Below are 115,343 nucleotides of genomic sequence, written 5' to 3'. Positions count from 1 at the left end.
AATTCCGGGAAAGTCGCTTCCTTTTCATTACGGTTCAGATTATAAAATTTATTTTTTGCGAGTTTTTTTATGCTGCCGTCATCCAGAACGGCAAATACTCTTATTGAGTGATTCATTTATTTGTGTTTATTAATTTTGAGATGGTTGAGCTTTAAGAACTGGTTTCAAATTTTAGCAAAAAAGCAATTCTGATTTATCTTATTAATTTCCCTAAAAGTATTTAGATAAAAGTTAAGAGTTAATTACAGAAAGAGATTTTTTAACTTTTCTTTATCCTCTATAAGTTCAGAAGGATTCCCGTCAAACGCTATTTTACCCAGCTTAACTGAATAAACTTTATCGCTTATTATTAGTATCTCTTTTACTTTCTGCTCGACGATAAACATCGGAAGGGAGAGTTGCTTATTGATCTCTTTAAGCTTGCTGAAAATCTCTTCAACTAAATTCGGTGCTAAACCAAGTGAAGGTTCATCTAACAAAAGCAATTTCGGTTCCGGTATCAATGCTCTGGAAAGTGCAAGCATCTGCTGCTCACCTCCACTTAATGTTCCGGCAATTTGATTTAATCTCTTTTTCAAAATAGGATATATTTCAAGTACCAAATCGATTCGCTCTCGTAATTTCTTCTTATCCAAATGAAAACCGCCTAATTCAAGATTTTCCATCACTTTTAATTCATCGAAAACAATGTTGCCCTGCGGTGAGTATGTTAAACCGGCTAAAATATTTTTATGAGTGCTGTTGTTTGAAATCTCTTTTCCGTCCAACTTAATAGAACCCGACCAAGTTTTAATTATTCCCGCAACTGCTTTTAGAATCGTCGACTTCCCCGCTCCATTCGGACCGATTATAGAAACAATTTCACCTGAATTAACATTCATTGAAGCATCGTAAACAATCTGCTTCTTTCCATATCCGGTATTTAGTTTTTCAATCGTTAGCATGAATTATTCTAAGTAAGCTTCTATTACTTTGGGGTCGTTTAAGACTTCCTCCGGTGTTCCTTCACTAATTTTCTTTCCCGCATCCATAAAAATTATTCTGTTACAAATTCCTCTGATAAAATCCATATCGTGATCAATTAAAATAACCGACTTTCCTTTTTTTGGTAGATCAGAAATAATTTTTAAAATCTTATTACGCATCTCCGGGTTAACTCCAGCTATAGGCTCATCGAGTAATAATAATTTCGGATCAGCGGCAAGGCAACACATTACGCTCAATAATTTTTGCTGTCCATAAGATAAACTACCCGCTAAGTCATTGTTCTTCTCTACAATACCCGCATATTCCAATAATTCCAATGCTCGTTTTACATTTTCCCTTTCAATAGAATTTATTTTTGTTGGTGTACTGAATACATTAAATAAGTTTTCTCCGATATTGTTTTGAAAAGAAAGAAGCAAATTATCCAAAACTGTTAACTGTCTAATTAATCGAAGATCTTGAAATGTTCTTGATATACCATGATTTACAATTGTGTGTGATTGTAAACTCAATAATTCTTTGTTATCAAATTTAACCTTGCCGCTCTCGGGTTTTAAAAAACCGGTTACAACATTAAACAAAGTAGATTTACCCGCTCCGTTCGGACCAATCACCCCTAGAATCTCATTCTCGCTAACTTCACATGAAAAATCATCCAGCGCAGTTATACCATTGAAAGACTTTTGTAGATGCGAAATATTTAGCACTGGACTAGTCATTTAACTTATACTCCCCAATAAATCCCTGCGGTCTCCATAACATAAATACGACTAATAGTCCGCCGTATAACATTTGTCTAATGTTTGCGGCAACCGAATTCGGCAAGCCGACAAACCTCAGCAGTTCAGGCAATGCAACTAAAACTATTGCACCTACAATCGATCCTCTTAAATTAGCAGCACCGCCGATTATCACTATCGATATAATAAATATCGATTCCATTATCGTAAAAGAAGTCGGATCAATGTATGTAATATAGGTTGCGTAAATTACCCCAGCTATTGAAGCTAATGCTGCTCCGACCATAAATATTTTTACCTTCGCCTCAACTACATGCTTACCAGCCGCTTCCGCAAAGACTTCATCTTCACGTATTGCCTTCAACATTCTTCCGAAAGGTGATTTAACAATTCTATTTGCAAACCAATAAGTAAATACGGCAAGCAACCCTGTTAATATTAAAAACTCGATATGAGTCGAAATTACAAAACCAAAAATTTCCGGTTGCGGTATACCCGGCAGACCAAGCGGTCCACCGGTAAAGTTCACCAAGTTATTTAATATACTAAATGTGATAATCTGAAATGCGAAAGTAGCGATCACAAAGTAATCGTCTTTTATTCTTAAAGAAGGAATGCCAACAACAGCCCCGAACACACCCGCCCCGGCAACAGCCAAAAATAAATTAAGAAGGAATGGTGAATCCAACCTTAGAGCCATTAACGAAGCAACATAAGCACCCACTCCATAAAACGCCGCATGAGCAATAGATAATATTCCCGTATAACCCACCAGCAGGTTCAACGATATCGACAGGATTGAATAAATGCCGATTAAGATTAATATGTGAAGTAAGTATTCCAATTTAGCTATACCTCCGCCTTCCTAACCTTTTTACCAAAAAACCCCTCCGGCTTAAAGAGTAAAAAGATGAGCAGTATCGCAAACGCAATTGCATCCTGCCATTGAGAGCTGATGTACCATACTCCGAGATTCTGAGCAAGAGCAAGCAGCAACGCACCGAGTGAAATTCCCCAAATTGAACCTACACCGCCGACTATCATTGCAACTACGCCCATCATTAATGCATTCATTCCCATAGTTGGAGTCATATCAACATCTAATGCGACAAGTATTCCGGCAATACCTGCAATTACGGAACCTATTGCAAAACTTATTAAAATTATTTTGTCGCTGTTAATACCGGATATATCCGCAAGCTCTTTATTATTCGCCACCGCCCTCATCGCCTTCCCTGTCTTCGCCCACGACAAGAACCCAGCAACCAGTAAAACCAGCAACAAGGAACTAGCAACTATAATAATCTGCACATCCGTTATCCTCGCACCCAGCACCTCGCGCCCGGCAACCACCGGCCAGGTACGGATTGATTTTGTGTCGTCACCAAATATCATTGAGATTAAATTTTGTAGAACAATGTATAATCCCAGGCTTGCAAGCAGCAATATAATATTTGTTGCTCCCCGTTTACGCAATGGTTTATAAACCAACACTTCCATCATGCAGCCAACCAAACTTGCCGCCGCAACAGCTAACGGAATTGATATAAACAAAGGCAAGCCGAAAAGTATGTGAAAAAGAAAAGCAAAGTACGCACCGGAGGTGAATACTACTGCGTGCGCGAAGTGGAAAAAACGGGTTACTTCATATATTAGAGAAAAGCTTAATGCGATAAGCAGAAAGATACTGCCTGATATTAAAATGTTGACGATTATCTGTCCGGTCATTTATAATTTTTTCCAGTGCTTTTTTAATTGTCTCCAAACTTCATCAAAATCGGGGACTTCACTTACCTGGTTTGCTAAATTATTTTCCCAGTGCTGATTAAATACATCCTCTTTTCTATCAAGTGTTTCAATAAAATCATCCGGATTTAAGTTCTTATATTCTGTCTTTTCTCTAAAGTTAAAAACGTAATCCTCAATATCTTTTTGTTCCACCTCAAGCAAGTACCAGATGTCATACAGATCTCTAGGCACTGTTCTTTGCATAAGCGATCTCATCTTCTCAGCTGCTATTTCATTCAACGTGTAACATAAAATACTAAAGTCTTCATTCAAATCAGAGTACTCATTGTAAACATTGTGCTCAGCCGGATCATCACATAGTTTTTCATCTTTTGCAATATCCACCTTTATATTCTTATTTGCTCCGCTTCCTCCCAACGGACCGGTATAACCGAGATAGAAATTATAATTACCGGTTGCATGTACTGTCTCATCCTGGATATTAATGTTAATTCTTGCCTCTTCTTTTAGAAACTCTAAAAGTTCTTCGAAATGTTCTTTTATTTTATCTCTATCGAAATCATCACCGGCAAAAGTAAAATCCAGGTCTTCCGACAAACGGTAATCATGAAAGTAGATTTTACGTAATGCTGTACCGCCTTTAAAGATCAATCTTTCCTTTAAATATTTGTTTTCGGATATTCCTTTTAAGACCCAGCCGATTACATAATCTTTTTCAATCTGGGTATCTCTTAACCCGAGCTTGTTTGCTGTTTGTTGTATTTCTCCCGGTTTTATCATGATTAAGTTCCAACGGATTTTAATGCTGATTCAATTCCGACATTATCAATTACTTTCCACTCCGAATTATATTTACCTTCCTTCGGTAGCGACGGGTCCAATGGTGTATAAGAACCGCTTATTTGTTTTCTCATTTCTTTTCTTAAATCTTTCTGTTTGTCTAAGTTTTGTAAAATGAATCCCAGCCGTTTATAAACAGCAAGGGAATTAAACTTACTTAAGTACGCCGACAATGTTTCATGATTTATTTTACCTACGCTTCTGTAAATTGCTTTAACAATTTCCGTAATACCGTTTGCCTTGCCCGGCATATAAAGACAATCTAAAATTGTTTTTTCTAAGTCGCTGCAATAAACTTTGTTAAAATCGTCTATCCATGTTTTTTTATAACCAAAGAAGCGATTCCCCAGGGTGATAAACTCAAACTTTACTTTTTTTACTCTTCTGTATTTTGGAATAATCTGCTTTTCCGTAACAACCTGTTCAAGTAAAGAGGGCTGTGTAATTAATCCATGTATATCCAACGCACTGTAAAAGCCAATGTAATATTTTTGTGGTTGTACGATTGCTTCTGCGGTAAGATGCCAGTTGGGAAAATATATGTTCGCATTTTTTTCATAAGGAATTATAGAATACAGACCGTCTTTGATTCTTAGTATTAACCCCCGCTTTGTCATGTCGCTTAACAATCTCCGGACAGCCGCGGGATCGCTGTATTTTAAAATTCCCTGTGCTTCCTTAAGTGTAAAGAACTCCTTCCCGTTTTGCAGCAACGTATCAAGAAGCTCCGATGATCTGTATGAAACGTGCTTTTTCATATTTGATATGTGACTTTATAACTCACATTTTTAATATAGAACCACAATAAAATAGTAATTACGCTTGCTAGAATCAAGTGTGTTCTGGTTGCTGGGTTCTAACTCCTAGTTTCTGGTTAAAGGCATTTAGTCATTGGTTTTGTTTATCACAACGACCAATTGCTTAGTGCTCGAAGTTATTTTTTATTGTGGGGGAGGTAGAAAAGTTTATCATTCTGTAGATAAAAACAAAACTAACTGAAAGGATTAGTTAACTATTTGAAAACATCAAAAATGCTTATGAACGTTTTGGTTGTCATTAAATCACCCATTCCACGATACGAAAAAAGAATTTTTATTCTATGTATTATACTTTGAAACCAAATAATCTCATAAAGGACAAAAATTAATTCAAAAAGAAATAATTTATTAAATCTACAAATGATTATCTAAGTTTATTTGATGAAAAGTTTTGATCATGCTGTTTATGATTTTCAAGTCACAGCTCATTTGTGAGTTATTGACATGGTTTTGATAAGCAATTAACAAAATAGATAATAAAAGGAATAAAATTACCAGAACACCATATATTCTAGCTTGAACTTTAACCTGAGAAAATTTATTTCGGTAGATTTCATCTATTCTTTTTCTACTTGGATTTACCTCTTTTTCAATAATTAGCTTTGCCTCATCTTCCTTCACAAATTTTGTTTTTGTGTATAAAACCAAACTCACAATTGAAATTGTTAAACAAATTCCTGCCAAAAGAGTATAAATTTTAAAGTCTATTGAAATTATTATATTTGATAATATGGATAATAATACTGCAGATATTGCACTAAGAATTATATTGTTAAAAAAATTTTTATTCACTTTTCTCTCACTATGTTTGTATTTACAAAGGATATTAAATTATTACAAAAGCTTTGATAAACTTCCTTGTCATTATAGCTTTGCTTCGATGGAGGAGCCAATTTCTCATAATTCATTCTATCCAGACTAAATATTGCATTTCTAAGCAAGATGACATCCGGTTTTTCTAGATAATCATATATATGATTATCTTTAAGTTGATTTAATAAATCAATGTCTATTTTTGAGTTTTCAAAGTAATTTAAAAAATTATTAACTTCTTTAACTAAACTATCAACTTCTTCAATACTTTGTTTAGGATCAACTTTCCGAAGTAATACAAGATATTGATACGGCTCATGTTTTCCCAACAAATCCTCCCTTAATCCAAATTTTGTTATTCCAGTAACAGGCTTTAAGAAAACGTTATTTCCAAAAAGATTGTTGATGAACTCAATAAAAGAATCAGCTTTATATTTATTGCTATAATCACATAATATTTGGGCAGGGCCAAATTTATAATATCTTGTGAATGTAACTGTGTTTTTTATATCGCTGAATTTATTACTATCTTTTGAATTATTTTTATTACTATAATCTGTATTATCTGAGTATCTAGACTTTAAAAGAATTGGTTTAAAGCCATTAATTAAGTAATCGATCTCGTCGCACTGCTCAATAGAATATTTAATTTTTGTATGCAGAAACGGATCTTTATATTTTCTATTGACATGAAAACTTGTAGAAAAATTTAACGGGCCTAATAAAAACTCATCAACATATGTTGACGCATTGCCCACATTATATGCCGCTTCAGAATTTGCTAATGCTTTTGTATCGTCAGCGCTTAGATCAACACCTAAAAGCAAATAATCTCCATTCTTCATTCTATCATGAATTTTCTTTAAAAGCCATAGTTCTTTGTTGTTACCAATCGTCAGGCCTAGTAAATGATACAACCTTGTTTCATTCCTTTCACGAGTTTCAAGATAACTTTTAGCATTTTCAAGATTTTCGAAATCACAGCAAATTCCTAAAATATCAACTTTTGACTTAATGTATTTACCCAAGATCTCTTTGTAAATATTATAAGTACCTTTGTGCAATAAGTCTAAAGATAAGTCAATTGTTGAAATAGAAAACTGGTTTTCCATTTTACCATAAATGGTATTAATTATTGTTTTATCATCAGTGCCCGTTCCACAACCCAAACTTATGATATCATAAGATTTACAATTACTTAATTCACGAATGGTATTATCTATTTCTTCATAATGTTGCTCTAATAAATTTTCTTCATTTTGTGATAACCCTAAAGTTCCCTCTACATTCGACCAATTGTTGGCCCCGCTAGAATCTAAGTACAGATATTTGTTTTGAAGAGGTTTTCCCTGACGTAATTTACTGAACACTTCGCTTAGTTTTTTTGATGTGTTTTCTAGATTTACATACTCCGGGTATAGTCTAAAATCCGTCATTTATTGGTCTCCAATTTTTATTTACCAACAATTTCAACTACTTCGATCTTAAGATTCTCATTATATTTTTTTACTGCCATATCAGAAATAACATCTCCATGTTTATTAAATGAGAAGGTTCCTGATATTGAATCAAATTTGTTCTTTAATAAGAAGTTTATCATAGTATCCGGAGTTCTTTTTTCGTTCTCAAATCCCTTTATTAATACAAACATCGCTTCAAAACCTTTTACTGCATGTATATCTGGAATGTTATTATATTTTTTTTCATATTCATTTAAAAACTTTTCTATATGTGGTTTATTAGAGTTTATATCGAAGGCAGGTGTAACAAAAAATAATCCCTTAGCTAAGCTGCTAGCAATATTTAAAAATTCTTTATCTTCTGCAGCAACATTTGAAAACTTCCGACAATTTAACCCAAGCTCGTAAGCTTGTTTTAGAAAAGTTCCAATACCATATGGATGACCCGGAATATAAACAAGCTCAGGATTAAACCCTTTCAATACCTGAATAAGTGTTCTAAAATCCGTCTGTTCTTGAGCGTATGACTCTTTTAATAGAATCTTTCCGCCCAGTTCGATAAATGTTTTTTCATAAATATCAGCAAGCCCTTGACCATAATCATTGTTTATATAAACAATTGCCGCTCTATTAATCTTCATATTTGTAAAACTATATTTGGCTGCTATTTCTCCATCATAATTATCAGATGGCCAGACTCTATAAAAATATCTGCCTGCATCAGATAATTTAGGATTTGATGCCGTCGGCGAGATGAGCAAAACCTTCTTTTTTTGTACTATTGGTGCCATGGCTAAAGTAGCACCGCTTGTTAAATCACCTATAATAAACTTAACCTTATCTATATCCGTTAATTTATTAATTATACTTACAGCTGATTTTGGATCTCCCTTCGAATCTTCAATTATCAGCTCAATGTTTTCTAATCCACTTTGTTTCACTGCTAGCTCAACCCCATTTAAAACTGTTTTTCCAAAATTGGCCAACTCTCCCGAAAGCGGTAGACTGACTCCAATCTTAATGTTTTCTTTGGGTTTTTCACCACATCCCCCAAATGGTATTTGGAAAAGAAATAATATTACCGATGTAGTTATTAACTTTTTCATTTTATAAATCTCCAAATTTCTAAACTGCTTGTTTAAACTCCGCCATCTCATCCCAAGTCCTACCGAGCAAAATGCGTCCGGCTTTCTTCTTATTATTACCACCCCTTGTTTAATTTATCATTAAGATCTACTTTCCCAAAAGCTCTTAATAATGTTTGCCTAAATAAAGTTAAATTTTCTCCTCAATTTTTATCCATTATTTATCACTAGTTTTACCTCTATAAATCATATTTTTTTCTCATTTACCAATCTCCAGTAATGAAAACCCAAAGCCGTTAGTCTACAAGATTTTGAATTCATTGATGCATAATACATATGCTCCTCGCCAACTGGGATTACTAAACCCACTCTTTCGAATTTTTGTAAATCCTTAAATATCGTCACATGTTCATCGTTTTTATTTGGCGACGTAAATTCATAAGACGGATCGAGTTGATATTCATCTTGAGGATTTTGAAAGTATTCACATATTTTTCTGAGTATTGCTAAAGGAACTGGAGGTGTAATATTTCTTAAAGATGTAAACCGCGATACATTCGTTTTAAATATTGGTCGTTGGTCCCAGGGTCCCAGCGCTTGATCAACATACGAATAAATGCTACCAGGCGAAATACTTCCCCTTAAATCGGCGGCCCCACCTTTTAATGCATCCACCACTAATAAAGTGAAGATACCACTTCCATTAATTTCCAATGCTGATTCATTTTCACGACTTGCGGTCAAAACTGTTAACCCCTCTGATAGATGAGCGAATGCACCAGAAGTTAAAGAAGGTGACCCAAAAGCACCTGAATAACAACAATCCAATATTAGAATTTTTTCCTTTACTTTCGAATCATTAGCTAACTTAAGAATATCATCCATAGAAATACCTTCATCATACTTCTCGAAGTCGGTTGTAACAATATACCCGCCAGTACTTTTTATAAATCCATGTCCAGAGAAATAAAACAAAGCAATATTAGAGTCACCCAAAAACAATTCCTCAATCGCCTTTCTTAAATCAGTTCGTTTTATAGTATCACTAGGTGATGTTAATAATTTCACTGAAAAATTTGGCGAACCATCACCATGTGTTTCAAGTACATTTGAAATTGCATTGGCATCCTTCAAGCACCCTCTCAACGGTGCAGCTGGATAATCATTAATACCAACTATTAATGCTTTTCTCATCTTAATAACCTCATACTAATTAATCTAACGAATCAAGAAATGATTTAATATTGTCCCAAGTCCAATTGACAATTCTAACACCGTCTAATTCATCGGGTAAAGTACTTGGTTTATCATCGCTATATCCCCATATTCCTCGCCTGGGAACTTTTTCTTCTTTTGTGCATTTTATTTCCCAAAGCTGACCACTAGCATTTTTTGTGTTTTTAGTGACAATAATTATTACTCCGTCACATCCTTTAATTTTTGTTCGACACCTTGTTTTCCACGAGTCCTCCCATGGTTTCTTTACTGACATATCAACAAATTCAAAGGGTGATTTTTCGTTCTTTGCTTGACCAACTAAAAAATCTCTTAGCTTTACATCTTCCATAGCAAAACTGATAAAAATTCTACTTGCCATTCTTTCCTCCTGTTTCTTTTTCTATTAATAAAAAAATTTATCTATTTACTTTTTTCTCAAATCTCCCAAACCCACCCAACATCAAAAACATCATTGTTTTGCTGGTCAAGTGGGAGTTTGCTAATTGTGTATCTATTCGCTAATCTTTTCCTTTTCATTTTATATCTCCAATTCCTAAACTGCTTGTTTAAACTCCGGCATCTCATCCCAAGTTCTCCCTTGCAAAACACGCCCCGCTTTCTTTTTATTTACACCGCCCCACTGCTTAAAAAAGAAAGGTACATTTTGATATTTACAATCTTCTTTAATATCAACGACACAATTTTTCAACATTGAACGTGAACCGGGAATCAATTCGATATTGATTATGTTACAGTCGTTAACGCTTATTTTAAATAACTTACTTGGTCTGTTTGAAAGTGAAATGAGTTGTGGAAATAGAATTGAATTTTTGAATTGTATATCGTCGCTGTTAAACGTCCTCAAACGCCACCCTCAATTAAATTGAGTGATTTAGCTTTGAACTTAATTATCCTTTAGTTTAAATGCAAGATTTTTCAGTATCAAATTCTGTCTTATCAGATACTCTATCTTTGTTATCGGTCGATTAAAGGTCATAGTGAATGGATCATTTACTCAACTATTTGTTTTTACTCATCCAACCCAAAAAACTTAATTAACTTTTCAAGAGTGAATTCACTTTTCAATTTAAATGCACTGTTTTGATTTGCTCGCATTCCTTTCTCTTTGTAAGCTTCGGATTCAGGCACTGTTTTTTCCCATTCTACTCTAACAAAATACTCTGCTTTTTCTTCATCATCCGCGAAATTCTTTAATCCCTCATCCGTAAGAGGAACATCTAAAATCGATGTTTCCTTTCCATCATAAGTTACAGTAAATTTATTCGCTTGAGTCGCTTTTTCTTTAACGGTTCCAACACCTACATAACCTTTACCAGGTATATAAGCAAACACCCTTGCACCCGGGAAAAGCGGGAAAAGTGTTCTGCTGTACCACCTTCCACCGCCTGCCGAAATGAAACCATACTTAATACAATCCGGCCAAGAAGATATTTCTTCATGTGCATCGACATTAGCAACGAAATCTTTTCCGTTCCAAGATTCACTTTTACTCTTCATCTTGGTTTTACTTACTTTCTCAATTACTTCATTGGGGTCTATCAACCAGCTTCTGCTTATGAATTCTTTCCCCTCTTGATGAAAGTATCTAAAGAATACCGCGTTTATCGGCACATTATAATTATCAGATAAATAATTAATAATTCTTTCAGTTTCGTTATCTAATTCAGAAGAAATTATAATAATATCGTGCTCTTGATTTAATTCTTCCGGAGGTTCAACATCAAACTTTTCATTGAAGTCCGTTTCAAAGTCTTTTCCCTTATTCTTCTCTTTATATATTTCAACGATCTCTTTATATGATAAATTTTGAACCCAGCTCGCATAATCTAAAGTCTGAGCAACAACATCCCTTGGAGTTTTATTTTTCTTTAACTCAAGTACGGTTATTTTTCCTTCCATGTTAACAGCAAGCATATCAATCTGTTTTCCAAAACTTGTTATTACCTGGTTGCCGATAAGCATTAAGTCATCGGATATAATTGAAATATCTTTTAAAATTATTTCCTCCAACTTCTTTTCAGAATCGATTGATGTGTAATCAACTTTCTCAATTTTCCCTTTTGTTATATCCCATATTGCTACTTCAATTGGCATATGAAGACCTCCTAAACTAACCTTTATTCGTTTTCATTTATTATTATCTGCTCATAATCAATCGGTAGGTTTATTAACTTTTGAAGAAATTTAATATAGTCTTTTTCATTAGAAGTTAATTCGCAATCGCTCGCTATTTTAATTTTCTTTTTTCTTTTATCTTCATCTCGATAGACATACCCGATCACTTGTCCCAATCCTTGCTTAAAACATTCGTCTACATAAGAAGCCGTTTTAATCTCATAGAAAACTATCTCATTCTTAAGCTTCAACTTCACATCTACATAATTTTCCTCTACCTCCACATAAGTACTCCCATATTTCTCCCTTAATTGCTGCGCTAAATAATCTCTTAAGAAGTCATGTTTTTGATTAGCTTCATAGCTGGAGAACCCTTTTCTCTTTTGCTTCTTTTTCTTTCCCCTATCATCTCCATTATCCTTATTTATACCTTTTCTACCTTTTGCTCTCTGAGGTTTGGTTTTCTTATTCCCCGAATTTTTTGCTTCACTAACTTCATTATAAAGTTCATCTGCAAATTGGAGTGGAGAAATTCCTGCGGGTTTATTTTCTATTAATATTTCGTGTAGAATATAATAAGGTGAATCTTTTTCAATATCATTATCAAATTTTTTTGCTGACTGCCACAAAGTCTCTCTCTTGAAAATTGGACATATTCTTAACCCCGAATAAAGAGAAGCTATTTTCCATTTGAACAAGGGATTAAGTGGGATGTCTTCAATTTTACTAAACTCATAATTATTAGCTGCTTTGATAGTATTAAGAATCATTGATTTTATATTTTTAAACGCTGCGTTTCGGTTTTTACCAAATTTTCTATCCCAGTTGTATTCGTTGTCATAATTAAATCTTTTGGGTAATTTCCTCTTATTCTTTCTCTTATAGATACCGAATTTTATCGATCCTTGTCCTTTTATACTCCCTAATCTTCGAGTATAAGTCTCAACTGATTGCACAAAAGTTTCTGGATTACCTACATTTACATATTCAGATAATTTCATTTCTTCTACTTTAGAAATTGGCCATCTTTCAAGAAAGGATTTTAATCTTTCCTGAACAATACTTTCATCAATCATCATATTCTCACATTTATAGTAAAATAATGAATTGGCTAAAAGTCCTAATTAGTTTTTACTTCGATGAATCCTTGCTCTCTCAGCTCCATCTTTCTGCTTTAACAATCTATCCACTTCTGACATATTACTGGCTTGTTTTCTCGCTTTTTCAATAATCATTCTTGTGTATTCATCGAGGGGAATGGGTAAGGGAAGTTCAGGTAGAGTATATTCTAATGATTCATCATCCATTATATCTGAAATAAAGTGTTCAGGTAGATCGTCTAATTTAATCTTGCCACCTTTAGTAAATCTTCTGGTTAATCTTTGTATAAACTTTTCTAAACCTCTTACATTACTTTCCCATGAATACTCAGTGAGAGTTCTGATAAGTTTATCATCGAATTCGAGAGGAGATAATACATTATTGGTCTTTGAATAAAATTCAAGAAAATGATCTATGAGAAGTGGAATATCACTTTTCCTTTCACGAAGAGGTGGTAATTCAATTATCTCATCAAACCTGTCTTTCACATCAGCTGCAAAAATATCTTCATCGTTAATATCTTTATTCGTTGCCGCTATAATCTGAAGATTTACTTGAGTAACTTCCGTAGAACCAAGTCTCCTTAATTCACCATGCTCTAAAACTCTTAAAAGCTTTTGCTGTCCTTCTTTAGGAAGATTGCCTATCTCATCAAGAAAGATCATTCTATCATTATACTTTTCAAGTATACCAACCTTATCTTGATCCGCCCCGGTGAAGGCTCCCTTAACGTGACCGAATAATTCCGATTCAATTAAATTCTGATTAAATCCCCCGCAGTCAAAGGGGATTAGCTCCGGATCGTTTTCAGAGTGATATCTTTTCCAAATTTCTTTAGCAACAACCTCTTTCCCCGTTCCTCTCTCTCCTGTAATTAGAACATTTGTTTGGTTGTTAACATCGTTAAGTAAACGATCTTTAATTGAGAGTATCTGCTTAGATTTACCAATTATTCCTTTAAACTCTTCATTAAGTTTTTCTATATAAAGCTGGTCTTCTAATTCTTTCTGTTTTCTGGTTGCAATAGTAAGTTTTCTTTTTGTTTCATCGGGAACGGATATAGAGGGAAAATCATCTATACTCAGATTAACTTCTTGAATTGTTTTACCATCTCTCGCAAATCTTTTCTCAAATGACTGAAATAACCTTGCATTACTTATTACTCTTGATTGTGTTAGTAATATCCAGCAAGCAGTCATTGTTGGAGTTCCAGATGTAATATTTACAAACTTTTCGTTATTCTCGATTTTATATTTTTTATTTATTTGAAGATATTCATCAAATAGAATTGGATATACTAAATCATAATCTATCGGATTCTTTAAATCAATATAGATCGGAACGATTTCTATTTTTGGATTAATCTCTTTTATTCTTTCAAAATTCCCTTTTGCGATTTCTTCGTAATTGGTTGTTGGTGTGTTTGGTGTGATAAAAGAAAAAACAGATTTAATCTCTTTGCTGAAATGTTTATAGATATTTAAGAATGAGCCGTACTCATTGCCTATTACCTTATCATGATTACCTATGAATGAGAAATAGATCATCTAGAAAACTCAATTATCTCAGAATATTTTTCACCTTCGGCATAATTGAAAAATGTTGGAAATCCATTTGGACTTTTGCTTTTGCAATTCTCTTTTGTAATTGGTGAAATGTCATCAAATTCTATATGATTTCCATTGTCCCAATCATCTAAACCAATACCAAATGAAATGCCGCCTATATCAGTTAATATAAATCTGTTATGTAACGAATTATCCGGCCACCTTACTATCTTAATCGTAGTTTTCTTAGGTAATAGTCTTTCAAAAATTGGTTTTAATTTTAATTCAATATTGCCACCCAATACTGAATCACCAGTATGATAATATAATTCGACATTATTGTTACTTCTTAGATTACCAAAAACCTGTTTAATAAATACTTCCAATGGTCTTATGTGTTTATCACCTAACATTTGAAAATATGGATCGACAAAATGTATTTGACTCGACCCATATAAAAGAGGTGCTGCACAACCAGACATTTCTTCAGCCTCTCTTTTAACCCGCGAACAATCTGAAGTATTAAATTCCTCCCAACTTTCTAATTCATCTATTGATTTTATGTGTGGCTTGGAATTTGGATTTTTATTAGAAATTATACCATTATGTTTATGAGTTGAATAAAGTTCATCAGCTTTAATAATCCAACTTTCCAAAGTTATCGAATTCTCGTCCTTCACCACGTTCTCAGGTATTTCTATTATAAAGTCTGATAATTTTTCAAGAAGCAGATAAGCTTTTTTTCTCTCTTTAGTTTTAAATCTGCTCTTAAGATTTTCTTTAAGGAGAAAATTCCATCTTGTAGGAAATTTCCACAATAGTCTAAACTGCTCAATGCCAAAACGAGCTCGAAGTTCGAATATATCATCAATTGTCCGTATAGAAGAAGGATCCAAAGTGAACACTTTAATCATCTGGGAATAACTCCTCTTCTCGTTCTTCAAAAAATCCATTCGGCCATTCTTTTTCAAATTCTCCTGTTTTATCAATCGGTAATGAGTAACCTTTCATTGGGATCTCTTCCGGAATTACAAATACATTTATTTTGTGCGGAACTAATTTTAACTTTTCTTCTTTAATTTTGTTTTTATAAGTTTCTTCTATTCTTCGCAAAAACCTCAACATTAGATGTTCACTGTGTGTTTCTATTAAATAAATAACATCTGCTTTTTCGTTTACTCGTGAAATAAATAAATCTGCCAGTTCAACTTGGATAGCTGGATGTAAATGTAATTCTGGTTGTTCAATAGCAAGTATTGATTCATTTTGAATTAGTGCCCCAACAATTACTGGTAGAACCTGAGATATGCCAACTCCAATATCATGTGGTTTTAAAGTAAGGTTTGTTTTTTGATCTACTAAATAAAACTCATCTCTTGTTGGAATATCCTTTTTATATTTCAACGAACTGAAGATATTTTCAATTTTCTCACTTAAGGAATTACTTAATTCAAAAGAGAATCCTTGTTTTAATAATGGAAGATCCAAATCACTTTCTTCAGTAGCATTTAAGACAAGATCAATTAACTGGTGTTTTATATCTTCTCCTAAGCTTGTAAGTTGCTTCTGACTTAGATACAAGTACTCTTCATTACTTAACATATAGCCAATTTTGAATCTACTTAACCACTTATTAATACTCTCAACCGAAATTTGTTTAGTGTAGATTAAATCCCAAGCTGCTAGACCATCCGCCCACCGTTCAATTTCTCCTTTAAAATGAGCATCAAAATTTCTTGAGGGGATTTCTCTTATTGGTCCAATATACCTAAACTTATCAAGTTCAAATAAAACCTGTTTGCCGACACCAGTCATAACTTGGCAAACTAGTTGCATCATAGATGAATAATTATCAATTAGGTCGAAAGCATTTTCTTCCTCACCAAACCAATCCGTAACTTCATCACCAGAAATAAATTGATCATCATTGAAGACTATACCGTTCTGCCAATCCGGTATTACACTTCGTGGTGATTCAATATTCAATCTAACCACTCCTTCAGATTGTCCTAATAAACTGGAAAAGAGAAGTCCTCTTGGTTCTTCAATTTTATATCTATCAATGTCAATGCTATGATCGATGTTTACTTCATTAAAATATGCAAAGACATTTTTAGGATTGGTATAATCAAGGGATATTGATGCAAGTAATTCATCATTAATTTCCAAGCGATAATAAGTTGCCTCCACTCTTTCTAACTGCTCTAGCCATTTAACATGAATGGTTAATTTGCATGAATCACTTTTCTCACTAAACCTTGGGTACGAGGGATAATCTAATTCTTCTTCAAAACCTGTTTCCTGCGCTCCAGGTAAATCAATTTTACTTAAATCAAGTTCAATTGCTAATTCCACAGTTAATTTTTCATCATGACCGTGAACTAGATTTCTGAATCCGCCAAGATTGAGGGCTTTACCTCCGTATGCGGTGTTTCTTGGATCATAATTTTTTCTTTCAAGAATTTCTTTCAAAAAATGAATTGCTTGAATGATAGAACTCTTACCCGCACTATTGGGTCCGAAAAGTAGAGTTATAGGTTTTAGTTCTAAGGAAACTGTATCCTTGATACCTTTGAAGTTAGTTATATGAATTGTTTTAATCATGTCTTAATCTTCTTGTTTTAATAAACTAAGCAATCCAACTGCTGTGCTATAAATTTTATCTTCCAAGTCTTTCTCTAAATCGCCAAGGTTTTCCAGTTCATTTCTTATCTTGTATAAACTCTCAACAGTTTCTCGTGATACATGCTCTGTTATTCGACCTATAAGCGCTTCAGAGCTATTTACTTTAACAGCATTTAATAAATCACCAAAGAGCAGATCACTATTTGTATTAATACCAAACCACTCAGCTTCTTCTAATAATCTATTGGGCTGTTTTTCTGAAACCCAGATGATAGTTAATCCTAATATTTCTTTAATCTGTGTTTCGTCTAAATCAAGCAATTTGTTGTTTAACTCTTCTTCTTTTGTTTCTCTTAAGTAATCTAATTCTTTGATTTCATCTTTGTCTGAATCGTAATAAAATATATCCTTAAAAATATTTCCTGAATGGGCGTTTCTATGCTTTTGATATTCTTGGGATAGAATTGTATAACTGTTATTTAAGCTAATTGCATCTCTACCTAATGTAGGCAAACTACATTTACATCCAAGAAGCTGCGCTTTTTTGGTGCCACGGTATTGAATATATAAATCTTTTTCGAGTAGAATTGGGACAAAGTAAGAGTGATTCAAAAAGATAAATTGGTTTTTCTTTCGAACAAATTTCGTTGTGTCTTCAATGATAACTTTTTCATTAAACTTCACGTCGCCTATAGACTTAATTATCATTCTTACAAATAATGTCTTGTTCTTTGGGAAAAATAAAAGTTTTACTTCCTTAGATAGCTTTCTTACTTTTTCTTTATCGGTAATTGCAAATGTTGGTATAATGATCTCACCAATTGAGCCATCCTTAATCAATGGAAGTAGATCAATGTCCTCTTTATAAAAGAATCTTATCGAATTACTCTTTATTCGAATTGGAATCCGCAAGGTTTTCTTATACTTATCTGGTATTGGTCCATTCATTATAAAGTGATTGCCTATTTTCTTCTTTGAATTAGTTCCTATTTAATGTTATATGCAAACTTCTTAATATATCTTTATATGCTCTTATACCATAATTGAACAAACCCTCCATATAATTGGGTGCCTTCGAATGGGTAGCTAAATTCCGAAGCATAGAGTATGGGCTAAAAAAATCCAGTGCGGGAATTAGATCTGATTTTATTAATTCCTTCTTCGTTTGGTCGAATGTTTCAATTCTTTCATGCGTTAATACTAACAGCAGTGCTTTGGCACTTCTTAAGTTCGATACTCCATAACCCTCTCCAGATTTCTTTATTTCATCTAAAAAATATTTTTTCCTATCAGCCTCATTTGTTATTTTTTTTTCAAATTCGAGTATTTGATCATAATACCTTAGATAAAGTTGATTAAAATAATTTTCAAAGACCGTATGATATTCCTTTAATATTGTTTTTAAAGGTGCTCGTTTTTCAATCAATTGCTCAACATCATTTATCATATCTATAATTGACTTGGGTAATGATGGACTAAGTGATTCAAAATCCCACCCTTTTATAAATTGGTTAGCTAATTGATCTAGATATTTCGAAGATGATATAGCAAAAAACTCCTCAATTGCTCCTTCTTCAGTCATATAAATAAGTGTGTACCGAGCTGTCTGATTATCATCATAAACATAATTTGTTGTTACATTTAGACATGCGCTAAAGTCTTGTAAGTATTCATGTTCTTCCAACATCAACTCATGGCTTACTTGTAATAAGAATTCTTTAAATTTTTTATCTCCAAAGATAAAAAACAATAATGCTTCATTGAGCTTCGCAATTTGCTCAACAGCAATGTTCTGCATATCATATTTATTAGGTTGATAATGAAAATTCGCTGCTAATCTATAATTTGTAGTCGCACACATCCTCAATCCTTGTTGATCTATTTCTTCCCCATCTTTATTTTTTACCATATCGATAAGCTCATATTTCCTTTCGCCTGGGTAGTCTTCAATTTTTAATGGCAAATATTCTCCATTCCGCAGCTTAAGCCCTTCACGATATAATTCACCAATCACAATATATTCTCGAATATAAGTTTCATCATCTAGGTAAACATCTATTTCAAGTCCGAATTCGATTATTAAATTGCTTATATCTCTGATAAAGTACCAAAGATTTGTGAATGCCCCATCAATTCCGGCTTGATAGAAATTATCTTCAATTACTTTTAATTGTGGATGTGATTCGATTTCCATTTTATCCTCATACTCGCTGATTTTGCATCCCGTGTTTTTTATCCTTTCCTCTATGTCTAATATTAGCGAAAGGAAGCGGCAAACTTGGATCTCTTAATTTTTCTTTGGTGGATATAGATACATTTTCGATAAAATGATCCAGCATTTCATCTTCAACTCCGGCAGCATCTTTTGTGAAACCATAATAAACATAACATGAAGGTAGGTTCGATAATACTTTGATCCATTGTCCACCCGAATGAGGACTGCCATCACCAATCTTTGTGCTGTAGTATTCACTTATTCTGTTGCTAAGCGCTTTGCCATTTTTTCTTCTCGGAGCTTTGCCTATGTAAAGTATGTTTTCATCCGGCAGCCAAAACTCTTTTAATCGCTCTTCAAGAAGTTGAATGTTCTTCTTTCCATCAATGGTTAGAGTAGGTGATTTTCTGAACCATTCAAGTAATTTATTTTGGTCGATTAATGGATTCTCCAATAGACCGTTATTTTTTGATGGTTCATCGCTTAAAGAAATAATATAAACACTTTCATTTTGGCTTGATATTTCCTCACCCCATTTAACACGATTTTGTTTTTTTACATGAAATTTTTCAAATAAATCATTCAAAATGGTAGGCATCTTACAACTCCCCCCTAAACGCTCTTTGCATTAATGAGTTGAATAAGTTTTCGGATTCTTGAAGACTTGTTTCATATTGCTTTTTTAGTTTTTCAGTTTTTATATGAATTTCTATAAATTTTTCTTGTAGTTTTAGCGGAGGAACAGGGACTTCTAATTCCTTGATGATTCCAACGTTCACAATATTCATTGTTCCACCGTGTGAAAGGCTTTCAAGTTTTGTTTTAATTCCATTAGTTTTCAGTAAAGTCTTAAAGAAAATTGGAAGTATCTTCTTTTTATTTAGAGTTATTTTCATTAATCGAGGATTAATGATACCAGGCTGGAATTCTTTCGGGACAATGCTTATCTCACCAAAAGTTCCAACAAGACTTATTAATATATCATCCGATTCAATTTTACAATTTTCTAATTCTCTATATTTCTCTTCTGTGATATAATAATCGCCAAATTCAAAATTGTCCCTTATGACTTGCTCTTGTCCGTATATTTTATAACCGCTCTTAACATAAAACTCTTTTTTTAATGCGGAACCAAAGGGACCGGCCTTGATAGAATATGGTTCATCCGCTTTTAGTCTATCTATTGGTTCCATATTCCAATTCTTAGGATTTAAAAAAGGATCTCCAAACATCTCTAAAAAGGTTGAGCGGAGAAATTCATCTGCAAGCCGAAGGGTCTCGCGGCGTTTTTGTCGGATTGAGTTTGCTTTATCGAGTAGGTCTGCAATTCTTTCTTGGTCTTCAAGGTTTGGTAAATGGACATTAATTTCCTTTATATCATTAACTGATAGATGCTTTACTGTTACAAACGATGTTTTATCTTCAATTTCCTTTAATTTCTGTGGTAATGCATATTTGAGATATCTTCCAGAAAGTCTATCCTCATCTGCTTCGACTTTACATACCCGTTGATTTAAATACGCTTCACCACCATTCCAAACTTTCGCTCTAAATTCACCATCCATTGTGACTAATAAATCACCATTTTTGACTATATACTTTTCATCACATTCACCTTGATAATATGTCTCAGTATAGCCACGATCAACATCTCTAATACGTATTACGGGAAATCCTCTAGTCTTATTGAATAGATTTGAGTCAAGTGCAAATCCTGAAGTAATTTTAATATGTTCTTTTAGCTCAGTCATTTATTCCCTGTTTCAACTCATCAATCATCTCTGCAATGTCTCTTTCTAGTGTATCAATTTTAGCAATAATTTTATTAGGTTCTTCGTATTCAACTTCCTCATACTTAACTTCTTTATAGCGAGTCATACTCAAATCATATATATTATTTTTAATTTCTTTTGCCGGGACAAAGAAATGTTTCTTAGTTCTGTTTCTGTTATCTATTTTGTCCTTCTTCTGCCATCTTTCATAAACGTCAGGTAAATCATTTTTATCAATAGGGTCTCTTTTATCATCTAATGAAAGTCCATCATTTTCAACATCGTAATACCAAACTTTTTCGGTTGTGCCGCCTTTAGTAAAAATTAATATTGCAGTCTTTACTCCGGCGTAAGGTTTAAAGACACCGGAAGGCAAAGAAATTACAGCTTCTAACTGGTTGTTTTCAATTAGTTCTTTTCTCAAAGAAACGTGAGCTTTAGAAGCACCGAAGAGAACACCGTCGGGCACAATCACGGCAGCTTTGCCTCCTAACTTCAGCATTCTCAAAAAGAGCATATTAAAAAGAAGTTCTGTTTTCTTCGTCTTTACCTTCCCAAGTAAAGAAGGCTCGACATCTTCATAGTCCAAGCTACCCTTAAACGGAGGATTAGCTAATACAATATCAAAATATCCATCGGAATATTTTGGAAAGCGTTCGGCAAAAGTGCCGCTTAATGTATCTTGGTTGTGTATCTGAGGATTATCAATTCCGTGCAGCAGTAAATTCATTGCGGCAATACGGAGCATCGTTGAATCGAAATCAAATCCTGTTAACAATTCATTTTGAATGTGATCTTTATAATCAAAAAGTTTATCGCCGGGATAGAAGATCGATCCGTCATCACTCTTCTTCTCCATACCCGGAGTTGTATATTTTTTATCTAGATAAGTCTTTGTCCCAACAAGAAAACCTGCCGTACCACAAGCAGGATCGCATACACGATGAGTTGGTTGAGGGTCAAGCATCTGCACCATTAAATCAATAATATGTCTTGGTGTTCGGAACTGTCCCGCAATACCGGACTGCTGAAGTTTGCTTAACAAGTATTCATATAAATCGCCCTTTACATCACCTTGGGTTAAAGGCAATTCTTGTATAGTATTGATTCCGGTAACTAGCAAGGAGGGTTTAACGATCATCAACTGAGCATCTTTCATATACTCTGAAAAAGTAGATCCGTTTTTAATTGAACGTTTGAAATGTGGAAATACTTCATCTCTCACTATTTGTAATAACTTCTGAGGATCGGATTCGTGTCTAAAGTTATCCCATCTTAAATGCTGTTCGTTCTTATTAAATATCGGTGTGAACTTCTCACCGGTTGTTTTAGCTTTTCTTTCGTTGTTCTTTTCTTTTATATCTAGTAAACGGGCAAACATTAAAAACGTAATCTGTTCAATCACAGTAAACGGATTTGTTATACCGCCTGTCCAAAAATTTTCCCACAATTGATTAATCTTATTTCGCATTTCTGAAGTTGTCATTCTTCGACTCTTGGATGATTATATGGATAGCTTATTTCTTTAACTATATTAATTATTTTCTCAGCTTGCTCTTCAGTTGGAAATATTCCGTAAACTCCGTCCGAATCAATTGTTGTAAAAGGAGGTTCAAAAAGACTCTCAAGTTTCAAAGTGCCGTATTTGGAAATATGATTTGTAAGTAACTGAATAAACTTAAGCTGTGTCGCATTTAGATTAGGATTTTCTTTTATAAATGATTGAAACTGCTGTGAAATATATTCGGGATCAAGCCCGATAATTCTTCTAATTGCAAGATCTAAGTGATCTGCTGTATCAGGGTAAAATTCTTTAAGTAGTTCCAAATTAACATCAGGGTGTTGTGTTAATACAAGCGAGATTAATTCTTGTATATCCTTATCGTTAACAGATTGTCCTCGTTTGATTTTCTGTAACGTCGGGCTTTTATCAATGAGGCGAATGAGAACGTCTTCTACTCTTTCTTTATAAACTCTCATCTCCACACCTTTGTTCTTCACTTCATACTGGGTGTATTCGAGATCGTCGTCTTTAACGTCAATCTTAGGTGGAACATAATCACCTTCGCCGCCTCTGTCGTGAAACTTCATTATTGAACGCAATTCTTGTCTAACATTTTCGAGTTCAGAAGTTGTAACATCTTTCCAAAATTCTTTTGACTGTACTTTCTTTATAGTCTCAGATTTTGCTCTTACTTGATGAATTGATTCCTGAAGAGATTGAACACTGTTTATTATTTCACCTTTGTAATCTTCTAATGAACCGGATTTGAGTAAAAGTGCATTTTGTGCTTTAGCAATCAAAAAATCGAAATTGTATGCATCGCATTGTCCCCTAATATCTACCAATTGCATAAGGTTAGCAATGTTTCTCAGTCTATGTTTTACATCGCCTGAGAAATTATTTATTATTTGCTCAGATTGGAGAAGTTTAATATCCTTTACTCTTTCTTTAACTGAAACTGTATCAGTTTCTGCAAGTCGATTAACATCAGCCAAAATTTGTTTACTTACAAATGCAAATGTTTCTTGATCATACTGCTTTAATGCGGTTTCACCCAAATTAATTCTCTCTTCAAAAACCCGCTGCAGCAATCCTTTAGATTCAGTAGGCTGTGTATGTTTGTAATGAAGATCGAACCATTCGAAGTTACTCCAGTGATCAAAGATTTTAAATGAAGTTTTATCTAATCCTTTACCGAATAGATCCTTTCTTATTCGCGTACCGCGACCTATCATCTGCCAAAACTTAACAAAAGACTTTATCGGTTTTGCAAAGACTAAATTTAAGAGTTCGGGAATATCAATACCTGTATCCAGCATATCAACAGAAATGGCAATTCTTATATCTTGGTTGCCGTAACCTTTGAAATCATCAATTAACTGATCGGCACGTGGATCATAATTATCAATCACTTGGCAATAGCTTTCACCGTATTGTCTGTAAAGTTCATTGAACTTCTCTTTGAGAATTAAAGCGTGTCTGTGGTTGCGAGCAAAAATAATAGATTTACCCAAAGTACCGTCGGGTAACTTGCGTCCGTTTTCAATCAAGTTGCGGATGATCTTACGATTGGTATCTTCATTATAAATTGCTTTATCTATTTGTTCGGAATCAAATTCAAAGTACTCCGGGTCACTTACTTGCTCTTCCAATTGCATCTGTTGTTCAGGAGTCATTTCCGAATACTTAATACCTTCCCTTAAAAATTTTGTCGTAACATTGAAAACATCAAACGAAGACAGATATTGCGGTTCCGATTGAACAGCATCCTCATAACTGAAATATGCTGTTGGGTTGTCATCAGTACAATCGAACATTCTGAATGTATTTCTATTTATGAATCCTACCGGGGTTGCTGTAAGTCCGATCTGGTAACAATCAAAGTAAGTAAAAATATCTTTATAAACTTTATAGATGCTTCGATGAGATTCATCCGCAATAATTAAATCAAAAAAACCAACATCGAATGATTGATAAAATTGTTTTATTGCAGGATAAGTAGCTAAGTAAATTCGTTTATTTCTATCTTCCGATGTACGTGAGTTTAATATTGTGAGCGGTGTACCGGGTAGATACTCCTGAAATACATTCTTAGCTTGTTTTCTTAACTCTCGTCTATCACATAAAAATAGAATTCTTTTAACCCAGTTAGCTCTAGATAAAACATCAGCTAATGAAATCGCAACTCTCGTTTTACCTGTTCCCGTTGCTTGAACTATTAGCGCTTTTCTTCCATGTGTTTCGAAATTTTCAACGACTCTTTTAATAGCTTCAATTTGATATGGTCTATCAGTTATTTCATAATTAATTTTTACTTCTGATGCTTTTGTTCTTGATGAACGCTGCACAATTAGATACTGAAGCGAATCTTTTGAGTAGAAACCATAAATTTTTCGAGGTTGTTCATTGTAGGAATCATTATAAATGTAAGTTTCAAATCCGTTGGTATAAAATATAATAGGACGCTGACCATATTTTTTCTCTAGTCCGTCCGCATATAGTTGAGCTTGTTTCTTACCAATGTTTGGATCTTTAGATGTCTTTTTGGCCTCAATAACTGCTAAAGGATTTTCGTCATCATCAAATAGAACATAATCTGCTTTCCCAAGTCCTGAATCATTCTGCTGAAATTCAACTGGGAATTCTTGTCTAACCTCCTCAGTATCTTGCTGGTTTGAACCTACATTCCACCCTGCTTTAGCTAACTCTTCGTCGATTAAGAATTTCCTTGTATCTTCTTCGGTATACTTTAATTCATTAACAACTTCTTGCCCCTTAATAACAAATTGATCTAATTCCTCTTTAGCTCTGACTTTTGTTTCTTTCCTTTGTCTTTCAATTTGTAATTGTGCGATTGCTTCTTGAAGCTGTTTCTCTTTTTCATAAAGATCTTTTAAAATTTTATTTCTTTCAGATTTCCATTCTTCAGTTTTTACATTTTGTGTTGGGTCTGCAAAAATTGGAACACTATTAATATTTCCGCTGCAATAAGTTCCGTAAATCCACTTTGCTAATTCGTGCGCCTGCTTGAGAAGTTCTATTATAATTTCGGAAGTGATATCGCTGCCGTGAGCAGCTCTATTTCCATTGATTCTCAACGAGTGTAGCAGATTAATTACAGTTTTGGGAACGGCTTCTTTAAAAGTATCATTGTCTAATTGCCCGAAAAGATTATCTAGGTAAGAAGTGTTATCAATGTTTCGAATTGTGTAAATAATCTCAACAAACTTTTCAGCAAATGTTCTAAGCTTGACAGCAGAGGATTGGGGATCTGCATAAACATACTGTTCTGCAAAATCCCCCAGAGCTGCTAAATCAGGTAATTTCTTTTCAAGAAACTTAAAGTTGCTTTCAGGCATTAACTCAATCATTCTGTGATTGTACCTTGTGAAAATAACAATTCATTTAGACTAATTAAAGAATTACTTATATCAATCTTAATTTCATCGGCCTTCGCAGTTATTTTATCTGCTTCTTTTTTAATATTCGTAGCAGCTGATTTTAGTCCCGAAAAACTTTTTAAGGTACTTTCAATGTTGGATATTTCTTTTTCAACTGCGGCTTTATCCACTTCATCAATACTTTCATGTTCAATTATCATTCGAGAAATTGCAACTTTGAAGGCAACTTGGAGTAATCCGAAATGCGTTACTATTTTATCTGAATCATATTCTTGAAACATTCCGATTTGTTTATGAAGCTGTTCTTCGCTTGCTGTCAAGTAAATAGTAAAATCAGCGTTTCTATTTGTCTTTGTTTTATCAAGCTCCTTTATGAGTGTTGAAGGAGTTGAAATTGTATCACGGTCCCTTGCTTCAATCGCAATTACTTTATTAATACTTTTTACTGTATAGTTAAAATCACCTTTTTTACTTGAACCGGTTGAACCGCTTTTTGTTGTCAAATCTTCAACAAGATCACCATTCGAAGAAGCTATGTTTTCTAATGCATCTAAAACCTGATCTTCAAAATCATATCCTTTCTGTGTGGATTTTTTATTTGCCTCTTTTTGGAGTTCATCCGCTTTCTTTATCAATTCTATTTCTTGTTTAATTTCGTTTAGCTGTCTGGTAATATTACTTTGCAATAAGTTAAAGGTACTATTAGGATTATCAAATGATAATTTCTTTTCAACTGCCTTGATTACTTTACCATTATCTCCAAAGTTTGAATCAAGCATCATTTTTAATTGATTTGCAATACTGCCTTCTCTACCAAAATCAAAACTTTTATCTAGTTCAGTTTTGAAGTCATTAATAGTCCGCGATACTTTTGCCAGATAGCTTGTGCTTAGATCGGGATTTAGAGTATCATCAATACTTTTCTTTATTTGGTCCTTTCCGTCTATCAGTTCTTTGGTAGTAGAATTAATAGTTTTCTGAAGATCCTCTTTAAGATTGTTAAAGAATCTGTTCAACTTATCGGAATAAGAATCAGTTTTTGATGGATCAAAATTTTGCTGCACCAATTCGAGAATTTCAGATTTTGTAGAATCCATTCCTTGGTTAAATTCATCCACCATTGATTTAACTCGAAGATTTACAAAGTCAGTATCCATCATCATTTGCACTTTTGATTTAACAAAAGTTCCAAGGTCAATAACTTTCTTTATCTCGATAACTCTTTTTGAGTTTGTATCAAGCTTATTGAGTTCTTGATATAGTTCGGGATTATGAACCTCTAAATTGCTCAAATGGATAAGGTTTGAAACCTTGTCCAGTGTAATTTGTTCACTATCAAAATCCGGGTATTTTTTTGCTTCAGACATTTCATCCTCCGTTTTTTTTCGTTTGTCACTTTAGATACAATGCTTGTGCCAATGCGAAAACGGAAGAAAAATACAGATTATCAGGAAGAGAGCGTGATGGTCGTAACGGTAAAGCGTGATAGAAATAGGCACACAATGTAATAGTGATATTTTATAAGTATTTATCAGGATCTCCCAATTTCTCCCGTGACTTTCCTTCCTCTTACTTTTATAGCACGCAATTTGTTCGGTATAACAAAATCAAAACATTTACAATCATATTGGATCATGGCGCTTATGTCACTTAATATCTATCCCACCTATTGAAGGAATCGATGATTTAATTTTAATTGCATTTGTAATTCTTGTTACGGGATTGGTAAAGATGATGAGGCTAGATTACGGAAATAATTCCTACCTGCGTTTCTTAAACTAATATGTAATTGGTGCCAAGTAATTACTCATTCGTTAAGGATAGATTGAAATGAGAAATGTTATGTGCGTGAATGAGACAATAAGATTATTTTATCTATATATATATTAACCAAATTTCTGGAGGTTTTATGCTTCAAGTAGATTCAATCAAGTTACAATGGCCGCTGAAATTCACTGAAGTTTCAAGTACTTTCAACGAATTAGCCAATCATTCTATAACAAGGAGTAAGGTTCCGGTTCAACGTATGGATAAGGTTATAATTACACAAGGTAAACTTAAAAAGCTAATTTCTATAGGAAAATGCAAGGGATTATCTTTGGATCGAAAAAGTAAGGATCTACCCTCGAGTGAAAAATTGAGTAAAGTATCCTCAATTGGGATAAATCTCATTGAAATAGATCACAAGCAATGTGTTGTAAACCTTGAAGTCTCCTCAAAGATTTTCAAAGATAAGTATGGTGAATTATTTAATAAAAATAATGTCCATTTGATTTTTGACATAGTAAATGAGTTGGGGATAATTAAAATCGACAAAGAAAACGCATTAAAGCATTGCAAAGTACTGTGGATCGACGTTACAACTGATATAGTTCTTAAGGATCAAGAAGAGGTTAGGTTTTACATAAACTGCTTGAAATATCTGGTTGTGCGCAAAGGATTTCAGTTGGAACCGCATGATCATGCAGTTGAAATTCGTGCCAAATCAAAGGAAGATGATGCACTGACAACAATTTATAATAAATATGCCGAGCTGATCAGTGGTAAAGGAAGGAAAGGAGGACAAGATCCTATATGCACTTTTATCGATCCCAAACGTTTTTTAAATATCCTACGTATTGAGATAAAGTTTTTCCATCACAGTTCTATAAGAAAATTTTTTGGGTTGAAGGATGATAGCCAACTATATCTTACAGAAGTATTTGGAACAACAAAAATGGTCAATTATGATGTCCTTGATTCAATTTCACTTGACTTGGCAATGCGATATTTAGATATACCCAAGAGAGGTAAATATAAATTCAATAATCACGAAAAGGACATCGCCATGGATCATATTATTACAAATATTTGCAACAATGATCATCATTCACTTATCAATTATCTGAAAATATATGGTATAAATTCTGGTGATGATGCTTACAGAAGATACATCAACCGGTTTAATGAAATCAAGAATAATGAGTTAAAGAAGGAAATTGATATTATTTCCGACCTCAAGAAGATGATCAAAGCTGATTATGAGAAGTAATCAACGTCTTTGCGAAAACTACAAGTGCACGAGTGACCATTGGAAATAGTTGTGATGAATTATCTTCTGATTTTCAAAATTGACAAATAGAAAATTTGTCATAATGAAATTAGTTGCATTTCTGACAAGATTCCTTGCTCGGTGATTTAGCATTCCTCATTAAATGCGGTGGAAATCAATTAAAGTTGCCGGACAAAGAACTTGTATTAATTCCGCATATGAAAATACACAGTAATTCACTTTTTAGTGGTTTTAAGGATTCCCAGTCAATTACTCAAGAATAGCCTTTAACCAGCATCATTTGGATGGCGGATATGGTCGGATCGGAAATAACATTTGTCAGATTTTCGTATTAGCGGAAGATTAGATCACTCAAAAAGCTGGCAAGCATCCCTTTCGTTGATTTTGAAACGACGGTCAGTTGACTACTCGTTTCAGTGTATGGCAAGAAGATATTAATAATTTCTCTATGGCTGGACAACATAGACTGTTTAACAGGCGGAAGAAAGATTGGAGTATATCGACAACTCAGTTCTCTAATTATCTTTTTTGTGGTTAACGATTAAAAGTAACCTCAAAATGCCGGGCAGAGATCTTAAATATTTAACAAGAGGCTCCTTTCAAAATTACAATTAAGGATTCGTTTTATTGGTTTTAAGGACGAAGAATTAGACCAATGCCTTGTTTATTGAAAAGAAAATTTATTGAGTTGAAGAGATATCGCTGGATGGGATTATAATTCAATTAGCCGATTTATTGGCGGAAGATGAAAATGAATCCAGTAAATGAACCATGAAATTGCATTTCTTCATTGTTAAAAGGACAGAGGTCATTTCAATATCCCAATCGATCTATGACCTATTTCAATGATTCTCTTTCCTAATTTTCATTTTCATTTCTATCTCTCAAAGAGTCGTATTTCGTATTTAAACGCACCACAATCGAAGAACCTATTTAACCCATACATAATCTTCAATTTCTTCTACTCCGTTTAAAATTTGCTTAATAACTTCTCTTCGGGGAGATAAACGCCGTATGGATTACTAAGGTTAGATCAGAAACCATCTGAATAGCCCTCGTAAGATAGCACCTTCTTTGATTGCAGTTGTATGGCTAAAATTCTGCTCCGGAGATGGTAATCAAACACTTTTTTAGTAGCATAAAGGCTTGTATTTAGCCACTACAATTATTTTTAATGGAGATTCTTGCGTATTTCGCCATTATAAATTACATTAGTGGAGTAAATCAAGGAAAGTCGATGGATATAAGAGAATTCAAAGCGGGAAACCTTGTACAGCAATTTCAGTACAGGAGCTTTACACCGTCTAGTATTAATCAAGTCTGGACTTGGGTTGAACCCAAAATAAATACATTATTGGCTGAGGCAAACACTAAGTTGGGCGAATTGAACGCATTTTCTTTATATGTCCCAAATATTGATTTCTATATTTCAATGCATGTGATTAAAGAAGCCACGACTTCAAGTAGAATTGAAGGAACAAAAACAAGTGTCGACGAAGCCTTACTTTCCGTTAATGAAATTGATCCTGAAAAGCGGGACGACTGGCAGGAAGTACAAAACTATATTTTTGCTTTGAATCATTCTATTAGCCAGTTGAAAGAATTACCGATCTCAACACGACTTCTCAAGGCGGCACATAAAATACTTCTTTCCGGTGTAAGAGGAGAAGCCAAACAGCCGGGGGAGTATCGAACAAGTCAAAACTGGATCGGTGGCGCTACTTTAAATGATGCAGTTTTTATTCCGCCACATCACTCAGAAGTTTCTGACTTAATGAATGATTTGGAAAATTTCATTCACAATGATTCAATAGAGGTACCTCATTTAATACGAATAGCAATTGCTCATTACCAGTTTGAAACGATTCATCCTTTTCTCGATGGAAACGGAAGATTAGGTCGACTTCTAATAACTTTGTATTTGGTAGCAGTCGGATTGTTGGATAGACCGACATTATATCTATCGGATTTTTTCGAAAAGAACAAAGCATTGTATTACGATAATCTTACATTCGTCAGAACTTCAGATAAACTTGCCCAATGGATTAAGTTCTTTTTAGTGGCGGTAATAGAAACTGCGGATAAAGGAATTCAAGTATTTAAGGAAATTCTACGCTTGAAAGACGAGATAGAGGGCAAGAAGCTTTTATCAATGGGTTCCCGGATTCAGAATGGTAAGATCTTAATTTCACATCTTTATAAGAAACCTATTATCAACGTTAAGGAGGTGGAAGAAATACTTGATCTTACTACGAAACCAGCAAATAGAATTGTCCAAGATTTTGTTGATCTGGGAATATTAAAAGAGGTTACAGGATATAAGAGAAACAGATTATTTCTTTTCAAAGATTACTACCGGCTTTTTGCCGATAATTAATCATACCTTATCTGAGATTATTAAATTCGATTTTGAGATTCTTTTGAGGGGGTGAACCGTTCACCCCCTTGGATGAATCAAAAAGTTTTACATGCAATTATTTGCACCAATCAGCAAAAAAATGACAGCTTTAGAAAAATTTTCGTAATTCCAGGTTGTCATTAATGACTTCTATTGCCTGAATAATCTTACAGAAACACAATTTCTGAATGAGTCATTCCGTCTTTCAGCGCAATTATTTGCATCCCATTCTGGCGTCGGATCACTGTCGTTTTTCGCTTCATTTTTTTCGACTTTTCCTTCATTCCAACCAAATTTTTTAGCATGGAACTTGTTTGATAATCATCATTACCAATTATTTACAAAACACAACTGATGACAACCAGTAATTGAATCAGATCTTGAAGTAACAAAAGTTTAGAATCGCTAGCGACCCAATACCGTCCCTTACTCTGTTAATATCTGCTTCCGGGTATCCCTCACCTATTTTGGGTGGATTTATGTATCTCCGTTTCAAAGATCAGCTTGTGAATACAAGAAATGAGTTGAGACGACATCTATTCAGCAGATTCCGATGAGTGGGACGGAAATGTTTTTGAAGTACCGATCGGTTTATCTCTCCCGATCACAAGAAATGAAAGAGAGAACAGAATAAACAAGGAGAAAATAATATGGAAGCGTTTAACAAGAATCACGGAAGGAGTACTGAACCGGAAGTAAGTATTACTTCACACAAAATCACATTTAATCATGTGTTGGCAGCAATAGCCGGACTTAAGAAAGCAAAGTCGGTAAGCTACTTCGTTGATATGCCAAATAGGAGGCTTGGATTTCAGTTTAATTCTAAATCCCCAAATGAAAACACCTATTCTCTGTTCCCGATGAAAAGATCGAGTATGTTTAAGAGTAGTTGCGGATCTCTGGTTAAGAATCTACCATGGCTAACCGCAATTGCAAAGAACAATGACTCCAAGAAAAGACGGTTGAAAGTTACACAAGAAGGTAAAGTTTGGATTGCCGAGTGTATCCCGTCGTTCGAAAACAAGGTGAATGTTTCAGAAATAGCCTCAATCGTCCCGAGTGAAACAACCGGGATATATCGGTACAAAGATTCTTCCGGGGAGGTGATTTATATCGGTAGAGGAAACATAAAAAATCGACTGGCGGACCCGGATAGAAAAGAGTGGAATATCGAAACAGTCGAATACTCGGAGATTGCCGATCAAAAAGAGCAGATCTCTTGGGAGAAATACTGGCTGGAAGATTATAAGAACAACACCAATGGAAAGCTGCCGTATTATAATAAGACTCCTTAATCATACTGATCCGTAGGTGGAGCTACAACTCGGCTTCACCTATTTCTTTGCTTGTACCTATTCGAAGTTAACTTAACCAAGTGGTATCCGATTCAAGAGGTTGTGAAATTAAAAGTGTGCAGTGCTCTGAAAATAAGTGGTGTAAAAATATAATTGCCGGTAATTAATAGGATAAATGCAAATGGAAGACGGATTAGAAGACTTAGACAATAGAAAAATAAAAGAAACATTGAACGATCTCATCAAGCTTTATCAGAATATTTCAGAAATAAAAAAATCCGATGGAATATTTGGCAGGTACAATCAAAAAACAACAGCGGCTATTCTAATAAAAATCAGATCGATTTACTCATCTTTCATTGATGAGCATTCGGATCATCTTGACAAAAAGAAAATCTCGCAAATTTTGATTTCAATTGGCTTGATTGATCTGATAATGGCAGACATTGACGAGCTAAAGTAAAAAAAACATAAAAAAATTTTCACGTGATTAAGATTTTTCTTGATTATAAAATTTTTCCGATGTAAATATGTTCCCTATGATGATGTAAGTATTTTATGTGATGTAGTTAGATAATGTGATTTAACTTTAGATGCACCAATGTTTATACGGAGGATCCGATGTCAAAAAAGATTGACTTCAGCCAAGGGCTGGAAACTACAAGCAGTTCCATTTCTAACCCGACTCAAATTTTCAAAAACCAAGCTATGCTTCATCCCTCACTTCTAAAGCTGAAGGATGATAAGCTCTTATATTCTATCAGAGAAGTAGCCGAAATAACTGGCATGAGTTATCACTTCATTGCAGCTAAAATAAGAATGAATAAAATTAAAGCAGTACAATTTGGCGATCGTAAATTCGTCTATCACTTTGAACTGAAAAGAATTCTAATTGAGGGAATAGAATGAGTATAAGAAAAACAATAAATGAAAAATATCTCGTAGATATTTACGACAAGTATTCTCAGCGAAAGCGAGTTCGATTCACAAAACTATCGGACGCTAAAGCTTATGTGAATATGATTGAGCAGGAGAAGCATGATCAAAAAATGGTAGGTTTTGGTTTACAGAGAGTTCGCGTGTCCATAGCTGATGCTATAGAGGAATTTATGAATTTAAAGAAAACTCTTCGCTTAGCAACTGTAAAGAAATATAAAAATATCTTTTATCAATTTGATTTATTTACTACAAATCATAATGTGATTTATGTTGATCAATTTACAAGAGAGCATGCAAATCGGTTCAATGAGGCTCTTCATTCTGCTAACTCCGCACCAAAAACAATAAATCACTATTTGTTGGCCGTAAAATCATTGTTCGAGTACCAAGTCAATATGGACCGCCTCCTAAAAAATCCGTTTGATCATATTAAGCTTGCACGTGAAAAAACAAAATCTATGGTGGATAGAGCAAATGACTATTATACCGAAGAAGAGATTTCAAATTTCTTTAATCAAGAAATGTTGCAAGTTTATCGTGATGCCTTTATTGGTCTATTGTTAACCGGGTGTAGATTCGGTGAACTGGCAAACCTTAAGTGGAGTGATGGAGTTGATTTCAAAAGGAAAATCTTGATGATAAGGAGTAACGAAGAGTTCCAGACTAAAACAGCGAGTTCCGAGAGAGATATTCCGATAACCAATTTTTTATACAGTTTATTATTGGAGAAGAAAGAAGAAAATATTTCTGAATTTATATTCCCATCGATTACAGGGATGAAACTTTCTGAAAGAACATTATTGTCTCAATGCAAGTTGATAGCGAGCAAGGCGAAAATAGTTAAGACAGCGACACTTCACAAATGGCGACATACGTTCGCAAGCCATATTGAAAGGTTAGGTCTCAGTTATGAAGAGCGTCAACATTTAATGGGGCATTCTCCAACTTCCATGACATCGCATTACACAAAAGTAAATCCTCTGAACTTACATAAAAAGCTAAGTGAGCTCGATTTACTTATTACAAAGAATAGAGCAAAAGAGGAGGACCCAACACAATGAATATCGCAGACTTGCTTAATAATGTAAAAGATGAGAATTCAGCAAGAAATCTTCTTCAATCGCTTGGGATCCTAAAGACATTCACACACTGTTTTAAGTGTAATTCAGAAAGGCTGAACATTTTAAGCAGAGAGCGCTTGCGATGTTTCAGCTGTAAAACAGAATGGGGCTTAAAGAGAGACAGCATTCTCTATAATTCTAATTTATCATATACCCAATTCATATGGATATTAAAATTTTTCTCTCTTGGTATGACTGCTTCGGTTACTGCACATGAGCTTTTACTAAATCGTAAAACAGTAGATAACTTTTACAACTTATTTCGTCAAATTATTGCAGGGACGCCTATTGAGATTAATGGAATACTCCAAGGAGAATCTTACTCATACTTTATAGAGCAACAAGAAAACATAATAAGTGTAAAAACGAAAAAATCAAAATTTTCGATAGCGGAGTTTAGTTTTGTCAGAAGTCGAGTTCCGAATAAGAATGCTATTTGTAAGCTCAGATTACGAAAAAAACTACCATGCGTTTCACCGTCAAACGAGTGGATATATTTTTTACGTTTTTTAAAAGAACGTATAACGACCTACAGAGGAACATCTTCAAAATATCTTTTTCTTTATTTGAAAGAAATGGAGTTTCGTTACAATAATCAATCTTCAGATTTATTCCAAGAAATTGTGAATCTGATCCAAAATCACAAGGTGGTAAATTCTGGGCAAGAACGGCATTTTCGGACAAAGCTATCCAAAGTTGATGACTAAAAAGTGACTAAAAAGTGTCCATAGCAGGTCAAATTAGTACGTCTACAGCCACTACAAATTACAAGTGGGCACAAAAAAACCTCAAAAACGGCTTATAATCGCTGTAATTGAGGTTTTAATTATCTGGGCGGAGAGTCAGGGATTCGAACCCCGGAAGGACTTGCATCCTTAACGGTTTTCAAGACCGCCGCATTCAACCACTCTGCCAACTCTCCGTGTATTTCTTCAAAATTTTGAGACGTAAGAATAACAAATTTCGGCATAAATCTCCAATAAATTGGTTATTCAAAAGCATAAAGAAATTCAACTTTTCCGTTTACATCATCAGCTGCAATTAATTCAATCATATATCCGTCTTCCGTATACATATAGTATTCATCTGTAATTCCTTCGGAATCGGTTAGTGATAAAATATGATAAACTTCACCTTCAAATTTTTCTTCGTATAAATCCCATGAGCCTTCATCAATAATATAATCTTGATAATCGGTGAGATCATAAGTACCGTCTTCATAAAATTCAAAATATACATATTCATCTGTGAGTTCGAATTCCCAAACTCTAGTCATAATATCGGTAAGTTCGTTAGTCGTGTAATACTCGTACTCGTTATATGATTCATTCTCTTCTTCGGGGAAAAGATCGACATATCCCCAGCTAGTAGATTTGAATACATAACTGCCGGATTCAAGTTCGTATCCCACTTCTTCATTGCCTGCCTCAAAATAAATTACTGAGTTCTCGGAAAGTTTCAGTGATTTGCCCGCAGATAATTTTCCTTCTGATTCGTTTATCAATGAATTTCCATCTGAGGAATACACCTCAACAAAATATTTGATCGTTTTGTTGGTATTGTTTAGAATGCTGATGCTAGTCGTTAAAGGAGTAGATTGCGGTTTTACAGGTTGAGGCGGAGTTACCGAATTTTTATTTACCGGCAGTGAATACGCTTTCGGTGTTTGGCTGTTTATTCCTTCACTCATCAATTGATTTCTTTGCTCGGACGGCATACGGTTAAACATCTGAACTACTTTTTGTCGCGATGAAGAAAATATTTCATTCCAGGTACTAGCCGGATTTTTCGTCAATCCTTCTTTAAAAAAATAATATGTGAAGTATCCGCCGTAATTATCGTCTGACCAAGCATACTCTCCTTCCGAAGAAGCCGAGAGACTCATAAACCCTTCATAATCGCCGAACAATTTTTTATAAATTTCATCAAACTTTCCTTCCATTGAAGAACGGGATGTTTTTAAACTTCTGGCGGTAGCAATTTCTTCAACTTCGTTACTGCATGCATCCGTAATTAATATTTCCAATCGAGCGTTTTTACCTTTAACAGCTTTCTCTAAATCACTTCTATATAAATTGTTTCCTTCTCGTGTGACAACAAAAGTACCTTTTGAATCCATTCCCCCGTGACCACTGAAGAAGACCATAAAAATATCATCCGGTGAGGTTGCCGCCGAGTTAATTGCGCTTTTAACTTTTTGTGATGTCGCATCTTTTCCACGCAGCACAATTTTATTTACTTTATATAAGTTTCTCTTCTCGAGTATGTTTAATAACCCGCCGATTGTACCCAAATCCCGTTTAACTGATTCGGAGATGTTGTTTAGTTCGGCATCTTCGTAATCATCTACAATTATTAGTATTGCCGTTAACTTAGGAGCCGCTTCAAGATTTACAATAAAAAGGAAGAGAATAACAATTAAATATTTGGAAATACTCTTCTTCATATCTGTCCTCGACAACTGATATTTAGGGAATGTGTGTTTAAATGTACCGATGAGTTTGCGGAAAGTCGGATGACAATTATACAAATTTTTGTGATTATCAAGACACAATATTTTTCTTATAGAATGGATTTATGTACAGATAGACGGATGACAATATCCGCTGAGGTATAGATAGTCAGCTCAATAATTTATCGAGCTGATTATCGATTTAAAAAATTGCGTAGATAAACGGTGCTAGGGCTGAACCTTGTGTTAATATTATTAATCCGCCGAGTAATACTAAGAAAAATATTATCGGCAGCAGCCACCATTTTTTTCTGACTTTTAAAAACTGCCACAATTCCGATATGATTGATAACTTGCCCATTTATTTCCTGTTAAAATTGTCTCTCTGTTAGTTCTTTTGTGTAACTGATCTTTTCTCTTTTATTCCAGTAACTCGGCTTATCCTTTTCAATTTTTCTATCGATAAAATCCTTACCGACTAACTTCGCAATCCAACCGATAATTGTAACAACAAAATAAAATAATATTGATAGAATTACTCTGGTCATAATGAAACCGAGAATAACGGCTATTGTCATCCACGCTTTATGAATCGGTAATAATATTTTAGGATAAATTATACCGAAGAATAAAAGAATTGCCCCGGCTGAGCCGACAATCATATAAACTGTATAATTATCCCAAGCATACTGAAAGAGGAATCCGATAACTATAAGAATCGCTCCGACAGTAATTCCGAATTTTCGAAGTTCTTTTTTATCACTTTTAATATGTTTTAATTCCTCTGATATCATATTAGTCTAACCCAAATTCTTCCCGCCAATTTTTATCTTCTTCAAACTTCGGCTGATCTTTTTTATTAAGCACAAAATTACCAAGTACAAGATAATCCATTTCGGTTCTCATAAAACAGGTATAAGCTTCTTCCGGAGTGCATACAATCGGTTCGCCCCTTACATTAAATGAAGTATTGATAATAACCGCACAACCGTATTTCTTATCGAATTCTGAAATCAATTTATGATAAACCGGATTTGTATCTTTATTCACAGTTTGAATACGGGCTGAGTAATCAATATGAGTAATTGCCGGAATATCCGAACGAACTATGTTCAGTTTATCAATCCCGAATAAGTTGTTTTCTTCGTCACTCATTGCTTTCTGACGTTCTTTTTTTACATCGGCAACTAATAACATATATGGACTAGGTCTATCGATTTCAAAATATTCCGAAACTTTTTCTTCCAACACGGAAGGTGCAAATGGTCTGAAACTTTCCCGATACTTTATCTTCAAGTTCATTATCGATTGCATTTTTTTTGATCTAGCATCACCGATAATTGAGCGATTACCGAGAGCTCGCGGACCGAATTCCATTCTTCCTTGAAACCATCCGATAACATTTTCTTCCGCAATTAAATCGGCGCAATACCCGGGTAAATTTTCCGCCTCAATAAACCGGTATGGAATTTTATTTTTATCCAAGTATTCTTTGATATACTCGTTACTGAATTCCGGTCCGAGATAAGAACCTTTTTGAAAATCGATATTTGCGAAAGTCTTTCTTTCATTATCAAGATATTGATACCATGTAAATAGTGCAGCTCCGAGCGCTCCTCCCGCATCTCCCGCCGCGGGTTGAATCCATATATCGTCAAAGATATTTTCTCTTAAAACTTTTCCGTTGGCAACACAATTCAACGCAACACCGCCGGCTAAAACCAAATACTTCATGCCGGTTTCTTTTTTGATATGTCTCGCTAATCTTATCATTACTGCATCGGTTACATCTTGAACCGAACGAGCAAGATCCATATCCATTTGAGTTAACTTTCCTTCCGGTTGACGGGGTTCTCTTCCGAATAATTTGTGGAATTTGTCGTTTGTCATTGTTAAACCGGAAGCATAATTAAAATACTTCATGTTCAGTTTGAACGAACCGTCTTCTTTAAGATCCATCAACTCATTAAGAATAATATCAACATACTTGGATTCACCGTATGGCGCTAAACCCATCACTTTATATTCACCGGAATTGACTTTGAATCCCGTGTAATAAGTAAACGCGGAATAAAGTAATCCGATTGAATGAGGGAATTTGATGTCCGCAAGTAATTCAATTTTATTATTCTTACCAATACCATAACTTGTTGTTGTCCATTCGCCTACACCGTCAATTGTTAAAAATGCTGCTTCACTAAATGGTGAAGCAAAAAATGCAGAAGCCGCGTGTGATTCATGATGTTCGGGGAATAATACTCTTCCTTCAAAACCTATTTCATTCTTAATTAATTCTTTCATCCACAATTTTTCTTTAATCCACAACGGCATTGCTTTGATGAATGATTGAATTCCGATCGGAGCATAAGCAAGATAAGATTCTAATAATCTTTCAAACTTTAGAAATGGTTTATCGTAAAATGCTACGTAATCAATTTTATCACTTGTAATTCCGGCTTCACCTAAAACATAATTAACTGCATTTACCGGGAAACGATGATCGTGTTTCTTTCGTGTAAATCTTTCCTCTTGCGCGGCGGCAATAATATTCCCGTCCACAATTAAAGCGGCTGCGCTGTCGTGATAAAAAGCCGAGATTCCGAGTATGTTCATTGGTTATGATTGATTAATTAATTTGGTAAATTTATAGTTATGCTAAGTGATTGTAAAGCAAATTCACGTTGGAGGCAGCTTGCCGTTAAGTAATAAACAGAAAAAAATAGTCGAAAAGTTTTGGAAGAAATTAAGTGCCGAAAAGATTTCCGCTGATTTTTATATGGACGAAGGTGAAGTTAAAAACTATATCCATACAATAAAAGAATCGGCTAAGCCTGTTCCGAAAAGTTTTTATTTAATATTAGCGCTTATTCCAATTCTCTTTTTTGTATTTCTCGAAATCGGGTTAAGAGTTTTCGATTACGGTTATAATTTGGATCAGTGGGTTGAAGTCGATGAACAGAGAATCGGGTTAAATCCCGATGCTCCGAGAAGATATTTCTATTCTACCAAATCAGTTCCCGAATCTATTAAAGATGTTTTCCTAAAAGATAAACCCGAAAATAGTTATAGAATTTTTGTTCTCGGCGGAAGTTCTGCCGTCGGGTATCCGTATTCTCCGAATGGATCATTTTCGCGGTATGTAAGAGACAGATTAAAATTGTTGATGCCCGATAAGCAGATTGAAGTCGTAAACATAGCATTAACCGCGGTTAATAGTTATACAATTAAAGATTTCTTCGACGGTGTTGTTGAGCAGCAGCCGGATTTAATTTTAATTTATGCGGGACATAATGAATATTACGGTGCGCTCGGTGTCGGTTCACAAGAATCGCTTGGAAATTCACCGTTTTTTATCAACTTGGTATTATCACTAAATAAATTTAAAACGACTCAGCTTATTCGCGATTTCGTGAAATCAATTTTATCAATTGGAAGTGATGAACAGATTGCCGAAGGTACGTTGATGTCACGTATGGCGCAGAATCAATCGATTGAATATAACTCCGATATTTTTAATGCCGGCATTGAACAATTTAGATCAAACATGAATGATGTGCTTGAAAATGCAAGTATTCAAAATATTCCGGTTATAATTACAACACTTCCTTCTAACTTGGCTGATCAACCGCCGTTCATTTCTAGGAAGACTGAAACTTATCCTGCCGCTTCTGAAATTTATAACGAAGCAAGAAGTGAATACAATAATGAAAATTTTATTAAAGCCGATTCTTTATTCAGATTCGCTAAAGATCTTGATATGCTGCGATTCCGCGCTCCGGAAAAGATAAATAATATTATCGAAGAGTATAGCAGTTTTAAAAATGTTCATGTAGTAGATGCGGAATCTCTTTTTGCTTCACTTAGTCCGAATAATATTACCGGCGATAATTTAATGACGGATCATCTTCATCCGAATCTCACCGGTTATTTTGAGATTGGCAAATTGTTTGTTAATAAAATGATCAATGAAAATTTAGTTGACATAAATAGTGTCGAAGAAAGTTTACCTGAATCAACTGATTCATTAACTCGTGCAAATTTTCATTTCACAAAATTGGATTCCGTAATTGCCGATTACAGAATTAAAGTCCTAAAAAATGATTGGCCTTATAACGATCCGAATAAAAAATTGCCGAAGAATGTTTTGCTTAATCCTCTAAATACAATTGATTCGCTTGCTTATCAGGTTGTAGCAAATAATATGAATTGGGAAAAAGCACAACGTAATGCCGCAGCTTATTATTTATCGAATAATGATATCGAAAGCTATTTAAGTCAGATGAATAATTTGATTAATCAATTTCCCTACTTTGAAAGTTACTACGATATGGTTTCTTCGGAAATGTTAAAAAGAAAAGAATACGATACAGCTTATAAATATTTACTTGAAAGATATGAATTACTTCCTTCCGCATATTCCGCAAAATGGATTGGCATTATTGCTCTTTCCAAAAATGATTTTGATACGGCGGAAAAGTATTTGTTGCAAAGTATTGAGTTAGACAGTTCCGATCCGCAGACTTATTATAATTTGGCGGGAGTTTATGTGAACAAAAAGCAATTCTCAAACGCCTTAAGTTATCTTGATATTTGTCTCTCACTTGATCCAAATTTTCCGGGTGCGAAAGGTTTGAAAATTCAGTTGGAGAGGATTAGGTAAGGTATTTCTTTAATTCTAATTTGAATTTGCGGATTTGGCGAATTAACGGATTTGCGGATTAGTAGATTGATGGTTGTTGATTAATTGGATTTTTTATTCTGTGTAAGTGTTACCTTTTTAATTTTATAATTATTGCTTTGTGATAAAGTACATTTTCTACTTTTGTGCCAACAGCAACAATTATATTTTCTTTTGAATCTGCAGAGTACAGAGGTGAGACCTGTGAATAGTCAATAAATACTTGCCTTTCACTACTTCCATTGAAATGTGTTATACTTAATCTGTCACCGACAGAATATGTATCATTTACATTAGTCCCGGTAACTTTGTATACCCATCTTGGAGGGTAGTAGAGTTTTTTATCCGGCAGTGTGTATTTTAGTTTTTTCCTGAATACACCAATATTGCTCGCAATGAACAAATCGTTATTCAATAGTTTTATACTATTGACAGTACTCCCATAAGGTGGAGTATCTTGCAAGGTTTTATTTTCCCATATCACATTTAGGACGTTATTAGATAATTTCATTAAAACACTTTTGCTGTAATCAGTAGAATATCCGCTTATATAAATTTCAGTTCCGTTTTGATTCCCAGTAACATCCCGCAAATCTACGTCTGTCCCACTCTCTATCTTTCGCCAAGACGTGCCGTTGTAGTGACGGATATTTCCATTACCTCCGACAAGATATACTTCATCAGAACTTTTAGCCCAAATTTTTTTAATATAGAATCCTCCCTCATAACCTTTATTACTCCCCCAGAAAGTCCATATATTACCATCCCAATGTTGAGGTATTGAGCCGCCTATCCAAATATCATCTTCAGCTATTGCATAAATACTATACTCAGGAGCAAGTAGAAATCCTTCTTCCACAATTCTCAACGGCTGCCATTCGTTGCCGTTCCAGTGAACAGCATTATACAATTTAGAATCATTCGCTCCGGTTGAATCTTTTAGGTAAATTGCTCCAACTGCCCAAATGTTGTTCTCGTCAATAATTGCTACATCTCTCAGTACACTGTTGCCGTGTTCGCCAAATTCAAATATCTCGTAACTAAAATTATGGCTTGTTGTATCCATTGTTATGGCGGTTGCTTCACTGGTTACAGTGTCGTTTATTATTGCTGTGTAGGTATAACTCTGTGAAGGGAGGAGTGAATCTTGGTAAAAAATAAAACTGCTGTCGAATAACTCAATTGTTTTTACTTTATCGTTATTCCTAAATAACTTAAGTGTGTCGGGCAAAGAAATGTTTTCGGTAGTTAAGTTAAGCCAAACTTCGGTTGGTGATGTATCATCAACGGTTAGTGTAATTTTAGGTTTGGGTTCATCGTTGCCGTTTCCATTACCGTTATCCGGCGGTGGTTCGGTTGTGTTACAGGAAACAAGTATAAAGGACAAAGGCAAAAGGATAAAGGATAACGGACAAAGGATAAAGTGTAAAAAGAAAACGTGAAAGGATTTGAAATAGTTTTTCATACTGACAAATATAAGTCAATATCTATAGAGTTTAAATCAATACAGGATGGCAAAATTAATCATCTTCTTTAAAACAAAAAAGCCGGCTTTATTCAAACCGGCTTTCTTGGTAATTACAAATACAATATTACTTAATAAGCATCATTTTCTTAGTAACATTAAATTGACCTGCTTGAATTGAGTAGAAGTAAATACCGCTGCTCAAGCTGCTAGCGTCAAAATCAACATTATAAGAACCAGCATTCATTTGTTCGTTAACTAAAGTTGCTACTTCTTGTCCCAACATATTGTATACTTTTAAAGTAACATTAGATTGTTGAGGAATAGCAAACTTAATAGTTGTTGAAGGGTTGAATGGGTTAGGATAGTTTTGATCCAAAGCGAAAGTTAGAGGAATTTCATTACCTTCTTGTTCAACACCAACAACGATGTCAACTAATGGGTGTGGGTTATCTGAAGAAGCCATAACACCGAATGTATTTTCAACTCTAGCACTTACTAAATCAGGAGTCATTCTAATCCAGTGGTTATCACCTACTCCACCTTCGTTATCGTTTGAAATTCCTGTTCCCCAGTTAGCACCGTATTTATATTCAACACCAAGTAATGAATATTGCGGGAATAATAAGTTTACTGACCAGATTCCATCACCTGCAGTTGCATCACCATCTGTACCGTCATCATTTAAGAAATGAACTAGGTTTGCATCAGTATCAGGCCAACCGCCGCTAGGCCATGCCAATGGAGGATTTGCTCCGGCTATAATCACATTTTCAATTGTTCCAAAAGGAGTTCCTAAATTACCGTCAACAGCACCGTTCATATCAACTGTAAATGTAATTGTTGTTTCTTGACCTGTAAGATCTGCTGCTGTAGCATTGTTGAAAGTTCTTTCAACAACGATAAAACCAGCATCAAAATCTGCTTGTGTTGGAGTGAAAACTTTGTTAGGATCGTTTTCCCAACCTGTAACGCCGGCAGCAGTCATATAAGCAAATTTGTGACCTACTTCAACATCAACAGGAAGTTCATACATTTGTGTTAGTTCATACACGTTCGGATCAAGAGCACTTGGTTCTAAGATATCAGAAGCGCCCCAGCCATTCATCCCGCCACGAACTGTTAATGTATCTGTTTCAGGATTGAAACGACCGGAAACAATTTCATATTCCATGTTGCAAATAAATGTAACTGATATCTCTTGGCTTAGAACACTTACGTTGTTGAAGAAATAGTCTAATGTAGCATCTTCTGTTACTGTGTGTGTTCTGTTATCGACTGATTCCCACTCTAATTGAGTAGCCCAGAATTTAAATTCTAATTCTGTACCATTTTCGAACTCCATCTCAATAGTATAGATTAGATCAGCATCTGGATCAGTTAAAACGTCAACTTCCGGAGTCCATTCATTCATTGTTCCATTAATACTTAGAACATCTGTAGCTGGATCAAAATTTCCGTTTTGTTGTTGGATGCTCATATCTACATTAAACGTAATAGTGTAAGTTTGAGCATTTACTGCAACTGCAAATAAAAGCAGTACAGCAATTGTAAGTAGTTTTTTCATCTAAGGTACCTCCCTAAGATTTTTAAAGGAATTTAGTTAGTTAAAGCTAATAAATATAGCATAATAAAAAGACTTATTCATCTAAAAGCGCACCCCGATAGCAAAGTGCTGTGTATAATCAAGAATACCAAAATCTTGATATGCATAATCTAAAAAGAAACCTAACCCGGGTGCAAAATCATAACTTAAACCTACACCAAGAGTAAGCCCCTCTTCCGAATTATCAAGAAACAATGATTTGTACCCGGCGCGTATTGAGATCAAATTATTGAAAACATATTCGGCACCAAGATTTAATGATTCTGCATTATCGTTCGGATGTAATGCATCTACACCAACTGTAAACCTATGATATTCCAAATCGAGCACATCCATAGCTAAACCGACTCTAAATGCTAGGGGCATCGGAAACGCATCGGTATTAAGTGTTGCAAGTATTTGATCGTTATTCCCGAATATATTTCTATCTATATCGTGCTGAACGTATAAATCTTTTCCGTCCATCTTCATATCCGAGCCAAAATTAGTAATGGAAGCACCGATCCGCAATCCATAAATATCTGACCGGAATAATACACCAAGATCAATTGCAACTCCACTTGCAGAAGAATTCCAAATTGTTTGATTAACATATTTTATAGTGCCACCGACTGAGAATCTATCGGTTAGGTTGTATGCATAAGTTAAACCTAAAGCAAGATCATTAGCCGAGAAATACTCTCCCGTTCCGTCCTGTTCAGCTAAGGTTGTCACTTCCATTTGACCATAATCAAGGTAGGTAACACTTAATCCGAAAGCACCCATTCCGCCTAAATTAAGAACAGCACCCGCCCAATTATAATCAATATCGGCAAACCATCTGGTATGTTGGAATAAAGCAGAATTGGCATTCATTCTGGATACACCAGCAGGATTCCAATATAATGAAGTTACATCGTTAGCAGTAGCAACAAATGCACCTCCCATTGAAATAGCTCTCGGTCCAACCGGTACTCCGAGAAACTGAGCTGCGGTAGAGCCTACTTTTGTCTGAGACATAAGCAGTCCGGAGTTAATCAAAAACAAAAGTATAATTATATATTTCTTCATGTCAATTCTCCGTTACTTAATTAGGGCGAACTTGCCGATTTTTGTACCAACTTTAGGAACTTCAACAACGAACACATAAACACCAAAAGCAACGTCAATATTTTCGTCAGATCTTAAATTCCAATAAACATCACCTACATAAAGTTCCTCGTGTGTTAGCGTCTTAATTAATTCACCCCTAACTGTGAATATAGAAATCTTAGCTCCAGGTGGAACATATGTGAATCTGATTTCACGTTCACCTCGTCCGCTCGTCTGCGAGCTGAGCAATCTTGCTTCTCCGGCATGTGTAACAACGTAAGGATTAGGAACGACTTTTATTCTATCGAGATCAGCTTCTTTAAGAGTACTGCTTATTTCAGAACCCTTCATTGTAAATTCAACATCATCAAACCTAGAAAATGGTTTTGTTGTAGAAATTTGCAACGAACCTTGTGTTTCAAGAGGAACATCGGGACCGAGATATGTCACGTTAACACGCCATGTTCGTTTTCTTTCACCTTCAATATTCTCAATAAAGTAAATACTATGAACCGTTGAGATTGTACCGGTTCTTAAGTACGCAAAATCAATATATTGATTTGTAGTTCTGTTTTTAACTTTAAATGGAACCTCTTTTGCCGTAACAATATTTGAAGTAATCGGAGGAAATAAAGTATCTGCAACCGAGGTATCTACAATCGAGCTGTAAAATTCAATTTCATAATCGTACGGCATGTTAATTCCATTATATGTATTACCAGGATTAGAATTCGTCAAGAAAAACGGTTGGAATGTGTATGCCGGTGGAGTAGTCGAATTAATATTAATCCATTTTGATTTACTCGTATCTCTTCGGATCAATTCATCATTAAAGATCTGCATTCTGAATCCGTCAACAATTTTTGTACTGCCGAATAATGTTGCGGATTTGTTCACAAGCGTATCAAAACCTGCTGTGTAAGAATTCCCCGTCACATAAAAAACATCACCGTTTACAAATATTGAATCTGTATTAGCCGGTAAGTTTATTAGTTGACCGGGATTAACTATAAACTGTTCGTTAGTTGATGGAATCACCACAGTATCGGGAGTTACTAAATCCAATAACGAGTAACTCTTTGTATATCCCTGCAGAGCAGAATCCTGAAAAGCCACTTTATATCTATAACCGTTTTTGATTCTTTCTTGATCTATCACTTCAACATCAATAACACCAGTTGCTCTGTATGTTGGTGACTTCACAAGGTTTTCAAAATCCGCATTTTGGAAGCCCACGGGGCGTCTTCCCGGTGTTATATACGCAGTGTTATCGTCGGTTAAAATTTCACCTGTATTAGACCTAAAAATAAATTTGGAGTTTTCGCTTGGGAAAATATCCAACGAGTCGTCTCCCGAATCATAAGCAACAACGGCATAATAATAAGTTACACCCGGTATAACTGTTGAATCTACAAATCTATTATCAATGCCAGTGTTACTACCAAGGTAGAAGGTTGTACCGCCAACTTGTTGCAGCAATGAATAAGACGGATAGAAGAATCCTTCAATATCATCATCCAAGTCGAATTGTGCTATCGGTTTATCAAAAGACAAAACACCAATTGCATTGGTTATTTCTCTTGAGTCAATAAATCCGGCATCAGTTGCTCTATAAATTTTATAACCTTGGAAGTCATTTTTCTTTGTTATAAAATCTCTTGAGTTCTCGGTAAATTCACCATCCCAATATAGTGTAACTTTGCCGTCCTCGTGTGTAGCTGTAACAAATGGTTTCGGAGGCGGTTGTGGGAATTTATATCCCGAGTTATAAATTTGCTGTACAATTGTTTTGTTATTAAAGATATCCGGTCTGTCTTCACCAAAAAGTAACGCAACTGAGAACCTTTCTGTTCCTTTAGCAGGTAACGGGAAGAAACCTGATGCATAAATAAAATCACCATCTTGTGGCTGCGAAGGAATTACATCAAATCTTCCCGGGAGCATACGTGACCAAAGTGTTGAGTCACTGGACATATCCGGCGAAGCATTATTTGCAAAAAAGTTAAATGCCGTCAAACCAATTTGATCCGATTCATCAGGATCGGTTTTACCAAAGTTTGGTTCACCTTGATCAGGTCTTCCGTTGCCTTCAGACCCATCAGGATCGGGACCTGTATAACCATCATCACCCGGTCCTAAGCCATCCGAACCAACGTCATCAAAATTAGGATCCCAATCGCCGTCTTCATCTATATCATTATCTCTTCTTTCGTCAATCATTAAATTACCTTGACCGGCTCCTGTTCTATAATCGATATAACTTAAAGGTGATTGATTGTTTATTCTTCTTGAATCAACATGAATTGATTTGTTCTCGTCGATCAATCCGTCAAGATCGTTATCAATTCCGTCGTATGCTGAAATATCAGGAACAGCAACACCGTTAACAATTCTTCCAACGTGACCTTCTCTAAACTTTGTAACACCCGGTTCGATCGTGAATGCTATCCCCATTGAATAGACAGTTTCAGTAGACGAACCAACCGTATGTAATGATCTTTCATAAGTAACCGGATCAATCAAAACAACTCTGTCGCCTGTTCTGTAAATTACTTCATCAAAATCTGTCTCTTCAAATACCGGTGCCGGAACAGGAGATATATGTGAATCGCCGTCATTATCAATACCGTCAAAAGGGTTACCCGGAGATTCAAGGAATGCGTAACCAACATAGCCAACTTTTTGTCCGCGGTTACCGACACCATCGCTATCCCATGAATAAGTTATCCAATCCTGTGCATCAAAAAATCCAAGGTCATCACCACTGTCGCCGTCACCACCGGCTAAGGTTCCAACCACTGTACCGAAGTTAGCTTTTCTGTAAGTAGTTGTACCTTCGTTCTCGATATCGTATAACCAGAAAATAACATCCTCGGCTAAGAAACTTGCCCATTGAAAACCTCTTTGATAAAGTCTTAATGCCATACCTTTTCTTAGAGGATCGGTTGAATCAGGTAAAAAGTTTGCATTGAATTCATCATCTTGTTGATCATCTGCAACAAAGAAACTTTCTTGATCGGCGTTCATGATGCTTCTGCCAAAATATCCGTTCCATTCGGTAACGCCTCGTGAATCAACCCATTGTGATTCATTTGCGGGAGTTCTAGGATCATCAGCCCATCCACCGACTGGCCATGAATCTCTAAGATGACTCATTGCAACCGATTCTGCATTCGGATTTAAGTAACCGGGGATTGGATTCCAACCCCAGAAATAACCGAACTGCGGATGTCTTTCTCTGCCTTGTCCCGCACGAGGACCTCTTGAAATGGTAACCGAGTGAAGTGTATCACCTTGAGTGGTAAGAAACTCAACACCTATTAACGGGATGCAATCACCGATATAATTTTCGCCGGAACCGAGAGGCCATTCACCTCGAATGTCGATACCGATATTGAATCCGGCAATTTGACCATCATTATAGAACGAAATACCAGCTCTGTTACCGGTATGAAATCCAATTCTTCTTAAAGTTGGATCACCCTGCCCCTGAGCGTGTAACGTAAGTCCTATAAGAGTAATGAATAAGAATAATATTAAAAGTTTTTTCATACAAATATCTCTCTAATTTTTAGAAAAAATAAGAAACACCTAGTTCAATTCTTCTCGGTTCAGAGAAACGAGTTGGGTCCGTATATAATTCATCCAAAGTGTTAATACCATAAAGTGGCGGATTGATTAGTTCGGCTTCGTATTTGCCGAATGTGAAGTACGGATCGCCTGAATCTGAATAAACATTTCTCGGATTTTCAAGATCGAGTAAATTGAATACTTTCATGAAAACCGAAATTGTAGTGCCTCCTATTTCGAAATCTTTATAAACTCTCATATCAATATTAAAGATATTCGGTTTGTCCGCACTGTTTCTTGGAAATGCATTTTGTGTAACTCTTGTATTTTTATTAACGGCGGGTGTATATGGTTGTCCGCTATAAAAATTACCAATTATAGAAAATCCCCAATCCTTCGGAACACTGTAGGCAACTGAAATATTAAGAGTATGTGATTGATCCCAATCTAAAGGGGCAATAAATGTTTCGGGAAGAGCTCCGCCAAGAACAGCATTTCTTGCATCGGCTGGATTAGAAGCGTTTCCTTTTGTGACCGAATAAGTGTAATCAATATTAGTAGCCAAACCATCGGCAAATCTTTTTGTAAATTTTAAGATAATACCTTTTGATGAGCCAAAATCTGAGTTCGCATACTGACTGTAACTTCTATCTCTGCCAAATACTAAAATTTCTTCTGTTTGTGTACCTGTTAAGTCTCTAAAGTCCTCAAAGAAAACAGTAACATCAACCGCCATGTCACTACCAATTTGCTGTTGCAACCCGATTTCACCTTTTACTGTTTTTTGCGGTCTTAAATCAGCATTGCCAAATAATCCTTGATTACCAGAACCGACACCAATTTCAAAATCCGGATTTGTGTATAAATATTCATACCGAGGTAATTGGAAAAAATGACCGTATGAAAAATGTATAACACCTTTATCGGTAATCGGGAAAGCTAAACCAAGTCGCGGGCTAAGTTGTGTTTTAACACTTGCTTCTTTATACCAATAAGTACGTCTTTCTTCTAAAGTACGAGCTTGATTTTCGGGTCTTAACGGATCAACAATATTCGGATCGGTTGGATCACTTAAAACAACACCATCGGGTTCAAAAATATCAAAGCGAACACCGGCGTTAAAAATTAAATTGAAAGCTTCAAATTTCGCTTGAACATAAGCAGAACCTTCAATCGGATTTCTTGTGTATTGATCATAATCCTGCGTGGTTACTTCAGGAATTCTAACATTAAATGGAGTAACTTTTTGTCCGTTTTCATCAAGCATCGGAGCCAGATTTATGTTTTGATAATAAAGTTGATGTCGTTTGAATTCACCTCCAAACTGAACATTAACTTCATTTGTGAACTGTGTTGTCCAATCTAATTTTGCAGAATATGTTCCGGAGTTTCTGTGAAATCTATTATAATCAGTTCCGCCGACTTCAAACACATAGGCAGGAGTTTGTAATAACGAGTTATCAATATATTCTGTTGGTCTAGATGCGTCACCTGTATAAATATCTTCATACAAATAATGTCTGTAATCTCTAAAATAATAACTCAAATTAAGTGTGTAGAAACTACTGTTGGAAATTGCGTGATTTAAGGAAAAGATATTCGAATAAGATTTTTCGAAGCGTTGCAAATTATTATCGGGTGTGAGTTTTCTTCCGTGATTGTAATGTTGATATTCTTGTCGTTCAATCAAATAATTATAACTTAGTCTTAACCCTGAAGCTACTTGATATGTGAGTTTACCTTGACCAAAATATCTGGTATTTGGATTCATCGATACATATTCACTATTACCGTTTTGAGTAAACTCATATTCAGAACCGCCCGACCCGGCAACTTCGGAAGCTCTGTCTGTTACAAGAAAATCTCTTCTTCCATAAAGATAACCGGCATTATGGTAATATCTTGCATTGACAAAGAAGTAAATCATATCTTTAATAAACGGTCCGCTCAAACTGAATTCCGTATTTCGAACAGCAATGGGATCTATGTCATCCATATTCCAAAAAACGTCATCTCTGCTTGAGAAATAATCACCAGAATATGCTGTTATGCTTCCGGAGAAATCATTGCTTCCGTCTTTTGTAACAAGATTAACAACACCGGAAAGAGCTTGACCATATTCAGCATTGAACGCTCCACTTACTACTTGCAATTCCTTTACAGCACTTGAGTTCACTTCAACAACCGTTGAACCATCGTAGGAATCTGTAATTGGAACGCCATCAATTTGATAAGATACTTGTCCGCTTCTACCACCTCTAACGTGAATATCACCGCCGGCAGAAACTACAATACCGGATTGAAGCTGCAAAACATCACTAACTTCTGTAACAGGCAATTCTTTAATAAGATCATCGCCAACAATTGCTGTTGATGCAGTTTGATCTTTTCTAATTAACGGTTTTGTCGCGGTAACAACAATGTCTTCGGAAAGTTGAATTGATGTTTCGGATAGTTCAAAATCAACTGTTGTTGTAAGGTCAATATTCACCCTGACGTTTTCAACAGTTACGGCATTATATCCGATGGCTGATGCCTTTACCGAATAATTGCCCGGTTGAATATTGAGTATGTTGTAAAAACCATCAATATCCGCTGCCGCACCGAGATTAGTCCCAACAATTACAACGTTGACAAACGGTAATGGTTCTCCGGTCATTGCATCGCGAATTGTACCGGATATTTTACCCGTTGTACCGGCGCTGACTTGTATTATGGATATTAAAAAGCTTATAATAACAAATCGTAAAAGTTTTTTCATGTATCACTCCCTAAAGATTAAAACCTTTTTACTATTGCTGCCCGATATTTCATAACATAATTTTGATACTAATTTTAGGAGAACCGAGCACATCATGATGCAATACTGCACCACAAAACCAAGAGCGATTAGTATTAGATGTGTTTACATAAGCTGGGGTTGATGGTCCTCCCTAAAGACTCTCAATTCCTCACTTCAAACTCTATTTTCATCTGCCGATTTAAACTGCTTATTATCTTATTACTTGCTGTTGCATACAATCGTTAAAAGCGTGGGTATTAACAATCATACCGCTAACAGTCTTACAAGATAATGATATCAAAATACCAATTTAACTGAATAGGTACTACAGAATTCGAAGACACTTTTATTTCAAAAATATAATTCAACTTGAGTGTCTTAATTGTTAAAAAACAATTTTAATCGACGCTGAATTCATTATAAAAAGAACAATAATCTATAATCTTTACAGTAAAGCTATCACGGTAAAAACAAAAAAAACTAGTGCAATTAGATCGTAGTAAATTTCATTGAACCACAAAAATCTCGTAACTGATAGGCATTGCATAAAGTATTTATTTCATACATATTTATCTAAAATGCCTGATGTAATTCTAAAAAATTATCGATTTATTCTTACTCTTTCTACTACCCAAATTGAGTATTTAGAAAGAATATTGGGTTCAAAACAACAAAACCCTACATCAATTGAGTGGGTATTTTACTACCCACTCACTCCATCACTAAAGGGGTATTTTCTTCAGTTCAAGATTCAAATGTAATTTTTGATAAACACTATAAAAATATGCATGAACTTTTTCCATAGGAATCTGTAAATGATCGGCTATTGCTTTAGGACTTTTACCTTCAATTAATTCCGTGAGAACACTGAATTCAGGCTTTTCGAGAATTTCACCGTTTTTAGCTGCAACATTTTTTTTATTAAAATGATTTAAAACCTTTCTTGCTATATATGTATTCATATATGATTTACTGGCATAAACTTCTCCGATTACCTTTAACATTTGAATCGGTGGAGTTTTCTTCTCCAAGTATCCACTCGCTCCGGCCTGCAATGCTTCAAATAGGTTTTCGCTTTCGGAATATATTGTAAGGATTATAATACGTGGGTTTTCATCAAGAGCACGAATTTGCTTTATGCCTTCTATTCCGGAAATTCCCGGCAGCTCAATATCCATTAGAATTACATCTATTTGCAAAGATTCAAAATTCTGCAATAAATTTTCACAGTTCGAAAAATCCGCAACACATTTATACTCTTTTGAATTATTGAGAAATTCTTTCAATCCATTCCGGATAGTATTGTTATCTTCGACAATCACAACATTTATCAAGACAGATGCTCCACAATTAAAATTATGAGGTTATGATAATAGTCTAAAACTAATGTTTTCGATAAATCAATACTACTGCTCAAATGAGGGTATTTTTAATTTTGCTGGGTAAAATAAATTAAATTAACACTCAAATTGGGTAGTACGAAATAGAATTTGATGAGGTGTGAAACTAAACAAGTCCTTCTTTAATTGCTTTTACAACTGCTTCGGATTGAGAATGAACGTGAAGTTTTTTGTAGATATTTCGAAAATGAAATCTTACCGTTTCAACACTGATGTGAAGAGAATCTGCAATGGCTTTAATGCTCAGTCCTTCTACCAAACCACCAAGCACTTCCTTTTCTCTTGGTGTTAATGTATTTAAAGAAACATCGTGTTGCTCTATTTTTTTACTTTGTTGAAAAAAATTAACTACCTTTCTTGCGATATGCGAACTCATTGGTGCGCCGCCTTCATAAGCTTCTTTTATTGCTTCAAGTAAACGGGCAGGCGGAGTTTTTTTAACTAAGTAGCCGCTTGCGCCTGCAAACAATGCTTCAAAGACTCTATCATTTTCATCATAAATTGTGAGTACCATAATTGTGCTATCGGGATAAATTTCTTTTACTTTTTTTATACCTTCTATGCCGGACATCCCGGGTAAATCTATATCCATTAAAAGAACATCAAAATTTAATTTATGGATTTTCTTCAGCATGTCCTCGCAATTCGAAAATGTGGCGGCACAATGGTAATCATCCGTTCCTTCTATTAATAAATTAAGCCCTTCCCGGATAGTTTCGTTATCTTCTACAATTATAATATTTATCATGCTTGCTTGGTTTTTGGGTATAAAACAAATGATGAAATTGAGGTTAAATCTAATGATTTTTTTTGTGAATAATAAGCAATTTCGAGGAATAGATTAGTTGATTTTTCCTTTATAAATCAAAGTTGTTCCTTTTCCAATTTCAGAATTAATTATAAGCGTTCCGCCAATTTGCTTTGCTCTTGCGTGCATGTTCTTTAATCCATTTCCCATAAATTTCTGATCAGAATTAAAGCCGGTTCCATTATCGGTCAATATCATTTCCAAACTTTTACCCGCAAGATGTGCATCTAAAGTTATTTGGGTACATTCTCCATGAGTTAGACAATTATTTATACCTTCTTTAAAAATCAGAAACAAGTGCTGCCTCTGCTCCATTGATAAAGAAACTTTTTCCAATGATTTAAGGTTTTTTGAGGTAAATGAAATATTTGTCATAGCCAGTAATTCGGAATAAGTATCTTCCAGTCTTAAAATTAGATCATACAATGTATCGCGTTGCGGATTGACAAGCCACACAATGTCACTCATTCTATCAATTAACGATCGAGAGTCTTCGCTTATTCTTTTTAACTTTTTCTGTATGCTTTCATCTTCATTTTTCAATCTTTGCGAAATCACTTCGCTCAGAATAGAAATCTCCGTTAAACTAGATCCAATATTATCATGAAGATCTGCAGCAATTTTTGTTCGTAATCTTTCAACTGCCAGCATCTGTTTAATTCGTGATGTGAATAAATATACTATCGCTCCGCCAAACAACAGAATAAGTAAACTTATAAACCAGACGGATGACCAGAAAGGTGGCAAAATTGTAATTTTTAATGACGCACCTTCTTCATTCCAAACACCATCGTTATTTGAACCCTTTACTCTAAAGACGTATTCACCGGCGTCAATTTTTGAATAGGTAACAAATCTCTTATTTCCACCGGGTATCCAATGCTTGTCATATCCTTCAAGCATATAAGTATACTGGTTTTTTTCTGGCACGGTATAATCCAACGCAACGTATTCAAATGTTATCACATAAGAATCATAATCCAATTCTATTGCATCTGTCTCAAGTAATGAAACGTTTAACGGTGAATCTTCGGAAATTGGTACAGGTTTATTGAACAGTTGTAAATCTGTGATATAAACTTTGGGCACATGTTGATTGTCTTTTAAATCGGAAGGATAGAATGCAGTTAGACCGTTTACACCGCCAAAAAACATTTCTCCGCTTTCACTTTTAAAGGACGCTCCCCAATAAAATTGATCGCTTTGTAAACCGTCGCTTTCATTATAGTTTCTAAATGTTCTATCCTTAGGATTAAATTTTGATAAACCATTATTGGTGCTTACCCAAAGATTTCCTTTCTCATCTCCGAGTATGCTGTAAATAGCATTGTTAGGTAAACCGTTTTTTTCGGTATAATGATTGAATTCAATTTTTTCTTGTTCCCCTTCTTTTGATATTTCCATCTTATTTAATCCACCTGAAACAGTACCCACCCAAAGAACAATTCTTTCTTTTGTTGAAGAAGGATCTTCATAAATTGAAATGATTCTATTATCGCTTAGAGAATTTGGATTGGAAATATCACTTTTATAACTGATAAATTGGATGTCATCTACATTACCGGAATTGAATTTTTTGAGTGATGAAATTCTGTTCAATCCATTCCAAGTACCTATCCATAAATTATTCGCCATGTCTTCATAAATACATTTCGATTGTATTCTGTCATCACTCAAACTTTTTTGATTTTTCGCATCATGCTCGAAAGCAAAGAAATTATTCTTATCATTTAAAAACACACTTAACCCTGCTTCGGTACCTACCCACAAATTCTTAAATGAATCTTCATATATTGCTTGAATTGTGTCACTAGGAATACTCAACTCTTTATTTGGATTTTTGACATAGTAAGTAAATTCTATTTTTGAACCATTATTAGTGTTTACAGATTTATTCAAGCCGCTTCCCCAAGTTCCAACCCAGAGAGTATTTTTACTGTCTTCGTAAATTGATGTAATCCGGTTATCGTTTAATGAGCCCGCAACATTTTCATTAGATAGATATCGAGTAACTATGTTTTTATCTTTATCGAATCTATTAAGTCCCCCGCCAAGTGTTCCAACCCAAAGAATTCCTCTACTGTCTTCAAATACAGCTCTAATCATATTACTGCTCAAGCTGTTTTGATCCGACGGATCATTTTGGTAGTGTACAAACCGCTTACTATGCGGATTATATTTATTAACGCCGCCGCCTACTGTCCCGATCCAAATTAATCCAGATTGATCCTCGATAATAGAACGGATTAAATTGTTACTTAAGCTAGTCGGGCGCAGAGGATCATGCCTAACGTTGACAAATTCGTTTTTCGTTTTATTGAAAATGCTTAATCCACTTTCGGTACCTATCCAAAGCAATCCGTTTTTATCTTCTTTAATTGTGGTAACGTTATTATTTATTAAACTGTTTTTGTCTGATTCGTATTGATATAAAGTAAACTTCATACTATAGGGATCAAGCTTATTTAATCCTCTCCCGTTTACACCTATCCACATCATTTGATTATCATCGAGATGAAGCGACCACACAAAGTTACCGCTGATACTGTTCGGATTACCGGGCATAGCTATGTAACGAGTAAATTTTTGTAAAGCTTTATTAAACTTGTTTAATCCACCTCCGTTAGTGCCAATCCATAAGTTTCCATCTCTATCTTCAACTATATCTCTTATGCTGTTATTGCTAATACTGTTCGGATCGGTAGGAGAATTTTTATAAATAGTGAATGATTCATCCGACTTATTAAACTTATTCAACCCGCCGTTATTAGTTCCAATCCATAAATTTTTATTGCTGTCCTCAAAAATTGTTCTAACATCATCTTGACTAATTGATTTTGGGTTTGTCGGATCATGTTGAAAGTGAGTAAAAACATTTTTTGCTCTATCGTAAAGATTTAGTCCACCGTTACTTGTGCCAATCCACAAGTTATTTTCACTATCCTCATAGATTTCCCAAATGAAATTATCCGAGATAGAGTTCGAATCTTTTTCGGCATGTCGGTAAATTGTGAAATTGTAACCATCATACTTATTCAATCCGTCTTCGGTACCAAACCATATAAATCCAAAGCTATCTTGCAGAATTGCATGAACCGTCGATTGCGAAAGTCCTCTTTCCGGATTAATAATTTCGAATTTCATTTCACTTTCTTGTGCACTAGTGATTCCGATAGTCAGAAAGTGTAACAAATACAAAATGAAATATTTTTTAGATGAGAATCTAAATACATTTTTATGAAACGGATTCGTATTTGGTTTGCTTATTTTAGAAATGGCAGATGTTAAAATAAAATTTAATTTTTCTAGAGATATCATAAATTAGGCTTTATTTTTAGCCGAGTTTTTAACTATGCACTATAATATTTTCAAACTGCGGATGCATATAATTCATATCAAAAATACGAGATTTATGCTGAATCTACCAGCTAACAATTTTAACGGTGTTCTTATTTTTATACAATAATAATTGTAATAAAATTATAACTTTACTTTTTACAAATAAATATATCCGGTGTCGGTATTTTTCATGAAATGGCAGAGAATTCATAGTTTTTTAGTGTCATTCGTTTTATTAACTATTATTGCAAGCGGACAAACGAATCAAGATTTCGTCGCAAAAATTGGTGATGAGTTTATTACAACCGATCACTTTAAAATTCGATACGAGTTTACTCCGCATGTCGGTAGACATATAGGTTCGGCAAAAAAAGAATTTGCAATTACCTTGATTGCAGAAAAAATGTGGGCTGAAAAAGCTCGTGAACTTGGTTATGATACAAATCCGGCAATCGCATCAACGCTCTCAGCATTGAAGAAAATGTTTATTAGAGATAAACTTTATCGCGATGAAATTTTAGCAAACGTAATAATAAACGATCAAGAATTGGCTGATGCTGTTAATAAGCATCTATCAAAGCTGCAAGTGCAATATTTACGAAGTACAAGTAAAAGTGAAATAGATAACTTGCACTATCTCCTTTCAAGCGGTTATAGTTTTGATTTACTTCTAGTAGACCGACCGGAAGTAAACGATCCGCAGAACAATGCTCTGCTCTCATACACCGACATGAATCAATTTGTTGTTGATTCGCTTTATAAACTTAATGTTGGGGAATTTACAAAACCAATTTCGGTAGGAACCGATTGGTTTGTATTTCAAGTCAATGAGAAAACAACTCAGTTTTTTCCAAATGCAGAAGGACGAAATAGTGTAATTAATTCTGCAAGAGAAAAGTTGAAGGATGATAAAGTAGCATTACTCTATAAAGACTTTATGCAAAAAATGTTTGTCGGGAAAGATGTAAAAGTAAACAGAGATTTGTTCCGTTTTGTAGCTCGTCAATTTTCCGAAGTATTAAAAGCAAAACCGAATTTGTATGACACATTATTTATTGATAGCAATGATGCGTACTATATAACTCTTAACGCACCGAAAGACACGTTAGATCTTCCTTTTATTGAAATCGGTGATTCGAAGATCAGCGTTGGTGATTTTATTCTTGAACTTGCATTCCACGGATTTGAAACTATCAGTTATGAAATCCCTATTGTTGAAAAGAATTTAAATTCTAAAATCCGACAATTCATTGAGTATGAAGTTCTTGCACAAGAAGGAATTAAAAGAGGTTATGCGGATTTGCCCGAAGTCCAAAGTGATATTAATATGTGGGAAGATTATTACTTAAGCTACTTTTACAAAAAATCAGTGCGTGATTCAATCACTTATACGACTGAAGAACTGAGAGAATTCATTTCTACAGAAAAGGATAAATCAACATCCTATTTTGAATATAATGCAATTGAACTGTTGACGGATGATCTTAATTTAATCGGCACTGCACTTAACATTGAAGATACTGATGAACTAAAAGAGTTTGCTGTTAAACATACCATCAGAGAACGGGTAAAAAATAATCAAGGTGATCTCGGCTGGTTTTCTGACAAAGATTTTCCTGAACTAAGTAAGATAGCTGATGAATTACAGATTGGTGAGATTTACGGACCGGTTTCTCTTGACGAAGGTTATTCCTTAATTAAACTTTTAGAAAAAAGACAAGTTAGTGAACCGGTTTTCGGAACCAACGGTATCGACACGCTAAAAGCAATTCAACGATTGAAAGAAGATAAGTACAGCAAACTATTAATTAATAACTCGGTTGATTTTGCGAATGAACTAAATATTGAAATTAACGAAGAAGTTTTAAACAATATTCCCACAACAAGTATTAACTCATATCTAATTAGAGTTATGGGATTCGGCGGAACACTTCCGGCCGTGCCGTTATCAACACCATTTACTGAATGGTATCAATATTTTATGAATCAAGAAAAAATTTCGCTTTAAGAACATGACCGATATATTTATAAAAAAACAAGCCGAAACCGAAATACAAAATCTATATAATAAAGTAAGTGATTCACTTCAAACAACTCCGATTATCGAGAAAGATTATCATTTTGAGTTTTCAATAAAAGAAGAAAAGAACACGATAAAAGTTTTAGTTTATTTTGGTAAGAAGGGAATTAAAAAAGTAATCCAAGGTACTCCATCGGAAAGCTTAAATTATATTTTAAATGACGGTAAAACAGAAGAAGAAATAGATGAACCCGATGAGTATATAGGGAGTGATGAAACAGGCAAGGGAGATGTTTTTGGGCCGCTAATTACTTGTGCGTTCTACACCAACAAAGAACTCACAAAAAAACTAAAACAACTCGGTGTAAGAGACAGTAAAAATTTGAGTGACATTCAAATAAAAAAAATTTCAACCGGAATTAAAAAACTTGGTAATGATAACTTTGAAATTATTGCCATTAATCCTGAAAAGTATAACGAACTCTATGCAAGATTCCGGAACATAAATGAAATTCTAAATTGGTCTCACTCAAAAGCAATTGAAAACTTATTAAGTAAAGTATCCGCAGCTACAATAATAACTGACAAATTCCGCAAAAAGGATTTAAAATTTTCAAAAAAATTCGATAATGATGCTTATAATATCATTCAAGAGACAAAAGCAGAAAAATATGTCGCGGTTGCTGCTGCATCAATACTTGCAAAGCAGAAGCAAATTGAATGGTTTGAACAAAAGAAGAAAGAAGGAATTGAATTAAAACGCGGTGCTTCAAACGAAGTCAAATTGTTAATCGAAAAATTAATCAAAGAGAAAGACAGCGAATCAATAAATAAAATCGCTAAACTTCATTTCAAAACGGTTAAGAATTTACTTTAGTATAAACTTCACTTTCTTCCCGAAAATTATATTTGTTATATTTGCAAAACTTTTAGAGAGATTTGAGGAAATAATGGCAAAGAGAAACGGTGGTATAAAAAGAATTGGAATATTAACCGGCGGCGGCGATTGTCCCGGCTTAAATGCCGTAATTCGCGGTGTCGCTAAACCGGCTCATGATCATGGACTAAGTGTAATGGGAATCTTGGACGGATTTGAAGGATTAGTAGAAGGAAGAGCAAAAGAACTTTACAATAAAGATGTATCCGGAATACTCGCTCGCGGTGGAACAATTCTCGGCTCTTCAAACAAAGGTGACCCGTTCCATTGGCCGGAAGAAGATCTAAACGGAGAAATTCAAATTGTTGATAGATCCAAAGCGGCATTAAGAAATTATGAAGGCTGGAATTTAGATTGCTTAATCGCGATCGGCGGTGATGGAACTATGCACATTTCCAATAAACTTGCAGCGATGGGAATGAATATTGTTGGCGTTCCTAAAACAATAGATAATGATCTCGATGCAACTGATCAAACATTCGGGCATGATTCGGCAATATTCGTTGTTTCCGAAGCAATTGATAGATTACACACTACTGCCTCATCTCATCATAGAGTAATGGTTATTGAAGTTATGGGAAGATATGCCGGATGGATTGCGTTAAACGGCGGACTTGCCGGCGGTGCAGATATCATATTATTGCCTGAAATTCCATTTAGTTGGGAAGCACTTTATGATAAAGTAGTCGAAAGAAATATGATGGGAAAAAGATTTTCGATTGTTTGCGTTGCCGAAGGAGCTAAACCTCAAGGCGGCGAAATGGTAGTTAAGAAGACCGATAAAAAACGAACCGATCCGATTCAACTAGGCGGCATAGGTAAATTAGTAGCCGATAATATTGAAGAAAATACAAAATTAGAAACCCGTTATACCGTACTCGGTCATCTTCAGCGAGGAGGAAGTCCAACTCCATACGATAGAATCTTGTCCACCAAATTCGGCACATATGCGATTGAGATGGCAATGAAAAAGAAATTCGGCAGAATGGTCTCGTTAAAAGGAAGCGAAATTACGAGTGTTAAAATTGAAGATGCCATTTCAAAGCAGAAATTAGTTAAGAAAACCGATCAAGCTGTACAAGCTGCCGTTGCAGTGGGTATGAGTTTCGGTACGGAAGATTTATAATTTTTCTTGCAAAGGAATTTAAATAATACTATTTTTTCAGTCTCGATTTCTGAGTAAAATGTTCTTTAGAATTTAGTTTTTCGGATTTAGAATTTAACACGGGGTCGTAGTTCAGTTTGGTTAGAACGCCTGCCTGTCACGCAGGAGGTCGCGAGTTCGAGTCTCGTCGGCCCCGCATAGAAAAGCTTCAAAACTGTTTGTTTTGAGGCTTTTTTTGTTTCTGCACTTCCTTAAAATCCCACTGTCATTGTACCGAAAATGTACCCACTGTGTACCGACTTTTTGCCAGAACATCCTTAATTTTATTGGTTGGTTAATATGGTTAGTTAAATTGAGTGACATCTTAAAATGAAATTAGTGATTGCTTCCCTCTTTAGCAACTAAAACGAGTGTAATTTTACCGGGTTGATATACTACACTATATTCTCTCCCGATTTCAAAACCAACATTGGCTAACTGTAAATTTTTTATTTTAATCTGTGGGACTTTCTTATAATCCCGCATTGTTGGATGGCTGCTTTCATAAACTTTCCCCGATTGAATCGGGATTTCACTTCGCTCAACATCTTATCCCCTCCGGGTTAGATTCTTCAAACTTTTTACCGCAGATTTTACATTGCTTGGTTTGTGCAATTACAATATTGTGCAATGAATTAACTGAGTGAGTCTGAGCGATAATTTTGAGGTTTTTACTGCACTCGTGTTTTGGAATCCAGCCGGAATTTTGGCTTTCTTCAAAGAATAATTTCAGTTCATCTGGTTTTTGATTTGAATTCATTGTAGCTCCTTTTGTTAAGTGGATTATAAAAGGGCGTACTGCCCCACAAAAAAACATTTTTTGCCCGCTTAACTGAGTATTTGCGTTTTTTATGTAAGGATACGGTGATGGTGTACGTTAGCTTGATTATTCAAGTCAAGGGCAAATACCGCTTTCAATATTCCATAATAAAGAGCGGTATTTGTTTATATACCCTTGACCCGATTTATTGATTATGTTCGTTTAACACGAAGCTTGAAAAAAAGCGGGCAAAAAGTGCTTTAACGTTTTGCGGATAGCAAAACATCAAATTGGTAGTAAGTAGGTGTTGACACCGTGTTTTTTACGGTGGCAAGAGCTACGCATTATGACGCTGAATGTTATGATTGATTGATAGCCTTGCTGAGCGAATGGAGTAAATGCTTTTATATTTACGGAATGAGCGAAATAGGGCGAAGGTTCGATTAACTTGATAATAATACGACTTCCCTACTAATGAGGGAAGCCGCTGGAAGGATTAAGCTGTTAAGACTGGTTGGTGTAAGTAGCTGAGTATTGAACTACTTTGCCTTCAGCCGATTTGGAAGCAACAGCTAAATAAAGAATGCTATCTTGATATTTTGCAGCAATGCTTTGCTGTACTACGTCAAGTGGAAGAATACCGTTGTAAACTGCTGAGAAATCGAAGCCGGATTCTGCTTTGGAGAGTTTGATTACTCTGTACGGATTATCTTCCGGGTTTATTGGGTTGTGGTAAACAACAACTGCAGCAATTGATAAATCCACTTCTTCGGGAGAGAATATTGCAACTGAATCCAACGCACCAAGTTCTAAGGTTAGATTATCTGATGCAAGTGTTGCGGTTGTTACAGGAAGACCGAAACCACCAGGAGTGATAATATTGTCCTCAGTTGGTCTATCCGGAGAAGTATAAGGGTAATTGCTTTTGAAGATTGTGTTAAAAACACTCATGCCAGTGAACTTCACCTTTGTCCAAATAGAAACAAGATCGGGATTCTCCATAAGGAATTTTGAGAAGTTGCCGGTTATACCGAAGCGTTTTCTAGCTTCAATAGATTCGGGAGTTTGACTCACACTAAAAGATGAAGGTCTTGCCGAAAGAATTGTTTTTCCTTCTACAGTTCTTGCTGAGAGGTTTCCGAGTTTACCTCTTAAGTTACCGAGTACACTACCAGTTAAACGTGCCATTTTATTTTCTCCTTTCTTTAGTTAATGACGAATGAAAAGTATTGAGATAGAGAAAAAATGTAACTGTAGGAATGATTACAGTGTGATCGTATGCTAAGACTATTTACATACTATACAGATACTATTTAGAAAGTAAGATCGAGTACTGGTTTTTTGTTTCTTTCACGAAATAGAATTGAGTTGATGGAATCGAATGAGAGGAAATATTTTTGAGATAATTGTGAAATGGATTCAATCATCGAATGTGATTTACGAAGTTGGTTGTAATCGTTTTTTATTTGAAGATTGCGTAGGGCGATTTCATCTATTAATCCAAGAGAATAGAATTCTTTGAATTTGTTATCGGTTAAAAGATGATCAATATTTAATTTTTCCAACTGCATGTATTACTTGGACCAAATACCTAGATTTTTTTTCATTGCGGTACGGCGAAGATTGTAGAATATTTCGTAATACCTCTTCCCTTTTGGATAGTATCGAATGCGAGCATATCCTTTTTTGAGTAATTCTGCTTGAACAAAGATGGAGTCTTTACCCGCTTTGTTTGTGAGCCAAACGTATGCTAAGACTCTACCAAAAATATCGAACGATTTACCATCGAAAGTGAGTTTGATAATTTTTCCGTCAATAAGTTGTTTGGTAAGGACCTTAGCAGAATCAGAGTATAGTTCAGCCGGTTTACTATTTCTTGCTAATTCAGGTGTGTCTATCCCCAGCATCCTTACACGCTGAGAATCTGAAAGAACGAAAGTATCACCGTCAATCACGCGAGCTACTTTAGCTTTGATTGTGTAGCCGTAGGGATAGTACATTTTGTATTGACAATGAATAGAACCGGAAATAAAAAGAAGAAGTGAAATAAGTATTCCGATACGCGAAAAAGATGATATTAGTTTTGAAAGATGGAGATATTTATTTGTATGTGTGATAAACATAATCAACTCAATTTCTTTTTTTGAATTTATGAGTTGAGATAATTTTAAACAACAATCGATGTTTATGTTTGATTTGTCTTTGTTTGACTTGAAGATAAAAATAGGAGCGAATTAGAGATTGGACGTTTTGGACGAAAATTTATGTGGTTTCAAATTGCGATTAAAAAGAAATAGAAATTGTGTCCAAAGTGTCCATACTAATAAAGAGAAAAACGAATCTGGCGGGCGAGCAGGCGAATGTGAGCAAGTGTTTTGTATTTGGAAACTCTTGCGGAATGAGCGGTCACCACGCCCGCCAAAACACATAAAAGCGGAACGGAAGCGGGCAGATGCTTTTTAACCCGCTGCAGTGAAGCGAAAGGGTGAGGTGATTAGTGTTGTTGTGCCGAGTTTATATAAACCAACATTATGTGCTTCGGTAGAACTACAAATGTTCCGTTGGGACTACTCAAAGACTTGCACATAATGTAGGATTATGTAATACTGGCTGTCCCATTTTACGATGAGCTGAGACCTTCACGTGCTTTGTTGCTTAACACATAAAGTTTTTCTGATTTTTGGTTTTTCTGGTTTTCCTTCAAGGGTTATTAATAAAGTGTCTGCAAGGACATAAAGGACACATAGGACAGATAATAATCACCAAGAACGCCAACGATTATGGCTGATTCGTTTGTATGGTTTTTTAGAAATGATACAATTATGATGCAAATGAACCAATTAGGATTCCTTTGTGAGTAGACTGAGCCAATAGGTTTATCCGCCATTTAACCGCCATAACGGCCATTTATCAGACAATTGGCGGCCAATTCGGGCTATTCTTGCGCTGATTTTGTGCTTTAATATGCAATTATTGTGCAATAGATGTGCAATAATTAAAGGACACAAAACATTAGTGAAAAATGGAACTCGTGGGTGTTGACGATTGTCTAAAATAGTGTTAATTTGTCAACAGTACAAAAAAGAAAGAAATATTATGAATGGAGAAAGATTAAAAGCAGCAAGAAAAATGGCTGGCTTGTCCTTAGAGGAACTTGCTCAAAAAGCGGGTGAATTCACTAAGCAAGCAATCAGTTATTACGAAACCGGGAAAAGACAACCGGACAGCAAAACCTTATTGCGACTTGCAAAAGTTTTAGGGGTAAGACCGGAATATTTCCTCAGAAGAGATGAAATAGAATTTGGAGCTTTCGAGTATAGAAAGAAAGCGAAAATGGGAGAAAAGGCGAAAGGAATTATTGAGGAAAAAGCACGCTATGTTGCCGAAAGATATCTGGAGATTGAAGATTTATTAGAGTTTGGAAAGGATTGGGAAAATCCACTAAAAGGGCTAGAGATAAAAGATGGAAATGATGTTGAAAAAGCTACTCTAGAACTTAGAAAGAAATGGAAGTTAGGGACTGATGCAATAATAAAATTGATTGAGACCCTTGAGACTTACGGTATTATGATAATAGGTGTTGACGCCGATGATAATTTTGACGGGTTGACTAATTTCGCTAACGGTAAACCGATAATTATTTATAACGAAAGAATAAAGGATAATGTACGAATAAGATTTACTATTGCGCACGAACTCGGACATATTCTCTTAAATTTAAGTGAAATAAAAGATATTAAGAAAAAAGAAAAACTATGTCATCAATTTGCCGGTGCCTTCTTATTACCTAAAGAGAAAATCTATATAGAATTAGGCGGAAAACATAGAAGCAAAATTGCTTTTAGTGAATTGATATCGATGAAGGAAGAATACGGAATATCGATTCAGGCAATAGCAAAGCGGTTACAGTATTTAAAAATTATAACTGATTCTGCTTATACCAGGTTCAATATAATCGTAAATAAAAACAAATGGCGTCAAAATGAACCCGGAGAATTTAAGATAGAGGAGAAACCGGAAAAGTTCAAAAACTTAGTACTACGAGCGTTAGCTGAAGAAATAATATCACTCGGTAAAGCGGCAAGTTTATTAAATACTTCAATCAGTGATCTTGAAAAGAGTGTTCGATACGTAATATGAAGACAGTAATAAGTGATACGAATATATTTATTGATTTGATAGAGCTCGAAATTTTCGAAGGATTGTTTCAACTGCCATTAAAAATAAAAACAACGGATTTTGTTGTTAATGTAGAATTAGATGAAGTAAAACAAGCAGTGATTTTGCAGGCTGCACTTCAAAAGAAAATTAATATCATTGAATCTTCAGCGGAAGAGATGCTAGAGATTGAACAGATATTTAACGAGGTAACAAAATTATCATTTACCGATACTTCGGTTTATTATTATGCTAAGAATGAAAAGGCGATATTATTAAGTGGTGATGGAGGTTTAAGGAAATTTGCTGAGAAAAAGAAACTTGAAGTAAGGGGCATTATATGGGTCTTCGATTTATTAGACGAACATAATATTTACAGCCGGAAGATTCTTGTTGAAAAGATGGAGAAGCTTTTAGAGATAAACAGCAGGTTACCGAAAAAGGAATGCGAAAAAAGAATTAAAAAATGGAGCAAAAATGTTTAAAGTACGTATAGGCGGTGTAGAAAGTGAGCCAAATGTAATTGATGAAAATGGAATTAATCAACAAATTAACAGACAGCGAGCTGAAGGGAATAATGTTTGTGTAAGAGTTTCCATACAAAGCGGTGAACTTGAATTCGGATTAGCGACAATAAATTGTGAAGGCATTGGGAGAGGGAAAAAGCTAGAAGGTAAAGAAAAAGAAATATGGGATTTGTGGGTCAGAAACAAACTAAACAGCACTAATTTTACCGGCGGTAATGTAGTAGCATTTTTGAAACAACTTAAGAGAATATTAGACTAATACTATGGCAAAACTATTTTTTTCATACTCGCACAAAGATGAAGAATTAAGGAATGAATTAGAAACTCATTTAGCTTTACTGAAACGACAAGGAGTTATTTCATCTTGGCACGATAGAAGAATTATTGCCGGCAGTGAATTGGATAAAACTATTAGTACTGAGTTAGAAACAGCAAACATAATACTACTTTTAATAAGTGCTCATTTTTTAGCATCCGATTACTGCTATGAAAAAGAAATGATGCGGGCAGTAGAAAAACACAATGAAGGAGACGCAAAAGTAATACCGGTAATATTACATCCTTGTGACTGGCATTCTGCACCATTCGGTAATCTTAGAGCAACACCCACTGATGGTAAACCCGTTTCAATGTTTGCTAATCAACATGAAGCATTCTCAATTATTGCAAAGGATGTTCGAGAGGCAGCAGAATCAATGACTGAGAAAAATGATAGTATGATAAAAACTAAAGATGATTCTCAAACGAAGATTGGTAATACTCCAAAAGAACGATCGAGCAATCTAAGAATTAAAAAGAAATTTGATGATCAAGAAAAAGATGAGTTTATTGAAAATAGTTATGAGTATATCTTACGTTATTTTGAAGGTTCGCTGGAAGAATTAAGAAAGAGAAATACACAAATAAAAACAAAATTAAAAAGAGTTAGTGCGACAAGTTTTTCTGCTTTTATATATGATAACGGTGAACGTGTTGCACAATGTTCAATTTATTATGGCGAAAGTAGTTTTAGGTCACAAGAAATAGCATATTCTAATGCCGCAGAAGTTAATAGGAAGAGCTATAATGAAACAATGAGAATTGTAGAAGATGGATATACACTGCAATTGAAACCACTTGGAATGCAAATGTTTGGTAGACAACAAACGGAAACGTATACACAAGAAGGTGCTGCAGAATATTATTGGAGTATTTTTATTAGTGTACTTCAAGAACAATAAATTGGTATCTTCTAGTAATATTTATAACCCGGCTTGTTTGAAGCTTGACGTCCGGCGTCAGGTATAAAAGTAGAGCAAGCGGGGTTTTTTATTTGAATAGACAAACAGCAAAGACACAGAGTTATATAACATCAACTGAACAGTAAATTAAAGTTGAGGAATACGACAAAAAGCCTCAAATTTTGATATAAACCATGCTGAAATAATTTCGATAATATGGTGTAAGAAAGATAATTTGACTTTGGGTTTAATAATTCACATTTTTCAGTACAAAATTGCTCAGCTTACCATTAGGAAGATTGAGATCGGAAAACGCTAATCCAAGATGATTAGCGTTTTTTGCTTTAAATAAGAGTTTCTAACTTACGTTTATATTTATTTCTTATCTTTTTTCTGTTTCGTGTATTTAAGTAATAGGCGGTGAGTAAGTAGTATTCGGATTCATTCCGATAAGGCTCAAGAATTATTACATAATTTTCATCTTCATCGAATATATAAGTACGAACTCCTTCCGGGTCCTCAACGCTAAAAATCAACATCCTTTCAGTTTTGTTTTCTTCAATATGGTGTTTAATCCAGTGTAACCTTTTTGAACGATCAGGTTCAAATGTTCTTTCAGCACTATTGTTATTTATTTTTACAGTAGTAAGATGTTTAAAAAGAATATCCATTGCATCCGTTTCAACACTGATAGGATTAATTTGTTTCTCGCGAAATTTGAAGGAAGTGTTATTACGAATATCTCTATTAAAGATACCTTTGAGTGAAGCTGTTCGATCTATTTCAGATAGGTGATCTATCTCTAAGAGTTGATTATATACTTTAAGGAGATTTAACGGCATTTTACTTTAGATCGATAAAAAATAAGTTAAACTTTTGTTCACTTGGTAACGTTGGTATGCATAAAGAATGACCACATTCTTTTTCAATCTTTTCGATAATGTGAATTTTAGTTGTTACTTTCGACAAACCGCGAAGACGATAATTAACTGCGCCCATGAGAAAATCGGTTAATTGCATAAAGATAGATTCTTTAGAATGTATTGATTGTAAATTTCTAATAACACCATAATTATAATTTAGAATTTCTTTGAGTTTTCTAATTTTCAACCTACTTAGATCATCTTTTATATCTAGGTAAATATTATAGTTTGCCGACATATCAATTTTATGATGGATAAGTTGATAGTACATTTTATAATAGAAGGTGTTATAATCTTGGTCAAAGGCATGGTTGCGGATTTTATTTTTTTCGACAACCACTGCACGAAAGAGAATATCTGTTGAGAAAAAGTAATCAACAAGTTCTAAATAAAATTCTTGCTTGGAATGGGAAACTTTTGACCACTTTATTTCCGAATAAAAATTATGTCTTTCTTTAAGATCCTTTAGATATTCTTTATGAATTTTAAGTTGGTGGTATGGAATTGAAACATAGGATAATAACATGTACGGATGCTCGTCATGTTCTATGTGAGTACTTTCATCACAGTATAGGTTATAAGTTTTCATCATAATAAATCACTACTATAATTTAATGAAATTCTATCCTTTGTTCATAATTTTAGGGGATTAGGTATATCGCTTTTTGTTTTTGGAAACACCAACTATAGCACCACCATAAAAGTTAGAGTAGTATTTTCTTTACTTAACTGATTCATAATAGAAGATTATGTGTTTTTTCATGCATAAAAGTATTTTCAATCAATGCCGAAGAAAGACTTAATTTCATCTATTTTCAATCCTTCTATACCTTTATCATAGTATTTTACTCGTTCATGACTTGTGATGGTACATTCTGGTTTAGACTTACCAATCATAATGATTTTTGAATTATTCTTAGATAAGAAATGTTCAATGATAATTTTGTTGATTTCTTCATCACCACATCCATAACCAATAATAATTAGGTAATCTGAATTTTTTAGATTGTTCTCGAAATGATGAAAAATTGGTTTAAAATATCTTTTTTGTTTATAGAATCTTGTTTTTTCTAAGGTACCGGAAAGAAATTCAGGGTATAGATTTATCATTGACGATTCATATACTATTTTTCCATCTTTAGTCGATTCGTGTAATAATTCGAATGGATTAACTCCACGTAAAAGTTTTATGGTTTCAAATTCATCATCTCCAATATGATATGCAAAATTGTCTATGCTACCGTGAAGCTTATAAAGACAAAACTTATTCGAATATTCATTAGTAAATCTTCTTAAGCGTACGGTATATGTAAAAACTTTTCGAATAACTTCATCTAATTCACGAACTGGTGTTTCGAGTGAATATTTACCATAATATGGAGAGCCTAATTCTTCAAAACCGTCTGAAAAATTATTACCAATTACATCACTATGAGAAAATTGCTCCATCAACAAATCGTGGTTCAGAGTATGAATATGGATTTTGAATTCGTCTGAAATATTCTTTAATAAATAAAAGAAATTTTTATATTGTGAATGGTATGGTTCAACATAAGAGACAGATTCAACCCATTTGGTTAATAGTTGTGCCAATAATTGTTGAAATATTTCATTGAATTCAAAAAGTAATTGTTGGCCATCGTACTTAAATTCTTCTTGTTCATTGAACTTACTTACAAATTCATTAAATTTTTCGAGATCACCTTCACTTCTTCTTAATTCGGAATAGTAATCAAAGAATTTTTCATAATGAAAGTTTTGGTTGGGGATAATTTCAGTATTGTAAAAGTTTAAGAATTCCTCGACAAAGCGTTTTTCTCTAGTTCTTGTAAACCATCCGTTGGGATCTTCTTCACCAAATAAGAATCTTGCGTTACCGCTTGTATGAACTTGAATATCATTCTTCTTAACTGAACATAATATATTATTAAGTTCAGGAGTTGAATAATAGCCGAAAGGAATAGAAAAGCCAGAACCAAGTAGAAAAGAAAAATGCTCCATTTTTACTTCTCTCTAAATTTATAAACGCCATAGTTTTCTTTACTTATTATTTTCTCAATTTTCGAGTCTATTCCGCCAGAGGCGGGCAGGTATTTTTATCCCGCAGAACGGAATTTCAATTCTACTTTAATTCAAGTTTTTCATAATCCTCTTTGTTTATAATGCTGCCAATTTGTGGATCGATAATTTCAACTTCTTCGTAGGTGAGGTTGTAGAGTTTGTAAACCATTATGTCTATCTGATCTTCTAAGTGCTTCGTGTTAGTTTGGTGATATTTAAAATGAAAAACTTTCTTGACCACTTATATCATCCTCGTATTTTAATTTTCTTATGGTGTAAAATTGATTAATATCTCTCCTAAAATCAGCTAAGTCTGTTTTTTCTTTAGGAAAGAAACGCATTATAATTCTGTTTGAATGTAAGTATGAACTTTTTTTATTATTGGGTTCTCGTAGCATTCTTTGAACAAGTGGGAGCAGTAACTCTAACAATTCTATTCTATACTTAGCGCGATTGCTTTCCTCAAAACCGTGAATAATATTTGTGACTGCACCCATAAAACAATCACAGAGCTGAATCAGATTTGACTTTTCATCTATCCTATGATCTTTTTGCAAAAATTGTATTTCCTTTGTGTCAAAATAAAAGTTTGGTTCTCCGAGATTTAATTTATGAATAGTATGCCAGGGGAAATATTCGTGAAGCTGTTGTTGACCTTGTTCGTGAAATATATTTTTAATCAATATTTTTTTATTACCGAAAAAACATTTTAGCGCATATTTTATCGAACTTCTGAAAAAACGGTTATATTTTGAATTGAAATTATTATTTGGATCAAACTCTTCCTTGTTTAAGTTACTATCGTTTATTCCAAGTATATAACAATAAAAAATTTTTCCGCTCAGTGAGGTATTCAAAATATATTGGAACCATCTTTTGCAAATATTCTTTTCATCCGCAGAACTTATATCAGCCCAGTGAACTGGTTTGTTGTTTTTCTTATAATATGGGGAACTCATATCAAAATTATTACAATACCGCTCAGCAACAATATTTTGCAATAAAGGGTTATCTAAATCCTCAGCTAATATTCCAATATAATGCCAGCTGTGACCTAAATAGGGACATTTCTTCGACATTATTTCATCAGCATATATATTTACTTCAACTGGTTTTTCTCTATTATCATTTCCCCAGAAATCCATTTACCTATTTAATCTCAAATTTATCATAATCCTCTTTGTTTATAATGCTGCCAATTTGTGGATCGATAATCTCAACTTCTTCGTAAGTGAGGTTATAGAGTTTATAAACCATTATATCTATATGATCTTCTATGTGTTTTGTATTCGCTTGTGGATTTTGTTTTTTGGTTGCTAATATTTTATCGACAAGATTTGTAAATGGTTTCTGATCATTTTCACTAATTTCGGGAATTCTTATTTGACCAACATATTGTTTAGTATAACGCTTTCTTCCACCGGCAATTTTAGCCGTAATCTGAAAGAAATGGTAATCTGAGAGTTTTGAATTTAGGATTGCTAAAATATATTTAAGATTTTTACCAGTTAGAAAATAAGCTGAATTGGTTAGGTACATTCCTTGACTATCATAAGCAAAGTTAGCTTTATCAGATATTTCAAGCCATACTATTTTTTCTTTCTCAAATTCATTAAGAAATGCACAATTTCGTAAATTCGTCCAGTGGGCACCTTGATCTTGACGCACTTCTAATTCTTTTTTAAATTGTTTAAGGTAATCGTAAACTGAGGGATAATCTTTAATAACATTAATACGCGGAATATTAAATTCTCTAACTCCATTATGTGTATTTATTAGATAAATGTTTTGATAAGTATAGTTATATCTTTTTATGTCTTTCCCTCGTAATAGAGGTCTAATGATATTTTTATTCTTAGAATCTTTCTTGATTAGCTCTTTCTTTATGCTCTCGCCAACATAAAATGCATCATTCAAACCAGAAGTAATCCCTCTGAAGAAGTTAATGCCAAACTCACCTAATGGTTTCCCAATAGCAGTAATTTTATTGTTTATATTAAACTCTACTTCATTCCCAATCTTCCACGTATTATCATCAAGATTTGTTAAACTTACCGAGTTTTTATTAAAATAAACTGTAATGCTATTGTTCTTGAAATCGAAATCTGCTTTTAATTCACAACCCAACATACTTCCTTGAAATCTTTCATTTTGAAGAATTAATATATTTACAAAAACCGTTGCGGCTTCAAATAACTTAATTTTCCCTAAGTCGATTAGTTTGAGTGGATTTGCATAATTTATAAAATAATTCCGTGCTTTTTTTCCATAACTTGAATGCATCCATTGCCGGGAAGTAATAAAAGTTAAGATACCTCTGTGTCTTAAAATATTATTTCCTCTTTCATAAAATATGACGTAAATATCGCCAGTTTTAATAAAAGTTTTGTACCGTTGTTTTTCTAATTCTTTTTTTGAATTAGAATCCATTTTTTGCAAAGGTAAATATGGTGGGTTCCCAATCACCACATCAAATCCATCTTCCACTTCCGGACCAAACATCCACTCAGGGTTAAACCAGCCGGATGCAATATTTGTATTATACGGATCCCATTTTGATATTTGTTCGGCAAATTCTGAAGGGAAACCATTTTCATATAATAGCTTCTTTAACTGCGCTCTTATTTCTCTGTCATTTTTCTCAAGTGTTTTCTTTTCAGTTTCGGAGCTGGTGATAAAGTATCTTTTTCTTAAAGCGAAAAGTTCATCTTCTAACTTTTCAATTGCACGGGGTTTAAGAGTAAGACTTTCCGGTAAGGCTATCAGTGTATTAGCGGCAACAAGTTTTGTCTCGAGGTTAGGTAAAGGTTCTATACCGTAGTTGTCAACTGCACTTGAAGGATGCTGGACTTTTTCATCTACTAAAAGAGAGATGAAAAAACGAAGTTTTGAAATCTGAATTGCTATTGGCTGTATATCAACTCCGTAAAGACAATTTTGTATCAGATAAAGTTTTCTTCCGTAATCAAGTTCATTTCGGTTAAAGTTTTCTTCAATTTTATCCGTTAGCTGACGTTTAAGTTTCGGGTCGGTTACATTACTTTCTATTGCGGTTATTTGCTGTTGCTTCCATTTTGTATTATGAGGATCGAGTTTGGACAAAATTAAAACGAGTTTATGCAGAACTCCCATAGGAAATGCGCCGGAGCCAACAGCTGGATCGAGAATTTTACAATTGTTAATTGCGTTTATTAAAATGTCTGTTTCTTTGTCGGTGAAAGAAATAGAATCTTCCGAATAAGAAACGAGTTTTCTTAATTCATCTTCAAGTTTACCCTCGTTATCAATCCAACGGGTAGGTTTAAGTTCCTCTTCAATTTTAAGCTGTCCTTTGCGTGCAGAATTACCAAACATATCGGATTGTTCTGTTCCGATCTCAATGTAGCTTTTAGCTCCTTCTATAACTTTATTTTTGAGATAAGCAATTAAAGACTCGTCAACCATATAATTAACAATTTCACGGGGAGTGTAATAGCTTCCGGTAGATTTACGCGCAGTTGACGCGGTTTCGGGATTGTAGCTTGCTAAAAGATTTTCAAATACTCTTCCTAATAACTCCGGATCAAGCGCGATTTCTTCATCTGTTGGTGTGTTTTCATCAATTGTAAAATTGTAAGAATGAAGAATGTTAAGCAGACCTCTTGCTTTATATTTTTTCTTTGCTGTGCCGTAATCTTTGTTTAAGTCAACTTCTTTTTCATCAGAAAAGAAAAGCATATTTGGAAAATTGGTTTGGTTGTTTTCTTTATCTGAGAAACCGTCAATTCTAATTTCTTCCCCGGTATCATTCGAAGGATCATTTTTGCTTTTATCGAGGCATTCAAAAAGACCGCCGTTTAAAAAAGGAATATCTTTGAAAATATTCAGCATATCTTCCGGATTATTAAACAAAGAATGATACCGGTAATAGTTATGCGACATATAATGATCATTCTTACCTTGAAATGTGCGGTCTTTTCTAAACCTTCTTTCATTAACCGGGGTGTTTAGCGTTGCGAAAAACAGGTTTTGCAAAATTGCTTTATAATATGTGCTTTCATTACCGGCAAGGGATTTTAATATTTTTTTAATCTCATCTTTATCAAACAGGGTATTAGATACCAACTTTTTCTGTTTCATAAACCAGATGAAAATAATTCGTGTTATAAAACGGATTAAAGCTATGTTCTTTCCATTCTTTTCCACCTCGGCATCTTTAGGAAACTTTACATTTTTAAGCGCCCAGAAATACCAATTTGCAATTTCTGTGTAAAATTCTTTAGTAACTTTTTCAACAGAGAAAGCTTCTTTAATTTTTTCGAGAGAAGAAAAATCTGCAGCATCTAAACGATAGAGAAAAGTTTTATTTGTCTGATCTTTGCTGACGTAATAAGTGAATCTTTTAAAGCTGCTCCATTCTCTTTTACCGTTTGGCTGTGGTATATCATAGACAAGAGAAAAACGGAAATTGTTATTGTCATCATAAAAGATAAAGAAACCGGCAGTGTAACGCTGTTCTTGTTTTAATATTTTTTTTGCTAAATCATACTGTGCTTTTTTACCGGATCGTTCGGTAAGAGTCTTGTTTGTTTTAAAAGTGTAAATTATTAATTCGTCATCGTTTTCTAGTTTTATTTCGCCAAGCAGCAGAGCATCTGAGAAAATATCGTTGTTGTGATTGGCTGCTTCCTCGTCTAATTGCCGGTAGGCGGTTGTTTTCCGGCGGAATAGATTGGTAAGATTTTCGGTGGAAAAATCTTCAATAAGAGCTGAGAGTAAATTTTTAGTTTCCATAAATGATCTTATAATTTTTTTACCGCGAATGCACGAATTAAGAACTTATCTAATTTGGTTTCTGGTTTTCAATTGCAATAATTATTTCTTTCGATAAATCTTTTAATCTCTGCTTTTCATCATAAAGATAACTACCTCCAAGTTCTCTATTTAATGAAGATAATTCTTTTATAGTTTTTTGAGGATGTTTATCGATATTTAAATTTGAAATCCTTCTAAGAGTGTAATCGGATAAAGTACCATAATCGAATATATCTTCCAGCAGCATTCTGATAAAGGGTTTAAAATCTATAAGAGTTTCATTGTTGTTTACTCTTAATAAATATTTTAGATTATTAATTGATTTTTGTTGAAGGCTGTTTTCCGATCCGCCTTTACGAGAAGCTTTTCCCATTTCTTTATAATTTTTTACTACCTCGTAATCATCCCAAAACCTATCACTTAAAGATAAAGCCGGTTCATCTTTTTCGGCTTGTATCTTTTCATAAACTTCTTCAAGACTTTTAATAAAATGATTATCGGAACCATCTTCCGTGTCATATAATCTATGATGCACAAATAATCTTTGCTTTTTTATAACGGCAAGCAGTTCATTTTGAGTATATTTTTTAGCGACTTTAATTCTAGGTGGAAATTTAGCGAGCGAGGCAATTAATTCCGGGTATTGTTCCTTTAGGGATTCAAAATCTTTCAAAGCTTTTGTATAAAAGCTTTCAGCCTCCATAAAATCGGGATTTTGCTGAACCTTATTGTACAAACCGGAAGGGGTTGGTTCTTCATCTATATCAAAAATCTTAGCGTCTTCTCCAAGGGCATTATGAATCAAAAACATTTTTTGAGAAGCTATTTCTCTTGAACGGACAAGATCAGAGCCTTGCTCAGTGGGAAAGAAATTTACAATGTAAAGTTTATCAAAAACTTTTTTGCTGATTCGATTTATTCTACCAACTCTTTGAATAACGCGAACAGGATTCCAGGGAATATCGTAATTGATTACCATCCCGGCACGGTTTAAGTTAAAACCCTCTGAAATTTTGTCGGTTGTAAGCAGAATATCATAATCATCAACTTGTTCTAATGAAGAGGCATCAAAATTTTTATTTATATCTTTTATTTTTTTAGCCGGGAGATCGCCGGATACAATTAATACTCTATTGTTAAATTCCTTCTCCATTAATCCAGACAAATACTTAACTGTGTCTGCATATTCAGAAAAGACTAAAACTTTTCTTTTGGGTTCAGAAGCAAATGCATTTTGATTAATTATTTTTTTTATCCCGTTTATTAAACAAGAAGTTTTGGGATCTTTCTCTACCAGATTTAATTCATTCAGTTCTTTTAGAATTCGATTGAATAGAACTAAGTCTGATTGAATATCGCTAATAAACTCATCTTTTTTATGAAAGTTTTTCAGTTTGTAGATTTTATGATTTTTAGGGTATTCATTATTTCTAATTTTATCGGAATATGATTGTAAGTATTCTTCAATTTCATCGGAATCCTTATCATAAATTTTTTCCAGCAATGATCTGTCGAGAATATATTTATTAGTCTTTTCAATAAATTCTTGTACAGCCTTATTTATTCTTATAAAATTTTTAAGACTTTGTTCAAATGCGCCGAATGAGCTTTCAAATCTTTTTACGAGCAAACGTCTCATAAAATCGTATAAGTTAAACTGCTGGATATACTGGAAGTTTTCCTCTTCGCCTAGTTCATCTAATTTTTCCTTTTCATATTCAAAAGGCTTATAAATTGCGCCCTTTAATAAACCGCCTTCATCGGGTAAAGCAAAATACTCATTAATAATTTTGTCATAAAATTTTGATTGTTCTTTACTCAATTCAAAAAACCATTCTTGCGGATTTTCAACAATCGAAAGATCCTTGACTTCTTCTTTATAGAAAGGATTATTTTGGATATCCAATCGGTTGCGGCGAATAGTTACCGGCTCGATAACGTCTCTTATTTCCTTAGCAAGAGTATGTGATAGATTATTAACATCACTGAGATTTATATTTTTTTTTCCAAACAAAGCTTTGTAGTAAGTTTCTGCGCGTGAACGTTTTTTGGGATCGGATGAATTATGATATTTTTTTATATAAGAAAGTTTATCAAAAGTTGATTTAAATATCTTGAATTTGAATTCAAGATCATCATCAAGTGTTATGGCAGATTTTTTAGGTACTATAAATAGTTTGAGCAAAGAAAAAATATCAGCAGGACGATTATTAAAGGGAGTAGCAGTTAGTAGCATTACAATTTTACCGCGGCAAATATTTTTTAAGTATTCATAATCTTTGGTGTCTTGATTTCTGAATCTATGTGCTTCATCTATAATTATAACTTCAATATCATTTGCGCTTGCTACAAACTCAGAAACATTTTCAAGATCGCCACCGGAAACAGCTTCCCATCCCAGGCTTGAAAGATGAAATTGTTCAAGATATTTTTTCCACCCGGAGGATTTTGATTTATCGCCAAGGATTCCAGGAGGTGCAATTACAATTCCGCGTTTTTTTAATTCAAATGCAGTTGCGCACGCAATAATAGTTTTACCAAGTCCGACTACATCGGCGATTATTACGCCATTATTATTTTCAATAACAGAAAGCGCTTGTTGAACTGCGTCTAATTGGTAGCGGTATTCCTTATAATCGTTTTCTCTTAATACTTCAACAAGCCTTTGACCAATTCCTTTGCCTTTAAAAATATCTAGGTAAGTTTTTAGAACAAGAACATAAGCTTCAAACGGAGTTATTTCTTTAATTAAAGTCTCTTGCTCTAAAACTTCTACTAATTTTTTCTTTAGAACATCATCCTCAGTAATTTTAACGGCTTTATTCCAAAGTTCATCAAAATAATTTTCAGCTTCATCAAAACCATAATCGCTTATTTCAACATTAAACTCTTGCTGAGAACTTAAACCGGCTGAAGTAAGATTGCTGCTTCCGGTTATAAATAATTTACTCCGTCCGATTTGCCCCTCTTCAAGATTAAAGATATAAATCTTGGCGTGGTTGGGTTCATAAGATTTTCTTAAAATGATTCTGTCATCTTTAATAAGCTGCAAGAAAAATTTACATTGCTCATAAAAATCTTTACGGTCGAAATTATCAGTGTTAATTGATTTTTTAATTGACTCATAAAAATTATGGATTCTTTCGTCATCTGAAATTTTTCTATCCTTATCACCATATTCAAAGAGTCCACGAATATTTTTATCAACATTAAGACCAACAAGAATTTTTAGATTTACTTTATTATTTGACTTAAGACCTTCGTATAATTCCTTTAAACCGGAGAAATAAAAAAATCCAATTAGAAATTTGAGTTCATTACTTTTTGAAAGGAGTTCGAGGAGTCTAGTTTTTAATTGTTTCTTCTGGCTATTGGTGATGAAGTTATTCATAAAATCCCAGGCTCATTAGAAATAAAAGTAAGGTTTGATTGCATAGAAAAATTAATTCCGTTAAAAATGCTTTTTAAATAACGGTTTATCCGGTGTTAACCGCAATATCGCTTCTTTAATTATATTTTCGTGTGCAGCTACTTTTTCCGGGTCTAATTTATCAGTTAATACACCCTCTTCAATAAGTGTTACAATATACTGGAATTTATAACCTCGTTCTAATTGTTTGTTCAGAAATTTGATAACATCAACAAAATGTACTTTATCTACACCGTCAAAAATTCCATCGTGTATTAAGAAGCGTGGGGCATTATAATTTTTAATTATAGAATAGAATAAAACAGAGAGATTATAAACTAATGTTCTGCCTCTATTCTTACCTTTCCCAAATTTTTCGGGGTCATTAAGAATATCAATTTTTAGTTTAGATTTAACCCTCGGATTTGAATCAATTGAAAAAGAGAATAGTCTTGAGCCGGTTTTAGTTGAGTAAAGTTCTTGATAAATTGAACTAAATATTTTGTAAAATTCCAATTCAATGTCACGAATATTTTCTCTTAGTTCTATAATGTTGGATTCGATTTTGCTGACTTCTTGCTGCAAATCCGATACTTGTTTAGAGTAAACTGTATAGGTTTTAATCTGACCTTCCAGGTTGCTGGCTTCTTTTTCTTTACTAACTATAAGGGCGTTGGCATCGGCTAAGTTTTTAATTGCACTTGCAGTAGACAATATTCTAAATATATCGGCGCGTTGGTTGTCAAGTTCATCAATTTTGAATTTATTGTTTTCTATTTCCTTATTCAGCTTATCAATTTCTTCAAGTATAAAATCTTTGCGTGATGAAATAAGATTTTTACGAAACTTAACGACTTCCTCGAGTTCCTTTCTGATTTTAGTGCCGAGTAGTTCTTGAAAATCATTGTAAATATTTTCAACAGTGCTTAACCGGATTGAGAGATTATTCGAGAGGCTTTCTTTGTATGTATCAATTTTCTTTTGATGCGAAAAGTTCTCAAAAGAAAGTTTGTTTATTGTTTTGGTTAGCTCGTTAGCCTTTTCTGCATTCAACTTTTGAGAGGATGCTAATTTGTATGCTTTTATCCGTTCGCGTATTTCCTCAATTTCTGTCTTTAATTGTTTGATTTTATCTTCAACATCAGATATTGTTTTTAATTGATGAACAGATATAAAGTTTTTTGCTGCTGTATTTGCAAGTTTTTTCTTTTCATCAATTTCATCAGTCTTGACGTTTAGATTATATATAAGACGGTTATCTATATTTAGCAAAAAAAGATGATATTGCAGGAGTGAGAGTTCGCTTGTGTATTCAAGATAGGCAAAGGGATCAGGATATTCTTTTTTATTAGTCTTTAGTATTGTTACATAAAAAGCGAGCAACCGTCTAAGCCAATCAGGTGAATAAAAACCGGGATAATCATCACGGGCAAAAATTATATCGCAAAGAGTAACACGAAAATCTTCTAAACGATATTCTTTATATTTTCCATTATTCGCTTTGAGTTTTACAAGCCGGGAGTTTTCGAATGAACGAGAAATAGTATAATGATTTTTGCGGGACTCAAACTCCAAATAAACAGTTAGACCTTTTAAGAAACCTATATCGTAGGCTGTATATAATCTTGGGTTTTTATCTTTAGAAAAATCAGAACCAAGCGTAAAATCAATTAAATCAAGGAAGGAAGATTTGCCGAGGTTATTTAACGAATCTTTTTTCTTGCCTTGTGTTTTATCGCGATAACCATAAACGTAATTTATACCATCTCTGAATGTTATGTCAGAAAAATATTTTGCGGGACGGGTATAGAATTTTTTTAGATACATTTTTATTTATTTAGAGTGATAGAATAATTTTTATAAACAATAATATCAGCTAACCATAAAAATGTAATAACATCAAAGAATAAATCCAGATCAATATTATGATTCTCTTTTAACTTTTGAAAAAGTTCTTCAATATTGTTGACGCCTTTCTTAATATACCGGATTGTGTGTGCTCCTAGAATCAGCACATTATTATTAAGATTTTCATACTTAGTTGGCAGCAGCATTAGTTTAAGTCCGCATTGTAGTTATCAAATAAGCCGGGATTTTTAGGAACCATAGTGTCTTGTTTATTTCTTGCACCAAAATCACAATATTCAAAAAAATACATTACAACAGCTTTTGCCCAAAGTTTATATTTTACGTTTTGTTTGAACTTATCTTCGAGACAGGAATCGGCTAACATTTCCAGAAACTTGAAGTCATTAACCGGATAAGTGCTTTTAGGATAGTTGCTAATCTCACAATACTTTGAACGGAAAAATTCTCGAAGAGTTATTACTTCGGTTTTATCGCTAACTGAAGTATCGCGAAAATAATTTTCCACTAAAGACTTATGGTAATATGTAAGCTGGTACATATCGAAAACACGTGATTGATATGCATCAAAATTATATTTTATTTTTTTAACAATCCCGTTATACTTTTCCGATTTTTCGTCCGGGATAGATGTAATTGGCTTAGATTGGATTTTTATGAAATTAAAAATGTTATCAATAATATCCATTTCTTCAGTTAGATCAGGTTCGGAAGTAAGGAACTGAGTGAATATAGAATCATCATCAATTATAAAATATTGTTCTTCTTGCTCAAAAGAACTCAGCTTTAATTTTAGCGTTTCGAGTCCCCATATATCGATGCGAATAACGCCGGTTCTTTTTCTAATTTTTTTCTTTTGTTCGGGTGTAACGCTGAATGAATCTTTAGACAGGAATGTAATCGCGGTTGGAGCCAATTGTTCAATATCATCTGGAATTAACGATTCCGGTGTTACCGATTCATCAAATTCGTTTGGGACAACAACAAAGAAAATATTGCTGATAACATTATAGCCGTTTTCCAAAATTGAGCAGCTTTGCACTGCATTGGGGAAAAGTCTTGAAAGCAATCTGTCACAGAAAGAGATGAAATCTTTATCTGTAAGGTTCGAAATATATTCTTCAATAATTTTAAGATGTTTGATTTTACTCATTTCCATCAAAAAATAATTTAGAATTGTACCAAATATTCTCTCATATATATCTGAAGGTTTTTATCACACCCGCTTTCTTTAATGAGTGGCAAGAAAACTATAATTTATTTATTATTTATCTAAATTTATATAAAAATAATAATTGAAAGAATAAAAATGAAGAAAAAACTCACAAAAAAGGGTTTGGCGGTTGAGAAGCTATTGGAGAGAGATAATAAAAGTGTACTAACTTATATAGAAGACATCAAAGATGATGTTGAGAAAGAAAAAACTATAAAAGAACTAATCGAATATTTGGATAATTGTTTGTTGGATAGAGATATTGGGAAACCGGGACCAAAATTAATTGACCAACTTAAAGAGCTTCAACAAAAAATAGAGAATGAGGTTAAAGAATACAGATTGGAAGATTTGATATGGTGGAAAGGAAGTGAGGGACAATTGATTTATCTATATGAGCAATTAGTAAAAAACAATTTTATTGATGATTCTCAAGAGGATAGAAAATATGTTCTGCTTGCAAACCATTTTAAAAATAAAAAAGGTAACAGATTTAATAATAGACAGATGGGGCAGGCTGCGCAAAACTTAATGCTAAATAAAACACAAAAACCTAAAGACGCAGATAAACTTATTGAGATTATAAAAAACATACACCAACAAGAATAAACCACTCTTCAATTCCTTGGTATCAAGGATTACCAATATTTAATCCTCTTTCTGATTTTTATACTTGCACCTAACAAGAACAAAATGTTAGGTGTTAAAAATGAGACAAAGGAAAGAACGAAATGAAGTGCTTGAGAAATTAACTTCAATAGAAGCACTCCTACGAAAGAAAAACGACAAACCGTTAAACTTCAACCAGGCTGCCGATTATCTCGGCTTTTCACACTCATATTTATACAAACTCACTTCAAGGAAAATAATTCCTTGTCATCGTCCTACGGGTAAGATGTTGTTTTTTTCTAAAGAGGAGTTGGATGAGTGGATCGTTACAAGTGAAAAGGAAAAAGATAAAAGTCAAAAGGTAGAGACGCAAGACGCTGAGACGGAAGATGAGGAACCACCGTAAGTGCTTCGATACAATCACAAAAATCGTGATTTACTCAGCAACCGGAAATACGAAGATTGGTTGATTGAGTGATTGGATGATTGGTAAAAAACTTTGGCAAATAATTAATCTTTGGAAGGGTTAAAACAAGACTGAGATGGAAGGATTAAATAACATAAATAGTGAGATGCATAATACCGGGAGCAACATAGATCCTATGCAGATGTTCAAACACTTTTCTGCTGAGGATATGGAAAAGATAAAGCTGCTTGCGGGATTGCTTGGTATTGGAAATCATCAGACTGTAAAAGAAACGATAACTGTTGAACAGGGTTTCAGTGAGTACAATCATCTTATTGAGTTTAATCTTTCAAAAAAATCTGTTGCAACTGCAAAGACCGCTGAAAGAAGATTCTTAGAATTTATTCCAGGAAACAGAGCACTCAAGACAATTGAGCGAAAAGATGCAGAAAATTTAATGATGAAGATTTCCAAGACTGCTCCGCTCGGTTGTTACAATTACCTAAAAATATATAGAACAATATTTAATGTTTTCGTGGACTGGAATTATATTTCTTCTAACCCCTTCCTAAAAGTAAAATTACCCAAAAGACAAAAAGATGAGCCGGTTGTATTCACTGAGGATCAGATAAAAATCGTCTGTGAAAGACTCACTGCAAAGGGCAAAGATGTTATTGCGGATATGGTTCTCTTTGCAGTGGAAACAGGATTAAGATTAGATGAAGAAAATAATTTGAGATGGAGCGATGTCGATTTTAGGAATAAGGTAATAACCATTGGGAATAAACTGTTCAAAACGAAATCTAAAAAAGTGAGAAGGATTCCTTTTAATGAAAGAATGGAAAGAATCTTATTAAGGAATTCGAATCGGCAACTTGAGAAGAGTAAAATTCTGAGAGAATTTGTTTTTGTACTGAGTAACGGAAAGCAATATAAAAAGGATACTGTTTCAAAAACATTAAAGAAAGTAATAAAGGAAGCAAGACTACCGGATGAACTTCACTGGCATTGTTTACGTGCAACTGCAGCTACACGATGGGCAAGTAATAAGGTTCCAATATTTACCGTTTCAAAGTTGCTCGGTCATTCTTCTGTAAATGTAACGACCCGGTATTATGCGGGAATTGATTTGGACGAACTGAGGGATGCGGTTAATAGACTATAGCCCTCGCCCATACGGAAAGGAATTATTTAGAGAATATTTAACGGAGTAATATTATGAGTACATATAAAAAATTAGCTAAAAATTATAAAAGTAGAATGGGAATAAATGTACTGCCGCTGAAAGGCAAAAGACCAATGATTGAATGGGACAGATGGCAGAATACTATACAAACCGAAGATGATATTGAAAAGATGAATTGGAGTGGTTCTACCGGACTTGGCGGAATACAGGGCATTAGCGATTGGCGATGTCTTGATTTAGATGTTGTTGAGGATTTTGAGATTGTTGAATTGATATTAGAGGAATTGGGATTACCGGAAAAATATTGTTGGGTTGTGCAGAGCGGGAGCGGTGAAGGATTTCATATTTATATCAGGAGCCCTCACCCTAGCCCTCTCCCAGAGGGAGAGGGAAATCCTTTCCATAGAGTCGGTGGAGAAAAAGCGGTTTATAAATTTAAGTTAAAGAAAGATAGTTACTGCAAACATCTTGAATTACGGTGGAAAAACTGTCAAACAGCTTTACCTCCTTCAATGCACGAAAGTGGTGGTATTTATAATTTCTACTTTGATAACCCAGAAGAACCCCCCTCCTATGTTGAATTAGATAAAGTGATTGAGTGCCTAGAAAAGTTTTGTGTGATAGAGGCGCAAAGCGCAGAGAGCAAAGTGAAAAATACTAAAGATGGTAGAAAAGCTGAAAAGGTCTACTATGATAAAACAAGGTTGGAAAGTGCGCTTGATTATCTTTCTCATAATCTACCGGATGGAAGTTATGAAGAGTGGTATAAAATCGGTTTTGCACTAGTACCCTTGAACGAACAGGGCGAAAAGTATTTTATTGAAATGAGTCTTAAAAACCCAAGCTATAATGACACCGAACTTGAGTTGAAGAAAAAATTTGAGTCGCTTGTTAAAGATTATGATGGCAGGGTTACGCTGGGAACTATTTATCACATTGCAGAAATCTACGGCTGGAAAAAGCCGGTAATAAAATTTTGGTTTCGTGAAAATGAAAAGATAAAAATCTCGCGGATTCGATTTAAGAAATTTCTGGAAAGTGAAGGCTTCTGTAAATATAAGATGGAGTCTAATCATCTATTTGTAAGAGTTGAAAACAACATTGTTGAGGAGATTGACAGTGTTGATGTAAAAGAATTTGTGATGAACTATTTGGAGCGAATGGCAACGGAAGAATTTGAAGGTACGAGCAGAAATGAAATAATAGAGGCACTAATTAAATCTGCAAATCAACTTTTCACACAACAGTTTCTTGAATTTTTGATTACCAGGAATATTGAGTTTAATAAAGACACTTTTGATACAGGGTATTTTTATTTCAAGAATGGTTTTGTAGAAGTGAGTATAAGTAGGATTGATTTTCACAACTATAAGAATATTAATAAACACATCTGGAAGAAGCAGATTATAGATCGAAACTTTGTTGAAAGCAGTAGGCGAAGTGTATTTGAGGATTTTCTGTTTAATGTTTGCCGGAGCGAAGTTAAAAGATACGAGGCATTAAAAAGCGCAATTGGTTATTTGCTGCACACCTATAAAGATCCTTCAATAACAAAATCCATTGTTTTTATTGATGAAAAGTTAAGCGATGGCGCATTTGGCAGAAGCGGGAAAGGTCTAGTTATTAAGTCAATATCTAAGGTGAGGAATGTAGTAGTTGAAGATGGGAGAAATTTTAATCCTTCAAAGAATTTTGCTTTCCAGAGAGTTAAGGCAGATACAAACATTATTGGATTTGAAGATATTAGAGAGAAATTTCCGTTTGAAAGATTGTTCTCGATTATTACGGATGGGATTACCATTGAAAGAAAAAACAAAGATGAAATTCATATTGGTTATAGTGAATCGCCGAAAGTAGTTATATCAACAAACTTTTCGATTTCCGGAGTTGATGATTCAACAATGGACCGGCAGTTTATTATTGAGTTTTCAGATTACTACAATAAGACACATAGACCCGTGCACGATTTTGGAAAGCCTTTCTTTGGAAGTTGGACTGATGATGAATGGAGTAACTTTGATAATTTTATGATTGGATGTCTGCAGTTGTACCTTAAGAAGGGACTAGTAACTTATGAATTTGTAAATCTTGATAAGAAAAAAATGATTGATGAAACGTGTCAAGAATTCGTTGAGTTTGCGGAAGATATAATTGGAATCGGTAAAGAGTATGAGAAGAAAGAATTATATGAAAGCTTCAAGAAAGAGTATGAAGATTTCGACAAACTCACTCAAAGCAAGTTTACCAGGTGGTTGAAGGTTTGGGGTAAGGTTAAAAACTATGAGGTACAGGAAAGTAAATCCGGTGGGAAAAGGAATATTAGGTTTTATAAGAAAGAAGAAAAGGAAGCTGCATAGTTTGGACAGGATGGACGGAAATTATGCATGGAATTTATCGGGTAAAATTTTGACAGGAAATTGCGGCCAAGAGTTTATGATTAAAAATATAAGGAATACAAAAATGCACTTAACACCAGTGAAAGCCATAAAGAAACATTGTTTTGATTGCTCGGGCGGTTCTAAAAAAGAAGTTCGAGAATGTATTATTACAGATTGTCCGCTATACCTCTACCGTATGGGTAAGAATCCTAATAGGAAGGGTATAAAAAATAACGGCTCAAGTAACGTTTTGGGAAATAAAACGGAACATATTAGGGTCAATGTTGAAGCGTACTCTTAAAGTAAAAAGAGTACGCTTAAGGTGTAAATTTTTATAATAAATTAACCGCTTCTAATAGGTTTTCTTTTTGAAGATGAGATCAAATCCGCCAAATGGCGGACAAGTTTGAGTTGTTTTAATATTTCCGTGACCCATCAATTCTTTTACTGCATTCCGTGAAATACCACGTTGAACTAATGCGTAATAAAAGGAATGACGAAAAATGTACCGCAGAGGATTAAAAATTCTACTCAAAAGAAAACCTTATTGCTTTAGCTATAACATTTGCACATATGTGCAAATGTAATTACATTAGGGAATGAAAAAAGAAAAGATTGCGCCGGTTTGCGAAGTTGAAATTGTTGATGAAAAGAAAGTCGCGCAAGCCCAAAAGAAAATTGCCGATACTGAACAAGTTCTCGAGATGGCGGAAATTTTCAAATTACTTGGGGAACCAACTCGTTTGAAAATTGTTCTATCACTTATTAACAGCGAACTTTGTGTTTGCGATCTTGCAGCGGCGGTGGACTCAAATGTTTCAACTGTTTCGCATCAATTAAGATTATTAAGAAATGCGAGATTAGTTAAATATAGAAAAGATGGTAAAATGGTTTTTTATTCCATTGACGATAAACATATCAATGATGCGATTGAAAAAATTAAAGAACATACTGAAGAGTAATGAATTACAATTTTATAAATAAATCAACCCACATACTTTTACTACTGATATTCATCAGTCATCTGACATTCGCTCACGACTTGATGTCCGAGTATGTTTTATGCACAGGCAGTGATGGTCATATAGCAATAGAAAAAGTAGATGACTGTACCGAATGTAATAACGTAAATTATTTTGATCAGACCGATGGTGTAGAAATAAAACAACAATCTTGCGAAGATGTATCTTTAGAAGAAAATTGTTTTGAAGAAGAGCAGTTCCTCCCCAAAAGTAAAATTGTATTAACGGTTTGCATTGCTACATTTACTTTTATTCCAATAGAAACTTATAACAATAAAGACAGATTCTATTCAAATAATTTTTATCAATTAATAGATCAACCCTTAGAGAATTACACTACCGTATCCCTCATCATTTGATACCAACCATAAACTTTATTTAACCTAAAAACATTCTAAAAAATTATTAGAGTAAAAACTAAAGGAGTTTTTATGCACAGAGTAATGTGTATAGTATTCGTACTGTTTAGTCTTCTGTCTTTATCTACAAACGGACAAACAAGCGGTAAATTAACTATTGAAAAAGCAGTTTCATTAGCGGTTCAGAATAATCCCGAACTAAAAACTTTACATTATGAAATCGATGCGCTTGGAGCAGCAAAGATCCAGAGCGGTTTAATGCCTAATCCCGAGTTTGAAGTTGAAGCCGAAAATATATTAGGAAGTAAAGACTTCAACGGTTTCGACAACAGTGAAATAACAGCGGTCTTGAGCCAGGATATTTTACTTGCCGGTAAAATAAGTAAACGGGTTAAAGTTGCCGAAACGAACATCTCGCTGGCTGAATGGGATTATGAAACAAAGAGAATAGAAATTATTACGGATATAAGAAAAGCTTTTCAACAAGCTTTAGCCGTACAGCTTCTGATTGAAAAAAACGAAGAACTTATAAAAGTATCGAAAGAGTTTGTTGTAAATCTGCAGAAACGGGTTGATGCCGGGAAAATTTCTCCGGCTGAGGTATCCAGGGCTAAGATAATTCTAAACTCTCTACGGATTGACTTGAACCGTTTGAAATCGGAATATGAAAATTACAAATCGGAGCTGCTCTCGCTGATTTATCAGCCGGATTTAACTATAGACGAACTCATTGGCGAACTTGAATACCCGGTTGATGTTCCGAGTTACGACTCACTCTTAAACCAGTTGACGAATAACCCGAAACTCAAGAGATATGAAAGTGAGTATGACAAACAAACCGCAATTGTAAATCTCGAAGAATCGAAGGCAGTCCCCGATTTAACAATAAGCGTTGGATTCAAAAGATTAAATGACGCAAAAGCCAACACATTTTTGGTCGGAGCATCGATACCGCTTCTTATCTTTGATAGAAATCAAGGCGCAATTCAGGAAGCAAAAATTCGCGTAGATCAAAAGCAAAGAGAATACTTTTCTGTTAAAAACAGATTAACTCTGCAGTTAAATGTTCTTTATAAAAGGTTGAACACATTAATAGAGACCGCTGCTCAGTTAAACAGCGAGTCAATCCCGGAAGCGGAAGACGCTTTCCAAATAATTAAAGAAGGAAATCTTGTAGGAAGATTTGCCATTATTGACGTGCTGGATGCCGAAAGAACATTGTTTGAGCTTCAGAATCAGTATCTGAATATTATCGGGCAAATTCATTCAACTCAAATCGAAATTGAAGGACTAATTGCAAAGGAAATAAATTAAGGGATTAACGAAATGGAAAAGAAAAATAAATATATATTCTTAATTATTGGTATAGCTGTTGGAGTAGTTCTAACCCTTGCGGCGGTGACATTTTTTGGTAAAAGTAGTGAAGATGTTCATTTGGAAGAAGCCGGGCATACCGAAGAAGCAGGAGAAGAACATACCGAAGAAGAACTTGTAGCTCTTTCCGATACCGAAATTAACGAACTCGGAATTAAACTTGATAAAGTCGGTTCAAAAAAATTACAGATGCATACCGATTTAACCGGCGAAATTGTACCCGACCCGGATAAACTTGCTCACATTGTTCCGAGGTTTGCCGGTGTAGTGAAAAGCGTTTATAAAGAAATTGGTGATAGAGTTAAAAAAGATGAAGTGATTGCAGTTATAGAAAGTAACGAAAGTCTTGTTACATACGAAGTTAAATCTTCAATCGACGGAGTTGTTCTCGATCTTCATATGACACCCGGAGAATTGATCGGAGACGACAAACATATTGTTACCGTTGCTGATCTAAGTTCTGTTTGGGCTGAATTGACCGTATATCAAAAAGATATTGATGATATTAAATTAGGGCAGAGCGCTCAAATTTATTTTAACGATATTGAAAATGCCATAAATGGAAAAATATTCTATATAAGTCCTACCGTAGATGAACATACCCGCACGGCAACGGCAAGAGTACGTTTGAATAATTCGTCCGGTTACTGGAAACCCGGTATGTTTATAACGGGGAAAGTACTTACCGATTTTGTTGAAGTAGATCAAGCCGTAACTCTCAACGCAATTCAAAACTTCGAAGGACAGAAAGTCGTGTTCGTAAAAGATGGTGAAAGTTTTAGACCGCAGCCGGTAACTATTGGAAAAACGAATACAAATTACGCCGAAGTGTTAACCGGTTTGAATGCCGGGCAAACTTACATTGCCGAAGGAGCTTTTGTAATTAAATCGGAATTGTTGAAAGAATCGTTCGGCGGCGATGACGATCATTAATTTTAGGAGGACTTAAATGAATAGAATAATAGATTTTGCGTTAAAAAACCGGCTGCTGATCTCTGTTCTAGCGATAGTTGTTTTTGCGGGCGGTTATTTTAGCTATAAAAATTTACCGATTGATGCATTCCCGGATGTATCTCCTTCGCTTGTTCAGGTCTTTACAGTTACCGAAGGACTTGCGCCCGAGGAAGTTGAAAAGTATGTAACTTTTCCTATCGAAACATCAATGAACGGGCTGCCGAATTTGGAAAACATTCGTTCCGTTTCAAACTTCGGTTTATCCGTAGTTAATATTTACTTCGAGGATGGGACGGATATTTATTTTGCAAGACAAGTTGTAAACGAAAGACTGCAGGAAGCTCGCGAGCAAATACCGGAAGGATTCGGCGACCCGCAAATGGGACCTATCTCAACCGGAATGGGTTTGGTTCTTTTTTATTATCTCGACGATACAACCGGTAAATATTCCCTTACCGAACTTAGAACCATCCAGGATTGGATTATTAAGTACCAGCTTCAAACCGTTCCCGGCGTTACCGAAGTACTCGGTATCGGCGGATGGGAAAAACAATTTCACGTAGTTGTGAATCCGAACGCATTACTACGATACGATATTGCAGTGAATGATCTGGTGGATATAATTAAGAAAAACAATCTGAACGTAGGAGCATCATTTATCGAAAAAGATGCCGAAGAATTTTTAGTCCGTTCGGTTGGACTCGCAACAAAAATTGAAGATCTGGAAAATATCGTAATTAAATCAGAAGACGGTACGCCTATTTATTTGGACCAAGTTGCGAATATTGAAATAGGCGGGGCGGTAAGGAGAGGACTTCAAACAAGAAACGGAATTGAGGAAGTGATATCCGGTCAGGTAATTAAACTTTTTGGAACAAACTCATCAACTGTAATCAGCGATGTTGAAAAAAAGATGGAAGAGATAAACAAAACTCTTCCCGAAGGAATAGAGATCGTTCCTTATTACGAGCAAAAATCACTTGTTGAAGCTGCCGTAAATACCGTCACCAATGCTCTATTACAAGGAATCGCACTTGTTGCAATTGTATTGATTTTGTTTATGGGATCGATAAGACCGAGTATTGTTGTTGCAGTTTCAATTCCATTTTCAGTTTTATTCGCATTTATCGGAATGGAGTATTTCGGTATTTCTATCAACTTAATGTCCTTCGGCGGGCTCGCAATCGCCATCGGAATGATGGTGGACGGGAGTATTGTACTTGTTGAAAATGTGGACAGGCTGAAACGGGAATCATCACCGGATGAAAATTTTATTCATATTGTTGCTAAAGCAAGTAAAGAAGTTCTGCGTCCCATTATCTTTTCTATAATAATTATTATTACTGTTTTCATTCCTTTGTTTACTTTACAGGGAGTTGAAGGTAAAACGTTCAGACCGCTCGCTTATACAATTGCTCTCGCTATGCTTGGTTCGTTGATCTTTGCAATGCTTTTAGCCCCGGTGTATTCTTCATTCCTATTAAAAAAGAAGAGGAAAAAAACTAATGGTGATAAACAGAAGGAGAATTTAATAATCCGGCTGCTGCTAAAAATTTATAATCCCGTTATTAAGTTTTTTGTAAAGAACCGGATTGCGGCGGTAGTTCTGGGAGTAATAATTATTATTGCAGGAATATTTCTTTACCCAAGGCTGGGATCGGAATTTACTCCTCAACTTCAAGAAGGTACTCTGATAGTAAAAATTACTATGGCTCCGTCCATATCCCTTAATGAAAGCAAAAAAACAACAATGCTTATTGAAAAAAGAATAAAAGAGATTCCAGAAGTTGACGAGACGATTACAAGAATTGGGCGAGGCGAGGTAGGAGCACATACAGATCCGATTAACAGCGCCGAGTCATTCATTGTGTTTAAGGATGAGAGTATGTGGCGAAGCGGTATAACACTTGAAAAACTGGAATCAGACATACGTGAAAAGATTGAAGGTTTTCCAGGCATACTTGTTAACTTCACACAACCTATTCAAATGTCGGTTGATGAACTTCTCGAAGGCGTTAAAGCTGAACTTGCCGTTAAACTTTTCGGGGAGGATTTAAAATCTTTAAAAAGTAACGCGGAAAAAATAGCCGGGGTTTTACGAACAGTTAGAGGCGCGGAAGATTTACAGGTAGACCAGGTAACCGGAAAACCGCAGCTTAAAATTACTGTCGACCGCCACGCAATCGCGCGCTACGGTTTAAATCTTGCGGATGTTCAGCAGGTTATTAAAACTGCAATCGGCGGAGAAACTTCAGGACAAATTTTCGAAGGTATTAGACGGTTCGATATTTTTGTCCGCTTAGCGCCGGAATACAGAAATAACAAAGCGGTTATTAAAGAACTACTGATAAGCACGCCGACTGGAATGGAAGTTCCGTTAAGCCAGGTTGCCGATATTGAAGAAATAGAAGGACCGCGTCAAATTACACGCGAGCAGAATCAACGTTTTATTACAATTCAATGTAATGTTGTCGGGAGAGATATCGGGGGTTTTGTTGAAGAAGCTCAGCAGGAAATTGACGCAAAGGTAAACTTACCGGTTGGTTATTACACAACCTGGGGCGGGCAGTATAAACTGCAGCAGGAAGCGAACAAACGTTTTGCAATTGTCATCCCGATTACTTTATTGATTGTATTCTTCTTGCTCTATTCCAGCTTCAATTCAATGAAGAATACCTTGCTGATATTTATAAATATCCCGCTTGCTCTTGTTGGCGGAATCATCGCGCTTTGGTTAACCGATCAAAACCTTTCAGTGCCAGCTTCAGTCGGATTTATTGCGTTATTTGGTATTGCTCTGCAGAACGGAATGGTACTCGTTACATATCTGAATCAATTGCTGCGCGAAAGAATACCAATTGATGAAGCATCGATTGAAGGTGCGAAACTTAGACTACGCCCGGTATTGATGACGGCTCTTACAACAATGCTGGGTTTAATGCCCTTGCTTATTGCAACCGGCACCGGAAGTGAAGTTCAAAGACCGCTTGCTACGGTTGTTATCGGCGGGTTGTTTACTTCTACTATACTTACGTTGATTGTTTTGCCGGCATTGTATAAGTGGTTCCCGGTTAAAGTAAGGACAGGTGAAATGTAGACACTAATTTCACTAATTAGCACGAATACTAAATATATAATAAACCTCGAAGGTAATTCCTTCGAGGTTGCTCTAAGTAAGAAGTAAGATAGAATAATGGGAGAATAAAAATGAAAGAAATAAAAGCAATAATAAGACCGTTCAAATTAGATGATGTAATTACAGCTTTGCATAAAATTGAAGGACTGCCCGGAATTACAATTTCTGAGATCAAAGGTTTCGGAAAATCAAAAGCTAAGGATTCCGAGGATGCAATAAGAGAAGGATTGCACGATTATGTTGAAAAAGTGAAACTGGAATTAGTTGTTCATAATGATATTGTCGATGAAGTTGTGGATACTATTCAACGAATTGCCCATACAGGCAACCCCGGCGACGGGAAAATATTTGTAGTTGAGGTGAGCAACACTATCAAGATTCGTACGAATGAAAGAGGTGAAAAGGCAATCTAATATTTTGTAAATTATCATTTTCACTAAATGAGATTGGAAATGAGTAATGGAATTATTTAAATCAATCTTTCTTTTTTTCCTTGCCGGACTTGCAGAAATAGGCGGCGGTTATTTAGTTTGGCTTTGGCTGCGAGAAGAAAAAAGTATCTGGCTCGGATTAATCGGCGGAATTATTTTATTCTTTTACGGAATAATTCCGACTCTTCAGTCTTCGCCGAACTTCGGAAGAATTTACGCGGCTTACGGCGGTGTGTTTGTAGTTATGTCTATTTTGTGGGGATGGACGATAGACGGTAAAGCCCCCGATAATTATGATTTAATCGGAGCCGCAATTTGTATTGTGGGAATTGCAATAATTATGTATGCGCCGAGGAGTGTTTAAATGAAAAATATTGTATATGAATCAACTATAAAATGCCCCAACTGCGGATTTGAAAAAATGCTGATAATGCCGGAAGATGCTTGTATGCATTTTTACGAATGCGAAAACTGTAAGCAATTATTGAAACCTTTGAAGGGCGACTGCTGTGTTTTCTGTTCATACGGTTCGGTAGTTTGTCCGCCGAGGCAGAAAGAGGATAAATGTTGTTGAAAAAATAAAGAGTACAAAATGTCACAAAATCATTCACACACGCACGAAGTAAAAGATTTCGGCAAAGCATTTGCAATCGGTATTGCATTGAATGTTGTTTATATAGTTGTTGAAGTAATATACGGCTTAATAGTAAATTCATTAGCTTTAATTGCCGATGCCGGACATAACCTTAGCGATGTTCTTGGATTAGTAATTGCTTGGGTAGCGAGTTATCTGGTTAAAAAATCCGCAACTGAAAAATATACTTACGGATTAAAAAAATCTTCCGTGCTAGCAGCGTTCTTAAACGCTATGATTCTGTTAGTCGCTATCGGAATAATAATTTGGGAAGCGATCGGGAGATTTGCCGAACCACAGCAGATTGAAGGAAGCACGATTATGATAGTTGCCGGAATAGGTGTTGTGATCAACGCGGCAACCGCATTTCTCTTTTTCTCCGGTAGAAAGCAGGACTTAAACATAAAAGGTGCATTTCTGCATATGGCTGCCGATGCCGGAATTTCTCTCGGCGTTGTAATAGTGGGAGTTGTGTTAACTTTTACAAATTTGTACTGGCTCGATCCGGTAGTAAGTATTGTAATAGCATTGATTATATTTTGGGGCACCTGGGATTTACTGAAAGATTCCACAAGCTTAGCGCTCGATGCCGTTCCTAAAGACATAGACAAAGAAGAGGTTGAAAATTATCTTAATTCTTTACGGGAAGTAGAGAACTTTCACGATCTGCATATTTGGGCAATGAGTACTACTGAAACCGCTCTTACTGTTCACGCAGTAGCTAAAGAAAACTGTCGCAGCAATGAGCTAATTAACAAAATAAGCGAAGCTCTCAGAGATAAATTCAATATAGTGCATACAACAATTCAAATAGAAGAACCGGGAGATAAAGATTGCAATCAGAATCATATTTAACGAAATCGACTTACCGAATTTCAAAAATGGATTGCTCCGCCGAAGAGCAGATGGTAAGAATGAAATTAGAAAGTTTAAGTAATATCAAAAGATTAGATTTTGATCTTACCAACAGAACTCTATCCGTAATTCATTCGGGTGACAATGATGAAATAACCAAAAGCATAGATGAGTTGAATTTGGATTCACGTTTTATTGAAAGCAAACCAATCGAAGAGTCAAAAAGCTTTCTCGCCGAAGAATCAAATCAGACCAAACTTCTGTGGACTGTTCTGATCATCAACTTTGCATTTTTTGTTATAGAAATGACAACCGGATTGATTTCAAAATCGATGGGACTTGTTGCCGATTCACTCGATATGTTTGCCGATGCCGCTGTTTACGGGTTGAGCTTATTGGCAGTCGGTAAAGCAATCTCAAGGAAAAAGTTAGTAGCAAAGTTAGCCGGCTATTTTCAATCTACCTTAGCTGTAATCGGGTTTATCGAAGTTGTGAGGAGATTCATCGGATTTGAAGGTTTGCCCGATTTTCAGACAATGATAATAGTTTCAATCTTTGCATTGATCGGTAATGTCGCTTCGCTGATAATTCTGCAGAAAACAAAAAGTAAAGAAGCACACGTTCAGGCAAGTATGATTTTCACTTCGAACGATATAATTGTAAACGGCGGAGTTATTGCAGCCGGTATACTGGTGAGTTTGCTTAATTCAAAAATACCCGATTTAATTATCGGAGCAATTGTTTTTAGTGTTGTTATACGGGGTTCGTTTAGGATTTTGAAACTCGCCAAATAATTTTCATAAAAAGAATTCTAAGTTAATCGAAAACGCCGAACATAGTAATGTAAAAGAACTTACCGATTTAGCTATATCTGCTGATAAAGTTATTACATATTAAAGTAAACACAAGATAACCCGTTCAAAGTATTTGTCGTGTAAGAAATAGGAATATATGCATAGTAGATATTATTGCGATATGTGACTATAACAGATTGACTGCTTCTCTTAAGTTATCCTTCTGCAAATGAGAATAAATTTGAGTTGTTTTAATATTTCCATGACCTAATAATTCTTTAACAGCATAAAGAGAAATACCACGTTGAACAAGAGCCGAAGCGAAAGAATGACGGAGTGTATGGAAATGAATTTTATCATTTAGTTTTGCTTCTCTTACTGCTTTTTTAAATTGTTTGCTTACAAAATCCTCATTTAATTTTATTCCTTCGTAACGACAAAAGACAAGAGTATTTTCAAACCTTCCTAATTGATAACGAGTTTGCAGAATAGTTTGTACTTTCTGATGAATAGGAATAATTCTTTCACGCTTGTTCTTGGAATTGAATTCACTTGAGTTTTTAACTGTGATAATATTTTCTTTGAAGTCAATCCAATTCCACTTCATATTAACTAACTCGCCGAGACGCATACCAGTATAAAAGGCTGTTGTAAATATATCTTTCATTAGCTGCATTTGAGTATTGTTTAGAATAAGGATTAGTTCACTTTCTGAAATAAACACAGGAAAGGATTTCGGAACTTTGGGAGCTTTAATTTTATCGAAAGGGTTAGCTTCAAGATAATTCCAAACTACAGCTTTATTAAATGCTGCTTTTAGGGTGCGGTGGTAAAGTGACGCTGAATGTTTGGAAATTGCTGAGGCTGAGGATATAAATTGATCAATGATTCTCGTTGAAATCTGATTAAGCGGCATATCAGGAATATTTTTTTGTAAAGCCATAAATGATGGTCTCACAGCTTTCTTAAGATATTTTTCAGAATATGTGTTGCGTACATAAGTTTTATATTCTTCGATAAAGCAGCTTAGTTTTATAGAAACTTTTTTCTCTTTTGGTTCTTCCGGTTCAACCTTCTTTTCTTTCTGCTGAGGTACAAAGGATTTTAGAAATTTTTCTGCTTCCTTTTTGTTAGCCGTTCGTGTAGAAATTTTGGTTCTTTTACCATTTACAAAATAGATTACTTGGTAATACGGTGATTTTGTATCTCTTGAAAGAAACATAATAATACTCCTTCAAGGATGTACCGACTATGTACCGACTGCCGAAAAGCTGGGAATTGACAGCAGGATTGCAGAAATCCCACTGCCTGTCACGCAGGAGGTCGCGAGTTCGAGTCTCGTCGGCCCCGCTCTTAAAGCCTTGTAAGTAAAGCACTTACGAGGCTTTTTAATTTTAAAGAAAATGACTGCAATAGAAATTGCAATAGAAAATGATTATTCATACAATTGATGTACCTGTCTTAGAATTACTATATTATCTAGTTGAAGGCAGACTTACATAAAAAGTAGAACCAATACCCGGTTTACTTTCAGCCCAAATTTTTCCTTTATGTGCTTCAACAATTTTTCTAACAATGAACAACCCTAGTCCGGTACTTTTTTCACCGTCAGTACTTTTTACGCTGGTTTTTTGGAAAGGCTTAAACAGTAGGTTTAATTCATCTTTTGGAATACCCTGTCCTTGATCTTTGACCGAAATAATTATTTGATCCTTCTCCGCATAAATCGAAACAGTAATTGTAGTTTTCTTTTCCGAGTACTTAATTGCATTTGTTAAAAGATTGGTTATAACCTGTTCAATTTTTCCTTTATCTAACAATAAGCTAGATGATTGTATTTGAGAATCGATATTAATTTCAATCTCTTTCTTATCGGCAAGCACTTTATTTAAATGAATAATTTGGAATATTAGTACCGCAACATCAACCGCTTCAAGAGATAGTTTTATACTGCCGGATTCTATTGAAGTAACATCCAGCAAGTCATTTACAAGACTAAGCATAAACGAACTTTGAGATTTTATATGATGAAGAAATTCAATTTGTTCATTAGAAAAGGGATCACATTCATCTTCTAAGAATTCAGCATAATTCAAAATAGTACCAAGAGGATTACGTAAATCATGTGCGGCCATTCCTATAAATTGGTTTTTAAGTTTATTTAGTTCTTCCAGCTCCAAGTTTTTCTTGGTTAATTCTCTTTGCATCGTTACAAGTTCGTTATTCAGTCTTGTTAGTTCATCAAAAATTTTATCGTCGGTTTTTTGCTCACTTAAAGTTTTCTCTATTCTCTCTTTTTCTAATTCTCGTATTTTATTTATCTGTTCATTGTTAATTAGCATCATACCTTTATTGAATTTATCAAAATCCACTTTTGTGAGAGAGCCGATGATGAAAATTTCATTGTCTATCAAAGATCCGCTAAAGAAAAATGGTTTATTATTAATAGATGGATTCATGAACAATTCCCATCCAAAAGCTGCGGAGTCTTCTTTTATTTTATTTATAAAATCGAGAGCAGTATGAATATACTCTGTTCTAAAAAGCTCAATAAATAATTTACCATCTATTTTTTCTTCGTTAATTCCCAAGCTGCAAAAATGAACTGTTGTAATTCTGCCTTCTTTACTGCATGAGATAACAAGTCCGTCAACATTATTATTAATCATTTAATTAAACCTCTGGGGTAATAAGTTCTTCCGCAAGTTTGACAGCAGAAATTGCGTTTGGAGCAAAACCATCGGCACCAATATTCTGCCATAACTTTTCCGAAATTATAAATGGATATCCTCCGACCAAAATTTTCAAATCTTTTGAAGCGATTTCGGATCTTACTTTTTCAATCATATCGGAAACAGATGATAAGTTAAACGTCATTGTAGTAGATATAGCCAGTACTTGAGGATTATATTTATTGATACTATCTATAACACTTCTAATTGGAGTATTCGCACCAAAGTAATATGAATTCCAACCTTCCATTTCAAAAATGTCGGCAACCATCCTTGCTCCAATTTCGTGCAATTCACCTTGAATGCATGAGACTATAACACGTTTATCTTTATTAACTGATGTAAACATATACGGATATAGCTGGGCCATTATTAACTGAGTTGCGGCAGTTATAAAGTGTTCATGTGCGACAGATATTTTACTCATCTGCCATAAACGACCCGTCTCTTGCTGTGAGACTTGAAATACGTTTAGATACAAATTCTTAATTGGGATTCCATTTTGTACAGCATTCATTATTAGTTGATGAGCCGATACTTTATCTCCTTCAATCAAAAAATTCAAATACTTTTCCGCGATTTCCTTTTGCGGATTTTCATCTTTTATGAAAGAAGGAAGCACAGGTGATTTTATTTTGTAGTATTCAATCCCTTCATTAATATATTTATTTGTAACGTTGTACATTTCTTCCGGTAAATTCGATGCAATTTCATCCCTCAGTAATTCAAGGTTCATAATTATTTCGTCATCAGTTACGGGAAGATTTTCGAAAAATGTTTTAGCCCATGCCAGGTATTCGTTAAATAAAGCGGATTCGTTATTTATAATTGCTTCAGCTAGATAGCTTAGATGAAATTTAGTGTCTTCAATGTAATGATGAATTTGCTTTTCGCCGTACTTCTCTTTTAAAGTAGGTTGTGCTTCAAATTGTTTTTCAAGTATTTTTTTTGCAAAGGATTCGTCAAATACTTTTAATCGACCGGCAATTCTCTTGTTCAAATTTTCCATAATAAACCTTCATAATCTTTTTCTAATTCATCGGTATAAATGTAAGTTATTTTATTTACTAGAATCTATAATCGAAAGTTATTTTCTTTTTCTTTAATTATACTAGTAAATTTGCACTAAAACCATTGTCACCATTCAGATCTTTGACGATCTACAAATTTAACATTTACGGCTATATTTCCATTCAGTCCTTCAATATTAGTGAGTTTTAGATCACATCTTAGTAATAATCTTCTCCTTAATCTGCTAGGATTCAGTCCATAATTCTGATTATCTTGTCAAGCAAACCATAATTTTGTAATATTGAGTCTCTGAGTTGAACTTGAAACAAATTTTTTTAGTTTTAGTTAAAGTAAATACTTATCAATAATTTTTTTAATTCATTTATTTTACAAATAAAAATAGACGAGCTATGACAGACAAAAACAAAACTCAAAAGACGAACGATGAAAGTAAATGCCCCGTAACAGGCAGAACTTCATTCGGGAGAGGCACATCAAATAAGGATTGGTGGCCGAATCAGTTGAACTTGGGCATACTTCATCAACATCATCCGGCTTCCAACCCAATGGATCCCGACTTCAACTATGCGGAACAATTTAAGAAACTTGATTATAAAGCTCTCAAAAAAGATCTTTATGATCTAATGACAGACTCGCAGGATTGGTGGCCCGCTGATTGGGGCCATTACGGCGGTTTGTTTATACGCATGACCTGGCATAGTGCCGGGACATACCGTACTGCTGACGGACGCGGCGGAGGCGGAACAGGCAATCAGCGTTTTGCACCTGTAAATAGCTGGCCCGATAATGCTAACCTGGATAAAGCACGCCGTTTACTCTGGCCTATAAAACAGAAATACGGGAACAAAATTTCATGGGCTGATCTTCTAATATTAGCAGGCAATTGTGCGATGGAAACGATGGGTTTCAAGACATTCGGTTTTGGCGGAGGACGCGAAGACATTTATCAACCCGAAGAAGATATTTATTGGGGTGCTGAAAAGGAATGGCTGGCCACAAGTGACAAACCAATGAGTCGTTACTCAGGAGATAGAGAACTTGAAAATCCATTAGCTGCCGTTCAAATGGGATTAATTTATGTAAATCCCGAAGGTCCTGATGGTAATCCCGATCCCGTAGCATCAGGTCGTGATGTACGCGAAACATTTAAACGTATGGCTATGAATGACGAAGAAACTGTAGCACTTACGGCAGGCGGACATACATTCGGGAAAATGCACGGTGCGGGTGATCCAAGTTTAGTTGGTCCCGAACCGGAAGCTGCTCCTCTCGAAGAACAAGGTTTAGGATGGATTAATAAGTTTGGAACCGGCAAAGGCGTACACCAAACTACCAGCGGTTTAGAAGGTGCATGGAAACCTAATCCAACCAAATGGGATATGGGTTATTTCGATATGCTGTTTGGTTATGAGTGGGAAAAAGTTAAGAGTCCTGCCGGTGCTTGGCAATGGCAGGCTAAAGATGTTAAACCGGAACATATGATTCCCGATGCTCATGACCCTTCAAAGAAACATCCGCCAACTATGACAACCGCGGATTTATCTCTACGTTTTGACCCAATATATGAACCAATCTCACGAAGATTCCATAAAGATCCAAAAGCTTTTGCCGATGCATTTGCAAGAGCATGGTATAAACTTACTCACAGAGATATGGGACCAAAAGTTCGTTATCTTGGACCGGAAGTTCCTAAAGAAGAGTTAATTTGGCAGGATCCGATTCCCGCGGTCAATCATAAACTGATCAACAAAAAAGATGTCAAAGCATTGAAAGAAAAAATTCTTGCTTCAAAGCTTTCAGTATCCGAGTTGGTTTACACTGCATGGTCATCAGCATCAACTTTCCGTGGTTCGGATTATCGCGGCGGGGCAAATGGTGCTCGCATACGTTTAGAACCTCAAAAAAATTGGGAAATTAATCAACCAGCACAATTAGAAAAAGTACTTAAAAAACTTAAAAATATTCAGAAAGAGTTCAACGATTCACAGAAAGACGGCAAAAAAGTTTCTCTTGCCGATTTAATTGTACTTGCCGGATGTGCTGCGGTTGAAAAAGCCGCAAAAGATGCAGGCTTTAAGGTTGATGTTCCATTTACTCCCGGAAGAATGGATACTACACAAAAGTTAACTGATATTGAATCATTTTCAGAAATGGAACCGGAAGCAGATGGTTTCCGTAATTACCAGAGAAAAGCTTACACTGTATCTGCAGAAGAAATGCTTGTTGATAAGGCGCAACTTCTTACTTTAAGCGCGCCGGAAATGACGGTACTTGTTGGCGGCATGCGTGTGTTGGATGCAAATTATGGAAAATCAAAACATGGAGTGTTTACTGATCAACCCGGAAAATTAACAAATGACTTCTTTGTCAATCTCCTTGATATGAAAACTAAATGGGTTCCTACTTCTGATAAAGGTGATACTTTTGAAGGACGTGATCGCAAGACCGATAAAGTTAAATGGACAGGAACAAGAGTTGATTTAGTTTTCGGTTCAAATTCACAGCTTCGAGCTCTCGCAGAAGTTTACGCTCAAGATGATGCAAAAGAAAAGTTCGTGAAAGATTTTATTGCTGCATGGAATAAAGTAATGAATCTCGATCGATTTGATTTGAAGTAATCATTAATGAGTATTAATTAGAAGCCCAACCTCGATCAATCGAGATTGGGCTTTTTATTTTTAAGAAAAATATATTCTTATAAGACATCCCTTATCGATTCGGTCCTCTCGAATACAGATTTTGCAAACGGACATAGCGGAATTATTTTAATATTATTAAGCCGAGCATACGCGACTATTTCAGACAAAATTCTTTTACCAATATTTTGACCGCGATAGGCAGCATTTACTTCAGTATGATCAATTATGATTTTAGAACTACCTGCAAATGAATAACTCATTCTGCCAGCTTCTTTTCCGTCATCCAATGCAGTAAAGTAACCTTTCTGACCTTGATCAATTTGTTTTATTTCAATCATGCTAATTCTCTTTTATACTTAGTGCTCCGGAAGGGCATTGTGCAACTTGGCTGATCAGTTCTGTCGTTGTAGCGTTTTCGGGTTTAATCCAAGGTCTTTCTTTAGGATTATATACTCTCGGGAGTGTTTTCACGCACACTCCCGATTGAATACATAATTTTGGTTGCCAGACAATTGTTATTTCACCATTAGAATATTCTTTGCGCTCCACTATGTCTCCTATAATTATTATTGACTAATTACTTGTAGAAAGTATCGGAGAAATATCTAAAAATCAATCTTCTTATAAAGCAGATTGTCGACCGAATATTTCCCGGCACCAGTTACGGCGATTGTAATATAAACCGAAAGGTAAAGCAAAGCAACTTCTTTAACGCCAAACGCATCTGCCCAATGCACAACCAATATGGCAACCAACATAGTAATGAACAATGGAATTACCGCTAACCTTGTGGCTGCTCCAAAAATTAAAAGTATTGAACCAAATACTTCTGCAAATACTGCTAGCACTAAGGAAGTAGATTCACCAATACCAATCGGATCGACAAATTGAATAGGACTATCGCTTAGTAAGTGAATGAGCTTAGGTACACCGTGTGTTAACATAGTAATTCCGATGGCAATGCGAAGAAATAAGAATGCAATATTTATTTTCTGTGTATAACTGCCGGGATTTATTATATTTCTTATCATTTTAAGTTTTCCAATATTATATTTCTTTATGATACCGCTTCAACCAATTCATTAACTTTAGTGAATTCGGCAAGGATTTCAATTTTCACTTCATTGCTAACAACGACACCACCAGCTTCGGTAACCGCGTTCCATTGCAATCCAAAATCAAAACGGTTGATTTTCCCGGTCACTTCAAATCCGGCAACAGTGCTATCATCCATACCGGAGACAATTCCGTTATAGATCACGTCAAGAGTGACTTCTTTAGTAATACCGCGAATTGTTAGATTTCCTTTTACCTTCATTTCAAAATCTGATATTTGCTTGATAGAGGTTGATTCAAAAGTCATCTTCGGATAATTATCCGCGTCGAAGAAGTCGGCAGATTTTAAGTGAGCATCTCGTTGTTCATTTTTTGTATTGATGCTGTTTATGTCCGCTTCGAAATTAATTTTAGCATCACTAAAATCACTTTTGTTTGTCTCTATAACGGCATCAAAATTATCAAAGTTACCTCTAACAGTAGAGACCAAAAGGTGTTTTACTTTGAAGTTTATTTCTGAATGGGCTGAATCAATTTTCCAAGTTGTCATTATGTTATTCCTTTTTTTTGTTTGATATGAATTGTTCATTTACAACTCAAACATAACCTAAAAGAGGGCAGCGGCGCATTCACATAGGTTAAAAAAGGAAGTTAACATAGGGTAACAAATTTAGATTTGGCGGTAGGTTGTTCACCGGAGAGAATAATCTAATCATCAATAAATCTTATCTGACTACAATATAGTGTTTAAATCGGGTTTACTTCTGAGACAATTCTTTTCGAATTCTACTTAATGATTGAGGAGTAATACCAAGGTAAGATGCGATCTGGTTTTGTGATACTTGTTCAATAAGTTGTGGATAAGTTTTAACAAACTTAAGATATCTTTCTTCTGCTGAAGCGCTAAGTGAATCTAAAATTCTTTGATGAGTTGCAACATGGTTAGCTTCAATTAACAGACGGAAAAAGCGTTCCATCTTCGGACAATTTGCAAGCAACTCTTCTCTAGCAGATTTATCAATTAAAAGAACCTCCGAAACTGCTAGAGCATCAATGTTGTATTTTGCAGGCGAACCGGAAAGGAAACTATTAAGATCCGCTACCCACCAATCAGAAATAGCAAATTGAATTACATGTTCCGTTCCTTTGTTGTCAATTGAGTATTCACGCAAACAACCCGAGTTTACAAACCCAATGTACTTACAAACATCACCTTCGTTTAAAAGAAATTGATGCTTTTTTAACTTCTTAGGTACAAAGAATTTTGAACAGATAATAAATTCTTCATCAGTAAGAAGTACTCTATTGTTAATATGTTCTTTTAGTAGCGAAAACATTTAATAACAATATACTTAGAATTATTATTCTAATTCACTTAGCAGTGAGTCGAGATTTAAGGGTTTTGTAAACATATCTATCGAACCATCTTTTTTAGTCGGCCATTGTTCTTTTGGTTTATCCCAATACAATTCGACACCATTACCGTCGGGATCATCAAGATAGAGCGCTTCGGAAACCCCGTGATCGGATGCACCGGTAAGCGGGTAATTAGCATTTCGTAATCTTTCAAAGATAATAGCGAGATCTTTTTTTGTCGGATAAAGAATTGCCGTGTGATATAAACCTACACCTTCTTTCGATGCAGCCGGTGCGTCTTTGCTATGCCAAGTGTTTAGTCCGATGTGGTGATGATAACCTCCGGCTGAAATAAAAGCTGCTTGACTTCCGTACATCATCGTTAACTCAAAACCTAAGAGATCTCTATAAAATTCGAGTGAGCGATTTAAATCAGCTACTTTTAAATGAACATGACCTATTCTTGTCTGTGGGGGTATTGTATATTTTTCCATAATTATTTCTTTCTAAGATTATTAATTTACAACATTGTTTAACGGTACATCACTGCAATTTCTAAAGTCATTCGTTGCGTGAGGGATATGGAACGAACTCATCTTCATCTCCTACAATTTTACCGAAAGTTTGGGCTATCCATCTTTCTTTTGCTTCGTTTATCAATTCTCTATTAGAAGAAACAAAGTTCCAGTCAATGTATCTTCTTTCGGGAAATGGTTCCCCGCCAAATATATAAATAGTGCTTCCTGCTTCGATGGTAAACTCACAAAAACTGCTATCCTTGGCAACGAGCAGCTGGTTTGGTAAATATTTGTTACCTTCGCTTTGGATACTACCCTCAAGGATATATAATCCGGATTCACCATAAAGTTGATTTCCAATATCGACTGTCTGCTGTTCCGAGCTTTTTATTTCTATCATATATAACTTACTATAAACTGGAACCGGTGATTTTTTATCGGATAGTTCACCAGCAATTAATTTTAATTTGAGACCATTTTCTTTCCAAGTAGGTATTTCGTTTTCTCTAATGTGAAAAAATTCAGGTTGCATTTGCTCAAATTTTTGCGGTAATGCAACCCAGATTTGTAATCCGTGTATGCTTTTTACAGAGTCGCGGAGATATTCAGGTGTACGTTCTGAATGAACAATTCCTTTTCCTGCGGTCATCCAGTTAACTTCTCCGGGTTTAATTTCAACTTCATTACCTAGTGTATCACGATGCATAATGCTCCCTTCAAACAGATAAGTAAGTGTTGAAAGCCCGATATGTGGATGCGGCGGTACATCTAAGTTTTGACCTTCACTTAATTTTATCGGACCCATGTGGTCAATAAATATGAATGGTCCAACCATTCTTTTTTGACTAAAAGGCAGCAGCCTGCCAACCATAAACTTACCAATGTTAGCTGCTCGCTCTTCAATAATAAAATCGATGTTAGACATAGTGTACTATAATAAATTGAAGAATATTTTTATTTGCTAAGTATTGCCATTCAATTTAAATAATATTTTCTCAGAAGCCCAATCTCAAGTGATCGTATATTGACCTTAAAGTAGCGTTCGGGTTATCAACAATTGCCTTGCATAATCTTAATATTAATATTAACTTTGAAATAAAAAGTACTTTGATATGAAAGAAAATCGAGATTACATTAAGGATATAGCGGAAATTCGTTCGATGATGGAGCGATCATCCAAATTTTTATCGCTCTCTGGTTGGGCGGGTATTATGGCTGGTTTATATGCTTTGGCCGGTGCTTTCATTGCGTATAACTATTTTGATTTCAATCCTACTATAATTTTAACCGACGGTATTTCCACCGGGTTGACTAATGTCATTTTTCTAGGCGTTATAATTTTATCGCTTGCCTTGTTAACCGCAGTATTTTTCTCATACAAAAATGCTAAAGTTAAGGATGAGAATATTGGGAATCCCACATCTCGAAGGCTAATGGCAAGCATGTTAGTCCCTTTGCTAACCGGTGGATTTCTAATAATAATTTTTCTTATTAATGATCTGATCGGTCTGATTCTTCCCTCATCTCTTATTTTCTATGGACTCGCTTTATACAATGCAAGCAAGTTTACAATTGATGAAATTAAGTTTTTAGGTTTTGTCCAGATTGGATTAGGTTTGATTAGCGCTTACTTTGTTGAACACAGCTTAATTATTTGGGCAATTGGGTTTGGTGTTATCCACATTATTTATGGAATTTATATGTATTTCAGGTATGAGAGGTGAAAGCATCCATTAATCAACTGAATAAAGCATTCGAAAGCCGGGTTAGGCTGGGAATCATGTCGGCTTTATCCGTAAACCATAAGCTCGATTTCAACTCGCTCAAGCAATATCTAAATGTAACGGACGGCAATTTAGCAAGTCACATCAAAGGTCTGGAAAGAGAAAAGTTTATCGGTGTTGAAAAATCTTTTATCGATAGGAAACCCAATACCAAATATTATATCACCAAAGAAGGTAAGAAAGCTTTTGAAGAACATCTTAGAGTTTTGGAAAAACTAATTAAATCACAGAAATAAAATTTTTTGAATTATTACTTTGTTTTACAAAGTACTTTTATGAAACACAATTACAAACATTATAAAAACGGAGATACATTGATGAACACGGATAGTAAACTTCTTAAATCAACAATAATAGTTACGATTATCACAATCGGACTATTGGTGATACCCTTCGTAGCAATGCAGTTTTCAACAGAAGTGGATTGGAGTATCGGTGATTTTATTATTGCCGGATTTCTTCTCTTCGGTACAGGTTTTACATATGTTTTATTAACAACAAAGGTAAATAATGGAAGATATAAGGCGGGAATTGCGGTCGGACTTTTTGCCGGACTTTTTCTCATCTGGGCAAATCTTGCAGTTGGTATAATAGGTTCCGAAGATAATCCGGTTAACACTATTTACTTTGGTGTTATCGGAATCGGAATCGTTGGAGCGGTTATGTCGCGCTTCAAATCACGTGGCTTATCTCTTACAATGTTTGCAGTATCACTCATACTTTTTTTAATTGCCGTTGTTGTGCTTTTATACGCTAGTACACAAAACGCTGATTTTACAATAAGAAAAATAATGACTTATTCAGGTATTCATGGATTATTTATTATGTTGTTTTTCATTTCAGGTGTGCTATTTCGTCAAGCCGCACAAGATGAAGCTGATTTAAATAAAATTCAAACCGGCTAGAATTCCTATTAGGGCAATTAATATAATGATAGTGACCTAACCCGGATTATTCGGGATTGGGATTATATTCATGATCTAACACTCTTCACAACTACCAATATTCTGAGTAAGTAATTACTATCATATCAATCCATTTTGTTCACCTCACAATCTAATCTTAACACCTCCGTTAATTATTCTCCCATCCGTAGGTGCATATAGTTCTAAAAAGTCAGGTGATTGGGGAGTACCGGTAAACATTGGTCCATAATTAGATTGACGAGTATCGAGAAAGTTTTCGAAGTTTAAAAAGAAACTCAATTTTCCAAATCGTTTTTCAATCATTATTCCGTTTATCCAGTAATCCGTTGTATTTGTACCATCGCTCAATTTTTGCTTACCCGTATAGTACGCCTCTAATCCAATGCGAAGATTGCCGTGTAATTCATAGATAAGTACTATACCTAGACTGTGCTTCGGTGTTAGAGGAATACTTGACGAGGTTTTATTTGAGTGGCTAATTACATCAGTAAATGTATAACCGGCAAATAATTTGTAATGATCATAAGTCAATTTTAAATTTGTTTCGATCCCTTTCGTAACGGCATATCCGTCTAGTGATGAATATTCAAATGAATTGTTATCATTATTGAATTGCAAATAGAGGGGATTATCTATTCGTGTATAGAAAAATAGATTGTTAATCGAAAAAGTTATCCCACCGAATAAAATGGTTTTATAATCGAAATCTATGTTTAAGCCGTATGATTTTTCGGCTTCTGTATTTTCCATGTCAAGTGGAAGAATGTTTCGGTAAGCAAGTTCATCCGAAGCTTCCGTAAAGATGGTAGGAATTTTATAACCTAATCCGCCGCCAATTCTAGTTTTAAGTTTTTCAGAAATATCAATCAAAAGATTTACTCGAGGTAAAGGAAAAATTCCATATTCTGTGTTGTAATCAACTCTAAGTCCGGTTTCAAGCGAGAGTTTATCGAATAACTCCAAATTGTTCTGAACAAATGATCCATAGGTTATGTCGGAAGAATTATGATTGTATTGCATTTTAGTTTTATCAGAAAAATTCTCCGTGTATAAGTTTACTCCAAGTAACCAGTCACCAAATTCATTCAGATTAAAATTATAGACAGCTTCGGAGAATGTTGATAACTGAATTCCGTTGAAAGAATAATCAGAGAGATTAAGTTCTCTTTTAAAGTACGATATGCTGTTTTTTAAAGTGAGCCGAGAATCATTTCCTTTCCTATCATATTTTATCTGCGAAGTTATTCGACTGCTTTTATTTTCTTCGTGGTAAAATGAATTGCGATTTTCTTCATTTTCAATCGCGGTAATAAAGCCGCCGATTCTATCTTCATACGAAAAACTTCCGCCAACTTCTAAAACATTTCTTTCATCAAAGTAGAAATAGAATTTTGGATTTAACGAGTACCTTTCAATCTGAGGAAGATCGGAAAAATTATCGTCATTATTATCATATGCTTTTTGAGAATTACGTACAGCTAAAAAAGTCAAACCAAATTTTTCAAATTTCTTTGAGTAGAAACTGCTTACGTCTAACCCCATAGCCGAAGTTCCATTAATTAGAAATGAAAGTTCGCCTTTTTCATCAGGTTCTTTTGTAATTAAGTTTATCAACCCGGCAATAGCTCCGCCTCCGTAAAGAGTTGATGAACTTCCTTTGATTATTTCTACTTGTGAAAGGTCCAGCGGAGGAACTTGAACTAAGCTAAGACTACCGGAAAAACCACCGAACAATGGGAATCCGTCACGAAGAAGCTGTGTATATTTCCCATCGAGTCCTTGTATCCTAAACACGTTGTTTGCACTCGCAATTGATGTCTGCTGAACTTGAATACCTGTACTTTCATTTAATATCATCGAAATATTGGAAGGATCCATACTAATCTTTTCGTCAATTTCTTCACCGGCAATTACTTCAACTCTTGTCGGTTCGGCATCAATTGTTCGCGAAGATCTAGTGGCATTAACAAATATTTCCTCAACTTCTTCGGTTTCCGATTCAAGTTCGATTTCCAAAGCATCGCCGGTATATGGAAAATCCAATTCAATTACGTAATCGCTGTAACCAATGTGCGAAAACTTAATCGACTGTTTACCGTCCGGTATGTTTGAAAGAGTGAATTCTCCTTTGGTATTAGTCGACGTGCCGATAGTCGTACCTATTACAATTATATTAGCACCTATTAATTTTTCATGTGTATGTTCGTCGATTATGACTCCGCTCAATTTATTTTGAGCGAGTAAATTTATATTCAGTAATACTAATGCGATGAAAAAAGCAAAACGGTTCATGTTCGCCTCCTTATAAAAATTAGTTTAACAAAAAATGTGATGTTCCAGATAAACTATAATTGTTTAGGAGGCTGCCAATGGTCTGCAAAATTACTTGGAAGTATTTGAACTTTAGTTATTTGATGCTGTGTGGAGAAACAAAGAAGATTTGAAAGGTTACTACTATTTTTTATAACAGGTATTTTAGTACAACAGTTACAAGTACAAAAATCATGGCAGCATTCATCGGAAGATGAATGGTTCTCTTCGTTAATATTAACTTCTTGTGAGCTGCATTCGTTCGTTGTCTCATGCTCGCAAGCAAAAAGCGATATACTTGTTGATAAGAATATTATTAGAAAAATATATTTCATTGTGTAAATATAGATATTTTTTTTTCGTCAATTATATTATACGAAGATTTTTACCCAACACTCTCCTCAACAATCTTTATCTCTTCTTCGGTTAAGTCGTAGAGTTGGTAAACGAGTTGGTCTATTTCGCGGTCGGTTTGGTTTATTTGGGATTGCAGTTCTAAGATTTTTTCTTTGTGCTCGTTAAAGTATTCTTCCCATTCGTCCTGCTCTTTTAATGAAAGTGTTAATTTTTTCTTTTTGAGTTCGTCGAGGAAGGTTTTGAAATCGTGGTTGTTGAATGCATCAAGTTTATTAGATATTCTGTCTATTGCCAAATTATTTTTCAGCTTATTTAGGAAAGCTTTTTGAGCTGTGCAAATTTATTTTTGAGAAGAAATCATTTCATCGGCTTTATGAGAAAGTAATTCGTCCTTTGAAAAAGATCAACAAACTGCGACTCAAAACCGCGAAGCGGTGGTATTATTCCTTAAGCCAATCAAACAAATACTCCTCTTTAAACTCAACATGAAACTTATCCAAAAACTCCAAATACTCTTCACGAAAACTCTTCTTACGGTGATGTTCTTCTTGGTTCAATATATAATTATAAACCGCGTCAATCTGAGAATACGCATAAGAAAAAACTCCATACCCGCTTTGCCAATTAAACTTATGTTTTACAAATCTACTTTCGTTTATAAACTTTGAAGAATTGTTCTTTATATCTCTCGCTAAATCCGAAATAGCAGTTGACGGTTTCAAGCCAACAAAACAATGCACATGATCGGATACACCATTAACGATAATTGGTTTATGACCCTTCTCTTTTATAACACCCGCGATGTATTTAAAAACTTCTGCTCTCCAAGTTTTATTAAGTAAATTTTCTCTTCTTTTTACGGCAAAAATAATTTGTATGTAGACTTGAGAAAAAGTACCGGCCATATTCATCTCCCATTTTATTCTACAGAATTTAATTGACTGTAACTTTTTATAAGTTCGGCATATTAAAAAAACGATCTTAGTTGTAATCAGCATTAATTTAACTAATTATATAAATTACAATAATTATGCTTTGTTATAAAGATTTGAAATTAAAACTCTTTCGGAATCTATCATTTCACCCCTTCGGGGTTTGGGTTTATCCTCTTTGCTTATTTACAATAATCTCACGCCTTCGGCGTTGTTTATTTTGTTGAGCATTATGATGTGAGTATAGTGTTGTAAGTACTACATATCATCAATCCCGAAGGGATGGCATTATTATAAATCATCACGCCTACCAAAACATCCCAAATCCCGAAGGGATGATATGATTATAAAAAAAATAGCCAACATGACTCAAAACCGCGAAGCGGTGACATTAGAAAATACTGTTTCCAAACTCTATAATTTCACCCCTTCGGGGTTTCAGTTTATCCTTTTCAGCTTTTTTTACAATCATGTCACCCCTTCGGCGTTTCTACTTCTATCACTAAGAATCTTACTATCATTTCAGACCTTCGACGTTCCTTCTTTTGTATGTCATCTTTTTTAGTTACAAGCATATCACGCCTTCGGTGTTTTTCTTGGGTTAGTGGGTTTGTTACAGTATGATCGAAGATTCGGTGTTCTTTACTTATTGTCTTCAATTTTTGTAATAAAACTACATTTACAAAAACAATAATCTTGTTATCATAAATCCAAGTCTAAGATCACCGTTATCAAATGATTTATTCGCGCCGGAGAGAAATTGAGTTTGATTAAGATCGGTGCTGTTGGTCAAAAATATTTTAAAGAAATGTCCGCCGGTTTCAATTTCCAAACCAAATCCCATTGGATTGTGATAATCACGCCAGCCGGTTACGGTGGGATTATATTCCCATAAAATGCTGAACACATCACTAATATAATATTGCAGGTAAGTTCCTATTGTAAAACTGTATTGAGTTTCTTTACACTCGGGATGACTGTTATATAAATACGAGGGCACAATTCCTAATGCTAGTTTCTTATCATACAGTGTATTTAAAATTGCTTGAGCAAAAAATTGGAATGCTTTTGAATCCGAAGATTCAATTACAAGGTGATCCGAATTCCAGGCAGAACCGACTTGTGCAGTTATAACAAACGGTAAAATTTCGTTATCGTTTTCAAATATTTTTTGTTTAACAGACAATTCATAACTATCATTAAAATTTGAGCGTCCAAGTGAAATCTGAGTAGAATTAGTAATTCCGTAAGCCAGAGCTAATCTGTTTATGACCGGACCGTCTAAACCCCAAAAATCTTTACTACCGCTTTTTATTGTAGGTATAAATCTATGTGATATTTCAATTTCCAATTCTCGTGAACCGATTGTTTCAGCGGTTGGTAAATTTATAGCAAAAGTTGAATGAAAAAGTTCAACCGGTAAATCGGCTTCCGCCGCTTCACGCTGCCATTTGACCTGTGTAAATGTTGTAAGTGAAATTGCAAGAATTATTAGATAAAATTTTATCTTCATTTTATTCCTCCGGACGAACAATTTTTTCTAGATGAAATCGCAATTGAAGTTTCATCTCTTCATTAATTTTCATAAACATTAACTGAGGTATATCAATTTTGTAATCCGAAAGAGCGACAGTAAATTCAGATTCAACCAGATAACCATAATCCGCAGAAGTTAACACCCCCTGTACATTAATTTCATTCGTTACGCCATGAATAAATAATGTACCGTTAACTTCCACGGAATATTTTTGTTCTGATGTTTTTTCGATTCGACTAATTCTTCCCTCAAAAAAAGTGAATCTGTATTTTTCTGTTTCCAGATAGTTATCTCGCATATGCCTATTTCTTAATTCTATACCCGTATCTAAAGTTGTCAGATCCACTTCGAAGTAAAGCTGGTTATCGTTTAAATCCTCCACTGATTTTAAATACATATAACCATCTATACTGTTTGTAACACCTTCAAAGTCCTCAAGAGGTGCATCGGAAATAAACTTCACAAGATTATCTTTAGTTTTATCTACATGATATTCTTGTGAAACAATTACCGAAACAAACAGAAAAAATAGTATCAATCTTTTCATAGTTCCCCCTAATTATTTAGAGCACCATCGTCAATCCACATTGCAACCGAATCAATAATAGAATCATCAAGCTTTCCGGTCGGAGGCATAATACCCGTTTCGCCTCTCAACATTTTAATCAAAAGACTGTTTTCACTTTCACCGGCTTTCACCCTTGAGAATTGCGGATACAGAAATGATTGCTGTTCAACTAAATTCGAATACGAAACACCTTCAACTAACATTAAATTTGCTTGTGTTGCATTTTCACCGTGACAGCCGGATAATGCACATGTAGTATTAAATAGTTTGGTCTGAATCCCCGAAAAAGTGTTGAGCTTAACTTCACCTGGTAATGGATTACATTCTTCGCACTCTGATACAATTTGATCTGCGCAGCCGTTAAATACTAATATGACATAAATCAAGAGAATTATGTTTAAGATTTTTTTCATGTATATCCTCAATCGACTTATTTGGT

The 115,343-nt window shown here is 34.7% G+C and carries 104 protein-coding genes and 2 tRNA genes (2 of these 106 cut by a window edge); 35 read left to right on the top strand and 71 right to left on the bottom strand.

Translation table 11 applies throughout. The features are described from left to right. The 25 genes from QY331_02065 to QY331_01945 all read right to left on the bottom strand — a co-directional run. Window positions 1-116, bottom strand: the 5' end (the start) of a protein-coding gene (locus tag QY331_02065) for a hypothetical protein (protein WKZ70038.1). Its footprint begins 310 nt before the window's first position; only the first 116 of its 426 coding nucleotides appear in the window; it begins with the start codon at window positions 114-116; its stop codon lies off the left edge, out of view. 126 nt (window positions 117-242) lie between these two features. Further along, window positions 243-944, bottom strand: coding sequence for an ABC transporter ATP-binding protein (locus tag QY331_02060; GenBank protein WKZ70037.1), 702 nt, complete (start codon window positions 942-944; stop codon window positions 243-245). Window positions 945-947: 3 nt separating this feature from the next. Next, window positions 948-1,706, bottom strand: coding sequence for an ABC transporter ATP-binding protein (locus tag QY331_02055; protein ID WKZ70036.1), 759 nt, complete (start codon window positions 1,704-1,706; stop codon window positions 948-950). Then, a complete protein-coding gene (locus QY331_02050) occupies window positions 1,699-2,571 on the bottom strand; it encodes a branched-chain amino acid ABC transporter permease (protein ID WKZ70035.1) in 873 nt (290 codons plus the stop codon). Before QY331_02050 ends, QY331_02055 begins: the two co-directional genes overlap by 8 nt. 5 nt (window positions 2,572-2,576) lie before the next feature. Beyond that, window positions 2,577-3,455, bottom strand: coding sequence for a branched-chain amino acid ABC transporter permease (locus QY331_02045; GenBank protein ID WKZ70034.1), 879 nt, complete (start codon window positions 3,453-3,455; stop codon window positions 2,577-2,579). Then, complete coding sequence (locus tag QY331_02040) at window positions 3,456-4,256, bottom strand: nucleotidyl transferase AbiEii/AbiGii toxin family protein (protein ID WKZ70033.1); 801 nt, start codon at window positions 4,254-4,256, stop codon at window positions 3,456-3,458. A gap of 2 nt (window positions 4,257-4,258) precedes the next feature. Continuing rightward, complete coding sequence (locus QY331_02035; protein WKZ70032.1) at window positions 4,259-5,074, bottom strand: hypothetical protein; 816 nt, start codon at window positions 5,072-5,074, stop codon at window positions 4,259-4,261. A 414-nt stretch (window positions 5,075-5,488) separates the two neighbouring features. Further along, a complete protein-coding gene (locus QY331_02030) occupies window positions 5,489-5,926 on the bottom strand; it encodes a hypothetical protein (protein ID WKZ70031.1) in 438 nt (145 codons plus the stop codon). Beyond that, on the bottom strand, window positions 5,923-7,383 hold the full coding sequence (locus QY331_02025) for an L-histidine N(alpha)-methyltransferase (GenBank protein WKZ70030.1): 1,461 nt from the start codon (window positions 7,381-7,383) through the stop codon (window positions 5,923-5,925). Before QY331_02025 ends, QY331_02030 begins: the two co-directional genes overlap by 4 nt. Before the next feature lie 17 nt (window positions 7,384-7,400). Beyond that, complete coding sequence (locus QY331_02020; protein ID WKZ70029.1) at window positions 7,401-8,513, bottom strand: penicillin-binding protein activator; 1,113 nt, start codon at window positions 8,511-8,513, stop codon at window positions 7,401-7,403. 225 nt (window positions 8,514-8,738) lie between these two features. After that, the gene (locus QY331_02015; GenBank protein WKZ70028.1) at window positions 8,739-9,686 is read right to left on the bottom strand and encodes a caspase family protein; all 948 of its coding nucleotides are present in this window, start codon (window positions 9,684-9,686) and stop codon (window positions 8,739-8,741) included. 19 nt (window positions 9,687-9,705) lie between these two features. Continuing rightward, window positions 9,706-10,089 (bottom strand): hypothetical protein, encoded by a 384-nt coding sequence (locus QY331_02010; GenBank protein ID WKZ70027.1) that lies wholly within the window; start codon window positions 10,087-10,089, stop codon window positions 9,706-9,708. Between the two features lie 174 nt (window positions 10,090-10,263). Next, entirely contained in the window at window positions 10,264-10,575 is a 312-nt protein-coding gene (locus QY331_02005) for a DUF5131 family protein (GenBank protein WKZ70026.1), read from the bottom strand. Between the two features lie 164 nt (window positions 10,576-10,739). After that, complete coding sequence (locus QY331_02000; GenBank protein ID WKZ70025.1) at window positions 10,740-11,825, bottom strand: hypothetical protein; 1,086 nt, start codon at window positions 11,823-11,825, stop codon at window positions 10,740-10,742. A 23-nt stretch (window positions 11,826-11,848) separates the two neighbouring features. Continuing rightward, window positions 11,849-12,922, bottom strand: coding sequence for a hypothetical protein (locus QY331_01995; protein ID WKZ70024.1), 1,074 nt, complete (start codon window positions 12,920-12,922; stop codon window positions 11,849-11,851). A 48-nt stretch (window positions 12,923-12,970) separates the two neighbouring features. Beyond that, the gene (locus tag QY331_01990; GenBank protein ID WKZ70023.1) at window positions 12,971-14,494 is read right to left on the bottom strand and encodes an RNA repair transcriptional activator RtcR family protein; all 1,524 of its coding nucleotides are present in this window, start codon (window positions 14,492-14,494) and stop codon (window positions 12,971-12,973) included. After that, complete coding sequence (locus QY331_01985) at window positions 14,491-15,408, bottom strand: hypothetical protein (GenBank protein ID WKZ70022.1); 918 nt, start codon at window positions 15,406-15,408, stop codon at window positions 14,491-14,493. The genes QY331_01990 and QY331_01985 overlap by 4 nt, the downstream gene beginning before the upstream one ends. Beyond that, complete coding sequence (locus QY331_01980) at window positions 15,401-17,098, bottom strand: AAA family ATPase (GenBank protein ID WKZ70021.1); 1,698 nt, start codon at window positions 17,096-17,098, stop codon at window positions 15,401-15,403. Before QY331_01980 ends, QY331_01985 begins: the two co-directional genes overlap by 8 nt. Window positions 17,099-17,101: 3 nt before the next feature. After that, the gene (locus QY331_01975; protein WKZ70020.1) at window positions 17,102-18,067 is read right to left on the bottom strand and encodes a hypothetical protein; all 966 of its coding nucleotides are present in this window, start codon (window positions 18,065-18,067) and stop codon (window positions 17,102-17,104) included. 31 nt (window positions 18,068-18,098) lie between these two features. Beyond that, on the bottom strand, window positions 18,099-19,313 hold the full coding sequence (locus QY331_01970; GenBank protein ID WKZ70019.1) for a hypothetical protein: 1,215 nt from the start codon (window positions 19,311-19,313) through the stop codon (window positions 18,099-18,101). Window positions 19,314-19,320: 7 nt separating this feature from the next. Continuing rightward, the gene (locus QY331_01965; GenBank protein ID WKZ70018.1) at window positions 19,321-19,932 is read right to left on the bottom strand and encodes a hypothetical protein; all 612 of its coding nucleotides are present in this window, start codon (window positions 19,930-19,932) and stop codon (window positions 19,321-19,323) included. 1 nt (window position 19,933) lies between these two features. Continuing rightward, a complete protein-coding gene (locus QY331_01960; GenBank protein ID WKZ70017.1) occupies window positions 19,934-21,085 on the bottom strand; it encodes a restriction endonuclease subunit S in 1,152 nt (383 codons plus the stop codon). Continuing rightward, window positions 21,078-22,592 (bottom strand): class I SAM-dependent DNA methyltransferase, encoded by a 1,515-nt coding sequence (locus tag QY331_01955; GenBank protein ID WKZ70016.1) that lies wholly within the window; start codon window positions 22,590-22,592, stop codon window positions 21,078-21,080. Before QY331_01955 ends, QY331_01960 begins: the two co-directional genes overlap by 8 nt. Continuing rightward, a complete protein-coding gene (locus QY331_01950) occupies window positions 22,589-25,969 on the bottom strand; it encodes a DEAD/DEAH box helicase family protein (protein WKZ70015.1) in 3,381 nt (1,126 codons plus the stop codon). Before QY331_01950 ends, QY331_01955 begins: the two co-directional genes overlap by 4 nt. A gap of 8 nt (window positions 25,970-25,977) precedes the next feature. Next, on the bottom strand, window positions 25,978-27,378 hold the full coding sequence (locus QY331_01945) for a hypothetical protein (GenBank protein WKZ70014.1): 1,401 nt from the start codon (window positions 27,376-27,378) through the stop codon (window positions 25,978-25,980). A gap of 542 nt (window positions 27,379-27,920) precedes the next feature. On the opposite strand from QY331_01945, the gene QY331_01940 reads away from it, so the two are divergent. The 7 genes from QY331_01940 to QY331_01910 all read left to right on the top strand — a co-directional run bounded on the left by QY331_01940 (window position 27,921) and on the right by QY331_01910 (window position 35,523). Continuing rightward, a complete protein-coding gene (locus QY331_01940; GenBank protein WKZ70013.1) occupies window positions 27,921-29,042 on the top strand; it encodes a hypothetical protein in 1,122 nt (373 codons plus the stop codon). Window positions 29,043-30,300: 1,258 nt separating this feature from the next. Then, a complete protein-coding gene (locus QY331_01935; protein ID WKZ70012.1) occupies window positions 30,301-31,440 on the top strand; it encodes a Fic family protein in 1,140 nt (379 codons plus the stop codon). A 671-nt stretch (window positions 31,441-32,111) separates the two neighbouring features. Continuing rightward, window positions 32,112-32,756, top strand: a complete 645-nt coding sequence (locus QY331_01930) for a hypothetical protein (protein WKZ70011.1) — start codon at window positions 32,112-32,114, stop codon at window positions 32,754-32,756. A 181-nt stretch (window positions 32,757-32,937) separates the two neighbouring features. Continuing rightward, window positions 32,938-33,219, top strand: coding sequence for a hypothetical protein (locus tag QY331_01925; protein ID WKZ70010.1), 282 nt, complete (start codon window positions 32,938-32,940; stop codon window positions 33,217-33,219). 158 nt (window positions 33,220-33,377) lie between these two features. After that, entirely contained in the window at window positions 33,378-33,665 is a 288-nt protein-coding gene (locus QY331_01920) for a hypothetical protein (protein WKZ70009.1), read from the top strand. Then, window positions 33,662-34,756, top strand: coding sequence for a tyrosine-type recombinase/integrase (locus QY331_01915; protein ID WKZ70008.1), 1,095 nt, complete (start codon window positions 33,662-33,664; stop codon window positions 34,754-34,756). Before QY331_01920 ends, QY331_01915 begins: the two co-directional genes overlap by 4 nt. Further along, window positions 34,753-35,523 carry a hypothetical protein gene (locus QY331_01910; GenBank protein WKZ70007.1) on the top strand — a complete coding sequence of 257 codons (771 nt, stop codon included), beginning with the start codon at window positions 34,753-34,755 and terminating at the stop codon, window positions 35,521-35,523. Before QY331_01915 ends, QY331_01910 begins: the two co-directional genes overlap by 4 nt. Window positions 35,524-35,651: 128 nt before the next feature. On the opposite strand, the gene QY331_01905 is transcribed toward QY331_01910, so the two are convergent. The 5 genes from QY331_01905 to QY331_01885 form a co-directional block, all read right to left on the bottom strand. After that, window positions 35,652-35,738: transfer RNA gene (locus tag QY331_01905), tRNA-Ser, on the bottom strand. Window positions 35,739-35,804: 66 nt separating this feature from the next. Then, complete coding sequence (locus QY331_01900) at window positions 35,805-37,262, bottom strand: caspase family protein (GenBank protein ID WKZ70006.1); 1,458 nt, start codon at window positions 37,260-37,262, stop codon at window positions 35,805-35,807. A gap of 208 nt (window positions 37,263-37,470) precedes the next feature. Next, window positions 37,471-37,629, bottom strand: coding sequence for a DUF5989 family protein (locus tag QY331_01895; protein WKZ70005.1), 159 nt, complete (start codon window positions 37,627-37,629; stop codon window positions 37,471-37,473). A 10-nt stretch (window positions 37,630-37,639) separates the two neighbouring features. Continuing rightward, entirely contained in the window at window positions 37,640-38,062 is a 423-nt protein-coding gene (locus tag QY331_01890) for an SxtJ family membrane protein (GenBank protein ID WKZ70004.1), read from the bottom strand. A gap of 1 nt (window position 38,063) precedes the next feature. Then, window positions 38,064-39,881 (bottom strand): carbamoyltransferase, encoded by a 1,818-nt coding sequence (locus QY331_01885; GenBank protein WKZ70003.1) that lies wholly within the window; start codon window positions 39,879-39,881, stop codon window positions 38,064-38,066. Window positions 39,882-39,960: 79 nt separating this feature from the next. Here QY331_01885 and QY331_01880 point away from each other — a divergent pair, with 79 nt between their 5' ends. After that, on the top strand, window positions 39,961-41,928 hold the full coding sequence (locus tag QY331_01880) for a GDSL-type esterase/lipase family protein (protein WKZ70002.1): 1,968 nt from the start codon (window positions 39,961-39,963) through the stop codon (window positions 41,926-41,928). A gap of 109 nt (window positions 41,929-42,037) precedes the next feature. Here the strand turns inward: QY331_01880 and QY331_01875 are convergent, their stop codons facing one another. The 8 genes from QY331_01875 to QY331_01840 all read right to left on the bottom strand — a co-directional run bounded on the left by QY331_01875 (window position 42,038) and on the right by QY331_01840 (window position 57,792). Then, complete coding sequence (locus tag QY331_01875) at window positions 42,038-43,411, bottom strand: hypothetical protein (GenBank protein WKZ70001.1); 1,374 nt, start codon at window positions 43,409-43,411, stop codon at window positions 42,038-42,040. A gap of 127 nt (window positions 43,412-43,538) precedes the next feature. Continuing rightward, window positions 43,539-44,978, bottom strand: a complete 1,440-nt coding sequence (locus QY331_01870; GenBank protein ID WKZ70000.1) for a T9SS type A sorting domain-containing protein — start codon at window positions 44,976-44,978, stop codon at window positions 43,539-43,541. Between the two features lie 81 nt (window positions 44,979-45,059). Further along, the gene (locus QY331_01865; GenBank protein ID WKZ69999.1) at window positions 45,060-46,067 is read right to left on the bottom strand and encodes a PorV/PorQ family protein; all 1,008 of its coding nucleotides are present in this window, start codon (window positions 46,065-46,067) and stop codon (window positions 45,060-45,062) included. Window positions 46,068-46,079: 12 nt separating this feature from the next. Further along, window positions 46,080-49,640: a hypothetical protein gene (locus QY331_01860; protein ID WKZ69998.1), complete on the bottom strand. Its 3,561-nt coding sequence runs from the start codon at window positions 49,638-49,640 to the stop codon at window positions 46,080-46,082. A 19-nt stretch (window positions 49,641-49,659) separates the two neighbouring features. Next, the gene (locus QY331_01855) at window positions 49,660-52,419 is read right to left on the bottom strand and encodes a TonB-dependent receptor (protein WKZ69997.1); all 2,760 of its coding nucleotides are present in this window, start codon (window positions 52,417-52,419) and stop codon (window positions 49,660-49,662) included. Between the two features lie 743 nt (window positions 52,420-53,162). Beyond that, window positions 53,163-53,774, bottom strand: coding sequence for a response regulator transcription factor (locus QY331_01850; protein ID WKZ69996.1), 612 nt, complete (start codon window positions 53,772-53,774; stop codon window positions 53,163-53,165). Between the two features lie 172 nt (window positions 53,775-53,946). Then, window positions 53,947-54,588 (bottom strand): response regulator transcription factor, encoded by a 642-nt coding sequence (locus QY331_01845; GenBank protein WKZ69995.1) that lies wholly within the window; start codon window positions 54,586-54,588, stop codon window positions 53,947-53,949. A 93-nt stretch (window positions 54,589-54,681) separates the two neighbouring features. Further along, window positions 54,682-57,792, bottom strand: coding sequence for a two-component regulator propeller domain-containing protein (locus QY331_01840; protein ID WKZ69994.1), 3,111 nt, complete (start codon window positions 57,790-57,792; stop codon window positions 54,682-54,684). Between the two features lie 385 nt (window positions 57,793-58,177). On the opposite strand from QY331_01840, the gene QY331_01835 reads away from it, so the two are divergent. The 4 genes from QY331_01835 to QY331_01820 all read left to right on the top strand — a co-directional run bounded on the left by QY331_01835 (window position 58,178) and on the right by QY331_01820 (window position 62,245). After that, window positions 58,178-59,995 (top strand): peptidylprolyl isomerase, encoded by a 1,818-nt coding sequence (locus QY331_01835; GenBank protein WKZ69993.1) that lies wholly within the window; start codon window positions 58,178-58,180, stop codon window positions 59,993-59,995. A gap of 4 nt (window positions 59,996-59,999) precedes the next feature. Continuing rightward, window positions 60,000-60,884, top strand: coding sequence for a ribonuclease HIII (rnhC, locus tag QY331_01830; GenBank protein WKZ69992.1), 885 nt, complete (start codon window positions 60,000-60,002; stop codon window positions 60,882-60,884). A gap of 73 nt (window positions 60,885-60,957) precedes the next feature. Beyond that, window positions 60,958-62,070 (top strand): ATP-dependent 6-phosphofructokinase, encoded by a 1,113-nt coding sequence (locus tag QY331_01825; protein WKZ69991.1) that lies wholly within the window; start codon window positions 60,958-60,960, stop codon window positions 62,068-62,070. A 100-nt stretch (window positions 62,071-62,170) separates the two neighbouring features. After that, window positions 62,171-62,245: transfer RNA gene (locus QY331_01820), tRNA-Asp, on the top strand. A gap of 179 nt (window positions 62,246-62,424) precedes the next feature. On the opposite strand, the gene QY331_01815 is transcribed toward QY331_01820, so the two are convergent. The 6 genes from QY331_01815 to QY331_01790 form a co-directional block, all read right to left on the bottom strand. Then, the gene (locus QY331_01815; protein WKZ69990.1) at window positions 62,425-62,574 is read right to left on the bottom strand and encodes a hypothetical protein; all 150 of its coding nucleotides are present in this window, start codon (window positions 62,572-62,574) and stop codon (window positions 62,425-62,427) included. Window positions 62,575-62,629: 55 nt separating this feature from the next. Further along, window positions 62,630-62,848, bottom strand: coding sequence for a hypothetical protein (locus QY331_01810; protein WKZ69989.1), 219 nt, complete (start codon window positions 62,846-62,848; stop codon window positions 62,630-62,632). 504 nt (window positions 62,849-63,352) lie between these two features. Next, window positions 63,353-64,036 (bottom strand): hypothetical protein, encoded by a 684-nt coding sequence (locus tag QY331_01805; GenBank protein ID WKZ69988.1) that lies wholly within the window; start codon window positions 64,034-64,036, stop codon window positions 63,353-63,355. A 125-nt stretch (window positions 64,037-64,161) separates the two neighbouring features. Beyond that, complete coding sequence (locus tag QY331_01800; GenBank protein WKZ69987.1) at window positions 64,162-64,419, bottom strand: hypothetical protein; 258 nt, start codon at window positions 64,417-64,419, stop codon at window positions 64,162-64,164. A gap of 3 nt (window positions 64,420-64,422) precedes the next feature. Next, entirely contained in the window at window positions 64,423-64,971 is a 549-nt protein-coding gene (locus QY331_01795) for a thermonuclease family protein (protein WKZ69986.1), read from the bottom strand. A 587-nt stretch (window positions 64,972-65,558) separates the two neighbouring features. Continuing rightward, window positions 65,559-65,735 carry a hypothetical protein gene (locus tag QY331_01790; protein WKZ69985.1) on the bottom strand — a complete coding sequence of 59 codons (177 nt, stop codon included), beginning with the start codon at window positions 65,733-65,735 and terminating at the stop codon, window positions 65,559-65,561. A gap of 209 nt (window positions 65,736-65,944) precedes the next feature. Here QY331_01790 and QY331_01785 point away from each other — a divergent pair, with 209 nt between their 5' ends. Genes QY331_01785 through QY331_01770 form a run of 4 tightly spaced genes read left to right on the top strand, consistent with a single transcriptional unit; the run spans window position 65,945 to window position 68,753 of the window. After that, complete coding sequence (locus tag QY331_01785; protein WKZ69984.1) at window positions 65,945-66,988, top strand: XRE family transcriptional regulator; 1,044 nt, start codon at window positions 65,945-65,947, stop codon at window positions 66,986-66,988. After that, window positions 66,985-67,491 (top strand): hypothetical protein, encoded by a 507-nt coding sequence (locus tag QY331_01780; GenBank protein WKZ69983.1) that lies wholly within the window; start codon window positions 66,985-66,987, stop codon window positions 67,489-67,491. Before QY331_01785 ends, QY331_01780 begins: the two co-directional genes overlap by 4 nt. Continuing rightward, window positions 67,484-67,792: a hypothetical protein gene (locus QY331_01775; protein WKZ69982.1), complete on the top strand. Its 309-nt coding sequence runs from the start codon at window positions 67,484-67,486 to the stop codon at window positions 67,790-67,792. Before QY331_01780 ends, QY331_01775 begins: the two co-directional genes overlap by 8 nt. 4 nt (window positions 67,793-67,796) lie before the next feature. Then, window positions 67,797-68,753 (top strand): toll/interleukin-1 receptor domain-containing protein, encoded by a 957-nt coding sequence (locus QY331_01770; protein ID WKZ69981.1) that lies wholly within the window; start codon window positions 67,797-67,799, stop codon window positions 68,751-68,753. Between the two features lie 344 nt (window positions 68,754-69,097). Here QY331_01770 and QY331_01765 read toward each other — a convergent pair whose 3' ends face one another. The 9 genes from QY331_01765 to QY331_01725 form a co-directional block, all read right to left on the bottom strand. Next, the gene (locus QY331_01765) at window positions 69,098-69,595 is read right to left on the bottom strand and encodes a hypothetical protein (GenBank protein ID WKZ69980.1); all 498 of its coding nucleotides are present in this window, start codon (window positions 69,593-69,595) and stop codon (window positions 69,098-69,100) included. Window position 69,596: 1 nt separating this feature from the next. After that, window positions 69,597-70,268 (bottom strand): DUF3800 domain-containing protein, encoded by a 672-nt coding sequence (locus QY331_01760; protein ID WKZ69979.1) that lies wholly within the window; start codon window positions 70,266-70,268, stop codon window positions 69,597-69,599. Between the two features lie 185 nt (window positions 70,269-70,453). Continuing rightward, window positions 70,454-71,677, bottom strand: coding sequence for an SIR2 family protein (locus QY331_01755; protein WKZ69978.1), 1,224 nt, complete (start codon window positions 71,675-71,677; stop codon window positions 70,454-70,456). Between the two features lie 275 nt (window positions 71,678-71,952). Beyond that, a complete protein-coding gene (locus QY331_01750; GenBank protein WKZ69977.1) occupies window positions 71,953-72,882 on the bottom strand; it encodes a hypothetical protein in 930 nt (309 codons plus the stop codon). 4 nt (window positions 72,883-72,886) lie between these two features. Further along, complete coding sequence (locus QY331_01745; protein ID WKZ69976.1) at window positions 72,887-76,510, bottom strand: TaqI-like C-terminal specificity domain-containing protein; 3,624 nt, start codon at window positions 76,508-76,510, stop codon at window positions 72,887-72,889. A gap of 49 nt (window positions 76,511-76,559) precedes the next feature. After that, the gene (locus QY331_01740) at window positions 76,560-79,922 is read right to left on the bottom strand and encodes a helicase-related protein (protein WKZ69975.1); all 3,363 of its coding nucleotides are present in this window, start codon (window positions 79,920-79,922) and stop codon (window positions 76,560-76,562) included. A gap of 60 nt (window positions 79,923-79,982) precedes the next feature. Then, window positions 79,983-81,767, bottom strand: coding sequence for a DUF2326 domain-containing protein (locus tag QY331_01735; GenBank protein ID WKZ69974.1), 1,785 nt, complete (start codon window positions 81,765-81,767; stop codon window positions 79,983-79,985). A gap of 2 nt (window positions 81,768-81,769) precedes the next feature. Then, window positions 81,770-81,994, bottom strand: coding sequence for a hypothetical protein (locus tag QY331_01730; GenBank protein WKZ69973.1), 225 nt, complete (start codon window positions 81,992-81,994; stop codon window positions 81,770-81,772). Further along, window positions 81,994-82,959 carry a hypothetical protein gene (locus QY331_01725; GenBank protein ID WKZ69972.1) on the bottom strand — a complete coding sequence of 322 codons (966 nt, stop codon included), beginning with the start codon at window positions 82,957-82,959 and terminating at the stop codon, window positions 81,994-81,996. Before QY331_01725 ends, QY331_01730 begins: the two co-directional genes overlap by 1 nt. Window positions 82,960-83,115: 156 nt before the next feature. Here QY331_01725 and QY331_01720 point away from each other — a divergent pair, with 156 nt between their 5' ends. The 4 genes from QY331_01720 (at window position 83,116) to QY331_01705 (ending at window position 87,577) form a co-directional block, all read left to right on the top strand. Next, window positions 83,116-83,628: a hypothetical protein gene (locus QY331_01720; protein ID WKZ69971.1), complete on the top strand. Its 513-nt coding sequence runs from the start codon at window positions 83,116-83,118 to the stop codon at window positions 83,626-83,628. Between the two features lie 100 nt (window positions 83,629-83,728). Next, window positions 83,729-84,034 (top strand): helix-turn-helix domain-containing protein, encoded by a 306-nt coding sequence (locus QY331_01715; protein ID WKZ69970.1) that lies wholly within the window; start codon window positions 83,729-83,731, stop codon window positions 84,032-84,034. 136 nt (window positions 84,035-84,170) lie between these two features. Next, on the top strand, window positions 84,171-85,199 hold the full coding sequence (locus QY331_01710; GenBank protein WKZ69969.1) for a site-specific integrase: 1,029 nt from the start codon (window positions 84,171-84,173) through the stop codon (window positions 85,197-85,199). Between the two features lie 53 nt (window positions 85,200-85,252). Next, a complete protein-coding gene (locus QY331_01705; protein ID WKZ69968.1) occupies window positions 85,253-87,577 on the top strand; it encodes a bifunctional DNA primase/polymerase in 2,325 nt (774 codons plus the stop codon). Between the two features lie 373 nt (window positions 87,578-87,950). Here the strand turns inward: QY331_01705 and QY331_01700 are convergent, their stop codons facing one another. Continuing rightward, a complete protein-coding gene (locus QY331_01700; GenBank protein WKZ69967.1) occupies window positions 87,951-88,133 on the bottom strand; it encodes a tyrosine-type recombinase/integrase in 183 nt (60 codons plus the stop codon). 64 nt (window positions 88,134-88,197) lie between these two features. Here QY331_01700 and QY331_01695 point away from each other — a divergent pair, with 64 nt between their 5' ends. From QY331_01695 to QY331_01650, 10 genes are all read left to right on the top strand, one after another. Further along, window positions 88,198-88,560, top strand: a complete 363-nt coding sequence (locus tag QY331_01695; GenBank protein ID WKZ69966.1) for a metalloregulator ArsR/SmtB family transcription factor — start codon at window positions 88,198-88,200, stop codon at window positions 88,558-88,560. Next, window positions 88,560-88,979, top strand: coding sequence for a hypothetical protein (locus QY331_01690; GenBank protein ID WKZ69965.1), 420 nt, complete (start codon window positions 88,560-88,562; stop codon window positions 88,977-88,979). Before QY331_01695 ends, QY331_01690 begins: the two co-directional genes overlap by 1 nt. A gap of 72 nt (window positions 88,980-89,051) precedes the next feature. After that, window positions 89,052-90,293, top strand: a complete 1,242-nt coding sequence (locus QY331_01685; GenBank protein WKZ69964.1) for a TolC family protein — start codon at window positions 89,052-89,054, stop codon at window positions 90,291-90,293. Window positions 90,294-90,305: 12 nt separating this feature from the next. Next, window positions 90,306-91,286, top strand: coding sequence for an efflux RND transporter periplasmic adaptor subunit (locus tag QY331_01680; GenBank protein WKZ69963.1), 981 nt, complete (start codon window positions 90,306-90,308; stop codon window positions 91,284-91,286). 16 nt (window positions 91,287-91,302) lie between these two features. Beyond that, complete coding sequence (locus QY331_01675; protein WKZ69962.1) at window positions 91,303-94,404, top strand: CusA/CzcA family heavy metal efflux RND transporter; 3,102 nt, start codon at window positions 91,303-91,305, stop codon at window positions 94,402-94,404. 110 nt (window positions 94,405-94,514) lie between these two features. Next, window positions 94,515-94,856 (top strand): P-II family nitrogen regulator, encoded by a 342-nt coding sequence (locus QY331_01670; GenBank protein WKZ69961.1) that lies wholly within the window; start codon window positions 94,515-94,517, stop codon window positions 94,854-94,856. 46 nt (window positions 94,857-94,902) lie between these two features. After that, complete coding sequence (locus QY331_01665; GenBank protein WKZ69960.1) at window positions 94,903-95,238, top strand: YnfA family protein; 336 nt, start codon at window positions 94,903-94,905, stop codon at window positions 95,236-95,238. After that, a complete protein-coding gene (locus QY331_01660; GenBank protein ID WKZ69959.1) occupies window positions 95,239-95,448 on the top strand; it encodes a GDCCVxC domain-containing (seleno)protein in 210 nt (69 codons plus the stop codon). It abuts the gene before it with no gap. A gap of 18 nt (window positions 95,449-95,466) precedes the next feature. After that, window positions 95,467-96,363, top strand: coding sequence for a cation diffusion facilitator family transporter (locus QY331_01655; GenBank protein WKZ69958.1), 897 nt, complete (start codon window positions 95,467-95,469; stop codon window positions 96,361-96,363). A 59-nt stretch (window positions 96,364-96,422) separates the two neighbouring features. Further along, the gene (locus tag QY331_01650; protein ID WKZ69957.1) at window positions 96,423-97,157 is read left to right on the top strand and encodes a cation transporter; all 735 of its coding nucleotides are present in this window, start codon (window positions 96,423-96,425) and stop codon (window positions 97,155-97,157) included. A gap of 187 nt (window positions 97,158-97,344) precedes the next feature. Here the strand turns inward: QY331_01650 and QY331_01645 are convergent, their stop codons facing one another. From QY331_01645 to QY331_01635, 3 genes are all read right to left on the bottom strand, one after another. Further along, window positions 97,345-98,379 carry a tyrosine-type recombinase/integrase gene (locus tag QY331_01645; protein ID WKZ69956.1) on the bottom strand — a complete coding sequence of 345 codons (1,035 nt, stop codon included), beginning with the start codon at window positions 98,377-98,379 and terminating at the stop codon, window positions 97,345-97,347. A 253-nt stretch (window positions 98,380-98,632) separates the two neighbouring features. Further along, entirely contained in the window at window positions 98,633-99,826 is a 1,194-nt protein-coding gene (locus QY331_01640) for a HAMP domain-containing sensor histidine kinase (protein ID WKZ69955.1), read from the bottom strand. 4 nt (window positions 99,827-99,830) lie between these two features. Further along, the gene (locus tag QY331_01635; GenBank protein WKZ69954.1) at window positions 99,831-100,898 is read right to left on the bottom strand and encodes a cobalamin-dependent protein; all 1,068 of its coding nucleotides are present in this window, start codon (window positions 100,896-100,898) and stop codon (window positions 99,831-99,833) included. A gap of 412 nt (window positions 100,899-101,310) precedes the next feature. On the opposite strand from QY331_01635, the gene katG reads away from it, so the two are divergent. Continuing rightward, a complete protein-coding gene (gene katG, locus QY331_01630) occupies window positions 101,311-103,539 on the top strand; it encodes a catalase/peroxidase HPI (GenBank protein ID WKZ69953.1) in 2,229 nt (742 codons plus the stop codon). Window positions 103,540-103,616: 77 nt separating this feature from the next. On the opposite strand, the gene QY331_01625 is transcribed toward katG, so the two are convergent. From QY331_01625 to QY331_01595, 7 genes are all read right to left on the bottom strand, one after another. After that, on the bottom strand, window positions 103,617-103,898 hold the full coding sequence (locus QY331_01625) for a GNAT family N-acetyltransferase (GenBank protein ID WKZ69952.1): 282 nt from the start codon (window positions 103,896-103,898) through the stop codon (window positions 103,617-103,619). 1 nt (window position 103,899) lies between these two features. Further along, on the bottom strand, window positions 103,900-104,109 hold the full coding sequence (locus QY331_01620) for a (4Fe-4S)-binding protein (protein WKZ69951.1): 210 nt from the start codon (window positions 104,107-104,109) through the stop codon (window positions 103,900-103,902). A gap of 56 nt (window positions 104,110-104,165) precedes the next feature. Next, on the bottom strand, window positions 104,166-104,591 hold the full coding sequence (locus QY331_01615; protein WKZ69950.1) for a DoxX family protein: 426 nt from the start codon (window positions 104,589-104,591) through the stop codon (window positions 104,166-104,168). A gap of 26 nt (window positions 104,592-104,617) precedes the next feature. After that, window positions 104,618-105,166: a YceI family protein gene (locus tag QY331_01610; protein ID WKZ69949.1), complete on the bottom strand. Its 549-nt coding sequence runs from the start codon at window positions 105,164-105,166 to the stop codon at window positions 104,618-104,620. Window positions 105,167-105,374: 208 nt separating this feature from the next. Further along, entirely contained in the window at window positions 105,375-105,953 is a 579-nt protein-coding gene (locus tag QY331_01605) for a Crp/Fnr family transcriptional regulator (GenBank protein WKZ69948.1), read from the bottom strand. Between the two features lie 24 nt (window positions 105,954-105,977). After that, window positions 105,978-106,466 (bottom strand): VOC family protein, encoded by a 489-nt coding sequence (locus QY331_01600; protein WKZ69947.1) that lies wholly within the window; start codon window positions 106,464-106,466, stop codon window positions 105,978-105,980. Between the two features lie 67 nt (window positions 106,467-106,533). Then, a complete protein-coding gene (locus tag QY331_01595; GenBank protein ID WKZ69946.1) occupies window positions 106,534-107,415 on the bottom strand; it encodes a pirin family protein in 882 nt (293 codons plus the stop codon). A gap of 187 nt (window positions 107,416-107,602) precedes the next feature. Between QY331_01595 and QY331_01590 the strand changes: the two genes are divergently transcribed. From QY331_01590 to QY331_01580, 3 genes are all read left to right on the top strand, one after another. Further along, on the top strand, window positions 107,603-108,214 hold the full coding sequence (locus QY331_01590; protein WKZ69945.1) for a hypothetical protein: 612 nt from the start codon (window positions 107,603-107,605) through the stop codon (window positions 108,212-108,214). Then, entirely contained in the window at window positions 108,211-108,510 is a 300-nt protein-coding gene (locus QY331_01585) for a transcriptional regulator (protein ID WKZ69944.1), read from the top strand. Before QY331_01590 ends, QY331_01585 begins: the two co-directional genes overlap by 4 nt. An 81-nt stretch (window positions 108,511-108,591) precedes the next feature. Beyond that, on the top strand, window positions 108,592-109,179 hold the full coding sequence (locus tag QY331_01580; protein ID WKZ69943.1) for a hypothetical protein: 588 nt from the start codon (window positions 108,592-108,594) through the stop codon (window positions 109,177-109,179). A 144-nt stretch (window positions 109,180-109,323) separates the two neighbouring features. On the opposite strand, the gene QY331_01575 is transcribed toward QY331_01580, so the two are convergent. Continuing rightward, window positions 109,324-111,492 (bottom strand): TonB-dependent receptor, encoded by a 2,169-nt coding sequence (locus QY331_01575; GenBank protein WKZ69942.1) that lies wholly within the window; start codon window positions 111,490-111,492, stop codon window positions 109,324-109,326. 129 nt (window positions 111,493-111,621) lie between these two features. On the opposite strand from QY331_01575, the gene QY331_01570 reads away from it, so the two are divergent. Further along, window positions 111,622-111,852, top strand: a complete 231-nt coding sequence (locus tag QY331_01570; protein WKZ69941.1) for a hypothetical protein — start codon at window positions 111,622-111,624, stop codon at window positions 111,850-111,852. 43 nt (window positions 111,853-111,895) lie between these two features. Here QY331_01570 and QY331_01565 read toward each other — a convergent pair whose 3' ends face one another. The 6 genes from QY331_01565 to QY331_01540 form a co-directional block, all read right to left on the bottom strand. After that, window positions 111,896-112,162, bottom strand: a complete 267-nt coding sequence (locus QY331_01565) for a hypothetical protein (GenBank protein WKZ69940.1) — start codon at window positions 112,160-112,162, stop codon at window positions 111,896-111,898. Window positions 112,163-112,307: 145 nt separating this feature from the next. Continuing rightward, window positions 112,308-112,772: an IS200/IS605 family transposase gene (gene tnpA / locus QY331_01560; protein WKZ69939.1), complete on the bottom strand. Its 465-nt coding sequence runs from the start codon at window positions 112,770-112,772 to the stop codon at window positions 112,308-112,310. A 706-nt stretch (window positions 112,773-113,478) separates the two neighbouring features. After that, window positions 113,479-114,312 carry a DUF5777 family beta-barrel protein gene (locus QY331_01555; GenBank protein WKZ69938.1) on the bottom strand — a complete coding sequence of 278 codons (834 nt, stop codon included), beginning with the start codon at window positions 114,310-114,312 and terminating at the stop codon, window positions 113,479-113,481. A 1-nt stretch (window position 114,313) separates the two neighbouring features. After that, complete coding sequence (locus QY331_01550; GenBank protein WKZ69937.1) at window positions 114,314-114,883, bottom strand: YceI family protein; 570 nt, start codon at window positions 114,881-114,883, stop codon at window positions 114,314-114,316. Between the two features lie 8 nt (window positions 114,884-114,891). Further along, window positions 114,892-115,317: a hypothetical protein gene (locus QY331_01545; GenBank protein ID WKZ69936.1), complete on the bottom strand. Its 426-nt coding sequence runs from the start codon at window positions 115,315-115,317 to the stop codon at window positions 114,892-114,894. A 17-nt stretch (window positions 115,318-115,334) separates the two neighbouring features. Next, window positions 115,335-115,343, bottom strand: the 3' portion of a protein-coding gene (locus tag QY331_01540; GenBank protein WKZ69935.1) for a T9SS type A sorting domain-containing protein. The gene runs 1,641 nt beyond the window's last position; the window shows 9 of its 1,650 coding nt (coding positions 1,642-1,650); its start codon lies beyond the right edge, outside the window — the gene reads right to left on this strand; the stop codon is at window positions 115,335-115,337.

It is taken from the genome of Melioribacteraceae bacterium, assembly GCA_030584085.1.
In the GTDB taxonomy this organism is placed as follows: domain Bacteria; phylum Bacteroidota; class Ignavibacteria; order Ignavibacteriales; family Melioribacteraceae; genus SURF-28.
The sequence above is the reverse complement of the archived record's forward strand: the minus strand, read 5'-3'. Positions and strand labels throughout refer to the sequence as shown.

Coding starts and splice junctions, on each gene's coding strand:
- QY331_02060 (WKZ70037.1), bottom strand. CDS start 944: ATGCTAACGATTGAAAAACTAAATACCGGATATGGAAAGAAGCAGATT.
- QY331_02055 (WKZ70036.1), bottom strand. CDS start 1,706: ATGACTAGTCCAGTGCTAAATATTTCGCATCTACAAAAGTCTTTCAAT.
- QY331_02045 (WKZ70034.1), bottom strand. CDS start 3,455: ATGACCGGACAGATAATCGTCAACATTTTAATATCAGGCAGTATCTTT.
- QY331_02040 (WKZ70033.1), bottom strand. CDS start 4,256: ATGATAAAACCGGGAGAAATACAACAAACAGCAAACAAGCTCGGGTTA.
- QY331_02035 (WKZ70032.1), bottom strand. CDS start 5,074: ATGAAAAAGCACGTTTCATACAGATCATCGGAGCTTCTTGATACGTTG.
- QY331_02025 (WKZ70030.1), bottom strand. CDS start 7,383: ATGACGGATTTTAGACTATACCCGGAGTATGTAAATCTAGAAAACACA.
- QY331_02020 (WKZ70029.1), bottom strand. CDS start 8,513: ATGAAAAAGTTAATAACTACATCGGTAATATTATTTCTTTTCCAAATA.
- QY331_02015 (WKZ70028.1), bottom strand. CDS start 9,686: ATGAGAAAAGCATTAATAGTTGGTATTAATGATTATCCAGCTGCACCG.
- QY331_02010 (WKZ70027.1), bottom strand. CDS start 10,089: ATGGCAAGTAGAATTTTTATCAGTTTTGCTATGGAAGATGTAAAGCTA.
- QY331_02000 (WKZ70025.1), bottom strand. CDS start 11,825: ATGCCAATTGAAGTAGCAATATGGGATATAACAAAAGGGAAAATTGAG.
- QY331_01995 (WKZ70024.1), bottom strand. CDS start 12,922: ATGATTGATGAAAGTATTGTTCAGGAAAGATTAAAATCCTTTCTTGAA.
- QY331_01990 (WKZ70023.1), bottom strand. CDS start 14,494: ATGATCTATTTCTCATTCATAGGTAATCATGATAAGGTAATAGGCAAT.
- QY331_01985 (WKZ70022.1), bottom strand. CDS start 15,408: ATGATTAAAGTGTTCACTTTGGATCCTTCTTCTATACGGACAATTGAT.
- QY331_01980 (WKZ70021.1), bottom strand. CDS start 17,098: ATGATTAAAACAATTCATATAACTAACTTCAAAGGTATCAAGGATACA.
- QY331_01975 (WKZ70020.1), bottom strand. CDS start 18,067: ATGAATGGACCAATACCAGATAAGTATAAGAAAACCTTGCGGATTCCA.
- QY331_01970 (WKZ70019.1), bottom strand. CDS start 19,313: ATGGAAATCGAATCACATCCACAATTAAAAGTAATTGAAGATAATTTC.
- QY331_01965 (WKZ70018.1), bottom strand. CDS start 19,932: ATGCCTACCATTTTGAATGATTTATTTGAAAAATTTCATGTAAAAAAA.
- QY331_01960 (WKZ70017.1), bottom strand. CDS start 21,085: ATGACTGAGCTAAAAGAACATATTAAAATTACTTCAGGATTTGCACTT.
- QY331_01955 (WKZ70016.1), bottom strand. CDS start 22,592: ATGACAACTTCAGAAATGCGAAATAAGATTAATCAATTGTGGGAAAAT.
- QY331_01950 (WKZ70015.1), bottom strand. CDS start 25,969: ATGCCTGAAAGCAACTTTAAGTTTCTTGAAAAGAAATTACCTGATTTA.
- QY331_01945 (WKZ70014.1), bottom strand. CDS start 27,378: ATGTCTGAAGCAAAAAAATACCCGGATTTTGATAGTGAACAAATTACA.
- QY331_01940 (WKZ70013.1), top strand. CDS start 27,921: ATGCTTCAAGTAGATTCAATCAAGTTACAATGGCCGCTGAAATTCACT.
- QY331_01935 (WKZ70012.1), top strand. CDS start 30,301: ATGGATATAAGAGAATTCAAAGCGGGAAACCTTGTACAGCAATTTCAG.
- QY331_01930 (WKZ70011.1), top strand. CDS start 32,112: ATGGAAGCGTTTAACAAGAATCACGGAAGGAGTACTGAACCGGAAGTA.
- QY331_01925 (WKZ70010.1), top strand. CDS start 32,938: ATGGAAGACGGATTAGAAGACTTAGACAATAGAAAAATAAAAGAAACA.
- QY331_01920 (WKZ70009.1), top strand. CDS start 33,378: ATGTCAAAAAAGATTGACTTCAGCCAAGGGCTGGAAACTACAAGCAGT.
- QY331_01915 (WKZ70008.1), top strand. CDS start 33,662: ATGAGTATAAGAAAAACAATAAATGAAAAATATCTCGTAGATATTTAC.
- QY331_01910 (WKZ70007.1), top strand. CDS start 34,753: ATGAATATCGCAGACTTGCTTAATAATGTAAAAGATGAGAATTCAGCA.
- QY331_01900 (WKZ70006.1), bottom strand. CDS start 37,262: ATGAAGAAGAGTATTTCCAAATATTTAATTGTTATTCTCTTCCTTTTT.
- QY331_01895 (WKZ70005.1), bottom strand. CDS start 37,629: ATGGGCAAGTTATCAATCATATCGGAATTGTGGCAGTTTTTAAAAGTC.
- QY331_01890 (WKZ70004.1), bottom strand. CDS start 38,062: ATGATATCAGAGGAATTAAAACATATTAAAAGTGATAAAAAAGAACTT.
- QY331_01885 (WKZ70003.1), bottom strand. CDS start 39,881: ATGAACATACTCGGAATCTCGGCTTTTTATCACGACAGCGCAGCCGCT.
- QY331_01875 (WKZ70001.1), bottom strand. CDS start 43,411: ATGAAAAACTATTTCAAATCCTTTCACGTTTTCTTTTTACACTTTATC.
- QY331_01870 (WKZ70000.1), bottom strand. CDS start 44,978: ATGAAAAAACTACTTACAATTGCTGTACTGCTTTTATTTGCAGTTGCA.
- QY331_01865 (WKZ69999.1), bottom strand. CDS start 46,067: ATGAAGAAATATATAATTATACTTTTGTTTTTGATTAACTCCGGACTG.
- QY331_01860 (WKZ69998.1), bottom strand. CDS start 49,640: ATGAAAAAACTTTTAATATTATTCTTATTCATTACTCTTATAGGACTT.
- QY331_01855 (WKZ69997.1), bottom strand. CDS start 52,419: ATGAAAAAACTTTTACGATTTGTTATTATAAGCTTTTTAATATCCATA.
- QY331_01845 (WKZ69995.1), bottom strand. CDS start 54,588: ATGATAAATATTATAATTGTAGAAGATAACGAAACTATCCGGGAAGGG.
- QY331_01840 (WKZ69994.1), bottom strand. CDS start 57,792: ATGAAATTCGAAATTATTAATCCGGAAAGAGGACTTTCGCAATCGACG.
- QY331_01835 (WKZ69993.1), top strand. CDS start 58,178: ATGAAATGGCAGAGAATTCATAGTTTTTTAGTGTCATTCGTTTTATTA.
- rnhC (WKZ69992.1), top strand. CDS start 60,000: ATGACCGATATATTTATAAAAAAACAAGCCGAAACCGAAATACAAAAT.
- QY331_01825 (WKZ69991.1), top strand. CDS start 60,958: ATGGCAAAGAGAAACGGTGGTATAAAAAGAATTGGAATATTAACCGGC.
- QY331_01815 (WKZ69990.1), bottom strand. CDS start 62,574: ATGCGGGATTATAAGAAAGTCCCACAGATTAAAATAAAAAATTTACAG.
- QY331_01810 (WKZ69989.1), bottom strand. CDS start 62,848: ATGAATTCAAATCAAAAACCAGATGAACTGAAATTATTCTTTGAAGAA.
- QY331_01805 (WKZ69988.1), bottom strand. CDS start 64,036: ATGGCACGTTTAACTGGTAGTGTACTCGGTAACTTAAGAGGTAAACTC.
- QY331_01800 (WKZ69987.1), bottom strand. CDS start 64,419: ATGCAGTTGGAAAAATTAAATATTGATCATCTTTTAACCGATAACAAA.
- QY331_01795 (WKZ69986.1), bottom strand. CDS start 64,971: ATGTTTATCACACATACAAATAAATATCTCCATCTTTCAAAACTAATA.
- QY331_01790 (WKZ69985.1), bottom strand. CDS start 65,735: ATGGCGGATAAACCTATTGGCTCAGTCTACTCACAAAGGAATCCTAAT.
- QY331_01785 (WKZ69984.1), top strand. CDS start 65,945: ATGAATGGAGAAAGATTAAAAGCAGCAAGAAAAATGGCTGGCTTGTCC.
- QY331_01780 (WKZ69983.1), top strand. CDS start 66,985: ATGAAGACAGTAATAAGTGATACGAATATATTTATTGATTTGATAGAG.
- QY331_01775 (WKZ69982.1), top strand. CDS start 67,484: ATGTTTAAAGTACGTATAGGCGGTGTAGAAAGTGAGCCAAATGTAATT.
- QY331_01770 (WKZ69981.1), top strand. CDS start 67,797: ATGGCAAAACTATTTTTTTCATACTCGCACAAAGATGAAGAATTAAGG.
- QY331_01765 (WKZ69980.1), bottom strand. CDS start 69,595: ATGCCGTTAAATCTCCTTAAAGTATATAATCAACTCTTAGAGATAGAT.
- QY331_01760 (WKZ69979.1), bottom strand. CDS start 70,268: ATGATGAAAACTTATAACCTATACTGTGATGAAAGTACTCACATAGAA.
- QY331_01755 (WKZ69978.1), bottom strand. CDS start 71,677: ATGGAGCATTTTTCTTTTCTACTTGGTTCTGGCTTTTCTATTCCTTTC.
- QY331_01750 (WKZ69977.1), bottom strand. CDS start 72,882: ATGGATTTCTGGGGAAATGATAATAGAGAAAAACCAGTTGAAGTAAAT.
- QY331_01745 (WKZ69976.1), bottom strand. CDS start 76,510: ATGGAAACTAAAAATTTACTCTCAGCTCTTATTGAAGATTTTTCCACC.
- QY331_01740 (WKZ69975.1), bottom strand. CDS start 79,922: ATGAATAACTTCATCACCAATAGCCAGAAGAAACAATTAAAAACTAGA.
- QY331_01735 (WKZ69974.1), bottom strand. CDS start 81,767: ATGTATCTAAAAAAATTCTATACCCGTCCCGCAAAATATTTTTCTGAC.
- QY331_01730 (WKZ69973.1), bottom strand. CDS start 81,994: ATGCTGCTGCCAACTAAGTATGAAAATCTTAATAATAATGTGCTGATT.
- QY331_01725 (WKZ69972.1), bottom strand. CDS start 82,959: ATGAGTAAAATCAAACATCTTAAAATTATTGAAGAATATATTTCGAAC.
- QY331_01720 (WKZ69971.1), top strand. CDS start 83,116: ATGAAGAAAAAACTCACAAAAAAGGGTTTGGCGGTTGAGAAGCTATTG.
- QY331_01715 (WKZ69970.1), top strand. CDS start 83,729: ATGAGACAAAGGAAAGAACGAAATGAAGTGCTTGAGAAATTAACTTCA.
- QY331_01710 (WKZ69969.1), top strand. CDS start 84,171: ATGGAAGGATTAAATAACATAAATAGTGAGATGCATAATACCGGGAGC.
- QY331_01705 (WKZ69968.1), top strand. CDS start 85,253: ATGAGTACATATAAAAAATTAGCTAAAAATTATAAAAGTAGAATGGGA.
- QY331_01695 (WKZ69966.1), top strand. CDS start 88,198: ATGAAAAAAGAAAAGATTGCGCCGGTTTGCGAAGTTGAAATTGTTGAT.
- QY331_01690 (WKZ69965.1), top strand. CDS start 88,560: ATGAATTACAATTTTATAAATAAATCAACCCACATACTTTTACTACTG.
- QY331_01685 (WKZ69964.1), top strand. CDS start 89,052: ATGCACAGAGTAATGTGTATAGTATTCGTACTGTTTAGTCTTCTGTCT.
- QY331_01680 (WKZ69963.1), top strand. CDS start 90,306: ATGGAAAAGAAAAATAAATATATATTCTTAATTATTGGTATAGCTGTT.
- QY331_01675 (WKZ69962.1), top strand. CDS start 91,303: ATGAATAGAATAATAGATTTTGCGTTAAAAAACCGGCTGCTGATCTCT.
- QY331_01670 (WKZ69961.1), top strand. CDS start 94,515: ATGAAAGAAATAAAAGCAATAATAAGACCGTTCAAATTAGATGATGTA.
- QY331_01665 (WKZ69960.1), top strand. CDS start 94,903: ATGGAATTATTTAAATCAATCTTTCTTTTTTTCCTTGCCGGACTTGCA.
- QY331_01660 (WKZ69959.1), top strand. CDS start 95,239: ATGAAAAATATTGTATATGAATCAACTATAAAATGCCCCAACTGCGGA.
- QY331_01655 (WKZ69958.1), top strand. CDS start 95,467: ATGTCACAAAATCATTCACACACGCACGAAGTAAAAGATTTCGGCAAA.
- QY331_01650 (WKZ69957.1), top strand. CDS start 96,423: ATGAAATTAGAAAGTTTAAGTAATATCAAAAGATTAGATTTTGATCTT.
- QY331_01645 (WKZ69956.1), bottom strand. CDS start 98,379: ATGTTTCTTTCAAGAGATACAAAATCACCGTATTACCAAGTAATCTAT.
- QY331_01640 (WKZ69955.1), bottom strand. CDS start 99,826: ATGATTAATAATAATGTTGACGGACTTGTTATCTCATGCAGTAAAGAA.
- QY331_01635 (WKZ69954.1), bottom strand. CDS start 100,898: ATGGAAAATTTGAACAAGAGAATTGCCGGTCGATTAAAAGTATTTGAC.
- katG (WKZ69953.1), top strand. CDS start 101,311: ATGACAGACAAAAACAAAACTCAAAAGACGAACGATGAAAGTAAATGC.
- QY331_01625 (WKZ69952.1), bottom strand. CDS start 103,898: ATGATTGAAATAAAACAAATTGATCAAGGTCAGAAAGGTTACTTTACT.
- QY331_01615 (WKZ69950.1), bottom strand. CDS start 104,591: ATGATAAGAAATATAATAAATCCCGGCAGTTATACACAGAAAATAAAT.
- QY331_01610 (WKZ69949.1), bottom strand. CDS start 105,166: ATGACAACTTGGAAAATTGATTCAGCCCATTCAGAAATAAACTTCAAA.
- QY331_01605 (WKZ69948.1), bottom strand. CDS start 105,953: ATGTTTTCGCTACTAAAAGAACATATTAACAATAGAGTACTTCTTACT.
- QY331_01600 (WKZ69947.1), bottom strand. CDS start 106,466: ATGGAAAAATATACAATACCCCCACAGACAAGAATAGGTCATGTTCAT.
- QY331_01595 (WKZ69946.1), bottom strand. CDS start 107,415: ATGTCTAACATCGATTTTATTATTGAAGAGCGAGCAGCTAACATTGGT.
- QY331_01590 (WKZ69945.1), top strand. CDS start 107,603: ATGAAAGAAAATCGAGATTACATTAAGGATATAGCGGAAATTCGTTCG.
- QY331_01580 (WKZ69943.1), top strand. CDS start 108,592: ATGAACACGGATAGTAAACTTCTTAAATCAACAATAATAGTTACGATT.
- QY331_01575 (WKZ69942.1), bottom strand. CDS start 111,492: ATGAACCGTTTTGCTTTTTTCATCGCATTAGTATTACTGAATATAAAT.
- tnpA (WKZ69939.1), bottom strand. CDS start 112,772: ATGGCCGGTACTTTTTCTCAAGTCTACATACAAATTATTTTTGCCGTA.
- QY331_01555 (WKZ69938.1), bottom strand. CDS start 114,312: ATGAAGATAAAATTTTATCTAATAATTCTTGCAATTTCACTTACAACA.
- QY331_01550 (WKZ69937.1), bottom strand. CDS start 114,883: ATGAAAAGATTGATACTATTTTTTCTGTTTGTTTCGGTAATTGTTTCA.
- QY331_01545 (WKZ69936.1), bottom strand. CDS start 115,317: ATGAAAAAAATCTTAAACATAATTCTCTTGATTTATGTCATATTAGTA.